At 44.2% G+C, this 100,763-nt stretch carries 89 protein-coding genes, 1 tRNA gene and 1 pseudogene; 34 read left to right on the forward strand and 57 right to left on the reverse strand.

The genetic code is table 11. The features are described 5' to 3' along the window. The first annotated feature begins 208 nt into the window (after positions 1-208). Positions 209-1,471 carry a sodium/glutamate symporter gene (gene gltS / locus K941_RS0100345; RefSeq protein WP_029102023.1) on the forward strand — a complete coding sequence of 421 codons (1,263 nt, stop codon included), beginning with the start codon at positions 209-211 and terminating at the stop codon, positions 1,469-1,471. A 722-nt stretch (positions 1,472-2,193) separates the two neighbouring features. On the opposite strand, the gene K941_RS0100350 is transcribed toward gltS, so the two are convergent. Next, a complete protein-coding gene (locus tag K941_RS0100350) occupies positions 2,194-3,783 on the reverse strand; it encodes an inorganic phosphate transporter (RefSeq protein ID WP_051225755.1) in 1,590 nt (529 codons plus the stop codon). 106 nt (positions 3,784-3,889) lie between these two features. On the opposite strand from K941_RS0100350, the gene K941_RS17450 reads away from it, so the two are divergent. Then, positions 3,890-4,066: a hypothetical protein gene (locus tag K941_RS17450; protein ID WP_208854341.1), complete on the forward strand. Its 177-nt coding sequence runs from the start codon at positions 3,890-3,892 to the stop codon at positions 4,064-4,066. Positions 4,067-4,288: 222 nt separating this feature from the next. On the opposite strand, the gene K941_RS16990 is transcribed toward K941_RS17450, so the two are convergent. The 3 genes from K941_RS16990 to K941_RS0100370 all read right to left on the reverse strand — a co-directional run bounded on the left by K941_RS16990 (position 4,289) and on the right by K941_RS0100370 (position 8,399). Further along, positions 4,289-4,438: a hypothetical protein gene (locus K941_RS16990; RefSeq protein WP_156892280.1), complete on the reverse strand. Its 150-nt coding sequence runs from the start codon at positions 4,436-4,438 to the stop codon at positions 4,289-4,291. 199 nt (positions 4,439-4,637) lie between these two features. Next, complete coding sequence (mrcB, locus tag K941_RS14215; protein ID WP_051225766.1) at positions 4,638-7,025, reverse strand: penicillin-binding protein 1B; 2,388 nt, start codon at positions 7,023-7,025, stop codon at positions 4,638-4,640. A 477-nt stretch (positions 7,026-7,502) separates the two neighbouring features. Continuing rightward, positions 7,503-8,399, reverse strand: a complete 897-nt coding sequence (locus K941_RS0100370; RefSeq protein WP_029102025.1) for a LysR family transcriptional regulator — start codon at positions 8,397-8,399, stop codon at positions 7,503-7,505. A gap of 202 nt (positions 8,400-8,601) precedes the next feature. Between K941_RS0100370 and K941_RS0100375 the strand changes: the two genes are divergently transcribed. The 3 genes from K941_RS0100375 (at position 8,602) to htpX (ending at position 11,262) form a co-directional block, all read left to right on the forward strand. After that, the gene (locus tag K941_RS0100375) at positions 8,602-9,204 is read left to right on the forward strand and encodes a nitroreductase family protein (protein WP_029102026.1); all 603 of its coding nucleotides are present in this window, start codon (positions 8,602-8,604) and stop codon (positions 9,202-9,204) included. Positions 9,205-9,338: 134 nt separating this feature from the next. Beyond that, a complete protein-coding gene (locus tag K941_RS14220) occupies positions 9,339-10,190 on the forward strand; it encodes a lytic transglycosylase domain-containing protein (protein ID WP_084137622.1) in 852 nt (283 codons plus the stop codon). Between the two features lie 163 nt (positions 10,191-10,353). Further along, entirely contained in the window at positions 10,354-11,262 is a 909-nt protein-coding gene (gene htpX, locus K941_RS0100390) for a protease HtpX (RefSeq protein ID WP_029102027.1), read from the forward strand. Positions 11,263-11,308: 46 nt separating this feature from the next. Here htpX and K941_RS0100395 read toward each other — a convergent pair whose 3' ends face one another. From K941_RS0100395 to K941_RS0100480, 17 genes are all read right to left on the reverse strand, one after another. Then, a complete protein-coding gene (locus K941_RS0100395) occupies positions 11,309-11,836 on the reverse strand; it encodes a hypothetical protein (RefSeq protein WP_036387077.1) in 528 nt (175 codons plus the stop codon). 17 nt (positions 11,837-11,853) lie between these two features. After that, positions 11,854-12,477: a PIN domain-containing protein gene (locus K941_RS0100400; RefSeq protein WP_156892281.1), complete on the reverse strand. Its 624-nt coding sequence runs from the start codon at positions 12,475-12,477 to the stop codon at positions 11,854-11,856. A gap of 77 nt (positions 12,478-12,554) precedes the next feature. Further along, a complete protein-coding gene (locus K941_RS0100410) occupies positions 12,555-13,259 on the reverse strand; it encodes an LrgB family protein (RefSeq protein WP_029102030.1) in 705 nt (234 codons plus the stop codon). After that, positions 13,256-13,639, reverse strand: coding sequence for a CidA/LrgA family protein (locus K941_RS14225; RefSeq protein WP_036387131.1), 384 nt, complete (start codon positions 13,637-13,639; stop codon positions 13,256-13,258). The genes K941_RS0100410 and K941_RS14225 overlap by 4 nt, the downstream gene beginning before the upstream one ends. 275 nt (positions 13,640-13,914) lie before the next feature. Further along, entirely contained in the window at positions 13,915-14,955 is a 1,041-nt protein-coding gene (gene sppA, locus K941_RS0100420) for a signal peptide peptidase SppA (protein WP_029102031.1), read from the reverse strand. A 352-nt stretch (positions 14,956-15,307) separates the two neighbouring features. Beyond that, a complete protein-coding gene (locus K941_RS14230) occupies positions 15,308-17,893 on the reverse strand; it encodes a ComEC/Rec2 family competence protein (protein WP_051225756.1) in 2,586 nt (861 codons plus the stop codon). A gap of 18 nt (positions 17,894-17,911) precedes the next feature. Further along, on the reverse strand, positions 17,912-18,691 hold the full coding sequence (ispD, locus tag K941_RS0100430; protein WP_029102032.1) for a 2-C-methyl-D-erythritol 4-phosphate cytidylyltransferase: 780 nt from the start codon (positions 18,689-18,691) through the stop codon (positions 17,912-17,914). After that, complete coding sequence (locus K941_RS16680) at positions 18,691-19,098, reverse strand: septum formation initiator family protein (protein ID WP_407662297.1); 408 nt, start codon at positions 19,096-19,098, stop codon at positions 18,691-18,693. The genes ispD and K941_RS16680 overlap by 1 nt, the downstream gene beginning before the upstream one ends. Positions 19,099-19,186: 88 nt before the next feature. Then, entirely contained in the window at positions 19,187-20,500 is a 1,314-nt protein-coding gene (gene eno, locus K941_RS0100440) for a phosphopyruvate hydratase (RefSeq protein WP_029102033.1), read from the reverse strand. A 559-nt stretch (positions 20,501-21,059) separates the two neighbouring features. Beyond that, positions 21,060-21,926 (reverse strand): 3-deoxy-8-phosphooctulonate synthase, encoded by an 867-nt coding sequence (gene kdsA / locus K941_RS0100445; RefSeq protein WP_051225757.1) that lies wholly within the window; start codon positions 21,924-21,926, stop codon positions 21,060-21,062. Continuing rightward, the gene (locus tag K941_RS0100450; RefSeq protein WP_029102035.1) at positions 21,923-22,342 is read right to left on the reverse strand and encodes a PIN domain-containing protein; all 420 of its coding nucleotides are present in this window, start codon (positions 22,340-22,342) and stop codon (positions 21,923-21,925) included. The genes kdsA and K941_RS0100450 overlap by 4 nt, the downstream gene beginning before the upstream one ends. Continuing rightward, positions 22,329-22,565, reverse strand: coding sequence for a hypothetical protein (locus tag K941_RS0100455; protein WP_029102036.1), 237 nt, complete (start codon positions 22,563-22,565; stop codon positions 22,329-22,331). Before K941_RS0100455 ends, K941_RS0100450 begins: the two co-directional genes overlap by 14 nt. A gap of 69 nt (positions 22,566-22,634) precedes the next feature. Beyond that, complete coding sequence (locus K941_RS0100460) at positions 22,635-24,269, reverse strand: CTP synthase (protein ID WP_029102037.1); 1,635 nt, start codon at positions 24,267-24,269, stop codon at positions 22,635-22,637. Positions 24,270-24,429: 160 nt separating this feature from the next. Continuing rightward, positions 24,430-24,726 carry a PepSY domain-containing protein gene (locus K941_RS0100465; protein WP_029102038.1) on the reverse strand — a complete coding sequence of 99 codons (297 nt, stop codon included), beginning with the start codon at positions 24,724-24,726 and terminating at the stop codon, positions 24,430-24,432. Between the two features lie 260 nt (positions 24,727-24,986). Further along, a complete protein-coding gene (gene rimO / locus K941_RS0100470) occupies positions 24,987-26,393 on the reverse strand; it encodes a 30S ribosomal protein S12 methylthiotransferase RimO (RefSeq protein WP_051225767.1) in 1,407 nt (468 codons plus the stop codon). Positions 26,394-26,852: 459 nt separating this feature from the next. After that, a tRNA-Leu gene (locus K941_RS0100475) sits at positions 26,853-26,937 on the reverse strand. A gap of 95 nt (positions 26,938-27,032) precedes the next feature. After that, a complete protein-coding gene (locus K941_RS0100480; RefSeq protein WP_029102040.1) occupies positions 27,033-27,647 on the reverse strand; it encodes a nicotinamidase in 615 nt (204 codons plus the stop codon). Positions 27,648-27,834: 187 nt separating this feature from the next. Between K941_RS0100480 and K941_RS0100485 the strand changes: the two genes are divergently transcribed. After that, positions 27,835-29,319 (forward strand): alanine/glycine:cation symporter family protein, encoded by a 1,485-nt coding sequence (locus K941_RS0100485; RefSeq protein WP_029102041.1) that lies wholly within the window; start codon positions 27,835-27,837, stop codon positions 29,317-29,319. Between the two features lie 70 nt (positions 29,320-29,389). Here the strand turns inward: K941_RS0100485 and K941_RS0100490 are convergent, their stop codons facing one another. From K941_RS0100490 to K941_RS0100550, 13 genes are all read right to left on the reverse strand, one after another. Next, positions 29,390-30,190 carry a ferredoxin--NADP reductase gene (locus K941_RS0100490; protein WP_029102042.1) on the reverse strand — a complete coding sequence of 267 codons (801 nt, stop codon included), beginning with the start codon at positions 30,188-30,190 and terminating at the stop codon, positions 29,390-29,392. Between the two features lie 82 nt (positions 30,191-30,272). Then, positions 30,273-31,364 carry a hypothetical protein gene (locus tag K941_RS0100495; RefSeq protein ID WP_029102043.1) on the reverse strand — a complete coding sequence of 364 codons (1,092 nt, stop codon included), beginning with the start codon at positions 31,362-31,364 and terminating at the stop codon, positions 30,273-30,275. A 49-nt stretch (positions 31,365-31,413) separates the two neighbouring features. Then, a complete protein-coding gene (locus K941_RS0100500; RefSeq protein ID WP_029102044.1) occupies positions 31,414-32,925 on the reverse strand; it encodes an NADH-quinone oxidoreductase subunit N in 1,512 nt (503 codons plus the stop codon). Next, a complete protein-coding gene (nuoM, locus tag K941_RS14240) occupies positions 32,925-34,601 on the reverse strand; it encodes an NADH-quinone oxidoreductase subunit M (protein ID WP_051225759.1) in 1,677 nt (558 codons plus the stop codon). The genes K941_RS0100500 and nuoM overlap by 1 nt, the downstream gene beginning before the upstream one ends. Position 34,602: 1 nt before the next feature. Continuing rightward, positions 34,603-36,456 carry an NADH-quinone oxidoreductase subunit L gene (nuoL, locus tag K941_RS0100510; protein ID WP_029102045.1) on the reverse strand — a complete coding sequence of 618 codons (1,854 nt, stop codon included), beginning with the start codon at positions 36,454-36,456 and terminating at the stop codon, positions 34,603-34,605. A gap of 6 nt (positions 36,457-36,462) precedes the next feature. Continuing rightward, a complete protein-coding gene (gene nuoK, locus K941_RS0100515; protein WP_029102046.1) occupies positions 36,463-36,768 on the reverse strand; it encodes an NADH-quinone oxidoreductase subunit NuoK in 306 nt (101 codons plus the stop codon). A 55-nt stretch (positions 36,769-36,823) separates the two neighbouring features. Continuing rightward, positions 36,824-37,468, reverse strand: a complete 645-nt coding sequence (nuoJ, locus tag K941_RS0100520; RefSeq protein ID WP_029102047.1) for an NADH-quinone oxidoreductase subunit J — start codon at positions 37,466-37,468, stop codon at positions 36,824-36,826. Next, positions 37,465-38,013: an NADH-quinone oxidoreductase subunit NuoI gene (gene nuoI / locus K941_RS0100525; RefSeq protein ID WP_029102048.1), complete on the reverse strand. Its 549-nt coding sequence runs from the start codon at positions 38,011-38,013 to the stop codon at positions 37,465-37,467. Before nuoI ends, nuoJ begins: the two co-directional genes overlap by 4 nt. Continuing rightward, positions 38,014-39,042 (reverse strand): NADH-quinone oxidoreductase subunit NuoH, encoded by a 1,029-nt coding sequence (nuoH, locus tag K941_RS0100530; RefSeq protein WP_029102049.1) that lies wholly within the window; start codon positions 39,040-39,042, stop codon positions 38,014-38,016. It abuts the gene before it with no gap. Then, on the reverse strand, positions 39,043-42,159 hold the full coding sequence (gene nuoG / locus K941_RS0100535) for an NADH-quinone oxidoreductase subunit NuoG (protein ID WP_029102050.1): 3,117 nt from the start codon (positions 42,157-42,159) through the stop codon (positions 39,043-39,045). It abuts the gene before it with no gap. Between the two features lies 1 nt (position 42,160). Further along, complete coding sequence (gene nuoF, locus K941_RS0100540) at positions 42,161-43,579, reverse strand: NADH-quinone oxidoreductase subunit NuoF (protein WP_029102051.1); 1,419 nt, start codon at positions 43,577-43,579, stop codon at positions 42,161-42,163. Then, on the reverse strand, positions 43,576-44,085 hold the full coding sequence (gene nuoE, locus K941_RS0100545; protein WP_029102052.1) for an NADH-quinone oxidoreductase subunit NuoE: 510 nt from the start codon (positions 44,083-44,085) through the stop codon (positions 43,576-43,578). Before nuoE ends, nuoF begins: the two co-directional genes overlap by 4 nt. A 325-nt stretch (positions 44,086-44,410) precedes the next feature. Next, positions 44,411-45,589 (reverse strand): PilT/PilU family type 4a pilus ATPase, encoded by a 1,179-nt coding sequence (locus K941_RS0100550; protein ID WP_029102053.1) that lies wholly within the window; start codon positions 45,587-45,589, stop codon positions 44,411-44,413. 786 nt (positions 45,590-46,375) lie between these two features. Here K941_RS0100550 and K941_RS0100555 point away from each other — a divergent pair. Beyond that, complete coding sequence (locus tag K941_RS0100555; protein ID WP_029102054.1) at positions 46,376-47,419, forward strand: ThiF family adenylyltransferase; 1,044 nt, start codon at positions 46,376-46,378, stop codon at positions 47,417-47,419. Next, positions 47,407-48,618, forward strand: a complete 1,212-nt coding sequence (locus tag K941_RS14245; protein WP_228130340.1) for an MFS transporter — start codon at positions 47,407-47,409, stop codon at positions 48,616-48,618. The genes K941_RS0100555 and K941_RS14245 overlap by 13 nt, the downstream gene beginning before the upstream one ends. A 35-nt stretch (positions 48,619-48,653) precedes the next feature. Here the strand turns inward: K941_RS14245 and nuoC are convergent, their stop codons facing one another. Then, positions 48,654-50,402, reverse strand: a complete 1,749-nt coding sequence (gene nuoC, locus K941_RS0100565) for an NADH-quinone oxidoreductase subunit C/D (RefSeq protein WP_029102055.1) — start codon at positions 50,400-50,402, stop codon at positions 48,654-48,656. Positions 50,403-50,658: 256 nt separating this feature from the next. Between nuoC and K941_RS17670 the strand changes: the two are divergent. Then, a pseudogene (locus K941_RS17670) lies at positions 50,659-51,546 on the forward strand (diiron oxygenase). Next, positions 51,546-52,310: a TSUP family transporter gene (locus tag K941_RS0100575; protein ID WP_029102056.1), complete on the forward strand. Its 765-nt coding sequence runs from the start codon at positions 51,546-51,548 to the stop codon at positions 52,308-52,310. The pseudogene K941_RS17670 and the gene K941_RS0100575 overlap by 1 nt, the downstream one beginning before the upstream one ends. A gap of 101 nt (positions 52,311-52,411) precedes the next feature. On the opposite strand, the gene K941_RS0100580 is transcribed toward K941_RS0100575, so the two are convergent. The 5 genes from K941_RS0100580 to purL form a co-directional block, all read right to left on the reverse strand. Then, positions 52,412-52,789 (reverse strand): gamma-glutamylcyclotransferase family protein, encoded by a 378-nt coding sequence (locus tag K941_RS0100580; protein WP_029102057.1) that lies wholly within the window; start codon positions 52,787-52,789, stop codon positions 52,412-52,414. Between the two features lie 21 nt (positions 52,790-52,810). Then, complete coding sequence (locus K941_RS0100585; RefSeq protein ID WP_029102058.1) at positions 52,811-53,479, reverse strand: NADH-quinone oxidoreductase subunit B; 669 nt, start codon at positions 53,477-53,479, stop codon at positions 52,811-52,813. Between the two features lie 125 nt (positions 53,480-53,604). Next, positions 53,605-54,318 (reverse strand): hypothetical protein, encoded by a 714-nt coding sequence (locus K941_RS0100590; protein ID WP_029102059.1) that lies wholly within the window; start codon positions 54,316-54,318, stop codon positions 53,605-53,607. Between the two features lie 25 nt (positions 54,319-54,343). Then, entirely contained in the window at positions 54,344-54,949 is a 606-nt protein-coding gene (ndhC, locus tag K941_RS0100595) for an NADH-quinone oxidoreductase subunit A (RefSeq protein ID WP_029102060.1), read from the reverse strand. Positions 54,950-55,140: 191 nt separating this feature from the next. Then, positions 55,141-59,064 (reverse strand): phosphoribosylformylglycinamidine synthase, encoded by a 3,924-nt coding sequence (purL, locus tag K941_RS0100605; protein WP_172462009.1) that lies wholly within the window; start codon positions 59,062-59,064, stop codon positions 55,141-55,143. Positions 59,065-59,334: 270 nt separating this feature from the next. Between purL and K941_RS14255 the strand changes: the two genes are divergently transcribed. From K941_RS14255 to K941_RS0100620, 3 genes are all read left to right on the forward strand, one after another. Beyond that, positions 59,335-60,003, forward strand: coding sequence for a FixH family protein (locus K941_RS14255; protein ID WP_051225762.1), 669 nt, complete (start codon positions 59,335-59,337; stop codon positions 60,001-60,003). Positions 60,004-60,021: 18 nt separating this feature from the next. Beyond that, positions 60,022-60,807: a TraX family protein gene (locus K941_RS0100615; RefSeq protein ID WP_029102062.1), complete on the forward strand. Its 786-nt coding sequence runs from the start codon at positions 60,022-60,024 to the stop codon at positions 60,805-60,807. 419 nt (positions 60,808-61,226) lie between these two features. Next, the gene (locus K941_RS0100620) at positions 61,227-61,796 is read left to right on the forward strand and encodes a hypothetical protein (protein ID WP_029102063.1); all 570 of its coding nucleotides are present in this window, start codon (positions 61,227-61,229) and stop codon (positions 61,794-61,796) included. A gap of 72 nt (positions 61,797-61,868) precedes the next feature. Here K941_RS0100620 and K941_RS0100625 read toward each other — a convergent pair whose 3' ends face one another. Beyond that, positions 61,869-63,059 (reverse strand): CNNM domain-containing protein, encoded by a 1,191-nt coding sequence (locus K941_RS0100625; protein WP_084137625.1) that lies wholly within the window; start codon positions 63,057-63,059, stop codon positions 61,869-61,871. Positions 63,060-63,297: 238 nt separating this feature from the next. Between K941_RS0100625 and yajC the strand changes: the two genes are divergently transcribed. The 3 genes from yajC (at position 63,298) to secF (ending at position 66,806) form a co-directional block, all read left to right on the forward strand. Beyond that, complete coding sequence (gene yajC / locus K941_RS0100630) at positions 63,298-63,615, forward strand: preprotein translocase subunit YajC (RefSeq protein ID WP_029102065.1); 318 nt, start codon at positions 63,298-63,300, stop codon at positions 63,613-63,615. Between the two features lie 179 nt (positions 63,616-63,794). After that, positions 63,795-65,669 carry a protein translocase subunit SecD gene (gene secD / locus K941_RS0100635; protein WP_029102066.1) on the forward strand — a complete coding sequence of 625 codons (1,875 nt, stop codon included), beginning with the start codon at positions 63,795-63,797 and terminating at the stop codon, positions 65,667-65,669. 9 nt (positions 65,670-65,678) lie between these two features. Further along, positions 65,679-66,806, forward strand: a complete 1,128-nt coding sequence (gene secF, locus K941_RS0100640; protein WP_029102067.1) for a protein translocase subunit SecF — start codon at positions 65,679-65,681, stop codon at positions 66,804-66,806. 79 nt (positions 66,807-66,885) lie between these two features. Here the strand turns inward: secF and cysG are convergent, their stop codons facing one another. The 4 genes from cysG to K941_RS0100660 form a co-directional block, all read right to left on the reverse strand. Continuing rightward, positions 66,886-68,253, reverse strand: coding sequence for a siroheme synthase CysG (cysG, locus tag K941_RS0100645; RefSeq protein ID WP_029102068.1), 1,368 nt, complete (start codon positions 68,251-68,253; stop codon positions 66,886-66,888). Between the two features lie 270 nt (positions 68,254-68,523). Continuing rightward, positions 68,524-69,195 carry a phosphoadenosine phosphosulfate reductase domain-containing protein gene (locus tag K941_RS0100650; protein ID WP_029102069.1) on the reverse strand — a complete coding sequence of 224 codons (672 nt, stop codon included), beginning with the start codon at positions 69,193-69,195 and terminating at the stop codon, positions 68,524-68,526. Positions 69,196-69,416: 221 nt separating this feature from the next. Next, positions 69,417-69,944: a DUF934 domain-containing protein gene (locus K941_RS0100655; RefSeq protein WP_167539575.1), complete on the reverse strand. Its 528-nt coding sequence runs from the start codon at positions 69,942-69,944 to the stop codon at positions 69,417-69,419. A 13-nt stretch (positions 69,945-69,957) separates the two neighbouring features. Continuing rightward, entirely contained in the window at positions 69,958-71,637 is a 1,680-nt protein-coding gene (locus K941_RS0100660) for a nitrite/sulfite reductase (protein WP_029102071.1), read from the reverse strand. A 155-nt stretch (positions 71,638-71,792) separates the two neighbouring features. Between K941_RS0100660 and K941_RS0100665 the strand changes: the two genes are divergently transcribed. Genes K941_RS0100665 through K941_RS0100675 form a run of 3 tightly spaced genes read left to right on the forward strand, consistent with a single transcriptional unit; the run spans position 71,793 to position 72,954 of the window. Further along, entirely contained in the window at positions 71,793-72,080 is a 288-nt protein-coding gene (locus K941_RS0100665) for a hypothetical protein (protein WP_029102072.1), read from the forward strand. Then, a complete protein-coding gene (locus K941_RS0100670; RefSeq protein WP_029102073.1) occupies positions 72,077-72,445 on the forward strand; it encodes a hypothetical protein in 369 nt (122 codons plus the stop codon). Before K941_RS0100665 ends, K941_RS0100670 begins: the two co-directional genes overlap by 4 nt. A gap of 5 nt (positions 72,446-72,450) precedes the next feature. Further along, a complete protein-coding gene (locus tag K941_RS0100675) occupies positions 72,451-72,954 on the forward strand; it encodes a hypothetical protein (RefSeq protein ID WP_029102074.1) in 504 nt (167 codons plus the stop codon). 71 nt (positions 72,955-73,025) lie between these two features. Here the strand turns inward: K941_RS0100675 and brnQ are convergent, their stop codons facing one another. Both brnQ and K941_RS14260 read right to left on the reverse strand, forming a co-directional pair. After that, positions 73,026-74,318, reverse strand: coding sequence for a branched-chain amino acid transport system II carrier protein (gene brnQ / locus K941_RS0100680; RefSeq protein ID WP_029102075.1), 1,293 nt, complete (start codon positions 74,316-74,318; stop codon positions 73,026-73,028). Positions 74,319-74,405: 87 nt separating this feature from the next. Further along, positions 74,406-76,079, reverse strand: coding sequence for a mechanosensitive ion channel family protein (locus tag K941_RS14260; protein ID WP_115341062.1), 1,674 nt, complete (start codon positions 76,077-76,079; stop codon positions 74,406-74,408). 544 nt (positions 76,080-76,623) lie between these two features. Here K941_RS14260 and ahcY point away from each other — a divergent pair. Continuing rightward, positions 76,624-78,003 carry an adenosylhomocysteinase gene (gene ahcY / locus K941_RS0100690; RefSeq protein ID WP_029102076.1) on the forward strand — a complete coding sequence of 460 codons (1,380 nt, stop codon included), beginning with the start codon at positions 76,624-76,626 and terminating at the stop codon, positions 78,001-78,003. Between the two features lie 93 nt (positions 78,004-78,096). Beyond that, positions 78,097-79,782: a bifunctional peptide-methionine (S)-S-oxide reductase MsrA/peptide-methionine (R)-S-oxide reductase MsrB gene (msrAB, locus tag K941_RS0100695; RefSeq protein WP_051225764.1), complete on the forward strand. Its 1,686-nt coding sequence runs from the start codon at positions 78,097-78,099 to the stop codon at positions 79,780-79,782. Between the two features lie 383 nt (positions 79,783-80,165). Here msrAB and K941_RS0100700 read toward each other — a convergent pair whose 3' ends face one another. Together K941_RS0100700 and ftsY are read right to left on the reverse strand one after the other, a co-directional pair. Further along, positions 80,166-80,693, reverse strand: a complete 528-nt coding sequence (locus K941_RS0100700; RefSeq protein ID WP_029102078.1) for a methylated-DNA--[protein]-cysteine S-methyltransferase — start codon at positions 80,691-80,693, stop codon at positions 80,166-80,168. 319 nt (positions 80,694-81,012) lie between these two features. Then, the gene (gene ftsY / locus K941_RS0100710; RefSeq protein ID WP_029102079.1) at positions 81,013-81,951 is read right to left on the reverse strand and encodes a signal recognition particle-docking protein FtsY; all 939 of its coding nucleotides are present in this window, start codon (positions 81,949-81,951) and stop codon (positions 81,013-81,015) included. A 168-nt stretch (positions 81,952-82,119) separates the two neighbouring features. On the opposite strand from ftsY, the gene K941_RS14265 reads away from it, so the two are divergent. The 8 genes from K941_RS14265 (at position 82,120) to K941_RS0100750 (ending at position 87,146) form a co-directional block, all read left to right on the forward strand. Then, complete coding sequence (locus K941_RS14265; RefSeq protein ID WP_036387080.1) at positions 82,120-83,151, forward strand: ABC transporter substrate-binding protein; 1,032 nt, start codon at positions 82,120-82,122, stop codon at positions 83,149-83,151. Next, positions 83,123-83,746, forward strand: coding sequence for an RsiV family protein (locus tag K941_RS0100720; RefSeq protein WP_029102080.1), 624 nt, complete (start codon positions 83,123-83,125; stop codon positions 83,744-83,746). Before K941_RS14265 ends, K941_RS0100720 begins: the two co-directional genes overlap by 29 nt. A gap of 51 nt (positions 83,747-83,797) precedes the next feature. After that, positions 83,798-84,757, forward strand: a complete 960-nt coding sequence (locus K941_RS0100725; RefSeq protein WP_029102081.1) for a tetratricopeptide repeat protein — start codon at positions 83,798-83,800, stop codon at positions 84,755-84,757. 64 nt (positions 84,758-84,821) lie between these two features. Next, complete coding sequence (locus tag K941_RS0100730; RefSeq protein WP_029102082.1) at positions 84,822-85,253, forward strand: hypothetical protein; 432 nt, start codon at positions 84,822-84,824, stop codon at positions 85,251-85,253. Positions 85,254-85,327: 74 nt separating this feature from the next. Beyond that, positions 85,328-85,864 (forward strand): DUF4189 domain-containing protein, encoded by a 537-nt coding sequence (locus K941_RS0100735; RefSeq protein ID WP_029102083.1) that lies wholly within the window; start codon positions 85,328-85,330, stop codon positions 85,862-85,864. Positions 85,865-85,934: 70 nt separating this feature from the next. Continuing rightward, positions 85,935-86,414 (forward strand): hypothetical protein, encoded by a 480-nt coding sequence (locus K941_RS0100740; RefSeq protein WP_029102084.1) that lies wholly within the window; start codon positions 85,935-85,937, stop codon positions 86,412-86,414. A gap of 21 nt (positions 86,415-86,435) precedes the next feature. Next, complete coding sequence (locus K941_RS0100745; RefSeq protein WP_029102085.1) at positions 86,436-86,849, forward strand: hypothetical protein; 414 nt, start codon at positions 86,436-86,438, stop codon at positions 86,847-86,849. 21 nt (positions 86,850-86,870) lie between these two features. Beyond that, positions 86,871-87,146 carry a hypothetical protein gene (locus tag K941_RS0100750; RefSeq protein ID WP_029102086.1) on the forward strand — a complete coding sequence of 92 codons (276 nt, stop codon included), beginning with the start codon at positions 86,871-86,873 and terminating at the stop codon, positions 87,144-87,146. A 194-nt stretch (positions 87,147-87,340) separates the two neighbouring features. Here K941_RS0100750 and K941_RS0100760 read toward each other — a convergent pair whose 3' ends face one another. The 3 genes from K941_RS0100760 to K941_RS0100770 all read right to left on the reverse strand — a co-directional run bounded on the left by K941_RS0100760 (position 87,341) and on the right by K941_RS0100770 (position 90,336). Beyond that, positions 87,341-89,617: a primosomal protein N' gene (locus tag K941_RS0100760; RefSeq protein ID WP_029102087.1), complete on the reverse strand. Its 2,277-nt coding sequence runs from the start codon at positions 89,615-89,617 to the stop codon at positions 87,341-87,343. Positions 89,618-89,680: 63 nt separating this feature from the next. Continuing rightward, positions 89,681-90,061, reverse strand: coding sequence for a Rid family detoxifying hydrolase (locus tag K941_RS0100765; protein ID WP_029102088.1), 381 nt, complete (start codon positions 90,059-90,061; stop codon positions 89,681-89,683). An 89-nt stretch (positions 90,062-90,150) separates the two neighbouring features. Beyond that, positions 90,151-90,336, reverse strand: a complete 186-nt coding sequence (locus tag K941_RS0100770; RefSeq protein ID WP_029102089.1) for a hypothetical protein — start codon at positions 90,334-90,336, stop codon at positions 90,151-90,153. A 221-nt stretch (positions 90,337-90,557) separates the two neighbouring features. On the opposite strand from K941_RS0100770, the gene K941_RS0100780 reads away from it, so the two are divergent. Further along, positions 90,558-91,244, forward strand: a complete 687-nt coding sequence (locus K941_RS0100780; RefSeq protein WP_084137631.1) for a M48 family metallopeptidase — start codon at positions 90,558-90,560, stop codon at positions 91,242-91,244. Positions 91,245-91,320: 76 nt separating this feature from the next. Here K941_RS0100780 and K941_RS0100785 read toward each other — a convergent pair whose 3' ends face one another. The 3 genes from K941_RS0100785 to gmk all read right to left on the reverse strand — a co-directional run bounded on the left by K941_RS0100785 (position 91,321) and on the right by gmk (position 94,949). Beyond that, positions 91,321-93,519 carry a RelA/SpoT family protein gene (locus K941_RS0100785; RefSeq protein ID WP_036387084.1) on the reverse strand — a complete coding sequence of 733 codons (2,199 nt, stop codon included), beginning with the start codon at positions 93,517-93,519 and terminating at the stop codon, positions 91,321-91,323. A gap of 450 nt (positions 93,520-93,969) precedes the next feature. Then, a complete protein-coding gene (gene rpoZ, locus K941_RS14270; protein WP_051225765.1) occupies positions 93,970-94,230 on the reverse strand; it encodes a DNA-directed RNA polymerase subunit omega in 261 nt (86 codons plus the stop codon). 86 nt (positions 94,231-94,316) lie between these two features. Next, complete coding sequence (gene gmk / locus K941_RS0100800; RefSeq protein ID WP_036387085.1) at positions 94,317-94,949, reverse strand: guanylate kinase; 633 nt, start codon at positions 94,947-94,949, stop codon at positions 94,317-94,319. A gap of 114 nt (positions 94,950-95,063) precedes the next feature. On the opposite strand from gmk, the gene ispH reads away from it, so the two are divergent. Both ispH and K941_RS16995 read left to right on the forward strand, forming a co-directional pair. After that, positions 95,064-95,996 (forward strand): 4-hydroxy-3-methylbut-2-enyl diphosphate reductase, encoded by a 933-nt coding sequence (ispH, locus tag K941_RS0100805; RefSeq protein ID WP_029102094.1) that lies wholly within the window; start codon positions 95,064-95,066, stop codon positions 95,994-95,996. A 149-nt stretch (positions 95,997-96,145) separates the two neighbouring features. Continuing rightward, complete coding sequence (locus tag K941_RS16995) at positions 96,146-96,316, forward strand: hypothetical protein (RefSeq protein ID WP_156892282.1); 171 nt, start codon at positions 96,146-96,148, stop codon at positions 96,314-96,316. 13 nt (positions 96,317-96,329) lie between these two features. On the opposite strand, the gene K941_RS0100815 is transcribed toward K941_RS16995, so the two are convergent. Both K941_RS0100815 and argG read right to left on the reverse strand, forming a co-directional pair. Continuing rightward, positions 96,330-97,706 carry a WS/DGAT/MGAT family O-acyltransferase gene (locus K941_RS0100815; RefSeq protein WP_029102095.1) on the reverse strand — a complete coding sequence of 459 codons (1,377 nt, stop codon included), beginning with the start codon at positions 97,704-97,706 and terminating at the stop codon, positions 96,330-96,332. Between the two features lie 449 nt (positions 97,707-98,155). Further along, on the reverse strand, positions 98,156-99,490 hold the full coding sequence (gene argG, locus K941_RS0100820; RefSeq protein WP_029102096.1) for an argininosuccinate synthase: 1,335 nt from the start codon (positions 99,488-99,490) through the stop codon (positions 98,156-98,158). A 212-nt stretch (positions 99,491-99,702) separates the two neighbouring features. Between argG and K941_RS0100825 the strand changes: the two genes are divergently transcribed. Continuing rightward, entirely contained in the window at positions 99,703-100,194 is a 492-nt protein-coding gene (locus K941_RS0100825; RefSeq protein ID WP_029102097.1) for a L,D-transpeptidase, read from the forward strand. A 310-nt stretch (positions 100,195-100,504) separates the two neighbouring features. Next, a partial coding sequence (locus K941_RS0100830; protein ID WP_029102098.1) for an IS5 family transposase occupies positions 100,505-100,763 on the forward strand: 259 nt, incomplete at its 3' end.

A 100,763-nucleotide genomic window follows, 5' to 3' on the forward strand; every position in this document is an offset into this window, starting at 1 on the left:
AAATAAAAAGCTTATTATAACAAATTTTCTCTACAAATGCGAAAAAACAAACACAACCTAAAAACACATGATTTGCTTTATTGTAACTTTTTGTTTATAATACACCATTTTCAACTGATTTTTGTAAATCATTGAAAATTATATCTTTAAAAAAATTAACAATCAATTAAGCTCTTTTAGGGCATATTATTTTAAATAAGGAGTTTACATGGAACTCACCGAAATCACGCTAAACGGCTACTATACGCTGATTTTGGCGACCATTGTCCTACTGGTGGGGCAATTTTTGGTTAAAAAGATTAAATTTTTAGAAGATTTTAACATCCCTGAGCCTGTGGCAGGTGGGTTACTTGCAGCTGCCATCATTTATTTTTTAAATTTCCAATATGGCTACGTTTTTAACATCCAAAAGGAACTCCAAACCGCCTGTATGCTCATGTTTTTCTCATCCATCGGCTTGTCGGCAGATTTTCGCCGTCTAAAAGCAGGTGGGTTACCACTGATTATCTTGACAGTGCTGGTTGGCTTTTTCCTACTTGTACAAAATGGGGTGGGTGTGGCACTGGCATCCATGCTCGGACTTGACCCTATCATGGGTCTGGTGGCAGGTTCTATCAGCTTGATTGGTGGTCATGGCACGGCAGGTGCGTGGGGGGCAACCCTTGAAAACGACTATGGCGTAACAGGGGCGATTACCATGGGTATTGCGGCAGCGACTTATGGCTTGGTGGCAGGCGGTCTTATCGGCGGCCCTGTGGCAAAACGTCTTATCAAAAATATGGGCATACAAACTGTTAATACCGCACCAAACAACGCCAATCTTGAAAAAACAGACGGTAATAATGATGCCAACAACACCGTGTTTGAAAAGTCTGACAGTGTCCGCCTGATTACTGCTGTGTCTGCAGTGGAGACTTTGGCTTTGTTTGCTGTGTGTTTGGTGGCTGCCGACTATATGAGCGGTGTCGCCAAAGACATCGAGTGGTTAGCTCAGCTTAAAGTTCCGACCTTTGTATGGGCATTGGCTACAGGCGTGATTTTGCGTAACGTTTTGACCAATCTTTTTAATTTTGATATGTTTGACCGTGCCATTGATGTGTTTGGTAATGCCTCTTTAAGCCTATTTTTGGCAATGGCACTCATGTCATTAAAGCTGTGGGAACTTGCCGACTTAGCAGGTCCTTTGGTTATCATCCTAGTTGTACAGACCATTGTGATGATTTTGTTTGCCTATTTTGTGACGTTTAGAGTCATGGGCAAAAACTACGATTCGGCAGTACTGGCGGCAGGTCATTGTGGTTTTGGTATGGGTGCAACCCCCACCGCCGTGGCAAACATGCAAGCCATTACCGACCGTTATGGCGTGTCCCACAAAGCATTTTTGATTATCCCGATGGTAGGGGCGTTTTTTGTAGACTTGATGAACCTAGTGGTGCTACAAGGCTTCTTGATGTTGCCATTTATGAAATAATCGGCATAAATAAAAAGGCGTATTCTCGGTACGCCTTTTTTGTTGGTAAATCTCTCATCAAATCCGCCAATCCACCACCTCCCATCCCTACTCTGTTGCATGAGCGGTTAACACCTCATCAGGGCAAACATACACCGCCTTATCAGCAAAACTCAAAAGCGGTAAATCTTTTTTGAATCTGAATAAGCGATGATTTTGTCAAAATAAACACCGTTGTTATTGGCGTATTTTATCTAGGGCATGCCTGTCATTGATAACATTTTTATAAAATAAGATGGAAATTTAACGTTTTAAATCAATTTTTGCATGAAAAATGGCTGTCCGACCACTTAATCAGACAAATTTTAAGATTTTAACTTAATTTTTTAAAATTAAGCGGTCGGATTGTGGCTCGAAGTCAAAAACTTGTCTGATAGTCTGATAGAATGACCATCAAACTTCACTTTTCCTTGAAAAACGTGCGATTTTTCGTGATTTTCATTGCAAATACCAAAGGTAAGCACGCCCTAATAATTTTGAAGTTTTAGACCGTATTTGCAATCATCTAAGACAATAGTTATGGCTTTTGAATTTTACCCACAAAAAAGAGCGATAAACACGCCCTTCTTTATGTTTTTGACCTCTTGAGAAATTACAATTTTATTGAGCTTGTCAAAATTCCAAATCCAATAAAATCAAGGTTTGCAAGCCAAAATTTTTGAATTTCTCAAGAATTCTAATCATCAACCAAATATCGCCGACAATGCCAAAAACGCCATGGCACTAATCATCCCTGCTGCAGGAAGTGTGATGACCCACGCAAGCCCGATGGGTTTCATGAGTTTCCAGTTGGTGCTTTTGTTCACAAGTCCAATACCCAGCACCGCCCCAACAAGGATATGCGTACTAGACACAGGAATACCAAGGCTTGACGCTCCCATGACGACCGCCGCCGCCGCAAGCTCGGCAGAAAAGCCCGATGCTGGGTGCATTTCGGTCAAATTCGTACCGACGGTCTGAATAACTTCTTTACCAATAAACCAAAGCCCCACGATAAGCGACACACCAAAGGTAACAAGTACAGGGGCAGGCACGGTCGCTTTGGTAGCAATGGCGTTTTCACGGATAACATCCATAATCGCCACAAAAGGCCCGACAGCGTTAGCGATGTCGTTCGAGCCATGGCTAAACGCAAACGCACAAGCGGTAAACACCTGCATCCAGCTAAACATGATAAAGGTCGCCTTACCTAAGTCCTCTTTGTGCTTGCCACGAATGGTCTTGGTATAGATAAAGGCGGTGAGCCACACCATCGCCCCAATCATGCCCATCACAAGAGCAGAATGCAAGGTGGATAAGTTTAGCCCTGTGTTTTTTAGACCCTTAAACACCACCATCGCTGTCATCACGACCGCACCCAAAGCAGCGATAAGTGGTACCCATGTTTTTAGGGCTTTTAGGGTATCAAGATTGTCTCTTTTGTTTTCTAGAGCGTACAATTCTTTGTAATAGCCCGTTTCAAGCTCATCGGGATTGTCCGTCTCTTTATAGATTTCTTGGTCTCGCAACAGGGCGGTTGTATAAGGCAATTTCTCAGAATCGCTTAATTTTTCAAAATGCTCTTTTTGGCGAGCTTTTAGGGCTTTTTTCTCTGATTTTAAGGCTTTGACCTCAAGCTCCATTTTGTCATTATATGCCAAAATGTTCTTTTTGACCAGTCCATAAATCACATAAGACAACGCCCCACCAAGTACAGGCGACAGCACCCACGAGATGGCAATCTCACCAATCTTTGACCATTTGACAGTAGATAAGGCAAGCTCTGACCCGCCCAAATTCACACCAAGTACAATGCCTGACCCCACGATACCACCAATGATGGCGTGTGTGGTAGAAACTGGCAAACCTCTTTTGGTGGCGAACAGTAGCCAAAATGCTGCTGCGATGAGTGCCGAGAGCATAAGATAAATAAACTGATTGGGCGACACCCCCAAATCCGAGATATCCACAATACCACTACGGATTGTATCGGTAACGGCAGCTCCAGCAAGCACCGCCCCCGACACCTCAAAAATTGCCGCCACCGCCAAGGCTTGGGTAACGGTAAGCGTCCCTGCTCCGACTGACGTACCAAAGGAGTTAGCAACATCGTTACCACCGATGTTAAACGCCATAAAAATCCCAAAAAATGATGCCACCAAGAACAGCACGACTTGCTGATGATTGGTATAATCAAGTCCCCACATCACAAAATAGACGCTAATACCTAACATCAATAAGGCAAAAAAGACATTCGCCGCCATGGGCGTAGACTGCTTCGCTGAATTTACCATAAAATCCGCCAAGGGTTGGTTAAATTAAAAGAATATCACAATAAAAAAGCCCCACCCATTTAACCCCTTAAATGGGTAACGCCACTACTACTTAATCTGAATCGTCATGGATAGGGCGTGCCTGCCTTTTGTATTTGCAATTAAAATCACAAAAAATCGCCCGTTTTTCAAGGAAAAAGTGAAGTTTGATGGTCGTTCTATCAAACAGGCTTTTGCCTTCGAGCCACAAGATTTAGCCATTTTTCATGCAAAAACAGGTAGTTTATTTCCACAATATTTCTAAATTTTAAATTGTGTTATAAAGGGCAGGCACGCCCTAACATGCGTTGTATCCAAAAATCGTTGCATTATAAAAGTCAAATATGACAGTTATATGACAATTTTAACACATTTCATAAGTTTTGGGAAAATGTATCAAAACGTTATGATTGTTTGCTTTTTAACAGCATTAGCGTGCCTGACAACAAAACATCTCGCCTACTCCCATCAGAAGTTCTAGCACGCCCTATTCAATGCGTTTGACATAGCTAATATCATTCATCAAAGACGATGCTTGTTCTTCATTTAAGCACATCATCTTGCAAGCGGTTAAACGCTTGTCCATGCAGTTTGTCAAGGTTGTCGGCAGACGAGCAAGCTCATCGATATGAGCCATCCACTCATGCAAGATGGTGTAGGGAGTTTTTGCGTTTCATGATGGACACTTCATGATTGGCGTGTGGCATGAACAAAAACCACGACAATCCTATTTTACAGTTTTGCCATGGCTTTGTTACGGTTTTATCACTATTTTGTCATAAATCAATGATGGCAGTATTGATTTGATTTTGCAAATGGTTTTTAATGGCTATACATCAAAAGCTCTCTTCTACTTCGCCATAGACCACCTCTTCTTCCACGACATCATCAGCCACCTCGCCATAGACCACCTTGCCATCGTCAATGACTTCATCAGCTGTCCCGCTTGGTTCATCATGATGATACTCTTCACTCAGACAAGACGTGCTTTGTTTGGGGGCATGTTCTGCCAATACTGGCACATACATGGCATGCTCGCAGGCTTCATCGGAGAGCAGTCCTGTCTCGCCATCGAGCCACAGCCACGCCACTTTATCACTCTCATCAAGACGCACAGGGGCTAAGTTAAGCCGTCTCATATAATCCGCCCAAATCGGCAATGCCCCCGACCCTCCTGTCAGTCCAATGGGCTTATTATCATCACGTCCAACCCACACCACCGAGACATAGTTGCCACTAAACCCTGCAAACCACGCATCACGAGCATCATTGGTCGTGCCTGTTTTGCCAGCGAGTTTATAAGTACTGCCAATGTTGCCCATGCCTTTGGCGGTGCCATCTTTGACCACTTGTTGCAGACCGAAGTTTGTCACCGTCATGACCTCAGGCGGTATGCGTGCACTTGATTTGATGTTATCGTCTGTTCGCTGAATCACTTTGCCTGTCTCGCTGATGACCTGACGAATGCTATGAATGGGAGTATGATAGCCACCACTGGCAAAGACTTGATACACCCCGAGCATGTCCATGGGCGACAAATCAATCGCCCCGAGCATGATGGATGGGTAAGGGGAAATGTGACTTTCCACACCAAGCTGACGCAGTTGTTTTGAAAATAAGTTAATGCCAAAATCCATGCCGACATTGACCGCTGACTGGTTATAAGAATTGGCAAGGGCGGTGAGCATAGGGACATCACCATAGCTTCTGCCAGCATAGTTTTTGGGCGTCCATGATTTACCACCAGCAGGATAGGCGATGGGTTCATCTTTGACAGGGGTTGCCCAGTGGTATTTACCCGACTGGATGGCGGTCATGTAGATGACAGGCTTCAACAGTGAGCCAACTTGTCGCTTTGAATCGATGGCACGGTTAAAGCCCGTAAAATCGCTGGCACTACCCACGATGGCAACGAGCTCGCCCGTGGCAGGGTCAGCACTGACCAATGCTCCTTGTAGCTTCTTGTTTTTATTACCTTTTTTATTTAAATGTTCACTAATGGCTTTGTCTGCTGACATTTGGGCAATCGGGTCTAGCGTTGAGATGATTTTTAACCCCGCTCCACGCAAATCGCTGTCTTTATAATATCGTCTTAGCTCACGGCTGACCGCATCAAAAAAATCAGGGAATTTGGGCTTGGCGATGGCAGGGGTTTTGACCACGCCCAGTGGTCGCTCGGTTGCTTCGTTATACTCATCTTGGCTGATTTTACCCATGATTAGCATGTTGTGTAGCACGGCATTACGGCGTTCGGTCGCCCGCTCGGGGTGCTTTCTAGGGTTATAATAGCTTGACCCTTTGGCAACCCCAACCAGCAAGGCATATTGGTCAAGGCTCAACTCTGATATAGGCTTGTCAAAATAAAAATGCGATGCAATGCCAAAGCCATTGACCGAACGATTGCCATTTTGCCCCAGATTAATCTCATTTAAATACGCCAGCAAAATCGCATCTTTGCTATAATGACGTTCTAACAGCAAAGCCATCAAGGCTTCATTTGCCTTGCGTTTTAGGGTGCGTTCGGAGTTTAGGTAGAAGTTTTTGATGAGCTGTTGGGTAATGGTCGAGCCGCCTTGACGTTCGCCCCCTGTGATGTTGGAGAGCAACGCTCGGCTTGTGCCACGCAGTGAGATGCCATAATGCTCATAAAAACCACGGTCTTCGGTCGCAATGAGTGCATCCACCAACTGCCTCGGCATGGTATCTTTGGTCAGCAAAATGCGGTCTTCGTTATTCTCAGGATAGATACCGCCAATGTTAATCGGCTCTAAACGCACTACCCCATCTGCATTAGGATTGGTACTTTGGATTTTGGCGACTTTGCCAGCGTTAAAGGTGATTTTTAGCACCTGTGCTGGGTCTATCTCGCCATCGCCATAATCAAAACCCCGTGTATGCACCGTGTAGGTATTGCCCGATTTCTCATAACGCCCCGTCTGATTGACATTGCCTTGGCTATATCCTAGCATGTCAAGCCACGCCTTAAAATTGGCATCAGAGACCGCCACACCCCGCTCCAAATCTAGGGGGCGAGAATAGACCGTGGCAGGAATGTCCCAACGGCGATTTTCAAATTTACTGACAATCTCGCTGTTTAATTTATAGGCATACATCGCCAAAAACACGAGTCCTGCGATGATGATAACCAACAGCAAAAACCCAACAAGCATCAGCCCCTGTTCTGATTTTGGTGAGCGGTTGGGGGTTTTTTTATGAGTTAGCATGATAATCATTGTTAAAATGTGAAAAGTGTCATATCATAACGTTAAAATCAGGCGTTTGGCAAGTGAAAAAACCATGGAAAACCGCCCAAATGTTACAGATGGCTGACAGGATATGATTAGAGCGTATCAAGCATTGATAACATTTTTATAAAAAGAAAACAAAATTTTACCCCATTCTCAACCTTGTATGAGTGATTGATTTATCAAGGGCAAATTGCAATCCACCCCTACAACCCGAAAACAATCATTGAAAAATCAATAAGTTAATATTTTAAGTTGAGATTGAAGTAAATTTTAAAAATTTGGCTCTGGTTCAAAAAGTATGCTACAAAGAAAACCGTTCGTGGCGAGCTTGGGAAACCTAACGGTTTTCCTACCCGCAGGCAGGCTCAGGGCGAACGGAAAACCTAGTTTGGCATACTTTTTAGACCACTACCAAAAATTTTAATCTATTTTTGCATGAAAAATGGCTAAATTCTAACCATCCAGTTTTTCCACCATAAAATCAATAAACGCCCGTACTCTGGCACTCAAAAACGCCCTATCCACATACACCGCATAGAGCATGACCGACAACAGCTCATAATCAGCAAGCAGTCGCACCAGTCGCCCATCTGCCAAATCATGCTCAACAAGCCAGCTTGGGGCATAGCCAATACCTGCCCCTGCCCGTACCAGCTCACTAATCATGGGTGTGTCATTACTGTACATGGACGGCTTGGGGTTTAGTACAAAGTTTGCTTGTGTGGCGTGATGATAAATGGACACGCTGTCCATTTTGACATACGTTGGCAATATCACCCGATGACAGGCAGGGTCGTTTAGTTCATCGGGCGTGGTCGGCGTACCATGGCGTGACAGATAATCAGGGCTTGCCACCAGATAAAAATCCATGCGTGTCAAAGGGCGAGCTATCAAAGACAGCTTGGGGTCATGAGTGATTCGCAGTGCCAAATCAAAACCATCCGCCACCAAATCCACGAACTGGTTGGACAGCGAGACATTCAAAATCACCTCAGGATAACGTGCCTGAAATTCACTCAAATAGCCTGCCATCTTGGGATTGGCAAACCATCTGGGCATGGTGATTTTTAACATGCCACGCACGCCATCGGTTGCCCCTTGGGCAGTCTCTTTGGCACTGTCTAACAGTTCCAAGGCATACAGCGACTCACGATAATACTGCTCGCCTGCATCGGTCAGATGAATATTGCGACTGTTTCTGTGTAACAGCTTGGTGCCAAGCGTGCGTTCTAAGTGAGCAACGTGCTTGCTGGTCATCGCCACCGACATATCTAAGCTGTCGGCAGATTTGGTAAAACTACCTGTTAAAACCACTTGATGAAAAACTTTGATACTGGTAAGTGTGTCCATGTTGGGGTTCTTTGTGTAAAAAGCATCAAAAACAATATTTTTAAAAGTGTATTAAATGGCAAAACACGCTTAACAAAACCATTTTGCCATTATAAACCTTTTCTTAATAAGAAACAAACCTTTAACAAAATGGCTATTGTTCTCTTATTATTTTAATTTATAATAAATCTCATTCTACTCATTCTTAACATAAGGAATACCCATGTCTGTTCAAACCCTACAAGCCACCGCCGAACTTCGCCGTTCTATCTATGCCCTAGACAAGAATAGCCCCCTAACCAGCGTACAAATCGACCAAATCGTCGAACACGCCCTACTACATACACCCTCATCCTTTAACTCACAGTCCACTCGCCTTGTGGTGCTACACGGGGCTGAACACGAAAAACTGTGGGACGCCACCACCGAAATTTTGCGTGCTATCGTACCTGCCGAGAATTTTGCCCCCACCCAAGACAAATTAAACGCCTTTAAAGCAGGGGCAGGCACGGTGCTGTTTTTTGAAGATACCGACGTGGTCAAAGGCTTGCAAGAGCAGTTCCCTGCTTATGCCGACAACTTCCCCATCTGGGCAGGTCACGCCAATGCCATGGTACAGTATGCCATCTGGACAACCCTAGCTTCCGCCAATGTCGGTGCCAACTTACAGCACTACAACCCACTCATTAATGACTTCGTGGCAAGCGAATGGGACGTGCCTAGCAACTGGCAACTGGTCGCCCAAATGGTCTTTGGCGGTATTGTTGCCCCTGCTGGCGAGAAAACGTTTGCCCCTGTGGCAGAACGCCTAAAAGTCTTTGGTTAATCATCAGCCATAAAACAGACAAGTTGGCATAAAAACAGAGATAAAACCAAGATAAAAATCTTGGTTTTGTTTTTTTTAAAAATAAATTTTTGTGTTATAATTAAGGCATTTACCATTTTAACAACCAAAAGACCATGACCAACACTCTTTTAAGTCGCCTACTGCCCGTCGCCCTATTCTCTGCTGTTGTCACACATGCCACAGCCAACACCATCTATGTCTACGAAGATGGCGATAACGGACAAAAATTTTTGACCAATGTCCAACAAAACACCAGTGGCACCAAAAAATTCACCCAAATCAGTGTTACCTATTACCCTGACACCAAATTACATTCCAATGGCAACATCCCTAGCACCTACAACCCAACGACCGCCGCCACACCCAGTCGCAGTGCCAACCGTAACGCCTACGACCACTTAATCCGTGCCGCCGCTGCTCGTCATGGCGTAGACCCTGCCCTTGTCAAAGCCATCATTCACACCGAATCTGCCTTTAACCCGAACGCTCGCTCACCTGTGGGGGCAATGGGACTTATGCAACTCATGCCCGGTACTGCCCGAGACATGGGCGTAAGTAACGCTTGGGACCCCGTCCAAAATATCGAAGGCGGGGTAAAATATCTTGCATGGCTACAACGCCAATTTCGCAACCGTGACTACGTCGTCGCCGCCTACAATGCAGGATTGGGCAATGTCCGCAAACATGGTGGCATTCCCCCATTTCGGGAAACCCAAAATTACGTCCGCTCGGTAAACAGTCGTTATGCCAGTCTCTATCGCCATGATACGGGTATTATCGGGGGTGGCACGCACTTGGCAATGAACCAAAACTTTACCACGCCCGCCCCGACCACCTTGCAAGTACCCAGCTCGTCAGGTGTTCAAAATGTCAGCATTACTTACACCACCCCAAATAATAACTACGCCACTCCCCAAAACCCCAGTGTTGGTAGTGGCTCAGGACGTATTTACATCCATAAATAATGCGCTTGTAACTGGTTGATTTTAAAAAAATATCTAATTTTTGTAAAAATAATCAATCAGTTACACAAATACCATTTAAATTTTTAACGTCATGCCCCATAATAGCAGTAATGCCAATGGGGGCATTTTTATTTTGCAACTTTTATTTTAAGGAAAATTTACCGTGTTACGCATTGGTTTATTTTTACTCACCAACGTCGCCGTCATGGTCGTGGCAGGTATCGCCTTTTTTATCCTAAGTAGAGTCTTTGGATTGGGCGGTGTGCATGGACCGGGCGGACTTCAATATGGTTCGCTTGCCGTCTTATGCCTGTGCTATGGCATGATTGGCTCAATGATTTCTTTATTTTTGTCAAAATGGATGGCAAAAAAATCCACAGGTACGGTCATCATTGAACGTCCCAGTAATGCCACCGAGCAGTGGCTTGTGGATACCGTCGCCAAACAAGCCAAAGCTGTCGGTATTGGCATGCCCGAAGTGGGTATTTTTGACAATGCCCAACCCAACGCCTTTGCCACAGGTTGGAACAAAAACTCTGCCCTAGTCGCTGTTTCATCAGGACTACTACACACCATGACCGCCGATGAAGTCGAAGCGGTACTGGCTCACGAAATCGGACACGTTGCCAATGGCGACATGGTAACACTTGCCTTAATTCAAGGTGTGGTGAACGCCTTTGTCATGTTCTTTGCCCGTATCATCGGCTCATTTGTGGACCAAGTGGTCTTTAAAAACGAAAGCGACTCCCCTGGTATCGGCTACTTTGTAACCAGTATGGTTATGGACATCTTGCTTGGCTTTTTGGCAAGTGCCATCGTCATGTGGTTCTCTCGCTTGCGTGAATACCGTGCCGACGAGATGGGGGCAAAACTTGCCAGCCGTGACAAGATGATTAGTGCCCTAAACGCCCTACGTCCTGCCGAAGCTCGCCCCGATCAAATGCCAGAGAGCATGAAAGCCTTTGCCATTTCTAGTGGTCAATCCCAAGGATTTAGCATTGCCAATCTGTTCCGCACGCACCCGACATTGGATGAGCGTATCTCAGCACTGCAAAAACTACCTGCCAATTAATATTGTCACAAACATCACCTAGACCGTCAAAGTATTGGCGGTCTTTTTAAAGCTTAAAGCCACTATAAACAACGCCATCATCTTTCATAATAATCCAGCCCTGACAAATGGCTAACTGCATTAAAATTTTATCATTCTCGTTAGGAAAAACTGATTTAGCAATATCTAAATATTCTGTCTCATCAACCTGTTCACCTATTTTTTGACCCAATGTAACGAACTCCGCCAATTTATCTTTTAGTCTCATGACGCCGTCTTTAACCAAAAGCGTATTTCCCATTCTGATGAAATTGTCATTCACTCTATTAATATTAATTCTCGCCCAATTCTCAATCACTTCATCATCAAAAATAATCTGATGATTTTTTTCGATAACACAATAAGATTGCATTGTATTGATGATATTTTGCACGCTAAAAACATGTTCAATCATCAACTCTTCTTTTAGCCATTCTGAAAATTCATTTATGGTTGCTGGCTTTTTCTTTAACAAAAACAATAAATCACAGATGGTTTTCAATCTTTTCAAAGACATATCACCCAAAATATATTCCACTTTGGGTGGCAGAGCCAACTCTTTTTTGCGTAATTTTAACGCATTTTATCTGTCTGATAATCACCAGTATCAAGAGCCGACCAATTTTTGATGTGACCTTGATTGTAGCCTATCTTGGTATGATTCACATGGACAATTTTATATTCTTGTAGCAACTCAAATATTCTGTCTACACTCTTATCTGTCAATTTTAATTTTTGATAAATGTCTTTTTTTAATGTTTTTATTTTAGCAGGGCGATTGTTATTCTCCTTAGTCCAAATATCACATAAATGCTTAATGTCATGTAGATAGATATTCTTTTTAAATTCAGTCAATTTTGGCATAAGTCCATTGTCAATATTTTTATGCATAATATATTGCTCTTTGGTGACTTGCTTAACCTTAAATGACTTTTTTTGAAGCAGTCTAGCAATATGTTCAAAATCTCTGTCACTAGACAAAATATAGAATTTTGTTTTATTGGGCTTAAACTGACCACTTAACGCCCCTGCATAAAATGCCAAACCAAAATCAGCACCATTGCTCTTTTTATTCTCTGTCATTGTAATTAAAAACAGCTTATAATTTAGCAACTTACTCAATAACTCAATATCTTGCAATGCAAAAATAGCAGGGGTTTTTGCAAAACTCACATAAACCCTATCATATTTTGGCAAAAAGCAAAAATCTCATCCGCTTTTACAGTCACATATTCAATATCCAATAACAAAATTTTTTTCATAAGACCCAATCATTAAAGCAACCACGGCACAATCACAGGGGCTAAAAATGCCGTTAAAATACCATTTAAAATTAGCCCCACTGTCGCATACGCCACAAACCTTGACCCCATCTGCATGACACGCACCGTACCAAGGGCGTGCGACGCTGTCCCCATGGATAGCCCCCACGCCATAGGATGAGTGGATTTGACAAATAACAGCACGCCCATACCCATCATCTGCCCCAACACACCTGCGATGAGTACGGTACTGGCGGTAATACCCATCACCCCATCCAATTTATCAGTGACCTCGATGGCAATCGGCATGGTGACAGATTTGGGGGCGATGGCGATGGCACTTTGCTCACTACCCCCCATCAGACGCACAAGCCAAATCCCTGAGATAATACCCGTGAGCGAGCCTAGCAGTTGTGAGATGATAATAGGAAACCACTGCGAGCGGATTTTTTGCCACTGAACATAAAGCGGAATGGCAAGTGCCACAACCGCAGGCTGTAACCAAAAGGTCAGCTGACGACTCGCCTGCTCAAAGCTCGCCCACTCTATATTTAGCACTTGTAGTAGGGTAATAACCACGATGGTCGTGATGAGTGTAGGATTAATGAGCTGATTTTTGAAACGGGCTTTGATGTGCATACAGCCGTGAAAGACAGCGATGAGCATAAATAGCAGAAAAAATGGGCTGTTTAACAGCTCTGACAGCTCGGTATTCATGAGTTGCCTCTTTGATTTGTTCGTCCTTGATGTCTGGCTTTTTGGGCGTGCCGTAGCCACTCATAGGATTTGCCCGTCACAATCAGTACCAGCAGTGTACTGATGGCAGTCGCCCCAATCAGCACCCCCAAATCCGACCGAATGATGTCCAGATACTGCATGATGGAGATACAGGCAGGCACGACCATTAGCACCAAGTAGTCCAGTAAGGTCTTGGCAAGGCTCTGCACCGTCTCTAACTTAACCACGCCTGCCTGCAACGCCCCAAATAGAATAATCAGCCCAATCACACTCGGGGGCAAGGACAATCCCGTCAAGGCGATAAAAATCTCGCCCAAAAACACACACCCAAAAATAATCAAAAATGCTTTTAAAATCATGATGGTTTTATCCGACCCAAAGACACCCAAAGACACCCAAAGATGACGTATTGTACAAAACTTTATGGCATTTTGCACCGCTTAATTGTGCTTGTTATTTTATTTTGTTAAATTTGATGACAAGGCTGATTTAATGAAAATAGGTATTGTTAACAACTTATTTTTTTAACCGCCTTGTCGTAGACGTTTGAGTACAATTAGCAAGACTAAATCTAAATCAAGACAATAAAAAAGGGCAATCATGCCCTTTTTAGTTTTTTATTTTGTCTTTATCATCATTGCAATTTGCTTTGGCTATTTTCTGCAATGCTCATTTGCACGCCCTGCCCCAGACCTTTACCGATTTGCACGCCAAGGCGGTCAAAGACCTTACGCATGGGGTCTACATAGGTGTAATTCACCGAATGCTCAACGCCCAGCTCTTTTTCTAGCTTACTAATACCACCTGCTTTGTCGGCAAGTCCCAGTTCAAGCGATTCTTTGCCCGTCCAAAACAGACCGCTAAACACGTTGTTTTGTTCGGCATTTTTGAGCTTATCGCCACGCCCTTCTTTGACTGCATCGATGAAGTTTTGGTGCGTGGTGTCAAGCAGTTGTTGGACGTGTACCCGCTCATCTTCGGTCATGGGGCGAGACATGGATAGGATGTCTTTGTACTGTCCCGATGTCATGGTGCGGTCTTGGACACCGATTTTTTTCATCAGCTCTTCGGTGTTGTAGCTTGACATGATGACCCCGATAGAGCCGACCAGACTTGATGGATTCACCCAAATCTCATCGGCAGAGCTGGCGATATAATACGCACCACTCGCCCCGATGTCGCCGATGACGGCATAGAGTTTTTTGTCAGGGTTGTCTTTACGTAGCTCCATGGCGGTCTGCCAAATCTCATCCGACTGCACGGGCGAACCCCCAGGAGAGTTGATGGCAAGGGCGACGGCTTTGGCATTGGGATTTTCAAAGGCTTCGGTCAGTGCCGAGCTGATGTCATAAGCATTAGCATCGCTGTCACTGGCAATCACGCCATTGACTTCCACCACCGCCAAATGGGGCGAGTTCGCTTCTAGTGGTATGGTGCTACTGGCGGTACTACACCCACGCCCCATGACGGCGATGATAAAAACGATATAGCCGAACGTGAGCAATTTAAAAAATATCCCCCAACGGCGAGCTTTTCTTTGCTCATCAAGACTTGCCATGAGTGTTTTTTCTAGCAGTCGCCACTCTTGACCGCTGTATTGATTGGGCGGTGTTTGTGGTGCTGGGTTTGAGCGTTCGTTTGAGTTGTCTTTATTGGGGTTTGGTGGCCATGCCATGATGTATTTTCCTGACTTAACTTGGACGTGTTGAACCTTTATAACACTATTTACAATATAGAAATATTTTAGAAAAAACTAATCGTTTTTGCATGAAAAATGGCTAAATCTTGTGGCTCGAAGTCAAAAACTTATCTGATAGAATGACTATCAACCTGCGTTTTTTCCTTGAAAAACGTGCGATTTTTCTCATTTTTCATTGCAAATACAAAAGGCAGGCACGCCCTTTTAAAAATCCAAGTTAAAACCGTACGGTCGGTTTTGGATAATTTTAAATTTTAGAAGGGTTATTTTAACACAAATATTGCCAAATGCTCGCCTTAAATTTTATCAATTTGTTATTAGAGCGTATCTACTGACCACCAAGCTCTATCATCATCAGCTCAGCTCGCTCACGGTTGTCCGCTATATCTTTGTCAGTAAAAATAATCTGCGATGGCAAAGTTTGTGCCAACACCGTCCCACTTACAGCATGGCGACTGTGTCCAAGCCACACATCGGCATGCACCTGTTCATCATGGCACATACTCTCATGCATGTGCCACGCATACTCATGGGTCGCTCCATTAATGATGAGTCGTGAGCCTGCCTGCTTGCTTTTTTGGTCATCACGACCATCATCATCGCCATAATCATGATGGATACCACCCATGATGGCAGGCATCAGCTCGCTCTCAACGATGATAGTACAGCCCCACACCCGCTCATCATCTATCATCTGCCAGCCTGTCATTGCCGATATGCTAAGCCCCTGCCCCGACCATGACCGCCCTACCCCACACACCTGCATGGGCAAGCCCTGCACGGTGTTTGTAGGTTGCCCCGCCTGCCAATAGCGATGGATAAACACGTCCTGTGCCAGCGTTGCCACCACATCACTCATGCGATGGCTTGGGGTCTGCACGATGACCCCTGTCAGATGGTGAATACCGTGCTGACGCAGTTTGTCGTGCAGAACACTCGCCACTTTATCATATCCTACCGCCTTATCATCTTGCAAATCTGACAACACAAGCCACACCGCATCATCGCCATTATCCGCCCCTTGCTGACGGATGAGTACTTGGCTGACCTTATCATCACCATCTAACACCATCACACTAAATGACGTTTGTCTATCTACAAATAACACCATCATCGCCACCGCCATGAGTGGCACCAATGCAAACTTCCGCTCTATCACAGGGGCGACCCACACCGCCACCCCAAGGGCAAACAGTGCCATGCCTATCACGCTCGTGGTCTGATACAACCATACATCACTTAGGCTCTGTAACCACGTCAGGAGCTGATGAAGCCATGCCAATATCAGCGATGAGACACCCCAAAGCACATCAGCAAGGCTCGGCAACACCACAAAAATCACCCCTGCCACCAAATTTATCGGCACAATGACCACCCCAAACAGTCCCACCGCAAACAGATTGACAAATAGCCCCCATAGCGAGACTTTGCCAAAAAACAACAGCGACACAGGAAGCATGGCAACAAAGAGATAACTTTGTAACTTTAACAAACCGACCAGATGGTCTTTTATGGACATGACTGGCACATCAAACTCCCGCTCGCCATAACTCATGAGCAGTGCCACCGCCACAAAGGACAGCCAAAACCCCGCTTGCCACACCATGACAGGGTCAAGCCATATCATGCTCAGCCCCACCCACATCAGCACCGCCAACGACGACAAAGGCAATGCCAAATAGCCTGCCACCGCCACCGCCAACAGCATGTACACCGTCCGCACCGCAGGCACATCAAAGCCTGTAAACAACGCATAAATCATGCTCGCCCCCACCATGACAAACAGTCGCAAGCGATGGCGGGGCAGTCGCTGATAATATGGCAAAAACCTATCGGTCAAATAACACACCCCAAAGCTCAACATCGTCGCCAACAGCACCACATGCATGCCCGAGATGGCAAGCAGATGACTGATACCGCCAAACTGGTATAAATCTTTGGTCGCACGACTGATTAATGCCCTATCGCCCGTCAGCAGGGCAAGTGTGACCGCTCGGGCTTGCTGTTTATCATCACTAAGAGCATGCCAATCTTTATAAAAATGCGTGCGTAACGCATGGCGAAATCGCTCTAAATGCCCCACCAAGCCGACCTGTGGCAGGGGTGTCGGCTCATCACGCACCGCCAATACTCGGGCATTGGCATGGATGTGGCGTGTACGAAGCCACCGCTGACTGTCAAAGCCTGACGCACTGGGGTCGGCAGTAATGGGTGTAATACGTAGCGTCATGTAAGCGGTCGTGGCAGGATGTAGTTTGGCAAGCTGATGGCGGTTCGAGCCGTCCTTATTATCCTTGACATCTGCCACTTGGAGTAGCACCGTCATCTGACTGGGCAAGGGCGGATGGGATTCGGGTGTGTCTGCGGTAACAGCAAATGGGTTACGGGTCTCTGTCCTTGTGTGCTCGCCCTCATCTTTGCTATCTTTATTATTCTTACCAACATCATTAAAGCCATCCAACAAGCGGTCACCGCCAAATGTCAAATCAGACAGCAATGCTTTTTGGCGATAATAGCTCCCTATGTCATACACGCTGTCACTAATCTCATGCACCGTCACTTTGGCGGTGATGGTATAGCCATGCTCAGGGATGGCATGAGCAGTATTTGTAAACGCCTGTTCGGTACTGATGGTGCGAAGCATGAATAATAGCACCACAAAGCCGACCAGTAGCACCTGCATGGCAGCCTGCCCCACTCGGGCAAAAGCGGATTTGGGATGAAATTGATTAAATTTAAAACATAAAAAAGCACACCCCAACAAGAGCATGCTCATCATCATAAAACCCATCCCATGAGTCGTATCCATGCCAAACAGCTGACTGCTCACGGCTGTCATGTCATGGCTGGGCAAGATATCCAGCGTGGCGAGCACCATCAACGCCACACCAATAAACACAAGCCAAATCAACATCGTACCCACATCTTAGGCTTAACCCATGCCATGTTGTAACATCAGCTCAATCATCGCCAAATCATCAGAATAAGTCAGCTTCATGTTCATGCGTGAACCCTGCACCAAAGCCACCGACTGACCGAACTGCTCAAACCCACTGGCTTCGTCGGTAATCATCAGCCCATCAGCGATGACCTTATCAAGCATGGCTTGTAAGGCGTACAACCTAAATACTTGGGGAGTCTGGGCTTGCCAAAGCTGACGACGGTCTATGGTGCGATGTATCTGACCATTGATATATTGGCAACCTGTCAAGGCAGAGCTGTTGGTATCATGAGCAAGTTTTAAGGTATCCACCACAGGCGTGGCAAGTATCGCTCCTACTGGGTTATACTTACCATCCGTCTGTTCAAGCCGTTCAAGCTCACGCACCGCACCAATCAGACGGGTCAAATCATCAGCAGGCAAGCACGGTCTGGCACCATCATGGATAAGCACCCACACATCACCAACCGCTCGCCGAGCAATGTCATCCACGCCTGCCTTGACCGACAAAAAACGCTCCGCCCCACCTTCGGTCAGATAAACAGGGCGGTTAAACTCAAAATCCAAAGACGACACAAGCGTATCATCTTTGGCAACCACGAGTGTCAAATCAGTGACGGCAGGGACATTTAAACACGCCACGCCATGCTCTAACACCGTTCGCCCTGCCACCGTCAAATACTGCTTTGGCACATCCGCCCCAAAACGACTGCCACGCCCTGCCGAGACGATGAGTGCGTGAATGGGTAGGTTGGGACTTGTCTGCTTCATCACTCGCCCGTATCACCGCTAACGCCCGTAAAGGCATTCTCGCCCATGTCATCATCAATAAGTCCATCAACAGGCTCGGTCGCACTCACCCCATCCACGCCATAGGGAATCTCTCTATCACTCACCATGGGGGCAACGGACAACTCCACAAATGTCTCGCCTGACTTAATCAAACCCAAATCAAGGCGAGCATGCTCTTCAATGGCACCCAGCCCTGATTTTAAATCACGGACATCCATTCGTAACGTGTCATTGACCGCTTGCTGGGTGGCATTGATTTTTTGTTGTTTGGCAAGTTCATTATTTAACTCATCAAACGCATGATGACCGAACTCGCCATACCAGTATTGGTACTGTAGACCTGCCAACACCACCGCCCCAAAAACAATGAGTAGCAGATAACCCAAAAAAGCAGGCGAAAAGCTAACGCCTACTTTTTGGTTGTGTGTTTGATGGTCTGATGACAAAGCATCATCAGTTTTTTGGGTTGCCATGTCAGCCACGCAGCCCAATGAATTCAGCACGCCCACGATAGCTTGCCGTTACCATCTGCTCAATGCGTAGCAGTTGGTTGTATTTGGCGACACGGTCAGAGCGACATAGCGAGCCTGTCTTGATTTGTCCTGCTGCTGTACCCACCGCTAGGTCAGCAATGGTACTATCTTCGGTCTCGCCTGAACGATGACTGATGACAGTGGCATAGCCGTTTTCTTTGGCAAGATAAATGGCGTCTAGCGTCTCGGACAATGTGCCAATTTGGTTAAATTTAATCAAAATGGCGTTGGCGATGTTTTTATCAATGCCTTCACGCAGGATTTTTGGATTGGTTACAAATAGGTCATCGCCCACCAGTTGCACCTTATCACCAAGCTGATGAGTTAAATACGCCCAGCCATCCCAGTCGCTCTCATCCAAACCGTCTTCAATGGAGATAATCGGATATTGACGCACAAGCCCTGCCAGATAATCCGAAAAGCCTTGGCTGTCGTAAGATTTGCCCTCACCTTCTAGCGCATATTGACCGTTTTTATAAAACTCGCTAGACGCACAGTCAAGAGCCAAATAAATATCCTGCCCTGCTTTGTAGCCCGCTTGTTCAATGGCTTTCATGATGACAGTAATCGCCTCTTCATTAGAACGCAAGTTCGGAGCAAAACCACCCTCATCGCCCACGGCAGTATTTAACCCTTGGGCTTTTAGCACGGATTTTAGGCTATGGAAAATCTCAGTGCCTGCACGAAGTCCTTCTGAAAAAGACGTAAAGCCCACAGGCTCAATCATAAATTCTTGAATGTCCACGGTATTATCGGCGTGAGCCCCACCGTTTAGAATGTTCATCATCGGCACAGGCATGGTTAAGCTGGTTTGCCCACGCAAGTTGGCGATGTACTGATGAAGTGGCAAATTTTTGGCAATTGCCCCTGCTTTGGCAATGGCAAGCGACACCGCAAGCGTGGCGTTTGCCCCTAGTTTGGCTTTATTCTCTGTGCCGTCTAGGTCAATCAAAATCTTATCAAGTTCACTTTGGGCGGTTACGTCCTTGTCAAGCAAAGCTGAGCGGATTTGGCTGTTCACATTTGCCACCGCTTTTTTGACACCCTTACCCAAATAGCGAGATTTGTCGCCGTCTCTGAGCTCCAACGCCTCACGAGAACCTGTGGACGCACCAGACGGAGCGGCGGCACGACCACACACGCCATTCGCCAAAATCACGTCTGCTTCAATGGTTGGGTTACCACGAGAATCCAAAATCTCACGAGCCACGATGTCTTTGATTTGGGTGGCGTTGTCGGTATTTTCAGCGTACATACATTTTCCTTTTGATTGGGTGAATGATAATGAGTGGAGATAGGGTTATTTTATCACAAAATTGGGTGAGTGGTTTGAAAATTTTATGCAAACAGATATTCTCTCATTACTCAAATTTTGCTGTACTAATGGCACTTAATTCACAGCCATTACCTCACTCCCAACTTAAAATGGTAACTTATTGATTACCGCATAATTTTTTGGGCTTGTAGGGGCGAATCACAATTTGCCCTTTGATAAGTCAATCGCTTATATAAAGTTGAGAATGGGGTGTATTAAGATTGGGTTTGCGAATACACACCAGTTAAATTAAAAATTTAAGTAGTAAATTGCACACACCTACACTTTATAATAAATTAACCCCAATCCCCACCAATGTTAAATTTTAAAAAAATTCATTGGTTATATGGTAAGGTGCGTACCACGCACCTTTTAAATGAAAAATCTGATTGGTGCGTGGTACGCACCTACTATAATTGGTATGTTTTGAAGTTAAATGACTATAATTATTTTACAACCATTAAAAAACGGAAAGAATAAACCATCCTTGCCATAAAAATCAATGCGTGTCTAATTTTTCAAACCCTTTTACCAAATTATCAATTTCTTTTAATTGACGTAAAAACGGCTCTAATTGCGACAATCGCAACGCACAAGGGCCATCGCACTTGGCTTTGTCAGGGTCGGGGTGAGCTTCTAAGAACAGCCCTGCCAGTCCCGTTGCCATACCTGCTCTTGCCAAGGTGGTAATTTGACTACGGCGACCGCCTGCACTGTCCGCTCTCGCCCCTGGCTCTTGCAGGGCGTGCGTTACGTCAAAAAATACGGGTACGTTCATCGCCTTCATCGTGTCAAAGCCGAGCATGTCCACCACAAGGTTGTTATACCCAAAAGACGTGCCACGCTCGCATAAGATAATGTTATCATTACCTGCTTCTAGGCATTTATTGATGATGTGTCGCATCTCATGCGGGGCAAGGAATTGGGCTTTTTTGATGTTAATCACCGCCCCTGTTCGAGCAATGGCACTCACAAGGTCAGTTTGACGGCTCAAAAATGCAGGGATTTGTAGCACGTCCGCCACCTTTGCCACAGGAGAGGCTTGGTAGGGTTCGTGTACGTCTGTGATGATTGGTACGCCGTATTTTTCTTTAATGTCGTTTAGCCACGTCAGCCCCGTATCTAGGCTAGGCCCCCGAAATGAATGTAGGCTTGACCGATTGGCTTTATCAAAACTTGCCTTAAATACATAGCCAATATCTAGCTTTTTGCAAATCTCAATATAGCTCTCGGCAATCTCAAATGCCAATTCTCGGCTTTCTAACACATTCATACCACCGAATAACACAAATGGCAACTCATTGGCAATCTTTATATCGCCTGATTGTGATGATAATTCAATGGTAGATTTGGCGGTTAATGTCATGGGTTTTCCTTATAAAATGGGTTGATAATGGTAAGTTTGTTTTCAATGATATGATCATGGTGCATATCTTCGGAATATAAAATGGGTGTGTTTGCGTATAGAGCAGTTGCAATAATCAAACTGTCCCAATAAGAATATTGATAACGCTTTTTGATATGCAAAGCATCAACCACCAAATCGCTATTTAAGTCAATAATGGTAAAATACTTTTTAAAAAATCGTATTGATGATAATAATTCATCATCTGTCATGAGTTTTTTACGAAAAACCACATTACAAAATTCATTTAATACTTGGGTGCTAATCACGGCATTAGGATTGCGTGATAATTTTTCTGCAATGGGCTGTTTGTCATCATCACCAATAGAATATAATAAAATATTACTATCCATAAAATAGTGATTATGGGCGGTCATATAATTCATCTCTATTAAACTCATAATCGGCTGGCAATTTGCCTTTCATTTTGGCAAAAAATTCATCAAATGCCAATTGCCTTTCATCAGCTTGTGGCTTATTTGGTGTTAAACTAACTGCCACATTGTCATGCTTTAATATCACCTGCTCGCCTTGTACTGCCTTTTGTAGAATTTGCACCATGTCATATTTGGCGATGTCTGTAACCATAATTTCAATCATCTTATCCCCTTTTATCTTCCCAATGAATAAACAGGGCGAAAACCGCCCCATTTATTTTATTGTAATGCTTTATTTTCCATTTTGCAATGCAACTGCCGAATGGATAAAGGCATTAAAGAGTGGGTGTCCGCCACGGGGCGAGCTTGTAAACTCGGGATGATATTGCACCGCCACAAAGAACGGGTGATTGTCAAGCTCCACCGTCTCCACAAGATTTTGTTTGGCAGAGTAGCCCGAGATTTTTAGCCCTTGTGCTTCAAGCGGTTCAATGTAGCGGTTATTCATCTCATAGCGATGACGATGACGCTCAAAAATGGTGCCTGCCCCATAGATTTTGGCAAGGCGAGAGTCCGCCACCAGATGAGCTTCTTGTTTGCCAAGTCGCATCGTACCACCCAAATCGCTGTCATCTGAGCGAATTTGTAACTCGCCTTTTTCGTCAAACCATTCGGTAATCAGACCGATAATCGGATTGGCGGTTTTGCGGTCAAACTCGGTAGAGTTGGCTTCAAGTCCCAGCACATTGCGGGCAAATTCAATGACCGCTAACTGCATACCCAAGCAAATGCCTAAAAATGGCACGCTATTTTCACGGGCATAGCGGATTGCTTTCATCTTGCCTTGGGTGCCACGCTCGCCAAATCCCCCCGGTACTAAGATAGCATGGCAGGCTTTTAGCTCGTCCATAAGGGCATCTTGGGTTTCTAGCTTTTCGGCATCAATATAGTGAATTTTTACACGGGTTTTGTTGTGAATGCCTGCGTGCAATAGAGCTTCATTGACTGATTTATAAGCATCGGGCAACTCCACATATTTACCAACCATTGCCACGACAATCTCGCCTGTCGCCCCAAACAGTCCGTCAATGACTTTATCCCAATCGGACAAATCGGCTTCGGGCTGATTAAAGCCAAAACGCTCGCACACCAAATCGTCCAAATTTTGCTCATAAAAAGTGCGTGGAATCTCATAAATACTGCGAGCATCCTTGCACACCGCCACCGCACGCTCGGAGACGTTGGTGAACATCGCAATCTTACGCTTGGTGTCATCGTCCACGTCATGCTCGGTACGGCACACCAAAATATCAGGCTGAATGCCAATGGACAGTAGCTCTTTGACAGAATGCTGAGTGGGCTTGGTTTTGAGTTCGCTGGCGGACGAGATATAAGGCAGTAGAGTCAAGTGCATGAGCATGGTATTTTCACGCCCAAGTTTTACCATAAGTTGTCGCACCGCTTCCATAAAGGGCAAGCTCTCAATATCGCCCACCGTGCCACCAATCTCAATCATGGCAACATCATAACCCTCGCCTGACGCTAGAATACGGCTTTGAATCTCGTCTGTGATGTGCGGAACGACTTGCACGGTTTTGCCAAGATAATCGCCACGGCGTTCTTTGGCAAGCACCGCTTGATAAATACGCCCCGATGTGAAGTTATTTGCACGAGACATTTTAGAATGTCTTAAAAAACGCTCATAATAGCCCAAATCAAGGTCAGTCTCCGCCCCGTCTTCGGTAACGAACACTTCGCCATGCTCAAACGGACTCATCGTGCCAGGGTCCACGTTGATATAAGGGTCCATTTTGGTCATGGTAACTTTAAGACCACGGGCTTCTAACACAGAAGCCAAAGAAGCGGCGGCAATGCCCTTACCGAGTGAGGAAACCACGCCACCTGTTACAAAAATAAATTTAGTCATGTCAATCATCGCTTATTGGTAAAAGAGAATTTTACTAAAAATTGCCAAAAAAATATAGGGGGCAATGGCAAAATCCCAAAAATTTTTGTGAAAAACACCCAAAACAAAAAAGACTTGATAGGTTCAAGTCTTTTTGGATGTTTATCAATCAGCTGCCTAATTAATCATCAAGGCGTTCGCTCAAAATTTCTAGGTTGGGATAGCTTAGGCGAATGTCGTACTCTTGACCATTTTTATAAGCTTCAACCTCTAGGGTCTTTTGACCACGATGTGCATCAGGGTCGATGTCCACTACCTGATAACCCTTGCTTTGCAAAAGCTGGGTGGCTTTTTTGACATTAGCTTGGTAATTGACATCTGTGCGAATCTCACGCTCAATGTGGTCGTCATTATCTGCAAAAGCCACAGCAGGGGTTAGCAGAGATAACGCCAATACAGTTGATAATATTTTTTTCATGATTGCCTCCAAATGGGATAATAAATATTATGGGTGAATATTAATGATAAAACCGATTTTTATCAGCTCATAAATTGGTGCCATTTTATCATAAAATCCTCCGCTCACAAGGGTGGGCTACACTTTACGTCCACTTTATTACTCAACTTTACAAAGATCACAGTTCGCTTAACAAAGTGACTAATGTTTTATCAAACAACCACCCAATGCAATCAAGGCCTTCACTAATGTATGACTGGCTTATCAATAACCCAATTTTATCAAACCGCCCCAAAACTGGCAAATAAATCATATTCGCTAGCTTCATCAATGGTAACGGTTAAAAACTGCCCTACTTTTGCCGTCTCATCAATATTATCCACATAGACATGACCGTCAATCTCTGGGGCATCGGCATAGCTACGGCAAATGGCGATGTTCTCTTCTGTATCAATTTCATCTACCAATACCACCAACGTTTGCCCGACTTTTTCTTGCAATTTTTCTTCGCTGATTTGTTGGGCGACCGCCATAAACCGCTCGTAACGCTCTTGCTTAACAGACTCTGGTACAGGGTTTGGCAAATCATTCGCCACCGCCCCGTCAATCTCTGAATAAGTAAAACAGCCCACACGGTCAAGGCGTGCTTGTTTTAACCAGTCAAGCAAGTACTCAAAATCTTCTTCGGTCTCCCCTGGAAAGCCCACCACAAAGGTCGAGCGAATGACAATCTGGGGGCAAATCTCCCGCCATTTGGCAAGTCGCTCCAAGGTATTTTCGCTCATGGCAGGGCGTTTCATCGCCTTTAATACACTGGGGCTTGCGTGCTGAAAGGGAATGTCAAGATATGGCAAAAGCCCACCCTTACCACCACTGGCTTTCATGCTGTCTGCCATGATTTGTACCACATTATCCACGTGCGGATAAGGGTACACATAATGCAAACGCACCCAAATGCCAAGCTTTGCTAAGGCTTGACACATATCAAAAAACTTGGTCTTTATCGGTTCGCCTTGCCAAAACGCCATTTTATATTTTAAATCCACGCCATAAGCGGACGTGTCTTGGCTGATGATAAGTAGCTCTTTGACCCCTGCTTTTTTTAGGGCAACCGCTTCATTCATCACGCTGTCAATGGTGCGAGACACCAAGTCGCCACGCAAGGACGGAATGATACAAAAAGTACAGCGATGATTACAACCTTCACTGATTTTGACATACGCATAATGGGCAGGGGTCAGTTTCACGCCTGCGTCATTAATCAGGTCTATTTTTGGGTCATAAGTCTTGGATTTGGCAGGTTTTGGCACATGGTGCGTTACCGCTTTGACCACTTCATCATAGGCATGAGCCCCTGTTACCGCCAATACGGCAGGGTGCATGGTGCGGATTTTTTCGGCATCTTTACCCAAACAGCCTGTTACGATGACCTTGCCGTTTTTGGTGATTGCCTCGCCAATGGCATCAAGGCTTTCTTGGACGGCAGATTCAATAAATCCGCAGGTGTTTACCACCACAAGATCCGCCCCGTCATAATCCTTGGCGACTTGGTAGCCCTCACGAGTAAGTTCGGTAATAATCCGCTCACTGTCCACCAGTGCCTTGGGGCAACCTAAGGATACAAACCCGACCTTGGGCGTTTTGACAATCTCACTGGATAAACCGCCACTAGGCTCAGCAATCTGCATCAGACTTGCCGACTCTTCTAGGGTGCGGTTTTGGTTGTGATTGGCTTTATGATGATAGCCAACTTCACTGGGACTAAGATTGGGATTGGGGTTTTTGGGATTAAAGGTTTGAACAGTCATGGTATTTTGGCTAAGGATAAACTTGGCTGATTAGGGGTGGGTTTAGGTAGGGATGAATTTTGGGCAGATGATTTTACCTTTATCATATACACCTAATGGACTTAATATTTACCACAGGGTTTGCAGGGGCATGTTGAACACGCCCTTGATGATGTGATATTCATTGGACATGCAAAGCCAGTCCCTACATCCACACATCATAAATTTGTGGCAATTTTAAAATTCTTTATAAAATATAATATAAAATCAATCATATAGAGACAAATTGCCATGTACCCTATTTTTAAATTTCAAAATTTACATAGCAAAAAACCCGCCTTAACAGCAGGTTTTTATATATGGTGGGGTCGGAGAGACTCGAACTCTCACGGGTCGCCCCGCTGGAACCTAAATCCAGTGCGTCTACCAATTTCGCCACGACCCCAGATTTCATCAACTTTCGTCTTGATGTGGCGTATTATATACGACTTTTAAAATTTGGCAAGTAATTTTTGCTAAAAATTTTAAAAAGTTTATAAGTCATTGATTTAAAATATCTTTTGAATTGATAAATTTCACCCCAACCGCCGTCATGTCCGCCATCGCCTTATCCAGCGAGCCATTTATATCTATCGGGGCAGTGGCGTCCGTGATGACCGTGCAATCAAACCCAAACGCTACGGCATCTATCGCCGTCCACGCCACACAAAAATCGGTGGCGATACCCACCACATACACGCTGTCTATGCCCCGCTCATGAAGATAGCCCGCCAGCCCCGTTTTGGTCACCCTGTCGGCTTCCATAAATGCCGAATAGCTGTCTATGTGGCGATGATAGCCTTTGCGAATGATAAGCTGGGCTTTATCGGCTTGCAAATCAGCATGAAAAAGAGCGTCCGATGTCCCTTGTACACAGTGAGCATTCCATAGAACCTGCGTACCATAGGGTAGCTCTATCGTGTCAAACGGGGCTTTGCCGTCATGATTTTGGTAAAATGAAATGTGGTCGGCAGGGTGATAATCTTGGGTCAAAATCACGGTATCAAAATGAGCAATCAAGCGGTTAATCGTGGGGATAATCGTATGGCTGTTTGCCACCGCCAGATTGCCACCGACAAAACCGTTTTGTACGTCCACAACCAATAGGGCTTTCACAAATACTCCTTATTCTTTAATTTGTTTGATGGTTTGGCAAGTCTAATTTTTAACATGAATGCTTTGATAAGAAAAAACTAAAATGCCATCATAAAAACTTGTAATAATGGACAAATTTTTTTATAATACCGCATTTACCAAAGCAAGGTCAAACCTTGCTTTTTTTGTGAACTAAAATGGAGTGGTTATGATTGAGTGGTTTAACAGTCTCATCAATTGGGGCGTAAGCCTGATTTGGGGCAATGGCGATTGGTTGATAGCGGGCAATCCTTGGTATGGTCTTATTGTGTTTTTGTTGGTGGGTGGGGGTATTTATTTTACCATAGCCACTCGCTTTGCTCAGTTTCGCTATTTTGGACATCTGTGGAAACTGCTTAGGGTGTCAGGGCAGGGCGGTCGCTCGGGCGGTATCAGCTCGTACGAAGCCTTGATGACATCGCTGGCGGCACGGGTCGGCACGGGCAACCTTGCTGGGGTTGCTATCGCCATTTATTTGGGCGGTGCTGGAGCGGTGTTTTGGATGTGGGTTACGGCAATTTTGGGTATGGCGACAAGCTTTATTGAGTCCGCTCTCGCCCAAGCCTACAAAGTCCCCCACACCGACAACGTCTTTCGTGGTGGCCCTGCGTATTATATCCAAGCAGGTCTTGGACAACGCTGGCTTGCCATTATCTTTTCGGTGTGTCTACTGATTGCCTTTGGGCTTGCCTTTAATGGCGTGCAAGCCAATACCATTGCCCAAGCAAGCCTACAAGCCTTCAACATTCCGCCTTGGGCAACGGGGGTGTTTTTGGTGATTTTGGTTGCTCCTGTGGTTTTTGGTGGTATGCGTTCGGTTGCCAAAGTGGCAGGTAAGATTGTGCCGATTATGGCGATTTTGTACATTTTGCTTGCACTGTTTATTATCCTTACCAACATCACGCAGTTTCCTGCCGCCATTGCCACTATCTTTAAGTCTGCCTTTGGACTTGAACAAGCCGCAGGCGGGGTGCTTGGCTATACTGTCGCGACAGCGATGATTAACGGCATCAAGCGTGGTCTGTTCTCAAACGAAGCGGGCATGGGTTCTGCTCCCAACGCTGCCGCAACCGCCCAATCCTACCCCAATCACCCTGCTGTACAAGGCTTTATGCAAATGCTTGGGGTGTTTATAGACACCATTGTCATCTGTACGGCAACGGCTGCCATTGTGATTTTGTCGGGTGTGGTAGACCCAAACTCTGAGCAGACGGGCATTCAGCTTACCCAGCTTGCCCTGTCGCAATATGTGGGGCAATTTGGTGTGGTGTTTGTGGCGGTGGCGATTTTCTTTTTTTCGTTTACGTCTATCATTGCCAATTATAGCTATGGTGAGAGCAACATTGAATTTTTGTCTGGTCAAAAAAACGCCAAGCTTGCCATGATGGGGCTACGCATTGCCCTACTTGTCATGGTCTTTGTGGGATCTATTGCTGACCTAAAAGCGGTTTGGAACTTTGCTGACTTGACGATGGGTATCATGGCGGTCATCAACCTTATCGCCATTGTGTGGCTATCGCCTGTGGCACTGCGTGTCCTAAAGGACTATGAGCGTCAAATCAAAGCAGGAGTTGCCCTAAAAGACATCAGTTTCGACCCCGACCTGTTCCCCAAACTAAAAAATGAAGCGGACAGAACAGCGTGGAAGGATTGATAATTTTCTAGACAAACCCAAAAACAGGGCATGGATACCACCTGCCCTGTTTTATTTTATCTGTTAAATATTACCAATAATTCTCCACCGCAATATTCCCCACGCCCCTACGGTTCATCGCCAAACCTTTGTTTTTTAAAGACTCTTTGGTGTCGTCCACCATATCAGGATTGCCACAGAGCATGACATGGGAAGTGGCAGGATTTAAGTTTAGACCGACAAAGTTTTCAAGTTCGCCACTGTCTATCAAGGCAGGAATGCGAGCATTTAGGCAGTTTTCTACTTTTTCACGAGTGATAATCGGCACAAAATGGAGTTTAGCTGGGTTGTCGGTCAGTTCGCTAAACTGCTGATTTAATTCATGAATTTTATCCAAGTACGCAAGTTCTGCCTGCGTTCTGGCACTGTACACCAGTACGATGTCGCTGTAATTTTGCCAAGTGGTCAAATCGCCAAGCATGGACAAAAACGGAGCAAGCCCTGTGCCTGTGGCAAGTAACCACAAATCCTTTGGGGCAGGTTCTTGATAGCGGGCAAGCGTCAAAAAGCCAAAGGGTTCGGGGTTCAGATAGAGCGTATCGCCCACGTCCAAATGCTGTAATTGGCTGGTAAACGCCCCGTCAGGCACAACCACCGAGAAAAACTCCAACTGCTCATCATAAGGGCTAGATGCGACCGAATAGGCACGAAAAATGCGTTCATCGGGGGCGTTTTGGGTGTTTTTTAATTCGCTGGGATTGACCCCGAGCCGTACAAACTGCCCTGCAAGAAAGCGGAATCCGTCAGGGCGAGTGGTGGTAAAACTAAATAGTGTGGGGGTAATGGGGGTTTTGGAGAGTACGGTTAGGGGAGTGGCTTTTTGGTCGGACATGATTAAAAACTTCTTTTTAAAATTATCGTGATGCACAATTTATCATAAATCAATCAAAAAAGGAATGATTAAATTCATTGATTTATATTTCTATATCATTGCACAAAAAAGAATACTCACCAGAATACACAGAAAATAACTTTGAACAAGATATAAAATCTGAGCATTTTATATTTCCATTTTTTTGTAAAATAATTTTCCCAATGCTGTCATAAAGTGATTTTGTAAAATCTTTATTAAACCTATTACCAATTGCAAAATACATATCAATGATTAAAGTTGTATCTTTGACAGGATTGACGGATAATGTTAAATAATAGGTTACCAAATTACCATTTGTTGCACCAAAATAATCCACATCATAAATCTGCTCCCATAATAATGTTACTGGCTGACGATTGTGCAATTCATAATGATAAAAATGCACGCCCACATTATCCAAATAAAAATGATTATGAAATCTTGCCTTTTTCCAAAAATACAAAACAAACTTAACAAAACCAATCACAAAAAATGGCGATGATAACAACAAAAATAAATAAGATTTTGTCTCAATGGACATCATTACAACAATCAAAAATAAAATCAAAATTGTAAACCCGCCCAGCCATAAAATCACCGCAGACACGCTATGGGGCATTGTCCAAATTTGTGGTGAATCCAAAACAGCTTGGTTTTGCTTGACTGGGGTAACTTTGGGGCGTTTTTGCTCAATTAAGTTGTGCAATTCTTGCAGTAATTCATTGGCAAATTTATAATCGCATTTTTCATCATTAAAATATAAACCATTGGCAGTTAATTGAATGTGTTTGGCGATGTTATTATCATTAACAAATAAATGCAATATCAATTTTTTGCCACGACATTCAAAAAAGGCGTATAAGACATTTTGCCATTGTATTTCTATATTTTGTTCATCAAACAAGCGATGACAATAAATGCCTATTTCTTTAACAGTCAGATAAGGTGTATCAAAAAAGTCTTTAAACATTTTTACATAATGTTCGCCCCACCACACAACAATAAAAAGCAGAAAAACAGACAAGGTAAATTTAAATCCATTATCGCTTACCAAATAATAATGCAACCCAAAAATAAACAACACCACAATCAAAGCAGTTATTGAATAAAACCGACAATTTGAGACAGGGTAGGCATAACTATTTTTTGTCATTATTTTTTCCATAAAATAAAAAGCACCCAACTGAGTGCTTGTTTTTAACTTATCCCAAAATCGCAAGACTTGCCATCTTAAACAGCGTATTTGGCAAAATCCCCATCACAAAAATAAACACCGTGATAAGAATCAGCACAAGCCCGCCTGCTTTGACCCGCCAATTGCTTGGTACATCAAAAGGCACGATGGTCATTGGGCGTTTAAACATTATCAGAAGCACTTTAAGATAATAATAAAGTCCGATGGCACTGCCCACAATCACCATAAAGGCAAGCCCAAAGCGTCCGCCTTGGGTGGCAGCGAACAACACCTGCATTTTGGTAATAAATCCTGCAGTAAACGGAATGCCTGCCATGGACAAAATCATCACCGTCAAAACTGCCGTCAAGACAGGTCTTCGCCAAAACAGTCCTTGATAGACTGCCATACTATCCGCTTCGTCTTCTACTTCTTGGGTTGCCGTGTTGCGGTCGGTCTCGCCATACGCCCCCGTCATCAGCACAATCACCCCAAATGCCCCAACAGACGACAAGGCATAGATGAGCATATACATACTAATCACGCTGTCAGCATCTGCCGTTGTCCCTGTGGCGATAAGCGGAATCAGCACATAGCCCATGTGTGCCACAGACGAAAACGCAAGTAGGCGTTTTAGGTTAGTTTGGGTTAGGGCAAGCAAGTTCCCTGCCACAATAGACATCACCACAAGGGCAACCAGTACCGTATCAACAGACGAGATGGCAGGAATGGCACTTGTCAGCAAAAAACGCACGACAAGGGCGACAACCGCCACCTTGCCCACGCTCGCCAAAAATGCCGTAACAGGAGCAGGAGAGCCTTGATAAACATCGCCCGCCCATGAATGAAACGGTGCCAAGGACAGCTTAAAAGCAACTGCTGCCACCATCATTACCGCCCCCACCATAAACAAAGGCGACAGCCCAAACCCTGCCATGAGACTCTGCCCAAGACGGACAAAGCCAAGCTCGCCTGTCGCCCCAAAAATAAACGCCATACCCATCAAAAGCGTTGCCGAAGCGGTTGCCGACAGGATAAGGTATTTTAGCCCTGATTCTAAGGACTTTTGTTTTAGATAAGCAAAGCTTAGCATACCATACATAGGCACAGACAAAAGCTCCAATGACACAAAGAAAGAAGCAAAATGATGAGCCGATGTCATCAGTACCGCCCCAAGCGTACTTGTCAAAAGTAGCAGATACAGCTCTTCTTTGTTGTTATTAAAACTTTGAAAATAGCGATACGCCAACGTAACGCACGCCAACGCCGACACGACAACAACAAGGCTATTGAACAAGGCAAAGCCGTCCACCAAAAACAGCCCCATGACATCGCCACGATTGACATGAGTGGGCAATTTTTCAAAAAACTGCAACAATAGCACCGCCAACGCCCCATTTAGCCCAAGGGCAGTTAAGCCAACAATCAGACTGTGCGAGCGTTTGATGGCGATGGCAAGCATCACCACAAGCACCGCCACGCCCAATATCATGGCAGGAAGCAACGGGAGCAAAGACGAAAACTCAATAGACACGTTCATTAGTTGCCCCCTTGGTTAATTTCAATGACTTGTGGCACGATTTCTGGCGAGATGGGCTTTTGATTGCCTTTTAGCCTTGTAATGGCGGTATCCACATCCGAATACCCATCAGGCATTTTGGTGCTGATATAGCTCATCGCTTGCTCGGATTTGTTTAGGACAGGTTGTGGATACAGTCCAAGCCAAACAAGCCCCACCGCCAACACACCAAGCAAAGACAACTCTCGCCCACCCAAATCACACAAAGGCTTGGCGGTGTCGTCTTTTGCCTTATATAAGGCATGCAAATGGGGCGTGGTGTTGTCGCCAAACAACGCCTTATGAATCAAAATAAGTGCATAAAGCCCCGCCCACACAAAACTCACGGTCAATAGCACGCTGATGACAGGATACGCCTTGAACGACCCCATCAAAATCAAAATCTCGCCAATGAAGTTGCCCGTACCAGGGATGCCCAAAAGGGCAGCACAAAAGAACATCAGTAGTGGCGCAAGATAGCGAAACTGCCCCCACATACCGCCCATGACCGTCATATCACGAGTGTGCAAACGTTCGTACACTTGCCCTGCCATGATAAACAGTGCTGCACTAGACAAGCCGTGAGCGAGCATTTGCACCATCAAGCCCTGCAACGACACCAGCGTGCCAGCATAGATGGCAAGCACGACAAAGCCCATGTGCGACACAGACGTATAGGCAAGCAGGCGTTTTATGTCGGTCTGGGCAAACGCCAAAAACGCCCCATAAAACACCCCAATCATGCCAAGCGTGATGGCAATGGGAGCAAACTCGGCAGACGCATTTGGAAAAAGCGGAATGACAAAGCGAAGCAAACCAAACGCCGCCGTCTTAATCAAAATCCCTGCCAAATCCACCGAACCTGCGGTTGGGGCTTGGGCGTGGGCATCAGGTAGCCAGCCGTGCAATGGGAAAACAGGCAATTTGACCGCAAAGCCCACAAAAAAGCACAGCATAATCAGGTATTCATATTTGCCAAGATACGTGCCAAGCAGGTCTTCATAATGAAAACTTAGCACGCCTTTTTGGGCAAAATTGATAAGCACAAGCATACTGATACCAATGAACATGATAAGCCCAGACGCTTGGGTATAAATAAAAAACTTCGTGGCGGCAGCCGATTTTGGCTTGATGATATTGCCATCTTTATCACGCACATCATGCCCCCATAGGGCAATCAAAAAGTAGATGGGCAGGAGCATCATTTCCCAAAAAAAGAAAAACAAAAACAAATCAATTGCCAAAAAGACACCGATGACACCGCCCAACGACCACAACAGGTTTAGATGAAAAAATCCCACACGGTGCTTAATCTCGCCCCACGAACATCCCACTGCCATAATACCTAAAAATGCCGTCAAGACAATCATAAGCAAAGACAAGCCGTCCATTGCCAAGGAAAATTTGATACCAAAGGCAGGTATCCAAGGCACTTCAAAGGTTGCCGCCCAAGGTAGACTGCCATCGGTGCTGGCATTTAGCACCCCAAAGTCGCCTTTGGCATACAACACGAGCGACAGCACAAAGGTCAATGTCATGCCAATAAGCGCCACCCATCTGGGCAGTCTTGTGTCCTTTTTTTCAAATAACCAACACAAAAATCCTGCAATCAACGGGATTGCAATTAGACTTGGCAAAAGCCATGTTTGCTCTATCATCTTATACCACCATCATCATTGCCAAGATTAGTACCACAGCAAGCCCCACGCCAAAGCTCACCGCATGAGAGCCTAATCGCCCTGTTTGGGTTTTTACCAACAGCTTGTTGCCAAGTTTGACCCCAAAAGGCAAGATGCTCCAAAGTTTGTCCACAGGGTCGCCCTTTAAGAATTTGCAAATTGCCAAAAACGGCTTGACAAACACAAGGTCATAAAGAGCGTCAAAGCCCAGCCCGTGATAGCACCAATAAGTACACGCCCCACCAAAGGCAGAATTTGTCCATTTTGTCAAAATCTTACCCTTGTCAAGCACATACAAAAAGCACGCCAACGCCAAGCCAAGTGCGGTTACGCCCACAGCGATAATCTCGGCGGTGTGCTTGCCGTCTGTTAGGGTACTACCCACGCTCGCTGGCAAGACATTTGCCAAAGGCGGGTGGATTAACGCCCCAATCCCTGTCGATAGCACCAGTAACACCACCAAAGGCAAGGCATAGCTGACACCAGACAGCTTCTCGCCATGCGTTTTTTCTTGTCCAAAGAACACAAGATAAATCAAACGAAAAGTATAAACAGCCGTCAAAAACGCCCCAAACACGCCTGCCCAAAACAGACTCATGTGTCCTGTGGCGTAAGCCTCCCACAAAATCGCTTCTTTTGAATAAAAGCCAACCGTTACAAAAGGTAAGGCAACCAACGCCCCACCACCAACGACAAACGACCAAAACACAAGGGGGATTTTTTTACGCAGACCGCCCATCTTAAAGATGTTTTGCTCATGGTGTGTTGAGATAATCACCGCCCCACTGGCTAGGAATAACAACGCTTTAAAAAATGCGTGCGTCATCAAGTGAAAAATCGCCACTTGCCACGCCCCAACGCCCAAAGCAATGAACATATAACCAAGCTGACTCATGGTAGAGTAAGCAAGCACACGCTTGATGTCGGTCTGTGCCAACGCACAAAAGCTCGCCACAAGCATGGACAACGCACCAATACCCCCCACCCAATATAGGAGCATCTGGGGGGTCAGCACAAACAACGGGTGCATACGGGCAATCAGATACACCCCTGCCGTTACCATGGTAGCCGCGTGAATCAGAGCCGATACAGGCGTAGGACCCGCCATGGCATCGGCAAGCCAAGTGTGCAGTGGAATTTGAGCCGATTTACCAAACGCCCCACCGATAAGCATTGCCACGATAAGCATAAGCATGGGGTCATTGACAGCGAACATGGTGTCGGCTTTGGTATTGATGGCGGTCATGTCAAGCGTACCAAACACCACAAACAACAAAAACAGCCCAATCGCCAAAAACACATCGCCCACACGGGTTACGGTAAATGCCTTGATTGCCGCCCGTCCATTGGCTCGGTTGTGATAATAAAAACCGATAAGCAAGTACGAGCAGATACCCACGCCTTCCCAGCCCAGATACATCAGCAAAAGGTTGTCAGCAAGTACAAGCAATAACATACTTGCCACAAATAGATTAAGATAGCTAAAAAAACGAGCAAATCCTGTCTCGCCTTTCATGTACCAACTGGCAAACAGATGAATCAAAAAGCCCACACCTGTAATCACACCAAGCATGGTAACGGACAAACCGTCAAGATACAGCCCAAACTTGGGAGCAAAGTCGCCCACAGACAGCCATGTCCAAAGTGGCACAGACACCGCCTGTTGCCCCTGTGCCAAAAAGCTAAAAATGCTGGCAAAGGCACATATCGCTGACAGTCCCATTGCCCCAACGCCAATCATTGTGGCAAGTTTTTCTGAAATTCTATCTCGCCCTGTGGCCAATATCAAAAAGCCAATCAAGGGGAAAATAAAGGTCAATGCTAACAAATTCATACCGCCCTACCCCTTTAATTCACTGGCATGATTGACATCAAGGCTTCTAAACCGATGATAAAACTGCAACAATATGGCAAGCCCTATCGCCGCTTCTGCTGCCGCCAGTGTCAAGACAAAAACAAACATAATCTGCCCATCTGCCTTGTCCCACATATTACCCCCCACCACAAAGGCAAGGGCAGCTGAGTTCATCATAATCTCTAAACTCATAAGCATAAATAGCACATTTCGTCTTGCCATGACCCCAACCAAGCCAATGACAAACAAAATCGCCGCCAATATCAGCCCATGATGAGCAGGCACGCCCATATCGGACGCCACTTTGACGACTTCATGAGCGAAGGGGGTGGTTAGGGTGTCTACATTATAATTTTGCATCGGTGGTCTCCTGTCGCCCTGTGTCTTGATTCGCCCACGCATTGGGGGCGACCACTTCATCTGGGTGTTCTTGACTGTGGCTTGTGTTTTCGTCATCTAAGGCACGTTTGCCCAAATGATAGGCAGCAACCAGTGCCCCCAAAAGCAAAAATGCCGCCACTTCCACAAGTAGCACATATCCTGTAAACAATCGTACTCCCACTTCTTTGGCAGAAATGGTGGTGCTTTGTAATTGCATGGGCTTGTCCGTGCCGTATTGACTGCTAATAAAGCCAATCAGCACCGCCCCAACAATCATCATAAGACACACAGGCATCGCCCACGCATTGGCGGTCAACCACGTCTTCTCTTCTGTCGTATCCGTGCCTAAGTTTAACATCATAATGACAAACACAAATAAGACCAAAATCGCCCCAGCATAGACAATCATTTCAAGCACGCCTGCAAATGGAGCTCCAATGATAAAGAAAATCCCCGCCACCGCCAGTAGGCTCACTATCATGGATAAAATGGCATGGACGGGATTGGCGTGCGTAACCACCCTTAGGCTTGCCCAAATCGCCACCAGCGACAAGGCATAAAAGCCCACCGCATCGCCATTTGCCAAAAACGCCTTTAACACATCAATCATGGCAACAAACTCCGTACATTGACAGGCTCTGCTTCACGCTCGTGCGACCCTTTGGGCTTATCGTCTGTTGCCATGCCTGTTACTCGATAATAGTTATATTCTGGGTATTTGCCCACGCCACTAATCAGCAAATGCTCTTTTTCATAGACAAGATTTTGGCGGTTGTATTCGCCCAATTCAAAATCAGGGGTCAGCTGAATGGCGGTAGTCGGACAGGCTTCTTCGCACATACCACAAAACACACAACGGCTAAAATTGATACGAAAGAATTCAGGATACCAGCGACCGTCTTCACGCTCCGCCTTTTGTAGGCTAATACAGCCCACAGGACACGCCACCGCACATAGGTTGCACGCCACACAGCGTTCATCGCCGTCAGGGTCTCTTGTTAGTACAATTCGCCCACGAAAACGGGGCGGTACAGGCACAGGCTGTTCGGGGTACAAAATCGTGTCTCGTGGACGCAAGGCATGAGAATTTACCATCCACATGGAGCGTACAATGGTAAAAATGCCCACCGCCGTATTTTTTAAAGTTGCAAACATTTAATTCACCATCAAAATCACAAAAGCAGTCGCCAAAAGGTTTAGCAAGGTTACAGGTAAACACACTTTCCAGCCAAAATTCATCACTTGGTCATAACGTGGACGCATGAGCGAGCCACGAGCCAACACAAATAAGGTCATAAAAAACAAGGTCTTAATCAAAAACCAAAACACAGGCGGAACAAAGGGTAGGTCTAGGTTAAAAGGAGCAAGCCAACCCCCAAAAAACAAGCAGGTCATCAAGGCACTAATCACCACGACATTGACATATTCGCCAATAAAAAACATCCCAAATTTCATGCCTGAGTATTCCACATGATACCCTTCAGCAAGCTCTTGCTCGGCTTCTGGTTGGTCAAAGGGGTGTCTGTGCGTAACCGCCACGCCTGCCACCACAAAGGTTAAAAAGCCTAAAAACTGCGGAATGACGTTCCAGACGGTTGTTTGAGCTTCAACAATCTCACGCAAATTAAACGAGCCTGCCATCGCCACCACGCCCATGAGCGATAAGCCCAAAAACACCTCATAGCTAATCGTTTGAGCTGCCGAACGCAAACCGCCAAGCAACGAGAACTTATTGGCACTTGCCCAACCGCCAAACATAACGGCATACACAGCAAGCCCCGCCATGGCAAAAAAGAACAAAATGCCAATGTTCCAATCCGCCGCCCCAAGCGTGGGCGATAGCGGAACAATGGCAAAACTTGCCAAAGCGGTAAACATGGCAATGGCAGGGGCGAGCGTAAACAGGCGTTTGTCGGCAAAGTTGGGTGTCCAGTCTTCTTTAAAAAAGATTTTTAGCATATCCGCTACCAGTTGTAGCGACCCTTGCCAACCGACCCTATTTGGACCATAGCGGTCTTGCCACAGGGCAAGCATACGCCGTTCATAGACAATCATCAGTGCCGCCGTAATGACTAGCCCCAAAAAGATAATCAAGGTCTGGGCGGTCATAAAAATAAGCGACCACCACTCAAACGACAAACCGCCAAGCCATGACGGCACATCAGGAATCACACGAATACTCATTTATGCCCCCACTTGCATTGCTAACGGTGCGTTATTAAACCCAGCTTTTGGTGTAAAGATATTTTCACGCTTGATATTAGCGAGATTTGCCACACTTTTTTGATATTCAGGCACATAGACAGGCGTGTCGGCTTCCGCCTTTTTGACGGTTGTCGGCACACCGACCATAAACGGCACAAGCCCGTCAGGATAGCCGATACAGCCGTCCGCCGCATAGTCCACCACGTCCACAGGCAGGGTAATCTCTATCCCATGCTGGGCAAGGGTTAGCTTATCGCCTGCCTTGATAATCCAACGCTTGGCGTCATCATCGCTGATTGTCCATGTGGCAGGCTTAATTTGGCTTGCCACCACAGGGCTACGGCTTGCCATGCGTGAGCTTGCAAATAGATTATACACAGGCACAACGACCGCACGACCGTCAAAAATGCTCGTGCTTATCATGCTGTCAAGCTCGGCTTTGTCAAATACCGTCTCAACTTTTGGCAAGTCATCAAACAGACGAATGCCGACATCTCCGCCTTTTAGCCGTCCGCCCACTTTGTCTTGGAGCTTGTTCCATGCTTGGGGCGAGTTCCAGCCTGCACTCCACGCAAATGGGATAAGGCTTGGGTCAGTCTTATCGCCCACATAGCCTTCCATGGAGAACGTCAAACCACTGTCCTTATCCTTAGGTTGCATGGGTTCGTGGATAGAAATGGGCGAGCGTAACACCGTCCGCCCCGAATAACGGCGTGGCTCACGGGCGACTTTTAGCCCTGTAATGCGATAGTCCGACTCAGGGGCAACGTCTTTGATTTGGGCAAGGTGTGGATAATCGGTGATAAGCTCATCAATGACATCATCAAGATGATACCACGTTGGCTCATCATTGCCATTTGTCAAACTGGTGCCAATCAAGGCATTAGCGACAGCGTGTAGCCAACGCCAACTGTCTTTTAGCTCGCTGTTTGGCTCATAGTATTTTTTGTCAAAACTGGCAAAAAACCGCCCTGCTCGCCCTTCGGCAGACACAAGCGTGCCGTCGCTTTCTGCAAATGACGCACCAGATAGCACCGTGTCGGCTTTGGTGTGCCAGTCATAAGACTGGTGATCTAGGACGATGAGTGTTTTTTCGGCCAATTTATCAAATTGGCTTGGGGCAAGGTTGGCTAAGTCATGTTCTAGCACCACCACCGCCTCAAATTCTTTTGCCAGCACTTCTTCTATCGCCTGTCCGCCAAGCAAGTTTACGCCCACGCTGTTCGCCTCTGGCATGGCAACGTACACGCCTGTTTTGTCGGCATATAGAGCATTTATTTTTAATAAACGAGATGACAGCTCTTTTTCAAACTCATTGGGGTCTCGCTCTGTGGTGTGTGTGCCGTCCGTTTTGGCATCTTTATCAGGGTCAATGAATTGACGAGCCACTTCATCACGGATTTTGGCGTTTTGCACTTCCACAAATTCACGCTCCACATGGGCGATTTTGGCACGTTTGGCGGTCAAGGTTTGGGCAATATAGCCTGTCGCTTGTACGATTGCTTTTGATGACAAGCTGGTGCCTGTGATGACAAGTGGACGGTTCGCCATAATCAAATCATAAGCGATATGATGAGCCAAGAACTCCATTGCCATGTTCTCATCTATCACAAGATTTGGCTCTTGTTCTTTGGCAAAAATGGCGTTCTCACTTTTGCCAATCTCATCTAGCGTATCGGCATAGCCCTTGATGATGTCGCCCACCATAAAGCCCAGTTTGGCGATGTCGTTTGGCGTGGCAACGGCAGACACTTTGGCGATGTCGGACAGTTTGGTATCCACCACGCTCGCCACATAAATGGGACTGTACGCCTCTTGTCCGATACGCTTGACAGGCTCGGCAAGCCAATGCTCGGTTTTTAGGACGGTTGCCATTTGGCGGACTTTGTTTTTGGACGCTTGACGCACCGACAAGGCGACACGGCTTGCCGTTTGGGTCAAATCCTCACCCAACACAAACACGCTATCTGCCGTCTCAATCTCTGCCAAAGACACATTATGCACATCTTTGTGGCGTAACAGCGCCACGCCCAAATCCACCACGTCTTTAACGAGTGCTCGCTCGCCTGTGCTGTAATAATCGCCTCCCACGAGTTTTTTTAGGGCAAAATTACTCTCCAAACTTGCCCGAGCCGAACCAATGCCGATGACGTTTTTGCCTTTTAATAACTCCGCCACGCTATCGACCGCAAGGCTTGCACTGGTTTTGACAAATTGTCCGTTCACGTTTTGCACAGGCTGGGTTGGGCGATCGCTACGATTGACATAGCCATAGCCAAAACGCCCACGGTCGCATAAGAAATAGCCGTTTACGTCATGGTTATAGCGGTTTTCAATACGTCTAAGTTCGCCATAACGCTCGCCTGCCGAGATGTTACAACCGCTTGAACAGCCGTGGCAAATGCTTGGGGCGTATTGCATGTCCCATTTACGGTTGTAGCGGTCAGAGTGGGTTTTGTCGGTAAACACCCCTGTGGGGCAAACTTCGGTCAAGTTACCACTAAATTCACTCTGTAACTGTCCGCTCTCTTCACGCCCAAAATAGACACGGTTATTTGACGCATACACCCCAAAATCCGTGCCACCTGCGTAATCCTTATAAAACCGCACACAGCGATAGCAAGCGATACAGCGGTTCATTTCATGATTGATAAACGCTCCTAAGTCTTGGTTGTGGTGCGTGCGTTTGGTAAAGCGGTAACGGCGTTTTCTATGTCCGCTCATGTAGGTCATGTCTTGCAAATGGCAATGACCGCCCTCCTCACAAGTTGGGCAATCGTGGGGGTGGTTGGTCATCAAGTATTCCACAATGCTTTTGCGAAATGCCTTTGCCTCGGCATCGTCCACCGAAATCCAAGTGTCGCTTTTTGGCGTGGGGGCAATCATACAGCTCATGACCAACTTGCCACGTCCTGCCTGATAATCCTCCTCGCTCATGTACTGCTTGACCGCACATTGACGGCACGACCCCACCGAACCCAAGGCAGGATGATAACAAAAATACGGCACGTCAATGCCAAGCGACAGACACGCCTGCAATAGGTTGTCCGAGCCGTCCACGTCATAAGTTTTACCGTCTATATGAAGGATTGCCATGTTATGCCCCCACCTTGTTGTTTTGTGGCTCTGATTTGCCCACTTTTGCCTCAAATTCATGACGGAAATAACGTAACGCACTCATGAGTGGCTCCATCGCCCCTGGGGCATGGGCACAAAAGGTCTTGCCAAGCCATAAATCTCGTGTCAGCTCGGACAATTTGTCAATGTCGTCCGCTTGCCCTTGTCCGTTCTCCATCGCATCAAGGATTTTTACGCCCCACGGCAAGCCATCACGGCAAGGGGTACACCAACCGCACGATTCTCTTTGAAAAAACTGTTGCAAGTTTCTAGACAGGCTTACCATATCTTGCGTTTCGTCCACGACCATCATAAGACACGTCCCAAGGCGTGAGCCTGCCTTCATAATCGGGTCAAAATCCATGACAAGGTCAAGGTGTTCATCGCTTGCCGTCAAAAAGTCGGTACTCGCTCCGCCAGGTAGCCACGCCTTTAAGGTTAAGCCGTCCTGCATACCGCCAGCAAGCTCAATCAGCTCACGAGCGGTATAGCCAAATGGCACTTCCCACAGCCCTGCGTCCTTGACACGACCGCTACACCCCATAATCTTAGTGCCAGGGGTAGTGGATTTGCCTTTGGCGTTTGGCAAGGATAAATACCACTCCACCCCATTTAACAAAATGGCAGGCATGTTGTTTAAGGTTTCAACGTTATTGACCACCGTTGGACGACCCCACGCCCCTGATACTTGGGGAAATGGCGGTTTGGTACGTGGGTTGGCACGGCGACCCTCCAAACAGTTGATAAGAGCCGTCTCCTCGCCACAAATGTACCGCCCTGCCCCTGTGTGGACATGCAATTCAAAGTTAAAATCCGTCCCCAAAATACCCTCGCCAAGCAAATTATTGGCGATACATTCGTTAATGGCGTTTTGTAAGCGTTCGGCGGCTAGGACATATTCGCCACGGATAAAGATATAGCCCACACTTGCCCCAATGGCATAGGCGGTAATGAGCATACCCTCAATAAGCTGAAACGGAATCCGCTCCATAAGCAGACGGTCTTTAAACGTACCCGGCTCCATCTCATCGGCATTACAAATCAAATAGCGTACGCCACCGTCTGGGGGCGTCATAAAGGTCCATTTTAGCCCTGCGTTAAAACCTGCCCCGCCACGCCCACGCACATTGGCGGTTTTTATCATCTCGCCTACCTCTCTTGGGTCTTTGGCTAGGGCGTTTTTTAGCCCGACAAAGCCGTCTAAGGCTTCATAATCTGCCAATGTCAGCACTGCATCATGATGATACAGTCGCCATGTCAAAGGGTGCGTAAGCGAAGTCGGTGCTTGACCGTCCGCCAGTCCCACGCCCCAGATTGGCGTTTTTTGGCGATTTAGTTGGCTTGGGGCAAGTCCGTTTTTACGAGCATTGATTTGCTCGGCGACATTTGGTTTATTCATGCGTATTGCTCCAACAATAGACCGACCTCAGACGGCAACACAGGTCCATAAGTATCCTCATCAATCAGCACGCTCGCCCCCTTATCGCAGTTGCCAAGACAGCAAATGGGAAGTAGGGTAAAACGACCATCTTTTGTGGTTTGCCCATAATCAATGCCAAGCTCACGCTTAAAAGCATCCGCCAATGCCTCATAGCCGTTCAGATAGCAAGCGATAGAATCGCAAATCAAAATCACATGGCGACCGACTGGCATCCGATAAATGCGGTTAAAAAATGTCGCCACGCCCTCCACGTCCGCCACAGGCATGGACAGCATATGGGCTATGGCAGCCACTTGGGCATCGTCCACCCAGCCGTTACGTTTTTGGACGAGTTTTAGGGCATCAAGCACCGCCGCCCTCGGTTGTGGGTAGTGATGAATGTGATGATGAATGCCGTCAATTTCTTGGGGTATTAAAATGGCGTGAATGTCCACTTTGGGGGTTTTGTCGGTTACTATTTTCATAAAGTTACCTGTGCTAGCGTCAGCTTGCGGTTTTGGTTTTATTTATTAAATTGATAAAACTAACTTAATTTTATCAGTTTAACAAATGGTTGATTTAAATTTTTTAGTGTATGATATACACCCTATTTTTACTTATTAATATTTTCAAAATAGGGCAAGATACACCCAACCAACTTGATATTTACCACGGGTTTGTAGGGGTTGGCTCCGCACACCCTTTGATGATATTACTATACAAGGCGTGCTCAGCACGCCCCTACGCCCACACATCATTGTATTTGAGTAATTTTAAAGTTTCTTGGGTGTATCCATACTTCTTCCTTAATCACCCCTTTTTATCATCAGCCTTTTCGACATCAGCGTGAAGTGATAACGAGCTTGCCACTTCATTTTGTCCGTCACGGCGAGTACCTTTGAGTTTGATTTGTAAGCGTAGCTCATTGGGCGAGTCGGCATTACGAATCGCTTCATCGTACGAGATAGCCCCTTCATCATATAAGTCAAACAACGCTTGGTCAAAGGTCTGCATACCCACTTCACGGCTTTTGGTCATAATCGCTTTTAACTCGTGCATTTCACCCTTTAAAATCAAATCTGCCACAAGGCGGGTGTTAAGCATGATCTCCACCGCCGCCCGCCGCCCCTTGCCGTCTTCGGTACGGATTAGGCGTTGGGAAATAATCGCTTTCATATTGCTGGACAAATCCATCAATAACTGCTGACGGCGTTCTTCTGGGAAAAAGTTGATGATACGGTCAAGCGTTTGGTTGGCGTTGTTGGCGTGGAGCGTACCTAGGCACAAATGCCCCGTCTCGGCAAAGGCAATGGCGTGCTCCATGGTCTCGGTATCTCGTATCTCGCCAATCAAAATCACATCAGGGGCTTGCCTTAGCGTGTTTTTTAGAGCGTGGTGCCATGAGTGCGTATCCACGCCCACTTCACGGTGTGTAATCATCGATTTTTTGTGCTTATGCACATATTCCACAGGGTCTTCCACCGTGATGATATGCCCTGCACTGTTTTCGTTACGATAATCAATCATCGCCGCCAAGCTCGTGGACTTACCAGAACCTGTACCACCCACGACCAGCACCAAACCCCGCTTTTCCATGATGACATCACGCAGTTGGGGCGGCAATCTTAATTTGTCAAAATTGGGAATCTCGGCAGCGATAACCCGAATCACCATACCAACCTGTTGCTGTTGGATAAAAACATTGACACGAAAACGACTCACATTTGGCACGTTAATGGCAAAGTTACATTCCATTTCACGTTCAAATTCATCACGCTGATAGTCATTCATGATACTGTATGCAAACAGTTTGGTTTTGTCAGCACTTAATACCTGCTTGCCAAGCGGTTTCATCAAGCCTTGGTGTTTGACGCTCGGCGGAAATTCTGCCGTGATAAATAAATCCGATGCCCCAATCTCAACAACTTTGGTGAGCATATTATACATCATACCTTTGGCTTCGTTTAGGGTTTCTTCGGCAAATCGCATTAGCGATTCTTCGGAAATATGGTGTGTAGTCATAGATTGTTCTCTGTTTGATAACAAAATCATCTAAAAAGTGCTATTTTTTAAATAAAAATCGCTTGACATGTTTTTTTTTGATAAAATATAATGAGAATTATTATATTTTTCAATTCAGTTCAGTTCAGTTCAGCAAATAAGGAGATCGTAATGATTGCTATGGCTCATAACTAATATATTTGTTCTTCTCATTAGAGTTCTTGCAAAATTCAAAAATTTTGGCTTACAAACATTGATTTTATTGGATTTAGAATTTTGACAAGCTTAATAAAATCGTAATTTCGCAAGAAGTCTATTGAACCGTCTAAAATATCGTGGAGAAGGTTTGATGGCTATGCCATCAGTGCCAGATATGCGGATATTTTAGTACAGTTTGTCATGTATTACAACCCAAAAATAAATAAGGAGATCGTCATGATTGCTATGGCTCATAACTAATTAAACTATATTTCTTGCAAATTATAAGGTAATGTTATTTATAAAACCACCTTAGCAAGTTGAAATTAAAATTTATGGTTAATTAAACTCAAAAGACATCATGTTACGATTTTTGATCATGGTAAATTTGTTGAACCACCAACAAAAAACTATTCCGCCCTTCAAGCAAACTTAGGGTGAACGGTTCTGATGACTTTTGAAGTTAAATTACTATAAATATATGTCGTATTATCTCTCAATAAGCACTCTCTAACAATATTTTGTTGGAGAGTGTCAATATCAATCATTCATATATTATTAAGGATACAAAGTAGAATGTTATATCAGACAGCTCATTATGCAAGTGTAGGAACATACCAAGATTTCGGCATTATTGGCGTTGGATCTAAACAAATGCTGATAAAAGATAGAGAGCTATGGGAAAACGTAGCCATCATTTTGCATGAATGGCTTTCACCCAACACAAAAGATGACATAGAAAAAATAGTAAGCTCTAAAAATTATTTTCACCATCAGAAAAACCAAGAAGCATTTGATATCATTTATGATAATCATTTAATTATGGTTTATGATGTATTTAAATTAAATGATAGGTATAGTAGAAATTTTTTATATTTTAATCACGAAGGAGCCGATCCCATTTTAGTACAAGAAAAACTCAAAAATTCATCTGTAACCATTATTGGTTGTGGCGGTATTGGCAACCACATATCATCAGTATTAGCAACTGCTGGTGTTGGTCATATTCATTTGGTTGATAGTGACATCATAGAGACAAGCAATCTGACTAGACAGGTTTTGTTTAGTGAAAAAGACATTCAACAACTAAAAACGGAAGTTTTATATAGAGAACTAACCAAAAGAAATTCAGAAATAAAAATCACCACTCAAAATATAAATATCCAATCAGAATATGATGTTTTCAAATTAGAACCATCTGATTTATATATTTTATCAGCAGACAGTCCAAATGACATCATAAATTGGGTTAATACCGCTTGCATTCAAAAACAACAAGCTTATATCAACGTGGGATATATCAATGACATATCTATATTTGGACCTTTTTATATTCCCAAACACACAGCCTGTTTCAATTGCACTCAGTACACACCCAATAACACAAAACGAGACCCTTTTTATCAAATCATTAAAGATATTGAGAACAATTTTAGACCCGCCACCTATGCCCCTGTTAATGGTGTTGCATCAATGTTAGCAGTTGGCGATATTTTACGTTATTTGGGTGGATTTGGAGAAATTTTATCCAAAAATAAAAGGATAGGCATGCACTTTAACAGCCTAAAAATAGAAGAGCAAATTTTCCATATTAATAAGGATTGTTTATGTCAAAAATAACTAACATACCAAATATATTACGAACTATCATTTTTTATGGCGTGGCTTTTGGTAGTTTTCGCATGCTTGTTGGAGGTGTTTCTGTTTTATATCTAATTGGTAAAGGTTTAAATTTAACCGACATAGGTCTATTAAAGTCATTTCAATTTGGGCTAATGATGATTATTGACCTACCTCTTTCTTATATTGCCGATAGATACAGTCGCAAATTATCTACTATATTAGGAGTATTATTTGGTTCCTTATGGTTGTTAACAACAGCTTTTTCTTCTGAAATTTGGCAATTTTATGTTGCAGAAACTTTTAATGCAATATCATTATCTCTATTTAATGGTGCTTACATATCATATTTAATTGATACGAAAAATAAACTATATAAAAATATTGATAATAAAACTATATTATCATATGAAAACAAATATAACAGTTTAGGTATGGCATTATGTGCTTTTATTGGTGCCAGCTTTTTAAAACCAACATCAAATACGATTTGGATTATTGCTGGTGTATTATTGTTAATAATTTGTGCAGGATCTTTTTTACAACTTCCTAGCGACACACAGAATGACATACATGATAGAGGTAAACAAAAAATTATAAACAATACATTAAGTATAAAAGAAAATGTCAATCATTTATTATCCATCATTACAGAAAAAATAGAGATATTTTATGGAATATTAATAACTTCTATTTTACTAATCTATTTTCAGATTATATTGCAACTATGGCAACCTATTATCAAAGATTTTAATCCAAGCGATTTAGGTTGGCTTTATGGTATGTTTTTTTCTATTGTTTCTATGGCTCAATTACTTTCTAGCTATATTGTTGATAAGAATATAAAAAATAAACACACATATATCATTGTTTGTATATTCATTTCATTGATAATTATGTTATTATCCAATATACTTTTTCAACAATCAATAGCTGGTACATTATTGATAATAATTTCTTTATTTATGATGTTTTTTAGCATTAAGTTTTTAATGATAGAAATATCCGCAAGATTTCATGATATAGTACCAAATAATCACCGATCATTTCTTGATAGTATGGGGTTTTTTATTAGTCGCACCATTCTATTGCTCATATTTCCAATCATCACTTACCTAATACAAAGTGTTGGTTTTATATCACTACCTTTTATCCTTCTTGTGTTGATAGTGATATATATCAATCAATCATCGTTTTAAAAACAATGCTTAACCCAACAAAACCATATTATTATTTACCTATCACAATCCGCCATAACAATATCAATACTTGCCAAGTAAATAATCGCATCGGATACCAGCGAGCCATTGATAACCGAAGGCATTTGTTGCAAATGGGCAAAGGTAGGCGTGCGAATGCGAGTGCGGTAGCTCATCGTGCTATTATCGGACACCACATAATAGCTGTTTAGTCCCTTGACCCCTTCCACCATACAGGCACTCTCACCTTGTGGCATGACAGGTCCCCACGACACCGAGATAAAGTGGTTAATAAGCGTTTCAATGTCTTTAAGTGTTTTGTCTTTTGGCGGTGGCACGGCAAGCGGATGTTCGGCCTTATATGCCCCTGACGGCATATTATTTAAGCACTGCTCAATAATCCGTAGAGACTGGCGAATCTCTTCAATTTTGACCAAACATCTGTCATAGGCATCACCGTTATAAAACACAGGAATTTCAAAGTCAAAATTCTCATAGCCCAAATAGGGGCGAGCTTTTCGCAAATCAAACTCAATGCCCGTGGCACGAAGCCCCGCCCCTGTTACCCCCCACGCTAGGGCTTGTTTGGCATCGTATTGGGCAACGGCTTGCGTGCGTCCTTTTAGCACGGTGTTGGTCATCGTTGCCTTATAGTATTCATCAAGGCGTTTTGGCATCCAATCCAAAAACTCACGCACCAGTCGCTCCCAACCATTTGGCAAATCGTGAGCCGTACCGCCAATTCTAAACCACGCAGGGTGCATCCGATAGCCCGTTACCGCCTCAATGACATCATACGCCTTTTGACGGTCGGCAAACATATAAAACACAGGGGTCATACCGCCAGCATCTTGGATAAATGTCCCCCAGTACAAAAGGTTATTGGTAATCCTAAACAATTCACTCATCATAATGCGAATGGTGTTAGCTCGGTCTGGCACACTGATGCCTGCCAATTTTTCCACCGCCATGATATAGGGTAACTCATTCATCACCCCACCCAGATAATCAATGCGGTCGGTATAAGGAATGAACGAATGCCAAGTTTGGCGTTCCGCCATTTTTTCCGCTCCTCGGTGATGATAGCCAATGTCGGGGATACAGTCCACAATCTCTTCGCCATCAAGCTGTAACACCAAGCGAAACGCCCCGTGTGCGGACGGGTGGTTGGGACCGATGTTCAAAAACATAAAATCTTCATCACGCCCAGAGCGTTTCATTCCCCATTCTTCTGGCACAAAGCGTAAGTTTTCTTGTTCAAACTGCTGTTTAGCAGAGTTTAGGAAATACGGCGTAAACTCAGTCGCCCGAGCGTGGTACTCTTTACGCAGTGGGTGTCCTTCCCAGTATTTAGGCAATAAAATCCGTGTCAGGTGCGGATGACCGTCAAACACCACGCCAAACATATCCCACACTTCTCGCTCATACCAGTTGGCATTGGGGTAAATTTGCGTGGCGGACGGAATGCTCTCGCCTTCGGCTAGGGCAACTTTAATGCGAATGTCGGAGTTTCGCTCCAAACTCATCAGATGATAAAACACGGTAAAATCAGACTCAGGTTGCCCATAGCGATGTTTTCGCAGGCGTTCGTCAATGGCGGACAAATCCACGAGCATCACAAAGGGCTTGGGCAATTTACGCAAATACAGCAATAAATCAAGCACTTGGGCTTTATCCACCCACACAGTCGGGATGCCGTCTGCGGTCTCTTGGACGGTCAGCCCTGTAAATTGGGCGTTTAATTCGGTTAAAATCTCAAAATCGTGAATGTGGTGAATGCTCATAATACCAACTGTTTATAATATGTTTGTTAAATTGGTCGCTTGCGTGGGGCTTGCAGTCTCCAAACACTTTAACTAAATGGCAAATTATAACGCAAAATCGCTTTTTTTACAGCATATTTATGATAGATTACGAGAAAAATTGAATGATAAACCATTGTGAGATATAAATTTATTTTATAATTGATGGCTAAATCTTGACAATAAATACTTTATTTGATATAAAATTGAGGAATTTCTTAGGTTAAGGATGTACCCGATGAAAACCGTAGCAGATGTGCAAACTATCTTGAAAAAACTATCAAAATACTGGCAACAGAATGCAACTGTACATACTTTTGATGGTGATTATGATGATATTGAATTCTTTGCCGATAAAAAAGACTTTGCTGAATGTCTATTGCCTTTTGCCAACCATGATGCTTGGCTAAATGCACCACAGCCCAAAAAAGATGCTTGCTTGTCTTATGCTTGGATTCTGTATAACATGAAAACAGTCTATATAGAATGTGATGTTGTTACGCCAGCATGCGAGAATATCTTAAAATATCCCCCCAATACAGAAAATTTGGCAGATGTGCAAAAAGTCATCGCCGAAGCATTGCTTGATGAAGCATTGCACACCAAGATGTCTATTGGTGCGTGCAACTATATTTACCAAAAACGAAATTTACCTCACTTAGGCGAGAATAATTTTTACCTTTCACAATGATAAACAAGATACTAAACAAACAACTTGATGAAAAAAAATAGAAGGTTGGTGCAATTTGCAGTGGTGTGTGCTAGTGAAACACTAATTGCTGACTATCTAGACATTCTATCCAAGGATAATACCATTCAAAATATCTGCTATGAAGTTACCAAGAGACACGCCCTTGATGAGCGTAGTCATTCTGGTGTATTTAGCCATGTCGCCTTGGAAGTGCTAAAAAATGAAAGCAAAGAAACTAGAACGCTATTCATTAATACTCTAAAATCTACCGTACCTTTATTTGCACATACTGAAATGAAAGAATGGGAAAAAATCTTTGGAATACTTAACTTTCCTAATTATCAAGAAATATTAAGAGACACGGATACATTAAAAAATATTGGTATTTATGATAACTCAGTCAATAAACTGTTACTAAGATTGGGGGCAATGTGATGGAATTACTTGGTCTTAGCATAGATATTGTTGTCTTTTTATTAATAGGTTCTTGTATTGCAGGCTTTATTGACGCGATTTGTGGGGGTGGCGGTCTTATTTCTATTCCTGTATTATTAACCGCAGGATTTAGCCCCGCACAGGCGATTGCCGCCAATAAGTTACAAGGAACAGTAGGAGCAATTGCCTCCACCCAATATTATTTAAACAAAGGTGTATTAGATAAAAAATTACTCATTGCTTTATTGCCTCCTGCTATAATTGGCGGTGCAATTGGGACTGCCACTTTATCTTTGTTACCTAGTACACTCCTTGAAAAAATTCTCCCTTTTTTGTTAATTGCAATGGCTTTATATTTTTATTTCTCCAAGAATTTGTCAGATACCACAAAGAAAGCAAAGATGGGTGTATTTCTGTTTTCTTGGACAATTATCCCTGTTATTGCTTTTTATGACGGATTTTTTGGAGCAGGTGCAGGTACTTTTTACCTACTTGCAGTAACTTCTTTACTAGGTTTTGCCGCTACCAAAGCAATGGCATATTCAAGAGTACTTAACCTAGCCAGCAACCTAATTTCCTTGCTTGTCTTTATTTATTTAGGCAAGATGGCGTGGATGGCAGGTATTTTAATGGCAATTGGCGAAACAATTGGAGTATATCTAGGTAGTCATTTAGTTGTAAAAAATGGTGCAAAACTTATGCGTCCTTTGGTGGTTATTGCCTGCGTGCTAATGGCAATTAAATTACTATGGTCATCATCTTGATTTCAAGGCAAATAAGTCCACAAGCATTACTTAGGTAATATTCTCAGAAGTCTCAGTTGATTTGGTGCGTATTACGCACCTTGCTTTTTAAATGTCGTTTATCACACTTGCCTAAAACTTTTAATTTCCTTATCCGCCAATGCATAAACATAAGCGGTTACGCTCTCACCCGTCTCTAAATATGCCGTAATGATAACACGGTCATAGCCTTCCCCTTCAAAGTCATCAAGCTTGTCCCAATGGTTTGTCATCTCATCGGACGTAAAAATAAAGCCTTGCACCTTTTGTCCGTCATCGGCAGGGATAAGAGCAGGATAACCCAATGACGCCCCAAAGCCATTTGGCAAAAGCTCGCCAAAAGCATAAGCCGATACCCATTCGCCACCTACAATCGGTGTCATGATGTGATGATTGGGGCGGTTTGGGGAAAGCGTGCCATAAACAAAAAGGGCGTTTGGGATTGGTATTTTATTTTCCATTTTTGATAAATTTATTGAACTTTAAAACGCATCATCAGGACTTCTTAAATTCTTAACCGTAATCCGCTCGCTATTTTTTCTATCCCGTTCTGGGGTCATAATCGGCTGATAAATGTTTTGGTCAAGATGAATGCCAAGCGGACGGCGTTCTTTTTGAATGCTCTCTTGCAAAAGCATAATCGCCTGAATCAAGGCTTCTGGACGGGGCGGACAGCCGGGGATATAGACATCCACAGGGATAATCTTATCCACGCCCTGCACCACCGAATAAATGTCGTACATACCGCCCGAGTTGGCACATGCCCCCATTGAGATAACCCATTTGGGTTCTAGCATTTGCTCGTACAGTCGTAGTATGACAGGTGCCATCTTAACAAAACAAGTCCCCGCCACAATCATCACATCGGCTTGGCGTGGCGACGCTCGAATGACTTCCGCCCCAAAACGAGACAAATCGTGTACGCCTGTCAAAGTCGTGGCGTATTCCACATAACAACAGCTCGTGCCAAAGTTAAACGGCCACAAAGAATGCTTGCGTCCCCAGTTGGCGGCGGCGTGGGCGAGATTTTCAAGACTGCCCAAAAAGACATTTTTTTCAACTTCCGCCTGCGTGATGTCGTCCACCACTTGACGAGTGGTGTGGGGATAGGTATTGGCGTTTTCGTTGGGGCGGGTTAGGGTGTATTTCATAGTTGTCTGCTTGTTTTTTAAAACTGGCGTTTATAGGAAATTAAATTTAATACTAGGTGTAAACTTTTTTGATAATCGCAAACACTTTTTTTTAAATTTGAGATTAAATATTTTAAAGTTAAAAACTAACTCCAATCAAATTTTTCAAAAACTTGATTGTTTTTGCGGTCAATATACAACTTGATTTCATCTTCGCCACTTTGTATATAATTATAACCACAAACCTTACCAATCAATTCATTACTGCGATTGGTTGCAGATTTATCGCTTAATTTGCCAATGGTTGATTTTCTTTCATATTCTTTGGGATTGAATTTATCCAAATCACCATAAATACCATCCAAATAAACAGAGCCTTGAATAAAATGCCCTGTTTTTAAATACATTTCTTTGGTTACCCAATAATTGATAAGACTTCTTATATAATGATAATAGCCAAAATCAATTTTCTCTCGTCTTTGACATTGTATGGCAAAGTTAGAGTTTTCGGCATCTTGCCAAGACTTTAAAAGACAATATTCATCTTTAAATTGAATATATTCTTGCACCGCTTCATCGTACCATTTTGGAATATCATCAATACTTTCAATGCTGGATAAATCCCCTTTAAAATGATAGCGTTCACCGTCCCATTCAAAACGAATATTGTCATAATCAAATAAAGTAGTATTATGATAGATTAGTTCAGGATTACCATTACCAAAAACCGATACAAAATGGACTTTACCTCTATTCTTGTTCAATGTTTCCAAATCCACTGTCAATAATGGAAAAAATACCATTTTGTGAATGTCATCAGCTTGATAAAAAACATCATCAAAGTTTGGGAAAAGTTTCATTTTATATCCTTATAATTAATAATTCTCAATCAAACTTCTGCGTGGTAACTCGTCCTGTGTCATTGATATGGTCAATATTTGCCATGTCAGTTTTGTCTTTTTCAAGCACCGCTTGCAAGTCTTTACGCCCTGCAAAAATCTTGCCAGACAACTGGGCAGGCACTTTGCCTGTGGGGTCGGTATGCAACTCATCAATCGTGGTAAAGGCGGTAATGCTCGCCAAATCAAAATCGGCAGGACGCTCATAGATACGCTTTTTCTTGGCACGTTTATCAGCAGGAGCCCAGTTCATCGCCCCAAGTTTCATCTCATAAACAAGCCCCACAAACAAAATGGCGATAAAGACAAAGGCGGTCGCAAACCCTACCCAGCCCACTTCTCGCACGCTGACCGAATAGGCGTACAAATACAAGGCTTCTAAGTCAAAAATCACAAAGAAAATCGCCACCAAGTAAAACTTGGCGGACAAATGGATACGAGCCGTCCCTGCTGAGACCACCCCTGCTTCAAAGTTTTCTTGTTTTTGAGAACCGCTTGAGTGCCCACCAAGCAAGCGTGGCACGACAAGCATAAAGACGACAAGCCCTAGACTGGCAAGTAAATAGACAATGGCTGACCATTCGGCTGGCATAAATCACCCCATGTGATTTTATGAAAGTAGATTATAATAAAGTATCCGCTAATCCTGACAGATTAACCTTAAAATTATAGCATATTTTGTAAAATTATTTAAATAAAAAATAACCACATCAGTCATTGGATAAATTTGGCATTTTCACAAAAAACACCGCCAACATGACGATGTTTTTTTGGCTTGGGTTGTTATCGTAAAAACGCACGGGCATTACGGAACAGTCGCATCCATGCCCCATCTTTATCCCACTCGTTCGGTTTCCATGAGTGATTGACCGCACGTAGTGTCCGTTCTGGATGTGGCATCATGAGCGTTACCCGCCCATCATTACTACAAATGCCTGTAATGCCTTGGGGTGAGCCGTTAGGGTTTAGGGGGTAATGCTCGGTGGGTCGCCCCTGACTGTCTACATAGCGTAGGGCAATCTGACCGCTATTTTCTAACTCAAAAATCGCCTTGCCATCAAGATTAGCAAAGCCCTCTCCATGTGCCACTGTAATCGGCAAAATGCTGTCTTGCATGCCCTTTAACAGCACTGATTTGGTACGCTCTACACGCACATTGACGGTGCGAGCCTCAAAACGTGCTGATACGTTGGTGCTAAATCGTGGGAAATGCTCCGCCCCAACCATCAAGCCTTTGAGCTGACTCATCATCTGACAGCCGTTGCACACGCCCAAAGCAAAGGTTTCGGGACGATGGAAAAATCTGGCAAACATCATGGACAACTCTTCGTGGTGTAACACACTATTTGCCCAACCCGAGCCTGCCCCTAACACGTCGCCATAACTAAATCCGCCACAGGCTACTAGCCCATCAACATCACGCAGATTGACACGTCCGCTCATCAGGTCACTCATGTGCACATCAAGTGCGTCAAAGCCTGCCAGTTTAAAGCCTGCCGCCATCTCCAAATGGCCATTCACGCCCTGTTCACGCAAGATGGCAACCTTAGGTTGGCTGGTGCGAGCATTGACATACGGGGCTTCTACAGCTTGATTTAGGTCGTAATTTGCCTGTGCAATCAGTCCGTAATGGTCGATGTCGTTGATGAGTGCAAACTCTTGGTCGGCACAAATAGGGTTATCGCGCGTGCGAGCGATGGCATGGCTGACTTTTGTCCACTCATTTTGTAAATCGCTACGCATGAATTCTAAGTTCACAGTGGCTGTCTGTATACTTAGAATGTCTTGGTCGGCACCACCTACTGGGGTTTCAAAGACTTGTCCGATTTCACTTATCAGCTCTGACACGCCCATACTGTATGCCAACTCTTTAAAATCAAAAGCGTATTCAGGTAGCACCTGCACCACCGCCCCCAACTCTTCGGCAAACAGCTGTCCTAAGACGTTATCATCATCAAGGGACAGGTTAATGGCGACACGGGCAGTGAACTGCATCTCCGCCACGGTGGCAATCAGTCCACCATCAGAAATGTCATGATAGGCACTGATAAAGCCTTGCTCATTGGCACTTTGGATAAACTCAAAAAAACGTCGCAAATCATCGGCACTGTCCACATCAGGACAGTCATCGCCAAGCTGACCTAATGTTTGGGCAAGGATAGAGCCACCTAGACGCAATTTACCTTTTGATAAGTCAATACGATACAGGCGACTGTCCGCATTGATAAGCTCAGGTGTTAGCGTCTTGTTGATGTCTTGGACAGGAGCAAAGCCTGTGATAATAAGACTCATGGGCGATGCCACCGCCTTATCCACGCCATCATCTTGCCAGCTAGCACGCATGGACAAGCTGTCTTTGCCCACAGGAATGGCAATACCTAAGGCAGGGCATAGCTCCTCACCTACGGCATGCACTGCATCATATAACGCCACATCTTCGCCATCATCACCGCACGCCGCCATCCAGTTGGCAGATAAGGTAATGTCCGATATCTTAGCGATATTGGCACTGGCTAAGTTGGTAACCGCTTCGCCCACTGCTAGGCGTGCTGACGCTTTGGGACTGATGAGTGCCACAGGCGTACGCTCGCCCATCGCCATCGCTTCGCCCGTATCGGCAAGCAGTCCTGTCATCGTCACCGCACAGTCCGCCACAGGCACTTGATAACGCCCCACATACTGCTCACGCACCACCATGCCCGTGATAGAACGGTCGCCGATACTAATTAAAAATGATTTGCTTGCCACGGTCGGATGTCTTAGCACATCTCGAACAGCACTGGCAATGTCTAGCTTATCGACATTTAGTGCTGTTCGCTGAACATTTTGGCGACGTACCGAACGCTTCATCTTGGGCGTGCCACCCAGTAGCACTTGCATGGGCATGTCCACAGGTTGCTCTGGCAGTAGCTCGTCATTGACTTTAAGCTGACGCACATCGGTTGCCACGCCCAGTATGGCAAAAGGACAGCGCTCACGCTCACAAATTTGAGTAAATAACTCCTCGTCCTTAGGGTCAATGGCTAGCACATAGCGTTCTTGGGCTTCATTTGACCAAATTGCCATCGGCGACATACCACGCTCTAACGATGGCACTTTTCTAAGCTCTAACACCGCCCCAAGCTCATGGTCATCTACCAGCTCTGGCATGGCGTTAGATAGCCCGCCTGCCCCCACATCATGAATGGAGACGATGGGATTATGCTCCGCCCCCATCGCCCAACAGGTATCAATCACCTCTTGGCAACGACGCTCCATCTCGGCATTATCACGCTGTACACTGGCAAAGTCTAGTCCTTCATCTAGGCTACCACTGTCCACTGAGCTTGCCGCCCCACCACCTAGGCCGATTTGCATGGCAGGGCCCCCAAGCACGATGAGCAAATCACCTTGCTTGATGGCATTTTTTTGCACCAAATCACGCTTGATGTTGCCATAACCGCCGGCAATCATGATCGGCTTATGATAGCCACGCATTTGACTTCCGTCCTGCATGACGCTGGTGTCGAGCTGAAAACTTCTAAAATAACCCGTTAAGTTAGGGCGACCAAATTCGTTACTAAACGCCGCACTGCCTAGTGGAGCGTGAGTCATGATTTCTAGGGCAGATGCCATACGTTCTGGCTTGCCGTATGCTTTGGTCTGAACCTCCCATTTTTCGGGCATCTCTGGCAAGTGCAAATGCGACACGCTAAATCCTGCCAAGCCTGCTTTTGGCTTACCGCCACGCCCTGTCGCCCCTTCGTCTCGTATCTCACCGCCCGAGCCTGTCGCCGCCCCTGCATAGGGAGCGATGGCGGTTGGGTGATTGTGCGTTTCTACTTTCATCAAGATATCAACAGGCTCTTCATGAAAGTCATACTCATGCACGCCATCACTATTTTTATTGACATAAAAACGCTTGGCAGTAAAGCCTTCCATGACCGCCGCATTGTCTTTATATGCTGACAAAATACCCTCAGGCGAGGTTTCATGGGTATTTTTAATCATTTTAAATAATGATTTGTCTTGTTTTTTGCCGCCAATCATCCATTCAGAGTTAAAAATCTTATGACGGCAATGCTCGCTGTTGGCTTGGGCGAACATCATGAGCTCCACATCAGTGGGGTTACGAGCTAAGATGTTAAAATGCTTGACCAAATAATCCATGTCTTCATCCGACAGGGCAAAACCAAACTCACGATTTGCCTGCACCAATGCCGAACGCCCCTGCCCCATGATGTCAATGTGTGTGAGGCTGGCAGGTTTATCATCGCCAAACAGAGCTTTGACCGCGGACAACTCATGGCTTAGACTTTGGGTCATGCGGTCGTGCAGGATATTTTGGGCGACCTGTGGCAGTTTACGTGGTAGCTCGCCATCACCTGTTAGTGTGAACAATACCACACGCTCGACACGCTCAATGTCCACCCCACAGTTTCTAAAAATATCGGTCGCTTTGGACGCCCACGGACTAATCGTACCAAAACGTGGCGACACCACCACTTGACGCTCGCCCTCGCCTGCTTTATCTTCATCAAACTCCAAGCCGTCATTTAAGAGACTCAACGCTTTTTGGCGTGCATCAGCCGTCAGATAGCTAGGAAAAACATAAATCTGCTGTGATTTGATGGCACGAATGGGTAAATTGGCTTTGGTATTTAGCTCTTTGATGAGAGCGTCTGTCTGAAACTGGGTTAAAAACGGCTTTCCAGCTATGGTCATCATGATGGTTATTCCCCACAATTTGATGGATAAGAAAAATGACAAACAATATAAAAGCAACGAGCAATTATCAGCACGATATTTTAACAGATTCTACCCTAATTATGCCAATGCTTTACTGATATTTTTTAAATTATTGGGAAACATTGAACGCTTGTGGTGCAATTTGCATTATAGAAATATGTTAGAAACAAAATGCTGTTTTTGCATGGAAATTTTGGCTTTTTTGGACAAAAAATGCTACAATAAGCCAAATTTTATCCACATGTCATCATGTCAGCGACCACCCCAACCCCCAATGCCCCCCAAACCACTGCCAACATCAATGCCAATGTTTGGCATAAAAACTACATGGTCATCGTGTTTGTCATCGGACTGCCACTCATTGTGGTAATTTCTTGCGTTTTCTTTGTCGTGCACGCCTTTAAAATCAAAGACTCGCCCGTGCGTGATGATTGGTACATGGATGGCAAAAGCCTCTATCAAGATGCCTCCAAAGATAAGCTCGCCCATGATTTGGGCTTATCAGGAATCATGCGATTAGACGGCACGCCCGATGATTATGCCGTGCGATTTGAGCTAAAATCCGCCCAAGCCATGAGCTATCCTGCCACGCTCAATGTCAAAGTCTCACACGCCACCGACAAAGCCAAAGACCGTGATTTTGTGCTGACCTACCAAAGCGACAATCTATATACCGGCAAATTCACCCTTGACCCCCTGCCTGCCAAATACTATCTTGACATCAGCAATGATGACCACAGTACTGCCGAGATAGAAGCTGGTTCATGGCGACTGACCCACAGCCAAAAACTGCCCGCCCAAAACGTGGCGTTTTTGCCTTTGACCGCCTTTGATGATGAGCGTCAAGCCCTGCCCGACCAACGAGACAAACGCCACCAACAGCACACCCCCGACACCATACCACCATTGGCACAATAACTCATCAACAAACCCAAGATGACCAATATAAGCCGTCAAACTCATCAACCATTGACCGCTTTTCATATCAAATGGCTTGCCATGCTACTCATGACCGCCGACCATGTGGCATGGCGGTTTTTGGATTATGATACGCATTCATCAGAGATGCTACACTTTGTGGGGCGGGCGGTTGCTCCACTCATGTGTTATTTGCTCGTGGTCGGGTTTTATCATACGCATGACATCAAGGGCTATGCCAAACGGTTGGGGCTGTTTGCCCTTATCTCACAACTGCCCTTTTGGTTGTTTAATATTGGCATTGCTCATACTGCCCTGCTTTGGCAAGGGGTTTATTTTGATGATTGGGCGGTACTGACCCCTTTTATAGGCGGTAACGTGCTGTTTTCACTGTTTTTATCACTCACCGCTTTGATAATTCGGCACCATAAATCTTTTCACCTTTGGGAAAAGGCAATCCTTATCACCCTGCTCTATCCCATCATCAGTCTGTGTGATTATGGTTTTGCCATGATTTATATGACGTTATTGTTTGATTATTTTTATAAAAATAAACCCAACTACCTTATCATCGCTTATCTCTTATCCTTGCCCATCATCTATGTGCTCATCTATGGCTTTAACACCACCGTGGGGCTTGGTTATATGCACTTTGGCATGATATTGACCGCCCTTATCATCTATGGTTTTAATGGACAAAAAGGCTCTGACTTTGGCGGTCGCTATCTGTTTTATTGGTTTTATCCTGTGCATTTATTAGTCATTGCTGTGGTGGAATATTTGCTTTTGGATTATGTTAAATAAATTATTGATCCAAAAAACACAACTCAAAGATTATGCTTTTAATTTATAACATTTAAAAGAATAAAAATTACTCTACTCTTTTAGGGCGTGCCTACCATTGATAACATTTTTATACAATAAGTTAAAAACCTAACATTTTAAATTAATTTTTTGCATGAAAAATGGCTAAATCTTGTGGCTTGAAGTCAAAAATTTGTCTGATAGAAGACTCACAGCCTCAAGTTTTTTCCTTGAAAAACGTGCGATTTTTCGTGATTTTCATTGCAAATACCAAAGGCAGGCACGCCCTATACAAGTCATTGATTCACCAAGGACGATTGCAATTTACCCCCACAATCAAGCCACCCAATAACCAATAAACCACCATTTTAACTTAAAATTAGGGTGATATATGCACATCATCACCCCAAGGAACTTTTATGAAAAATCTCACCCGCTGTGTATTATCTGCTGTTTTGCTTAGCTCTCTGCCTGCATTTGCACTAACCATTGCCCCGCCCGTATCAGAAGCAGAAAAAGTTAGAAATACACATCGCTTATTTATCAGCTCCAAAAAAGTCGCCTTAGAGAGATTGGAAAAATATGGCTTTATAGACATCAAAAACAGTGGTAAGTACGAGTGCTATATGGATGATGATGTTTTTGGTTGTAGAGTTATACATCCCTATTATTTTACCATGAAAGATAATGTTTTCACCAAAGTCCATTATGACTTCAATCCAAGGTTTTCTTCTATCCAATCAACATCTACCACCTTATCCAAAGATGAGAAAGATGAACTCATTAATGTCCTAAACATGGCAACTGATGACCCACAAATGTCGGAGATCATCATTGACAAGTTGGTTCAAGATTATCACGCAAAAGTCGCCAAAAAAGAAACCATAGAAAAAGGATGGTATGGTTATTCTGTTTATTTTAACTATTATGGTGTAATTATTGAATTAGCAGGCAGTGATGAAGAATTTATATATCTTTATGTTAATTAATCCAAAAAAGAAAAAGGCGTAAGGCGTAAGGCGTAAGGCGTAAGCCACGCCTAGTCTTTGATTTGCAAATTATCATCCATTTGACACATTATCCACATTTTTGTCATCAGCAACGGTCGTGCCTAGCCTGCTCATGCGTCTGTCCATGAGCTGACGGGCAAGGGCTTGCATGTCATCAACACGGTCAATCTCATCAACAATTTCAAGCCCGAGCAAGGTTTCAAGGACATCTTCTAAGCTTACAATACCCTTAACTTCGCCAAACTCCCCCACAACAAGGGCGATATGCAGTCGCTCTTTTAACATCAAATCAAGCACATCAAACAGCTTCATCTTGGCAAAAACAAAAGTAATGTCTCGTTTAAAGGCTTTGATGGGTGTGTGAATCTCTTGGTTGGCTTTGGCAATGAACAGGTCGCTTTTTAGCACAAAACCTGTGGCATTATCTAGGTCTTCATCAAAAATGGGAAAACGTGAAAATGGCAATTTGGCATGAACAGCAAATACATCGCCCACCGTCATATTCTCATCAAAGGCAATCATCACCGAGCGTGGCGTAACAATACTCTCCACATGAATCATGCTCAGAGCCAACGAATTTTTGATGATGCGTGTCTCAAGCTCGCTCATCTGTCCTGATACCTCACCTTGATTGGCAAGGGCGATGAATTCATGACGGTTAAACCCGCTCTCGTTGTTGCCCCGAGTGAGTAGGCGAGAGACTTTTTCGGCAACCCACACGATGGGAAACAGCAAAATACTAATACCTTTGACATAGTACGCCACTGGCACAGCAAAACGTCGCCAATAAGTCGCCCCCAGCGTCTTTGGGATAATCTCGCTACCCATAAGTACCGCCAATGTCATCACGCCACTAAACACCCCAAACCACGCACTACCAAACACGATGGTCGCCTGCGAACCTGCCCCAAGCGAGCCTAAGGTATTGGCGATGGTGTTGAGCGTGAGAATTGATGAGATGGATTTTTCGATGTTTTTAACTTTGACTTCGTTGAGCAAGTCGGCAGTTTTAGGGCTGTCATCTCTTAGCGTGTCGATATAGCTTGGGGTCATTGTCAGAAGAGTTGCTTCTGAAATAGAACAAATAAAGGAAACAATCAGCGACAACGCCACATAAAAGATAAGCAAAATAACATTGGTGCTACCCGCCTGTCCCACACTCTCGCCTGTGGCAGCAAGGACAGTGATGGGTGTGATGGCTAATAAAGAGATAACAATAAGGAAAAATCGCGGTCGGGGCATATAAAAAATGAGTGGCTTAAATTAAGCGCTAATATTAAGCCAAAATGATGACAACTGCAAGTATTTTAGGATAAAGTGGACAATTTTATGATGATGAACGTGGTTGGGATTGGGAGCAGGACGATATTTTTGGGGAAATTTATAAAATTTTTCAAAGACTTATGTAAAATTTTATAAATTGTGTTTGTTTTATGGTATGATATGCGTTATTTTTCGTTTTGGAAATTTAGGAACACTCATGCTACTTTCTATTTTGGCAACCACTGCCCCTGCTCAGCCCAATGCCTTTTTGCAATTATTACCGATGGTTGCCATTTTTGCCATTTTTTATTTTCTCATCATTCGCCCCCAGTCCAAGCGTGCCAAAGAACACCGTGCCATGGTCAATGCGTTAGCGGTGGATAATGAAGTGGTATTTGCTGGCGGTCTGGTCGGTCGTGTCAAAAAAGTTGATGGCGACTATGCGGTCATCGCCCTAAACAACAACACCGATGTCAAAATCCAACGTGCGTCCGTGATTAGCGTATTGCCTAAAGGCACGATTGAAAATATCTAAATTCGGTACTGTTAAAGACGCATTTTAAATAAATACATCGGGCAAAAGGATAAGCCCTATTTTAACAAGACCAAACAATGATTTAACACTTAAATTATTGTCAATTATTAAAGGGTTTAATGATAATTATTTTTTAAAATAAATTAAACCCACATCATCAACCTTTTAAAGAAGTCCTTATGCATTACCCTGCTTGGAAATACATACTCATCGCTGTGGTGCTGGTCGTTGCTGGCTTGTACGCCCTACCCAATCTCTACCCTGACGAACCTGCGGTACAAATCACAGGTGCCAGTGCTGGTACTGAACTGACATCTGACGTGTTGGTACAGTCACAGGCTCTGCTTGATAAGGCAGGTTTGGCACATCATGATGGTAGCTTTGCCAATAACAGTGCCTTGATTCGCCTAAATACCGCCGAAGACCAGCTCAAAGCCCAAGAGACCCTCCGCCAAAACCTAGGTGAAAACTACGTTGTGGCACTAAACCTTGCTCAGACCACACCCGAATGGCTAAAAAATATCGGAGCAAAGCCGATGAAGCTGGGTCTGGACTTACGTGGGGGCGTGCGGTTCGTCCTAGAAGTGGACATGGATAAAGCGTTAGAACAACGCCTAACGGTTGCCAGCCAAGACGTGCGTCGCAATCTACGCACCGCCAAAATCGCTGTCAAAAGCCTAAGAACCACCAAAGATGGCATGGTACTGACCTTTAACAGCGACAATGAACGCAACCAAGCCCAAAGTGCCCTACAAGGGATCATGATGGACTTCACGCTAAGACCCCTTGCCAGTAATGACGGGGCAGTGCTAGAACTCACTTATACCGAACAAGCCCTAAACCAAATCAACGAGTATGCTGTTGGTCAGAACTTGACCACCTTGCGTAACCGTATCAATGAGCTTGGCGTGGCAGAAGCACTGGTACAGTCGCAAGGCACCAACCGTATCGTTGTGGAACTACCTGGTGTGCAGGACACCGCCGAAGCCAAGCGTGTACTGGGTCGTACGGCAAACTTAGAGTTTCGCATGGTTAGTGAAAACGCTCATAACTTCACAGGTGGTATCGCCCCTGCTGGTACCGAAGCCTTCCCTTTTGGTACACTTGATGGTCCACCCGTCTTACTTGACCGCCAAGCCATCGTGACAGGCGACAAAGTCCAAAATGCCCAAGCTGGTGTTGATGAAAATGGTCGCCCACAGGTATCCATCACCCTAGACACAGCAGGTGGTCGTCTCATGCAAAACGCCACTCGCACCAGTGTGGGCAAACAGATGGCGGTGCTATTTATCGAAAACAAACAACGTGTCGGCTATGAGACTGACCCCACCACGGGCGAGACCAAAGAAGTGCGTCAGCCATATAGTGAGACTCGGGTCATCAACCAAGCCACCATTCAGGCAGTATTAGGCTCATCCTTTGTCATCACAGGACTAGACAGCCCTGCCGAAGCTGGCGAGCTTGCCCTACTGCTTCGCTCTGGGGCACTGGCAGCACCGATGTACTTTGTCGAAGAGCGTACCATCGGTCCATCACTGGGTCAAGATAACATTGATAAAGGTCTTAGTGCGTCCAAAATCGGCTATTTGCTTGTGTTCTTATGGATGATTGTGTTCTATCGTGCTTGCGGTGTAATTGCCAACATTGCCCTTGCCTTTAACATCATCATGCTAGCGGCGGTAATGTCCATCATCGGCTCATCGCTAACCCTGCCTGGTATCGCTGGGGTCGTGCTAACCATGGGCATGGCGGTCGATGCCAACGTATTGATTTTTGAGCGGATTCGTGAAGAACTTGCCAATGGATCCAGACCCAAATCCGCCATTGTTGCAGGCTTTGACCGTGCATTTAGCTCTATCTTTGATGGTAACATCACAACATTGCTTGTTGCCTTTATCTTGTTTGCCATCGGTACAGGTCCTGTCAAGGGCTTTGCCATCACGCTTGCGATTGGTATCATCACCTCGCTATTTACCGCCATCATCGTCACTCGTGCCCTGATGCAGTTATGGTATGGCAATCGCAAAAATCTCACCAAAATCAGTATCGGCTAGGAGTAGAAGATGACAGACAATAACGACAATCTTAACACCACCGGTGAGACTCGCCGTCGTCGTGCCCCACGCCGTGATGGTAAGGGCAGTAATGCCTCTGCTAATGCCAGTCTTGACAATCAAGCCATCATCGCCCCAACCGATGAGTTTGCCGAAAAAGAAGGCGGGGTCAAACTGCTGGGCAATAAACGCATTATCCCGTTTATGAAATTAGAAATCCCCATGGTGGTACTCTCTGCCATCTTGGTAATTGCCAGTCTGGTTGCCATCACCACCAAAGGGCTAAATCTAGGACTAGACTTCACAGGCGGTATCTCTGCTGATGTGGCATACAGTCAGCCTGTCGAGCAAGCACAGGTTGCTTCTGCCCTAGCTGACAAAGGCTTTAATGATGCGGTCGTACAATATCTCGGTACCCGTCAAGAGCTACTCATTCGCCTGCCACCCCAAGAGAATAAAGACCCCGAAGGTCTAAGCAACGCCCTTAGTGACGCTCTAAACCTGCCTGCCAACCCTGCCAAAGTGGACAACGTCAACATCATCGGCAGTCAAGTGGGCAATGAAGTTTATACACAGTCGCTCATGGCGTTAGGACTGGCACTTATCCTAATGATGGTGTACATCTCCATTCGCTTTCAGTTTAAATTGGCAGTGGGGGCAACGCTCGCTCTGTTTCATGACGTGATTGTGGTGTGTGGACTCTTTGCCATCTTTGGTTGGCCGTTTGACTTGACCGTGCTTGCCTCTGTATTGGCATTGATTGGTTATTCGGTAAACGATACCATCGTGGTCTATGACCGTATCCGTGAGAATTTTCGCCGTGTGCGTGGACTACTACCCCGTCAAGTCATTGACTTATCTTTAACCGAGACCTTACGCCGTACTTTTATGACTTCTGGTACAGTCTTTGTGGTCGTGCTTGCCTTGCTGTTTTTGGGTGGTGAAGGGTTATTTTGGTTTGCTTTGGCCCAGTTTATCGGCACCATTGCAGGAACGTATTCATCTATCTATGTTGCCAGCTCCATTCCTTTACGCATGGGACTGTCTCGTGAAGACTTTGTGGTGCGTGTCAAGCCTGAATTTGAAGAAGAAGTAGTGGTTTTTGCTGACCCCAAACTCCAAAACGCCCAAGATTGATTGCAAGTTAACAAACCGCTCAACTGATTTGGGCGGTTTTGTTTTTGGGGAAAATAATTTCAAAGTTTATTCCCGTAATCTAACCCCCATGCTCATAAACCCCCACCACATTCCCCACCACGATAATCGCAGGGGCGGGCAGATTGGCAACTGCTTGTTTTTGAACGATATTTGAAAGAACGCCTGTCAGCACTTTTTGATTTGGCAAACTGGCATTTGAGATAATCGCAATGGGCATATCCGTGCTAAGTCCGCTTTTGGCAAGGTTTGCCACGACTTTATCAAGGGCATGCAAACCCATATAAAACACCAGTGTCTCGTCCTTGTGATACACACTTTTTAGACCATCAAACTCGCTGTCCTGATAGCATGCCGTCAAAAACCGCACACTGGTCGCAAGCCCCCTATGCGTAAGCGGTATGCCCGCCCCACTCGCCCCTGCAAGGCTTGCTGTAATCCCTGCCACGACTTGATATGGCACGCCAGCAGTACGGCACGCCAGCATCTCCTCGCCCCCACGCCCAAACACAAACGGGTCGCCCCCTTTTAGGCGCAACACACGTTTGCCACACTTGGCGTACTGCACGATAAGCTCGTTAATCTCATCTTGGGTTTTGGTGTGATGACTACGTTTTTTGCCAACAAAAATCTTGTCGCTATCACGCCGACACAACTCCACAATGGCAGGCGAAACAAGGGCATCATACAGCACCACGTCCGCCTGTTGCATAAGTCGCAACGCCTTAAAGGTCAATAAATCAGGGTCGCCTGCCCCCGCTCCCACGATATACAATTCGCCTGTGGTTTTATTGTCATTTTTGATAAAATCATTTAATTCATCGGACAAATTTTTTATGGATTTGTCATTTAAAGCATTTGTAAAAATCTTTTCCCAAAAATGCCGTCTTTGATTAATTGTGCTTAATGCCGATTTTACCGTATTTCTAAATTCACCTGCTTTTTTGGCAATGTCGCCGATATTACTTGGCAAACTGCTTTCTATTTTGGCACGGATAAGGCGAGCCAGTACAGGGGCTTTGCCATTTGATGAAATGCCAATGGTAATCGGGTCTCTATCCACAATCGCAGGAAAGATAAAATCACATAATTCTGGCGTATCCACGACGTTAATAAACAGCCCAATTTCTTTGGCGTTTTCATAAACATTTTTATTTAAGTCATTATCATCGGTCGCACAAATAACCAATGCAATATCATGATGATTTTTTATATCAATTAAATCCTGTTTTTCATAGGATTTTTGAATGATGATATGATTATAATGAGTTAAAAATTCTTTAAATTCTTTATCAAAATGTTTGGCAAGCACAACCAATCTTGCCCCTGCATTGGTTAATAACGTGGCTTTTCTTTGGGCGACATCTCCGCCCCCAATGATGAGTACGCTTTTTTGATTTAGATTAAAAAATAAAGGCAAGGTGTTCATAGTGGCTTTTTGGCTAAATGATAAATAATGAGATAAATTTTATTTACGGATTGTAGGGGCGTGTTGAACATGCCCTTTTATTTTAAAACTTGATATTTACCACGGGTTTGTAGGGGTGTGCTGAGCACACCCTTTGATGATATTACTATACAAGGACAAGGCGTGCACAGCACGCCCCTACATCCAAACATCATTGCATTTGTAATTTTAAAGTTTCTTGGGTATATATGGGTTATAAATAATTTCCTACAATTATTTAAACTTAATTTTTTATAATTGTGTATGTAATCCGCATTCTCTATGTGCCAATGCTTTTGTTGGGTCAAAATAATCATCTTCGCCATATTCATCAATGGTCGGCAGTCCATTATCTGCTTGATATTGATTTAATTCATCGGCCGATTTATAAAATAGTGGGGCAACTTTTAATACACCGTCTTTGGATAGGCTTAATACGTCCAATGCTGTACGAAATTCGGTTTGGTCTTTACGAATGGCATTAAACCATACATCAGGATTTAACTCCGCCAATGCACGGCGAAAGGGTTCTAATTTGACCTGTTCGGTAAATTTTCCATGATATTCGCTATCCACATCAGGAATGCCGTTTATGGTAACGTCCGCTAATGCCACATCACGAAAGGCACGAGTTTGGGCAGGGATATAAGTAACGACATTTAGATTTAATTCTTTAATAAGTTTTTGGGCGTGTTTATAAGTTTGCACCGTATTATAGCCACTATCCACAAATAGCACGGTAATATCAGGGCGAATGCTTGATACCAGATGCAAAATAGATGCTTCATAAGGGCGAAAATTGGTGGTAATAATGGGATTTTTGGCAATGGATAACGCCCATTTGACAATCTCTTGGGGTGTTTTGCCAGTGAGTGATGAATTATAGTCGTCAAGGTTTTGTTCATTCACAAAGGTTTTTGACATGGTAGGCTCCGATTAACTAAGGTAGGTATATCATAAAACGAAATTTTTTATTTGTAATCTTATAAAAATTACTATCGTTAATCGGTTTTGGCATATTAAATTTTTGTATTTATTTTTAAAATAATTTTTAAATAAAAAACCATAGGATATCAATCATTTATCCTATGGCGAAATTTATTTGGGCAAATTGCAATTCTCCCCTACACATCTACATTTAACATTTACCGAAACATTGGTAACGCATTGACCGATTGTCGGCTTTGGGCGGTTTTTAAATCATTTAAGGTTAATATCAGCGTATCCACTTTATCATCATTCACAATAAAGCCATTTGCCCCTGATTTGACAAAATAACTGGACTGGTCAAGCCCAAACGCACCGCCCACGATTATCATGACGTGGTCATTGATTTTTCGGAGTTGGCGGATTAAGCTAAATACTCGCCCGTCTTTAAAATCTTTGACATAAATTAGGATATTTTTTAAGGTTTTTATATCCAAACTTTGTGCCAATTTATTGTCATTATCATCGGCTGTTAAAAACAAATGATAATCCAAATGGCTGTCTTGATAATCCTTTGGTAATATGGCATTTATAACATTTTCTGAATTTGTCAATGTATTGCTTATTGTCAAATCAATACTTTGTGATAATGCCATTTTTTCATCATCGGACATATTGGGGGTATATAAAACTACATCTGATAAGTTTTGGCTTGTTACGTCATTTTTGAATACAATCAATTTCATCTTTTTATCCTTTTTAGCCATAAACCGCTTCTTTAAACGGGGTAATACCTGCTCGTTGCACATAATCGGCAAATGCCTCTATATCATCCGCCGTCTCTTGGCGATTGTTTTTATAGACATTGGCAATGGTCAAAATCGTATCCGCCACATCATCAGCCGATACCGCTCGCCCCAATATCTGCCCAAGCCGTGCGTCCGCCCCTGAGCTTCCGCCCAAGCTAATCTGATACCAATGCTCGCCTTTTTTGTCCACACCCAAAATGCCAATATCGCCCACATGATGATGAGCACAGGCATTCATACAGCCTGACATATTTAGGCGAATTTGCCCCAAATCATATAAATAATCCAAGTCATGAAAGGCATTTTCTATATGATGGGCGATATTGTGCGTGGTGGCATTGGCAAGCGAACAATAATCAAAACCCGGGCAAACAATCATATCAGTAAGCGTACCAATATTGGCTCGTGCCAAATGAAGCTCTTTTAGGGCGTGATATAAGTCATATAGGTCGGTGATTTTAACATCGCCCAATACCAAATTTTGCTGATGCGTGGCACGAATCTCGCCTAAGGAATACTTATCCGCCAAATCAGCAAGTTTATTCATCTGATGGCTTGTCAAATCGCCAGCAGGAATATATTTGTCATTTATCACGCCTGCTTTTAAGGAAATTACAACCGCTTTATAACCGTTTATTTTGTGAATGACGGTATTATGCTCATACCAATTTTTAAAATCTTTATCGGAATTTAAATTTTTTTGTAAAATTTCATTTGCCGTTAATGGGTCAATATTTTCATAATCAGGCTCGCTAAAATAACTTTCTGCCTTTTTAAAATGTTCATCGGTCAATGTCAAATCACCGTCTTTGGAATATCGCCATTCTGTATCCACTTTTTTGGCAAATTCATCTTTGCCCATGCTCTCAACCAATATTTTAATACGGGCTTTGTATTTATTATCACGCCGTCCTTCTAAATTATACACCCTTAAAATAGCGTCCAAATAACTTAATAAATGACGGCGTGGCAAAAATTCGTTAATGACTTTACCAATCATCGGTGTCCGCCCAAGTCCGCCCCCAACGATAACCTCAAAACCAATCTCGCCATTTTTTTGTACCACATGAAGTCCAATGTCATGCACCTGCGTGGCGGCACGGTCGGCGGTCGTACCAATGACGGCAATTTTAAATTTGCGTGGCAAATAGGCGAACTCAGGGTGAAAGGTACTCCATTGGCGGATAATCTCGCAGTAGGGGCGTGGGTCGGCAATCTCATCGCCATGAATGCCAGCGTAGGGGTCGGTCGTGGTATTGCGAATGCAGTTGCCCGATGTCTGAATGGCGTGCATTTGGTTGTCCGCCAGTAGCTGTAAGATGTCAGGGACTTCGGGCAATTTGACCCAGTTAAATTGAATGTTGGTGCGAGTGGTAAAATGCCCATAGCCTTTATCATAAGTGTCAGCAATTCGGGCAAGCGTTCGCATCTGATAGCTTGCCAAAAGTCCGTAGGGAATGGCGATACGAAGCATGGGGGCGTGGCGTTGGATATAAAGTCCGTTTTGTAGGCGAATGGGCAAAAACTCATCTTCAGGTAGCTCGCCTGCCAAATACCGCTCGGTCTGACGGCGGTACTGGGCGACACGTTCATTGACAAGGGCTTGGTCGGCATAGGAATATTGATACATGGCTGGTTCCGTTTGGCTGTTAATGGCGATATGGTAAGAAAAAGTCGTCAAAAAGGGTAATGCAAAAATGGCATATAGATAGGGGGAATTTGCATAGGGTGCATTAGCCCCAACAAAATGTTATAATTTGGCATATTTATTTAAAAGGACAGCCCATGATTACCCTAGACCTACCCCCACAAATACAGCATAGCATTCAAGCCTACGCTAATGAACAAGGCGTAAGCGTGCATGATTATATTGTACAAGCCATTCAAAATAGATTGGCAAGCGAACCGACAATGCTGTTTGATATTGATGTGATGAAAGAGCGATTAAAGGGACTTGAAAATAAAGAAGAAGCGTTAAAAAATAGTGTGTCTGTGCCAACATGGGCGTTGGCGGATTTTGATAGTTTTGAAAAATGGTTAGCCGAAAGAGATGCGTTAAGGACTTCGGTATGAAAGTGCAATTATCTGATTGGCTAGAAGCAAATTTATCCAGTTTTGACAAATCCATTCAGCAAGCAATTTTTGCTTTTATGTTCCATGTTAATACGCACGGCATACAAGGATTAAAAGGACGTAATAAATCATCAATACCACAAAATCCGCATACCAGAAAAGAACGAGAATATGCCAAAATCGCCCAAAAATATTGTCTTTGGCATTATCATTTGGGCGTACCGTATTATATAGAGCAAGCCAATGGCGATTTGACCAGTGAATATATTTTGCATTATTGTTATTATGATGATGTCATTATTCTTGTAGATATTGGCACACACCCACCATTTTATTTGCCAAGTTTAGATAAATTAAACGTTTAACTTTTATGAAAAAATTACTTCAATACAAAATTGTCCGCTTTTTCTTATTTGTCTTAATATGGATAGCATCAAGTCAGATTATCTCGCTCTTTAACAAACCTGCATTTAGACAGCCGAGCGACTATTTTAATATTTGTGCCACAAAAACCATAAAAGACGACAAACTTTTACCACTTGTTATCCTAAAAGAGTATGAAGAAACGCCCAACGCTTACCAATTATGTAAAAGCCCAACCACTTACCGCAGTCAAAATGGTTATTCTCTTAAACTTCATCAAAATCCCGACCAAACTTATTTATTAACAACATGGACGGACAGTCTTGGCGACCCCGTAGAATATCATTATAAACTCATTGATGATAAGGTAGAGCCGATTGCATGGCGACATGGGGGCATGATGTATCTTGTGATGAGTTATTTTTGGGGGCTACTGATAACCTTGATAATTCATCGCATTGGCAAAAGGATGTGGGCGAGAAAAGCTTTGCAAGCACATGCTTGGCAATAGAAATGCCTTTAATAAGAAGCACCCTAAAATTATCTAATATTTGGGGTGTGGTTCACAACCTTGAGTGCGTTTTATTTTTTTATCACCTTATCAAAAATAAGTCCTACAATCAGCCCGATAATGGCAAAAGGTAGCCACTCCATCGAATATTCTTTTAAAGGCAAATTCACGCCCGCCACCGATAGCACCGACACAACTGTTACCAAACCAAGGCTGACTCGCTTGGCAAAGACAGGTAAGGGTCTTATGATATTTAGCCCAAGCAAAATCATCGCCGTCATGGTAATCGGATATAGCACAAGTAGCACAGGAATGGATTTGCTAATCACCGCACCAAGACCCTGATTGGCAAGCACAAAACCGATAAAGGTAAAGATGATGACGTAGGCTTTATAGGATAAATTCACACCGCCAATTTTGGGAAACGTCTCATGGAAATATTCAGATGCCGACACGGTCAGCCCCACGGTGGTGGTCAGACACGCCAAAGACGCAATCAGCCCAAGCACCACCCCGCCTGCCGAGCCAAAGCCAAGCACCGCCGATTTATTCAAAATAAACGTGCCAATGTTTTGCCCTTTGTCCGCCACTTGTGTTAGCTCATCTGCCGATAGAGACAAATGGTTGCCAATCCAGCCAAGCGACAGATAAATAAGCGCCAATGCAGACGTGGCAATGAGTCCTGCCTTGGTGGTCTCGGCAAACAGATTTGCCTCCTTACCCACTTTTTGGCTGATGGCATTCATTACAATCACCGAAAACGCCACGGACGCAATCATGTCCATGGTATTATACCCCTCCAAAAACCCCACAAAAAACGCCTCGCCCTGATAGCCGTCTGTGGCAGTGCTGGCAGGATTACCGCCCAGTTTGGCAAAAGACATGACAATCAGAGATAGCACCGTAACAAGCAAAACAGGCGTTAGCACCGAGCCGATACGGTCGACAAGCTTACTTGGATTGATAGACAGCCACAGCGATATGGCATAATAAATCACGGTAAAAATGAGCAAGCTTGCCCAATTTGGCGTATCCAAAAACGGCACAACCGCCATCTCATACGCCACCGCCCCTGTGCGTGGAATGACAAACAACGGAGCAATGGTCAAATAAATCGCCGACAGCAACGCTATCGAAAACCAAGGATGAATCTTGGCAAGGGCGGACTGATAACCACCGTCATATTTTGAGCCAATCATCAAGCCCACCAACGGCAAGCCCACGCCCGTTAAAATAAAACCCAAAATGGCAGAGATAAAAAATTGCCCGCTTTCAAAGCCCAATTTGGGCGGAAAAATCAAATTGCCCGAGCCAAAGAAAAAGGCAAAGAGCATAAAGCCGATTACAAGCGTATTCTTATTCATGATTGTTTATGACACATTTTATAAAGATTGGCATTGTAACAATATTTTTAAAAATTGAACGGTTTTTGCTCCATTGATAATAAATTTTCATGGGTTAGCCAATTCATCAAACCCATCAAACTCATCCTCCTTTTTAATCTTAATCTCTTGACTGGGCAAGGCGTGTTCTACGTCATATCGTGCCACTTTATTTAACACATCAATCAAAAGCTCGCTTTGTTTTTTCCAAAACACCGTAACATCGGACGCATTAAGATAGCACCGCATTTCAATGACAAAGGCATCTTGGCGTAGCTCGCTTAACCTTACCAGCGTCCACTCATTATTGACATAGACGTGATTTTCTAAGAATAACTGCAAGTCATTGACAAGTCTACCGATTTCATCGGGGTTTGCCGTGCGTTTTAGGTACAAAAAATGGTAAAAATAAAACATATCCCGAGCGTCATAGTTCTCAATCTGCATGGCACTAAATTCACCATTTGGCACGGTTACAATCGTCCGAGACAGCGTACGGATACGGCTTGAACGAATGCCAATGTCAATCACCGTCCCTTCCATCGCCCCAAATCGACAATAATCGCCCACACGCACAGGTCTGTCCGCCACCACCATGACCGAGCCGATGAGATTTTCAATGGTTTTTTGAGCCCCGAATGCAAGGGCAAGACCACCCACCCCCAAAGCGGCAATTCCTGTCGTCAAATCAAAGCCCAAATTGCCAAAAATGATGATAACCGCCAAAATGAGCATAAAGGCTTTGGCAACCTTCCGAAACAGATTTAAAATAGACACCTGTTCAAGCCGTCTGTGCTTTCGGCTGTTGTCTTCGGCACGCATAAACACCGCATCAATGACACGCAAGCCAAGCCAAGCGGTCGCGAGCCATGCCACCACTTCAATGCCCCGAGTTACCGCCGAGCGAAGCGTAACAGGCACCGCCATTTGTACCATCATCTCAGGGAGCATGGACGCCAAAATCACCACCGCCAAAGGCAACAAGGCTTTGGACGGTATGCCAAACGGCTTGCCACGCACCTTAGGGCATAAAAAGGCAAACACGCCCCACCCTGCCCACAGACCACCCCATAAAAGCGATAAGCCAATGGCAATCAAGATGATGAGCGACACCACGTCCGAGATTTTATGCCCCAAGAGCTGTCTGTCACCAAAAAAATCCAGCCCAAAGGCATCGGCAAGCGTGGTGCGATTTTCGGTCAAATCTTTGGGCAGGTTATCCAGCGTTTCTTTATAAATTTGCCAATAAACCACGTTGTCTTTGTTGGTTTTTCTGATAAGTAGCAGGTCTATTTTATCATCATCAACATCAATCGTACCGACTTTTTCTAGGTTGCTTGGCATTCTGTCCGCCAAATCGCCTTCGCTTTTGTCGCTGATTGACAAATCAGGTAGTAGCCGTCCGCCTTTATCAAGGGCGAGTTTTAGGTCGTGGATAACTGTATCAGGCGTTTTTTGCTTTTTTAAAAAATCAGAATCCAAATACTTTGCTGTCAGCTCCATGTCCTTATCCGACAAGGCTTTGACAAAGTTTTGCATGGTGCTTCGTGGCGTGTCTCGCCCAAAGCTGTCTTGGGGCATGGGCATCTCGCTCTTTGGGGCGGTGTCGGTCAAGGCGGTATTGGCAAAGCTCGTCACAGGCACGGCAAGGGACAACACCGCTAGGACGATGACAAGGCAGGACTTGACAAAGGATTTGATAAAAATTATCGGACGAAATACAGATGTTAGCACGGTAGGCATGATGAATATGATTTTGAAAATCGGTTATTTTATCATGTAATCCATGACATATTGAACCTTTATAACACAATTTATAGTTTAAAAATATTGCAGAAATAAAATGGCTGTTTTACACAAACATTGCAAATTTGTTTGGTCTGGGTTTTATTATTTGTTTTGTTATTTTGAAATTTATTATCAACTAGGCTATAATAAGCACACCAAGAGATGTTGCAACTTTTTTAAGTCAGGCTTGGTTTAATGGTTTTAATATTGTGAATTAAATAATATACTAGCGAACTTGATATTTGCCACAGCTTGTAGGGGCGTGCTGTGCACGCCTATAAAACTGGCATTGTCAAAGGACGTGCTCAGCACGTCCCTACATCCACACATCATAAATTGTGGTAATTTTCAAGCCCTTTGGTTATATTTGTATAAGATTGTAGGAGCAAATTGCAATTTGCCCTAAACTTCTTAACTATATTTTTAAAATATTTTAATCATTATAAAACAACGACATCTGCGTTATTTTCTCATTTTTCATCATATAGGAGTGGACGCAGTGTCTACAGTTACCGCCCAAGAATTTAAAGACTACAAAGTCGCCGATATTAGCCTTGCCGAGTTTGGTCGCAAAGAGATTAAACTTGCCGAAACCGAAATGCCTGCTCTTATGGGCATTCGCAAACGCTACGCCAGCCAAAAGCCCCTAGCAGGGGCGAAGATTGTGGGCTGTATCCACATGACCATTCAAACGGCTGTCTTGATTGAAACGCTTGTGGCACTCGGGGCGGAGGTTCGCTGGACTTCGTGTAACATTTTTAGCACCCAAGACCACGCCGCCGCCGCCATTGCCGCCGCTGGCATTCCTGTCTTTGCATGGAAAGGCGAGACCGAAGAAGAGTACGAATGGTGCCTAGAACAACAAATCCACAAAGACGGCAAACTGTGGGATGCTAACCTTATCCTAGATGACGGTGGCGACTTGACCGCACTCATTCACAACAAATACCCCCAAATGCTAGATAGTATTCACGGCATTTCCGAAGAAACCACAACAGGTGTACACCGTTTGATTGAAATGCTTGGCAAAGGCGAGCTAAAAGTCCCTGCAATCAACGTCAATGACGCTGTTACCAAATCCAAAAATGACAACAAATACGGCTGTCGCCATTCACTCAATGACGCCATCAAGCGTGCCACCGATATGCTGTTGTCTGGTCGCCGTGCGTTGGTGATTGGTTATGGCGACGTAGGCAAAGGCTCTGCCCAAAGCCTACGCCAAGAAGGCATGATTGTGCGTGTGAGCGAGATTGACCCTATTTGTGCCATGCAAGCGTGTATGGACGGCTATGAGCTTGTTTCTCCATTTGTGGGTGGTGAGCAAAATCAAGGAGTTAATACTACACTACTCCAAGATACCGACCTTGTCGTTACCACCACAGGCAACTATCACGTGTGTAACGCCGAGATGTTAAAGGCTCTAAAATCCACCGCCGTGGTGTGCAACATCGGGCATTTTGATACCGAAATTGACACCGACTTTATGCGTAAAAACTGGAAATGGGTTGAAGTCAAGCCACAAGTTCATCAAGTCTATCGCTCAAATGATGAGTCGGATTATCTTATCGTGCTATCCGAAGGTCGCCTTGTCAACCTAGGCAACGCCACAGGTCATCCGTCTCGTATCATGGACGGCTCATTTGCCAACCAAGTGCTTGCCCAAATCCATCTGTACAAAGAAAAATTTGCCGACTTGCCAAGTGCTGACAAGCAAGGCAAGGTTTATGTTAAAGTCCTACCCAAAAAACTGGACGAAGAAGTCGCCGCCGCCATGGTCGCAGGCTTTAATGGGGTTATCACCAAACTCACCCAAGAACAAGCGGACTATCTGGGGGTAGATGTGAACGGTCCTTTTAAGGCAGATGAGTATAAATACTAAACGTAACATAGGCACGGTGTCGCACGTGCATCATTGATAAAAACAGCCGGCGACACCATTTAGATAATAGATTACAACAGGAGTAAATTAAGCATGTTTTCCAAACGATTCATCAAAAATATTGGCATTTTTGGACTTAGTGCCACCACAAGCATCTTTACGCTCATCGCTTGTGGCAAAGGCATCGGTGACCATCATGGCAACCAAACCGAACTACACCAAAGCAGCGATGTATTACCCAATGAACTGTTATTGCAACTGCACAACTTACCTCAAATAACCTCAGGATTGGGCGATACAGGCAAAGATGTCATCAACCCAAATAAACCCACATTGGTAAAATTCTGGGCAAGTTGGTGCCCTCTGTGCCTAGGCACACTACAAGAAACACAAGACTGGCACAACGACCCCAAATTTTCAGACTTTAATATTGTTACTGTTGTCAGCCCAAATCACCTTGGAGAAAAACCCACTCAGGTCTTTAAAGATTGGTATCAAGTATTACAAGCAGACTATCCTACCTTACCTGTACTAATTGACACAGAAGCAAAAATCATCACTCAGCTGGGCGTACAAGTCTATCCAAGTTGGGTAATATTAGACAAACACGGTAAACTTGTGTATCTTAACAGGGGAAATCTAAGCCAAGAACAAATGAACTATTTGGCAGATAATCCTAATGCTCTAGAAGCCTTAAAAACACAAAACAGCACCATGACCCGACCCAGCCAAAACACCAACTATTACAACAGTAATGGCAATACGGCTAACGTGAGCACCATCTATTTGGCAGGGGGCTGTTTTTGGGGTGTTGAGGCTTATATGGAACGCATTGACGGCGTTTTGGATGCGGTAAGTGGCTATGCCAATGGCAGTCCAAATCTACCAAATCCAAGCTATGAGGAGGTCATCAGAGGTTCAGGTCATGCCGAGACCGTCAAGGTAACATATGATGCTGACAAAGTGGATTTAGATACATTATTACAGTACTATTTTCGCATTATTGACCCCACCAGCATCAACAAGCAAGGCAATGACCGTGGCATACAGTATCGTACGGGCATTTATTACGTCAATACACAAGATAAAGCGGTCATTGATAAAGCACTAAACGCCTTACAAGATAAGTACCAACAAAAAATTGCCGTTGAAAACCTGCCGTTATCCAATTTTAGCATGGCAGAAAACTACCATCAAGATTATCTTACCAAAAACCCTGACGGTTATTGTCATGTTGATTTAAGTCTTGCCAATAAAAAAATCACCAAAAACAGCCCCAATACTTTGGCTGAGGCAAAGACCGTTGATGAAGCATTAGACCCAACACGCTATCAAAATTTTGATAAAGACAATTTAAAACAAACCCTAACCGATGCCCAATATCGCATCACGCAACAAGCAAAAACAGAATGGGCATTTAGTCATGACTATGACCAATTATTTGATGACGGCCTGTATGTAGATGTTGTTAGTGGTGAACCTTTATTTTTATCTACCGACAAATACAATTCTCGCTGTGGTTGGCCAAGCTTTACAAAACCCATCACCCCAGAGGTCATCACCGAACACAAAGACGACAGTTATAATATGATTCGCACAGAAGTGCGTTCAAGAGTGGCGGATTCACATTTGGGACATGTATTTACTGATGGGCCGCAAGACAGAGGTGGTTTGCGTTATTGTATCAATGGCAATGCACTAAAATTCATACCAAAAGCACAGATGCAAAAAGAGGGTTATGGAGCTTTATTACCACTTATTTTACCTGCCAGACCGTAAATTTTGTATAAAGATTGTAGAGCTGGGTTATATTTTACCTATTGACATTATTGGCATTTAAAATGGATATAACCCACCCTACATTTTCCGATTCAAATATTAGGGCGTGCGTGCCTTTTGTATTCGCAATGAAAATCACGAAAAATCGCCCGTTTTCAAGGAAAAAATGCAGGCTGATAGTCATTCTATCAGGCAAGTTTTTGACTTCGAGCCACAATCCGACCACTTAACTGGGTAAATTTTAAGAGTTTTAACTTGTTTTTTTAAATTAAGTGGTCGGATAGCCATTTTTCATGCAAAAATGATTAGTCTATTTCTAAAATATTTCTATATTGTAAATAGTGTTATAAAGGACAGGCACGCCCTATAAAGTTTTTGGGTTTTTATATCAAATTCTTACTCTCCAAATCAAGCAATATTCGCTTAATTGACACTCCACCCGTATACCCACCCAGCGTACCGTCCGACGCTATCACACGATGACATGGCACAATGAGCGAGATTAAGTTTTTGCCATTGGCGTTGGCACACGCCCGATGTGCGGTAGGTTTATTTATCATACTTGCCAGCTCTTTATAACTTATCGTGTGTCCATAAGGGATTTTACAAAGCGTTTGCCAAACTTTTATTTGAAAATCGGTGCCATGCGATAAATCAAGCGGTAATTCAAATACCGTGCGTTCGCCTTTAAAATATTCATCTAATTGAGCAGTGGTTTGCAAGGCAATCGATTGGTTTTTATCAATATCTTTTAACTCCGCCTGTTTTATAAAAACCGCATGCTGATTTAATTTATTAAAGATTTGGGCGGTTTTGTCGTTATACCAATCTAACGCCAATAACCTGCCGTCTTTGACCGTCAAAGTTATCATCGGCAAATCTATGGGCGGATAATAATGCGTGGTTATCATAAGTTTCTTTTAATTTATCCTTTATAGGGCGTATTAAACTTTGGTATTTGCAATGAAAATCACGAAAAATCGCCCGTTTTTCAAGGAAAAAATGCAGGCTGATGGTCATTCTATCAGGCAAGTTTTTGACTTCGAGCCACAATCCGACCACTTCAATCAGGTAAATTTTTAAAATTTTAACTTAACTTTTAAAATTAAGTGGTCGAATAGCCATTTTTCATGCAAAAATTGATAAATTGTCAAGTTTTCATCTTATTTTATAAGATGTTATCAATGTTCAACATGTCCTAATAAAAGGTGAAATACATTCGCCTTTTTGTTATTTTTCTTCGCTGATGAGTGCATCTACAAACTCTTTGGGGTCAAAGGGCTGTAAATCATCAATCTGCTCGCCCACGCCGATAAAGCGAATGGGGACATCGGTCGTCTGGGCGACATTAAAGACCACACCGCCTTTTGCCGTGCCGTCCAGTTTGGTAATGGTAACGCCTGATAATGGGGCGACTTCGCTAAATAGATTGACCTGACTAATGGCATTTTGACCCGTACCAGCATCTAGTACAATCATGCACTCATGTGGGGCGGTCTCATCTGCTTTTTTCATGACACGAATGACTTTTTCAAGCTCGTTCATGAGATACGTTTTGTTTTGTAGTCGCCCTGCGGTATCGGCAATGAGCACGTCAATGCCCTTTGCCTTAGCCGATTGCATGGCATCAAAAATCACCGACGCACTGTCCGAACCCTGCCCCTGTGCCACCACAGGAATGCCGTTACGCTCGCCCCACACTTGAAGCTGTTCGGTCGCTGCCGCCCGAAACGTGTCGCCTGCTGCGAGCATGACCGATTTGCCTTCACTCTGTAAGCGTTTGGCAAGTTTGCCAATGGTCGTGGTCTTACCCACGCCATTAACGCCAACCATGAGAATCACAAACGGTTTTTTGGTCGAGTCAATGACCAGCGGGGCAACTTTGGGTTCTAAAATGTCTACCAACTCCTTTTTTAGGGCTTTATATAACGAGTGCGAATAAATCAAATCGCCCCGTGCCGTCTGCTCGGTTAGGCTCGTGATAATCCGATTGGTCGCATCCACGCCAATGTCCGCCACCAGAAGCTGATCTTCGACTTCTTCTAACAACTCATCATCAATCTCTTTGCCACCGACTAGGACATTCATCAGACCTTCTGATAAATTCTTACTGGATTTGGATAATCCTGCTTTCATACGGGCAAAAAATCCGCTTTTATTCTCGCTCATGTCTACTTGCTCATCTTATTAAATCTGCGATTAATAATAGCATATTTTTGGGTATAATTAAATTTAGCGATGACAAAATGACAATATTTTTACAAAAACCGCTGTTTTTTTGGGGCAAATGTGTTAAATTATCCAAATTTTTAGTATACTTATCTATTAAGGATTTTTATGAAAACGTACGCCTTACCCGCCTTAATGCTTGCCATCGCCCTACTGACTGGCTGTGGTAATGACAAACCTACTGCCACACCTGCCGAAGAGACCACCCAAGACACCACCACCCAAAAAGCCCCCAAAACGATTGCCATCAGTGCCATTGTGGAACATCCATCGCTTGAAGACATCAGAAAAGGGGTGATTTATGGCTTGGGACAACATGGCTACCAAGAAGGACAAAATCTGACGGTAAATTTCCAATCAGCACAGGGTAACATGGCGACCATGGGGCAAATCTCCAAGCAGTTCGCCGCCGACACCCCTGATGCCATCGTTGCCATCACCACCCCCACCGCCCAGAGTCTGGCGGCAGCAACCCAGAGTATTCCCCTGATTTACACCGCTGTCTCCGACCCTGTGGCGGCTAAACTTATCGATAATAACAACCAAGCCCTACAAGCGAACATCACTGGACTTTCTAGCCAGCTACCGCTTGAACCACAGCTTGATTTATTCACCCAAATCAAGCCTGATGCTAAGCGTATCGGCTTTGTATATAGCCCCGGTGAGGCAAACTCTGTAGCCATCAAAGAACAGCTGGCTGTCGAACTTCCCAAGCGTGGGATGACCCTTGTGGACGTGCCTGCCAACCGCTCGGCCGATGTCGCTGCCGCCACTCGTGCTTTGGACGGACGCGCCGATTTGATTTATACATCACTTGACAATGGCGTGGCATCGGCAATGGAGGCGATGGTTGGGGTTGCCAATGAGTTAAAAATCCCTGTCATCGCATCCGATGAGTTTAGTGTCAGACGTGGGGCGAGTGCAGGGCTTGGGGTCAATGATTTTGATTTTGGCGTAACCACCGCCAAACTGGTCGCCCAAGCCCTAGACGGCACCAAGCCTACCGACATCGCCCCTGAGGTCATGAACAAACTCACGCTCTACGTCAGCCCCAAACACGCCCAAAATCAAGGCGTAACCATCAGTGATGAACTCATAAAAGACGCCATTGATGTGGATAGCGTGCCACGTAAAGAATAAAGTTCATGCCACAAAAGGATATTGCAAACATCTTTTTGACGATTCTGGTGAATGGACGAGCGAATATTTTAGCGAGCCTGACAATCAAAATAGCCCCTTATCTTATAAATTTTCAAGCGATGCCGAATTAATCAGCGTATCTGACAAAACCGTGCAGATTGTCCGTGAAGATTATTTGTTTGACTTTGGGGCACACGGTATACCGTCTGTTGAGTTTTATGTGATGGATTTGGCAGATAAAAAACGTCTAAAACTCGATGATGTGCTTATAAATCCTGCCAAAAAATCTGAACTGGAAAATTTATTAAAGCAAGAATTCACAAAAGAGCTAAAAACCAAAATGGGGCTGACGGACGATGAAGTGCAAAGCCATTTTGACTTTTGGGAATTTGTCATCACGGATAATTTTTACTTTTCGCCAAAAGGCATGACTTTTGTCTATATTCCTTATGAAATCGCCCCTTATGCGATGGGCTTTACCGCATTAAACATAAGTAAAGCACAATTAAAAGGCTTGATTAAAGATAAATACATTCATCAAAGTTTTGACCAATTTGATGATAATCAATGGAGCAAATCAAGCCAAATGCAGTAAGTTTGATTGAAAAATCAAAAAATTTAAACCCATAATTTTTAAGGAGTATTTATGAAAAAACTTTTACTATCCGCCCTGTTTGCCACCACCCTATTTTCTGCCCCTGCTATGGCAAAAGTAGAGCCTGACATTATCCGCACCACTTATGGTGATTTTGACGCACAGGGGCAATTATTATCTGCCAATGAAACGGCTTTAAAAGCGATGGATTTTAAAGTGGTGGAAAATAACGCGAACAAAGGCGATGCCACCGCCCAATTTCATCTTGCCAAAATGTATGAGTTGGGCGTTCATACCCAAACAGATGAGAAAAAAGCGATAGAATGGTATAAAAAATCTGCCGAAAATGGCAATGCCTTTGCGATGAATAATTATGCCTATTATTTAAGCGAAAATGAAGCCTTAGAATGGTTTAAAAAAGCCAGTGATTTAAATCAACCGCACGCAAAAATGGCTTTGGCAATGTATTATATTAACAGCAAAAGCGATATTCAAAAAGGTGTGGATTTGTTATTAGAGCTTGGTGAAAATGGCTTTGCTCCTGCTTATCTTTTATTATCGCAATTGTCTGACGAATTGCCTACGGACATTTATCAAAAACTCTATCCCAATAAAAAAGACTCAGTCCATCATATCATCAAATCTGCCGAAATGGGATATAGCCACGCCCAAGTGTATTTGGCACAGTTTTCTGGTATGTTATTTTTCTTTGGGGCGGATATTGACGAAAATGGCGAAAAAGCCGATGATGACAATGCGATATTATCAAAATCAAAACAAAATATCGTCAATTCTTATGGCTGGGCAAAACGAGCCTGTAATAATGGCAATGAGTTGGGCTGTCAATCCGCAGAATATTATGATGAGTTAAGAACTCGAGATTTAAGCGAGCTTAAAAAAGAATGCGAAAGCCAAACAGACCAAAAATTAAAACAAGACTTTTGCCGAGCCTATGAATTTAATAATGACATCAAAAACGAGCTAGACAATATATACAAACGCTATGAATGATGAGTTAATCAAATTTTAATGTCGTTTTTTAATTCAGTTTTAATTTACTTAAAAGGAAACTTTTATGAAAAAATTCATGTTACCCCTAATGCTTGCCTTAATGGCAAGCCCTGCCTTTGCCGAAACGGTGTTTTTGTGCGATACTACAAACGGCAAACAAGTTAAGCTTATAGATAATGGCAATTCATTTACTTATGAGTTTAGCAAGGGCAAAAAGACCGAGCTTAACTTTTCTATTGCCAAACATAAAATTGACTACACAGAAGGGGCTTGGAAGGCAGAAAGTGGGTATTATTGGACAATGCCTTATAAAGGCAATACCTACACCGTCTTTTCTAGTATGATTAATTTGGACGAAAATAGTAAAGAATTCTCAGAGCCTAAAAAAGAAGCAGGGGTCATTGTCAATCAAGACAAACCCAATTCAAAAACCATTTTGTGCAATCCCAAACAAATTAAAGTTGATGAGCTTGAAAATTATGGTACACCAAACTAATTTTTAAGCCAAAAACTAAAACGGTGCGTTGTACACACCTTAGGATTTAATCTTAACTTTAAAAGGAAAAATTTATGAAAATTTTAAAACTCTCCGCCACCGCCCTAATCATCGCAGGGGCAAGTTTATTTAGTCAATCGGCTTTGGCGTGCCAAGACAGTGGTTCTGGGCGTTGTGGTAATCAAGGATATTCAGGTAATACCTATAATGGCGGTTATGGCTATGGTAATTCTGGTGGTTATGGTAATGTTAATTCTGGTGGTTATAGTGGTACACATCATAAATACATTGGGCTTGCTTGGACAAAAGACAACAAGCCATTTTTTGATAATAGCATCATGATTACACTGTCTGATACACCCACCGAAAATGATTGGACAATACAAGACAAGCTTACGCTTGGTCAATGCGAGCAAAGCAGTCGCCGTAGCCCTTGTAGAATGGCTCATTCTATGACAAATGGCTGTATCGCCATCGCCCAAGTAGGCGAGATGATGTATGCTGATGGCGGTGCAACTTGCAATGAAGCCAAACAAAAAGCGATGCAATTATGCCAAGCGGAAGATAAAAGCCCCAATGCCTGTAAAATTCATACAAGCAAACAATCCTAATAAAGGCCAAACACACCATTTAAAATAAATCTTTAAATGGTGTGTGCCAATTCATTTAAGAGAAATTTTAATGAAAAAACTCACTTTATCCGCCCTAGCCTTAATCGCTTTTACCAGTGTAACAGGCTGTATGTCCATCATCTCTGAAATTAAAAATGAGCGAGAAAAAGCCGTTGCTGACTGTGATAAATTCCCAAAAATTAAAGGACATCATTTGACCTATTGCCCGAACACCCATTATGCCATCGCCAAAAAAGATATGGAGCAATACACGCTCATCAAACCGACAGGCGAAATGAGTGAGTATTATGATAATATAACTTTTTCAACTCGTCATAAAGAGCAGTTTTATTTTATTGTCAAGCAAAATAAGCAAATGGGCGTGATGAATTTGGACGGAAAAATGATTTTGCCATTGGATAACTATACAGGTTTTATCAGTTATGATTATGCTAATGGCTTTGCTGTTTGTGGGGCATTTGGCAGTATTGGCGATGCAGGCTATCAAAAAAATTGCTATGATGGAAAGGGCAATAAAACCACGCCTTAATTGATTTAAAAGGAAACCGTGATGAAAAAGTTAATGTTATTCGCTTTAATTGGAACGGCTTTGTTTTCTAATATTGTTAATGCAGAAACTTATTTTGAATGCACCGATACAGACAATAACCACATTAGTCTAAAAGATAATGGTGATTTAATTCGTTATCAATTTAAAAATAACGATGGCGAAACTTATTTTGATATAACAAAAAATAGCATTACTGCCAAAACAGATTATTTTGACAATATTCAAGAACAATATGCTGAATTTTTTGGCGATAATGTACATTATTATTTTGCTCATCGCAAATTTGCTAATGGTAAAGAAGATATATATTTAGAAATTACAATGAATGATGAATTTGGCGACATCAAGGAAATTCATCAATGCAATCAAGAATTGCCAATTTTAAATTCTTTGTATTTATTAATCAATTCTTGATATTAAAAGAGAGAAATCGTTATGAAAAAGTTAATGTTATCCGCTTTAATAATTACGGTTTTATGTTCTAATATTACGGTTGCCCAAACTTTTATCAAAATTCATCATTTACCCGAACATATCAAAAGCCATGATGAATTGGTACAAATAACCACCCCCATCGCCAATTCAAATCCTAATTCTTACTATGAGTTTGAATTTGAATTGATTGATGTGCCGAAAAATTTGGAGCTTATCTCGGTAAATGGTAACTATTGGGCGAATAATTGCTTTTATTCTTTATACGGTAAGCGATAATAAATATACGGTGCGTATTTATGATGATTATTGGTAAAATTAAGATTATTTAAAAAATGGCGTGATATGTAAATGGAAACTCAATCATGGCGAATTTGTCTTTTTTGTCTTTGTCCAAAAAGACAATCCCAATTTAACCCAAAAAAAATACCATGACCTTTGATGATTTTATCAAGAAAAACCACTTTGACCATCTACCATCCCACAGGGTCAATGTCTATCGCCATCTTAACCCCCCGAGAGCTGGGCAGGGCAAGCACACCCTGCCACCACCATGCCAACACGTCATGTAACACTTTGCGTTCTTTGGCAAGGATAAGCATCTGCACATGAAAGCGGTTGTTTTTCTTGACCATCGGGGCATCAATGGGGGCAAGCACGGCAAAGGGATGAGCTTGGGGCAGATGGTTTTTTGCTCCGATGATGGCATTTTTGGCGACATCAAGCCGATGAGCATCCGCCCGCACCAGCACCGCATGACTATACGGTGGTAGTCCCAACCCATACCGTTCTGCCAATAAGTCATGGGCGAATTTATCATAGCCGTGGCGTATCAAATCAAGCAGTAATGGATTATCAGGGTTTAGGGTCTGTATCAGCACCTCCCCTGCCCGTCCTGCACGCCCTGCCCGTCCTGCCACCTGCATAATCATCTGGGCGGTGTGCTCAGGCGAACGAAAATCAGGCGACAAAAATCCGCTGTCAGCATTGACAATCACCACTAGCGTGACATTAGGAAAATGATGACCTTTTGCCAACATTTGTGTACCTACCAATATCATCGGCTCGCCCGTACTAACACGTTCATACAGTCTATCCCACGCCCCCTTGCCACGCACCGTATCACGGTCTATCTGCACGATGGGATAAGGGGTCTGGACGGTTTGGGGATTGGCAAAAATGCCATGCAACCTTTCGTACAACTGCCCTGTCCCCTGCCCCAAATGTACAAGATTTGGGCTATAACAGCTCGGGCAAACCTTGGGCGTCACCACCTGATAGCCACAATGATGGCATTTTAGATAATCATACAGATACTGCTCATTGGCATGGCGTGCTTTTTTAAAGGGGTTTTTGTGCAAGGTCAGATGACTGCTACACCGCACGCAGTCCGCTTGCCAGCCACACGCCCCACATAAGAGAATCGGGGCATAGCCACGGCGATTTAGAAACATCAACACCTGCTCGCCCCGCCCTAAGGTCTCACGCACCGCCTGCACCGTCTGATGAGCCAGTTCAGTATCACGGCTCTCGCCTGTCATGTCCGTCTGCCATTGTGTTCCCATTCTCATGTCCACAAGACGAAACGTAGGCGGTATCGCACCCCCTGCCCGTTTGGTGAGTTTGCATTCATGCAGTTTGCCATCACGGACAAGTTTGATTTGTTCAAGGCTGGGCGTTGCCGTGCCTAGCACCACAGGGATTTGTTTTAACACCCCCACATACAACGCCACATCACAGGCGTGATATCGCAAATGGTCTTGCTGTTTAAAGCTCGTATCGTGAGCTTCATCAATAATAATCAGCCCCAAATTGGCAAAGAGGTAAAACAGTGCCGAACGTGTGGCGATGATGATTTGGGCTTGCCCCTGCCGACACGCCTGCCATCCCGACAGCCGTTCTTTGTCGTTTAATGATGAATGTAACACCACGACATTCGCCCCAAAGCGTGCCGAGAACCGCTCCCGACTCTGTGGGGTCAGTCCTATCTCAGGCACCATAATCAGCACCTGCCGACCCTGTGCCAGCACCTGCTCCATCGCTTGTAGGTACACTTCGGTCTTGCCCGAGCCTGTTACGCCATTGAGCAATATACCTTGATAACACCCGTCATGTATGCTTTGGCTTATCTGCGTCAGTGCCAAGCGTTGTTCGTTATTTAGGGTCAGTGGCTTTTGCACCACTTGGGCAGGCAGGGGCGGTGTGTTTGGGGCGGTGTGACATTCTATCAGCTCTTTTTGGACAAATAGTGTCAAATTCCGCTCTGTTACCCCAAGCATACGCAAGGTGTGTTTGGTGGCGTTCGGGTTATCACGGATAACGGCAAAGTCAGCGTGCTGTTTTTTGGCAGTTTTACTCAGCACGCCTTTAACAAACCCATCATCAGCGTGAGCGACCGCCCGATATCGCCATACCTCATCACTGACATCCGCCCCCGCCTTGATGAGCGTGGGCAACATCACCGCCATCGTATCGCCCAGCGGATAATGATAATAAGACGACAGCCATCGGGCAAGTTTAAAAAAATATTCATCAAAAATCGGCCCATCATCAATCACACAAATGAGTGATTTTAATTTATCCTGTGGCACATCACTGTCATCGGGGTGGACATGATTTGCCACGATGCCGATAAGCTCTTGGCGACCGAACGGCACTTTGACACGCACGCCTATCGGTGGCAATACGTCCGCCACACGATAATCAAACAGGCGATAAAGCGGTACAGGCAAGGCGACTTGGATTAGCATGGTGTGGTCTTTAACATAAAAATAAGGGCGGTATTCGCCCTTACATTGACATTTATTAAAAATTTATTCAATATATAAAATCGCTTCAATCTCCACCAACGCCCCTTTTGGTAAGGCAGAGACTTCTAGGGCGGCACGGGCAGGATAAGGAGCGGTGAGACGAGATTCAAAGATTTGATTTAATTCATTAAAATCATTCAAATCATCTAATGATACGTTAAACTTCACCACATCCGCCAAACTACCGCCTGCCGCTTTGGCAATGGCTTCAATGTTATCAAACACTTGCTCGGCTTGGGCGGTGAACCCATCACGCAAGGTCATGCTTACAGGGTCAAGCCCGATTTGACCTGAGACATAGACGGTATTACCCACCTTGACAGCTTGTGAGTACGTTCCTACCGCTTTTGGGGCATTGTCGGTATGAATGATTTGTTTTGGCATCGTTATTCCTGAAATATTTCTATGTTTAAATGCTGTTTAAATACTATTTATCTTAAACGGTGTTCATTTGTCTATAATTTACCCGCTCATTACTTACTCATCTTGTTAGCTTGCCAACGAGCCATAATTTTATCCCACAGACTCATGGCAGGCTCGCCCGTATAGACGATGTTACCTGCGACATTATCGGATGTCTTTGGCAAAAGATTGGGTTCGGTTTTGCCCAAAAAATGCACCACATCAGATTTAGAATTTAGGTCAATTTGACAACACATGGCTTACTCCTTAAGAAATGGTAAGATTATATTAAACAAATTACCATGAATATTCAAGTATTTTTTATTGTTAAAGCACCCGTTCGCCATATTGTTTTCAAACTTTGAAAATGCTATGATGGTTTTATGTTTTACCCAATCAGGACTTTTTATGAAAAAATTAAGCATCGCCCTACTTAGGTGCCACCTTGACTTTATCGGGTTGCACCACTGTTGCTGACATGGCAGGCATGGACACCAAAACCCTAAACGCCCAAGCAGGCTCCCACTATCAACAAATGCTCAGCAAAGCCAAGACTGTTCAACGTGCCTTTAACCGTCTAAGACCACATGCCGACTCCCTAAATAACACAGGCGTGCGTTTTGACTGGCAAATGACCGTGGTTAGGGATAAAACCGAGAATGCTTGGGCGATGCCAGGGGGTAAGATGGCATTTTACACAGGACTGGCTGAGAATTATAATTTGACCGAGAGCGAGATTGCCGCCATTGTCGGACACGAGATGGCTCACGCTTTGCTAGAACACAGTAAAAAACAAATGGGGGCAAACGTCCTGTCTAGCCTAGCGGTACAGCTTGGTGCTGCCGCTGTCCAAGCCAATACAGGTTATAATGCCGACATGGTCAATCTCGGGGCAAGTGTGTTACACGAATACGGACTTGATAAACCCTACTCTCGCCATCACGAATACGAAGCGGACGCACTCGGCATGCGACTGATGGCGATGGCAGGTTACAACCCTGCTGATGCCATCAACGTTTGGAAAAAGATGAACGCCAAAAAAGGTGGTGGTAGCAAGGCAGGTAGCATTCTCTCTACCCACCCCAATAACGACAGTCGCATTCAAGCGATGGAGAAACTTCTGCCTGAGAACCGTGCCATCTATGAGCGTGCCATCAAACGTTAATCTAAATTATCATGGCATGGTCGAAAACAAACCCTGCATATTGGCAGGGTTTGTTTTTGTACAAAAGCACAGAGCATTAGGTCAGCATCTGATACAGTCGCATGATACTAGGATAGCCCAGCACTTGGCGTAGCTTCATGATACCTTCTTCTAAATGAGCTCGGGAACGCACCACCACCTGTATAAAGGTCGCCCCGACCCCACCGCCTGATTTCTCATCTGCCTTGACAGACGTCTGCTCAATACCAATGTTCAAATCTCGCAACTCATAAATCGCCTGACTCATCTGCTCTTCATTTAGCATGGCGTGGATTTTGAGCATGGCAGGAAAATGCAGCTGTCCAATCGAGTTGGCATGGTCAAGTTTGATATCCGACTTCCAGTTGAGCTGTATGACCTGATAAGGGTTCTCAGCACGGATGTTTTCTAGTGAATAGCATTTATGACGATGGACGGTCAGCCCTTGACGTGCCGACAAATGTCCGACGATGTTATCGCCATACATGGGATTACAACATCTGGCAAAGGTGATCTCCACACCCTTAATGCCTGCCAATAAATGCTTGGTTTGGGTAATCTCCGCCCCGTCTGCCACATCCACTTCTTCGCTAAACAGACGAGAGACGACCAACTGTGGCAGTAGTGTGCCTGTGGCGATTTGTAGGAAAATCTCGCTTTGACTTGCCACGCCACGCCATGCCAAAATATCCGCCCAATCCCGCTCGGATAAGTCATCTAGTGTTTTATCATAAGGCTTTAAGGCACGCATCAAGGCTTCTTTGCCATAATGCTCTTTTTGGTCATGGGGCAGATGTTTTAGGAATTTTAAAATCTCATTGCGGGCTTTGTTGGTCGCCACAAAGCCAAGCCAATCTGCCTTTGGCGTGGCATTTTTATCAATATCAATGCTCACGGTATCACCATCTGCTAGCATCAACCCAAGCTTACCATGCTCGCCATTGATGTCCGCCCCTGTGGCGATGTTGCCCACAGCAGGCCCGACCGCATAGGCAAAATCGAGTGCCGTCGCCCCACGGGGTAGCTCATAGGCACGCCCTTGGGGGCTATAACAGACGATTTTACGCTCATGCAGATAGCTCATAAGCTCATTGATGACTTTAAGCGACGTCTCCGCATCTTCGCCTTCGACCGCCGCCAAATCCTTCATGTTACGCAAACTTGCCTGTATCACCGACTGACTGATGTCATTTTTGCTATTGCCAAGTACGCCCAAGCGAGACGCTTCTTTCATGCGTGCGGTCATGAGCGTGACTTTAATGAAGTTATAATCTTTTTGATAAATCAGCGACAGCGACTGATTGCCCCCTGCTAAGGGTTTACGGATATTGTCCTGAATGTTACGGTCAGCGATTTCAAACTTTTGGATAAGATGATACGCCAACTTATCACACGCCCCGATGTCTTCTAGCACCACCTCAAAATCATATTGGCGAATCAAGCGATTGGCTTGTCCACGGTTTTTAAAGAACTGCCGATACATGCTTGTGCGGTTGTCCAGCACCTGCACATGTCCTTTTAGGTTTAGATATCCTAGCAGGTTTTGTAGATAAGTGCTAATCTCAATCTTTTGAAAATTACGCCCCAAACCATGTTGCAACAACTTGTCATTAAATTTGTTGTACATGACAGGGTTAAGGTTACGATAACACAAAAGCTCGATGTAGTCAGCGATGTCGTTTAGCCCCATAATGCGCGCGAACGGCACATAAAAATCCAACGTCTCACGAGCGGTTGATTTTTGTTTTTCTTCTCGTACCGCATCCATGGTACTCATGTTATGCAAGCGGTCAGACAGCTTGATGATGAGTACACGGGGGTCTATGAGCGTGGCATTTAAAATCTTATGAAAAGTCGCTGCCTGTGACTGCTGTTTGCTCATGTTGCCCGATTTTAGCTTAGTTACGCCATCCACCAGTCGTGCCACCGTCTCGCCAAACTCACTTGCCACCAGCTCATCGGTAACTTCGGTGTCTTCTACCGTGTCATGCAAAATCGCAGCAATGATAGAATCTTTATCAAGTGAGAACCCTGCCAAAATCTCCGCTACCGCAATGGGATGCGTGATGTACGGCTCGCCCGATTTGCGTTTGTCCTTGATGTGTGCCATGTCGCCAAAATGGCACGCCCGTAGCACGTCCGCCCGCTCTTTGGCATCTAAGTAGCTGACCGCATTCATCAGGCTGTCTTTGGCTTCATCCACCAAAGGATGACTAAAACGTGTGGGGATATTATCGGCGTGGTAGTTGGCTAACATGATTGGTTTGGCTCGGTAGTGTGTTGGTTGGTTGTTTAATTAGGGCGTGCCTACCCTTTATAACACTATTTACAATATAGAAATATTGTGAAAATAAATCAATCGTTTTTGCATGAAAAATGGCTAAATCTTGTGGCTCGAAGTCAAAAACTTGTCTGATAGAAGACTCACAGCCTCAAGTTTTTTCCTTGAAAAACGTGCGATTTTTCGTGATTTTCATTGCAAATACAAAAGGCAGGCACGCCCTAACAAAAAGCTCTTGAAGTGGGGCATGATTTTATCTAAAAAAATCCCCAATCCGAACCTTATAATTAATCAGTTTTTCGTTAAATTGTCAAGGGAAAATTATCCGTTTTTATGGAGTTATTTTTATGATAAAATCAGAAAGTTTAATGAATGACAAAACAAAAAACCACGCCAAAAGCATGGTTTTTAGGACTGTATATGATTTTAAAAACCATTAGCCGTTGGATCAAACGGTGGCGGTTCTTTTTTCACATACACTTCTTCGGGCTTATCTAAAATCGCACGGGTCACATGACCATCGGCAATCTCACGCAGAGCAAGCACGGTTGGCTTGTCGCCTTCGGGAGTCACCAACGGGTCGGCACGCCCTGTGGCAAGCTGACGTGCTCGTCTTGATGCCACCAAAATCAAATCAAAACGGTTATCCACCGTATCCAAACAATCTTCAATCGTCACTCGTGCCATAAATCACACTCTTTACATTGATAACAATCTATTATTATAACAGATTTTTACCATTTTAAAAGTGGAAAATTAAGGTTTGACACACCCTAACTTACCAATAACTGACTGATTAATTTTTCATGGCGTGCCGTTTGCTTGTCGATGGCAAGGCGATAAGCAGTGATGATGGATTTTATCTCAGATAATGCCACATCAAAATCATCATTAATCACCACATAGTCAAAGTTCACATACTCTTGCATCTCACGCACCGCCCCTGCCAGTCTGGTCTCGATGACCTTTGTGGCATCTTGGTTGCGATTCATCAGACGGCTACGCAGGGCTTCACGGCTTGGCGGTAGGATAAAAATCATCACCGCTTGAGGAATGAGTTTTTTGACTTGCAGAGCCCCTTGCCAATCAATCTCCAAAATCACGTCCATGCCTGCACTGAGCAAATCATTGACCGCCGTCTTACTAGTGCCATAATAATTACCAAACACTTCAGCATGCTCCAAAAACTCACTCTCCCCCACCAAGCGGATGAACTCATCTCTATTGGTAAAATAATAATGCTCGCCATCAATCTCACCACGTCTGGGTTCACGGGTGGTGTGCGAGACACTGACCACGAGATTTTTGGTGGTGGCAAGTAGCTCCTTGACCAGTGAAGTCTTGCCTGTGCCTGAGGCGGCGGTGATGATAAAAAGCGTGCCTTGGGTGGGGTTTGTGTTCGTCATGATGATTTCGCCAAATGATGATGATTGACAAATTATAGCACAAATTGTCATATCCTAAAACGACAAATTATGATAAAGTAAGCCGTTTGATGTTGAGTTATTTGGAAATCTTTCATGCAAATTCTACTTGCCAATCCCCGTGGCTTTTGTGCTGGCGTTGACCGTGCCATTGCCATTGTTAATGAAGCTTTATGCCGTTTTAATCCGCCCATTTATGTCCGCCATGAAGTCGTCCACAACAAATTTGTGGTTGAAGATTTGGCTCGTCGTGGGGCGGTGTTTGTCGAAGAGCTGGACGAAGTGCCTGATGGGGCGATTGTGATTTTCTCGGCTCATGGCGTATCCAAAGCAGTCGAAGACGAAGCGACACGCCGTGATTTGACCGTGTTTGATGCCACCTGCCCTTTGGTTACCAAGGTGCATATTGAAGTGGGTAAATTTGCCAAAGGCGGTATGGATGCCATTCTTATCGGACACGCAGGACACCCTGAGGTGGAGGGTACGATGGGGCGGTTTGACACGAGTTTCGGCGGTCGCATTCATCTGGTCGAAGATGTGGATGACGTGGCAAACTTAGACTTTGGGGCGGACAAAGAGCTTGCGTTTGTTACTCAAACCACCCTATCCATGGACGACACCGCCCAAGTGATAGACGCCCTAAAAGATAAATTCCCCCAAATCAACGCCCCAAGAAAAGACGACATTTGCTACGCCACCCAAAACCGTCAAGATGCGGTAAAATCTTTGGCAAAAGAATGTCAAATCGTCCTCGTGGTCGGTTCGCCTAACTCGTCCAACTCCAATCGCTTGCGTGAGCTTGCCGAACGACTGGGGGCAAAGGCGTACCTCATTGATAACGCTTCTCAGATGGATAAGGCATGGTTTGATGGCGTGGACAAAGTCGGAGTTACCGCAGGTGCGTCCGCCCCCGAAGTACTGATAAAAGAAGTGCTAGACACCTTGCAAGACTGGGGAGCAGATGCCCCCACCGAGCTGTCGGGCATTGAAGAGAATGTTACTTTTTCTCTACCCAAGAGTTTGCGATAATTATTAGGGCTTGTCACTAACCAGTCATAAACGAAACATCTGTTTATAATTTATCAAGCAAAATGGCGGAAAATGGTTGTCCCCACTTCTTAATTGGGCTACACTAAACCTGTAACCCACCATCAATTTTAATTAAGACAGGTACAGCCATGACCCGCCAAACCGCTCATCATCAAGCCACTCATTGCACTCGCCCTGCCATCATGACCGTCATTCATGGCGACAAGACACACACCATCAGTAACGACATGATTGTCCAAACCCTAGCCAAATTAACCACGCCCATCAAGCAAGCAACGCCCAGACGATGTGTAGCATAAGGGTTTTGTCATCTTATTCTTTTGGCAACAGTCTTTCAAACACCAACAATTCCTGCTCCAAAAACTCAATCAGCTGTTCAATGTGTGGCAAAGCACTTTGGCAAGCGGTAATGCCAAAATCTATCTTGTCTTGATAATTGGTTAGCGTGATGTTCAAAGCCTGCCCATCTAATAGCACCGACGCAGGGAAAATCCCCGTCAGTCTTGCCCCATTAAGGTACAATGGCGTATTATCCCCTGGTACATTTGAGATGATGAGATTAAAGGCTTGGCGGGTCGGCATCACCCCCGTGCTTAGGTTAGCAAATGCCATGCCATAAGTAAGCAGGCTATAATTAATGACCTGTGCCTGATTCATGCGAGAAAATCGCTGTTTGCCATCATCCACGCTTGCCTTGATGGTCAAAAGACGCTCGGCAGGGTCGGATTTGTGCGTGGCAAGGTTGGTGAGAATGAAAGAGAGCTGATTGCCCATGGCACTTTTATCACGGCGAAGCGATATCGGCACAAAGGCGATGAGTGGCTTGGCAGGCAGGGCATCTTGGGCAAGTAGATATTCACGCAACGCCCCTGCACAGATGGCAAGCAGGACATCATTGGTCGTCGCCCCAAAATGCTCGGCAATCTTTGCAAACCGCCCTTTTTTAAACGAGACAAACGACAGCTGACGTGAACTGCTGATTTTTTGATTTAAGATAGACTTGGGGGCATCAAAGGTACTGGTAAAATGCGGATTCTTTTCCCCAAAGTGATTTTTGACACTATTAACCAGCTCTCGCCCCACAGGATAGATGGTGGCAAGCTGTTCTTTGATGATTTTTAGGGGCGGTTTGTGAATGGGTAAGATGGCGTTGATTTGACTGCGGTATTTGGTGGATAACGACCAAAACGGGGCGGTCATCTTCTCTGTTTTGGACGCTGAGAGCGACATTTGAAGCAGTCGCATACCAGCAATGCCATCTGCCATGGCGTGATGAATCTTTAAAAACAAGGCAAAGCGAGCGTTACCACCATCGTAAGCAGGGGCAAGCCCATCGATGAGATGAAATTCCCACAACGGCTTGGCTCTGTCCAACATCAGCCCATGCTCACGTGAGATATAGTTCGTCAGCTCTCGTGTGCCACCGGGTTTGGGTAGGGCGACATGGCGGAAATGATGATTAACATCAAAATCCCCATCTGGCTCCCAAAACAGCCCCTTGCTTAGCACTTGGTTAAAAGGAAAGCTTGGCTTGGTGCGTGTCACTTCAATGTCTGATACCAACTTTGTCAAAAAATCATCACCCGCCCCGTCAGGCACCTCAAAAATACACAAACCTGAAACGTGCATCGGCTCTTTACGAGTTTCAAGCATTAAAAATACATGGTCAATGGCATTTAAAGCACGCACGTGTTATCCTTAATTGATGAAATTATTTATAAATGGGTTAGAATGACAGTTTAATGACATGAGTAAAAATATGATTAGTATAACAAATTTTTGTAAAAAATTTTATCAATCCATGACTATTTTTAAAAAATTTTTTAGAGTGTGCCTGCCTTTGGTATTTGCAATGAAAATCACGAAAAATCGCACGTTTTTCAAGGAAAAAACTTGAGGCTGTAAGTCTTCTATCAGACAAGTTTTTGACTTCGAGCCACAATCCGACCACTTAACTGGGTAAATTTTAAGAGTTTTAACTTAATTTTTTAAATTAAGTGGTCGGATAACCATTTTTCATGCAAAAATTAATTTAAAATATTAGGTTTTTAACTTATTTTATAAGAATGTTATCAATGGTAGGCACGCTCTAATAAAAAAGAGCGAAACATTCAGCCCGCTCTTTTGATTGATATGACTTATTTGCTGTCAAGCTGTGGCACGGCGTTACCACCCGACAGTCCCAAAAGCCCTGCATTACTATAAATACCCAATTTGGCACGGGTATCAGCGATGTCAAGATTACGCATGGTCAGCTGTCCGATACGGTCAGTTGCGGTAAAGCTTGCGTCTTCCACTTTTTCCATAGACAGGCGTTCAGGCTCGTAGGTAAGATTGGGCGATTTGGTGTCTAGGACAGAGTAGTCGTTGCCACGGCGAAGTTCAAGCACCACCTCGCCTGTGATGGCTTTGGCTACCCAACGCTGGGCGGTCTCACGAAGCATTAAGGCTTGACTGTCAAACCAGCGACCTTGATAGAGCAAGCGACCCAAACGCAGTCCGTTAATGCGGTACTGCTCGATGGTGTCTTCGTTGTGAATGCCCGTAACCAAGCGTTCGTAAGCGATGTGCAAGAGAGCCATGCCGGGGGCTTCATAGATACCACGAGATTTGGCTTCGATGATGCGGTTCTCAATTTGGTCGGTCATGCCCAAACCATGTCGTCCGCCGATTTCGTTGGCTTTTAGCATGAGTGCCACAGGGTCGTCAAATGTCTCGCCATTTAGTGCCACAGGATTGCCTTCAAAAAACTCCACTGTAACGGTCTCGGGGACAATCTCCACGCTCTCATCCCAATAGCGTACGCCCATAATAGGCTCAACGATTTTGTGGCTTGCGTTCAAAAACTCCAAATCTTTGGCTTCATGTGTCGCCCCAAGCATATTGGAGTCGGTAGAATACGCCTTTTCTTTGCTCATTTTGTAGTCAAAACCGTTATCAATCAAGAATTGGCTCATTTCCGCTCGTCCGCCAAGCTCATCAATAAAGGTCTCGTCCAGCCAAGGCTTATAAATTCTAAGCTTAGGATTGGTGAGTAGCCCATAACGATAAAAACGCTCAATGTCATTGCCCTTGTAGGTGCTACCATCGCCCCAAATGTCCACGCCATCGTCGCTCATGGCGGTTACAAGCATGGTGCCCGTTACCGCACGTCCTAGTGGCGTGGTATTAAAATACGGCATACCACCTGTCGTGATATGAAACGCCCCGCACTGAATGGCACAAATGCCTTCACGAGCAAGCTGGGTACGGCAGTCAATCAGGCGAGCCTTTTCTGCTCCGTATTGCATGGCTTTGGCAGGGATTGAATCATAGTCGGACTCGTCAGGCTGTCCTAGATTGGCAGTATAAGCATAAGGCATTGCCCCTTTTTGTTTAATCCACAAAATGGCGGCAGACGTATCCAAACCGCCAGAGAATGCGATACCTACCTTTTCGCCCACAGGCAAAGATTCTAAAATGGTGCTACTCATACCAACTCCAATTTTCATAAAATAAAAGAATGCAATCCAAAAATTATAACACTTTTGGCAAATCTTAGGGTAAAAATTTTAAAAATTTGGCAAATTTTCACAAAAATAGGCGAAAAATTTTTAAAAATTTGCTAAACTAGTAAAATTTAAAATAGTCATCATTTTTAAAATTGATAACTCAGTCATCATAAAGCCATGATTGCCCTAACCCTATGATAACCTTAAAAATAGACACCACCGCCCAAAGTTTGACCGTATTTGATGATGATAGGCTTATCAAAACCCTGCCTGTCTCTACCGCCAAAAATGGCACAGGACAGCTTGAAAATACAAGGTGTACGCCACTTGGTAAGCATATTATTAACAATAAAATTGGGGGCGAACACCCCAAAAATGCCGTCTTTGTCGGGCGAGTGTTTACAGGCGAGCTTTATGATGACAAGTTGGGGCAAGCCAATCCTGACAGGGACTGGATTTTGAGTCGGATTTTGTGGTTAAAAGGTGTGGAAAACGGCTATAATCTTGGCAAAACCGCAGACGGTGCGGTGTGCGATACCCACGCCCGATATATCTACATTCACGGCACGCCCAATACCGAGCCTGTGGGCGTGCCGATGTCGCATGGCTGTATTCGTATGAGAAATAATGACGTAGTGTGGCTATATAATGTGGTAGATGCAGGGACACAAGTTTTAATCATTTAGCCTATTTATCAAAAATATTTTCATTTTTTAAAAAGGCAATTTATGAAATACACTCTACAAAATGAAAAAGTGCTACGGTTTTTCGTTTGTGGTGAGCCTGTCGAACCATGACGGAAAATAGCTCAGGGCGAACAGTTTCCGTGGTAAAATTTAATTTTGTTAGCTGTATTTATTATTATTTCCTATTATCGTATTAACCGCTTGTGTCAATATTCCTCACAAATCTGATAATGAAAAACCACAAATCACACAAACCGCCCAGTCGGATATTAGACCTCCTGCAAAACCCATTCTATGCTAAAATACCTCAATGAACTACGAAGCCTCCACACACCTATCCGACACCAAATTCAAACGCTTAGTTGGCATTGAACGCAGGGTTTTTAATGAAATGCTTGCTTGTTTAGAGCAAGCACAAGCTGCTGTACATCAAAGAGGCGGTAGAAAACTTAAAATCAGCATGCCCAATTTGTTAATGGCAACCTTACAGTATTTTAAAGAATATCGCACCTATGAGCAGATAGCCGCTGACTTTGGCATCCATGAAAGCACACTTATCCGTAAAAGCC

Origin of the sequence: Moraxella caprae DSM 19149, assembly GCF_000426885.1 — a bacterium.
Taxonomy (GTDB): domain Bacteria; phylum Pseudomonadota; class Gammaproteobacteria; order Pseudomonadales; family Moraxellaceae; genus Moraxella; species Moraxella caprae.

What these genes read in the sequence shown, in the direction of transcription:
- gltS (WP_029102023.1), top strand. Translation starts at nt 209, where the DNA reads ATGGAACTCACCGAAATCACGCTAAACGGCTACTATACGCTGATTTTG.
- K941_RS0100350 (WP_051225755.1), bottom strand. Translation starts at nt 3,783, where the DNA reads ATGGTAAATTCAGCGAAGCAGTCTACGCCCATGGCGGCGAATGTCTTT.
- K941_RS17450 (WP_208854341.1), top strand. Translation starts at nt 3,890, where the DNA reads ATGGATAGGGCGTGCCTGCCTTTTGTATTTGCAATTAAAATCACAAAA.
- K941_RS16990 (WP_156892280.1), bottom strand. Translation starts at nt 4,438, where the DNA reads ATGGCTCATATCGATGAGCTTGCTCGTCTGCCGACAACCTTGACAAAC.
- mrcB (WP_051225766.1), bottom strand. Translation starts at nt 7,025, where the DNA reads ATGCTAACTCATAAAAAAACCCCCAACCGCTCACCAAAATCAGAACAG.
- K941_RS0100370 (WP_029102025.1), bottom strand. Translation starts at nt 8,399, where the DNA reads ATGGACACACTTACCAGTATCAAAGTTTTTCATCAAGTGGTTTTAACA.
- K941_RS0100375 (WP_029102026.1), top strand. Translation starts at nt 8,602, where the DNA reads ATGTCTGTTCAAACCCTACAAGCCACCGCCGAACTTCGCCGTTCTATC.
- K941_RS14220 (WP_084137622.1), top strand. Translation starts at nt 9,339, where the DNA reads ATGACCAACACTCTTTTAAGTCGCCTACTGCCCGTCGCCCTATTCTCT.
- K941_RS0100410 (WP_029102030.1), bottom strand. Translation starts at nt 13,259, where the DNA reads ATGAATACCGAGCTGTCAGAGCTGTTAAACAGCCCATTTTTTCTGCTA.
- K941_RS14225 (WP_036387131.1), bottom strand. Translation starts at nt 13,639, where the DNA reads ATGATTTTAAAAGCATTTTTGATTATTTTTGGGTGTGTGTTTTTGGGC.
- sppA (WP_029102031.1), bottom strand. Translation starts at nt 14,955, where the DNA reads ATGGCATGGCCACCAAACCCCAATAAAGACAACTCAAACGAACGCTCA.
- K941_RS14230 (WP_051225756.1), bottom strand. Translation starts at nt 17,893, where the DNA reads ATGTTGATTTGGCTTGTGTTTATTGGTGTGGCGTTGATGGTGCTCGCC.
- ispD (WP_029102032.1), bottom strand. Translation starts at nt 18,691, where the DNA reads ATGAAGCAGACAAGTCCCAACCTACCCATTCACGCACTCATCGTCTCG.
- eno (WP_029102033.1), bottom strand. Translation starts at nt 20,500, where the DNA reads ATGTACGCTGAAAATACCGACAACGCCACCCAAATCAAAGACATCGTG.
- kdsA (WP_051225757.1), bottom strand. Translation starts at nt 21,926, where the DNA reads ATGACATTAACCGCCAAATCTACCATTGAATTATCATCACAATCAGGC.
- K941_RS0100450 (WP_029102035.1), bottom strand. Translation starts at nt 22,342, where the DNA reads ATGACCGCCCATAATCACTATTTTATGGATAGTAATATTTTATTATAT.
- K941_RS0100455 (WP_029102036.1), bottom strand. Translation starts at nt 22,565, where the DNA reads ATGATTGAAATTATGGTTACAGACATCGCCAAATATGACATGGTGCAA.
- K941_RS0100460 (WP_029102037.1), bottom strand. Translation starts at nt 24,269, where the DNA reads ATGACTAAATTTATTTTTGTAACAGGTGGCGTGGTTTCCTCACTCGGT.
- K941_RS0100465 (WP_029102038.1), bottom strand. Translation starts at nt 24,726, where the DNA reads ATGAAAAAAATATTATCAACTGTATTGGCGTTATCTCTGCTAACCCCT.
- rimO (WP_051225767.1), bottom strand. Translation starts at nt 26,393, where the DNA reads ATGCAGATTGCTGAGCCTAGTGGCGGTTTATCCAGTGAGATTGTCAAA.
- K941_RS0100485 (WP_029102041.1), top strand. Translation starts at nt 27,835, where the DNA reads ATGATTGAGTGGTTTAACAGTCTCATCAATTGGGGCGTAAGCCTGATT.
- K941_RS0100490 (WP_029102042.1), bottom strand. Translation starts at nt 30,190, where the DNA reads ATGTCCGACCAAAAAGCCACTCCCCTAACCGTACTCTCCAAAACCCCC.
- K941_RS0100495 (WP_029102043.1), bottom strand. Translation starts at nt 31,364, where the DNA reads ATGACAAAAAATAGTTATGCCTACCCTGTCTCAAATTGTCGGTTTTAT.
- K941_RS0100500 (WP_029102044.1), bottom strand. Translation starts at nt 32,925, where the DNA reads ATGAACGTGTCTATTGAGTTTTCGTCTTTGCTCCCGTTGCTTCCTGCC.
- nuoM (WP_051225759.1), bottom strand. Translation starts at nt 34,601, where the DNA reads ATGATAGAGCAAACATGGCTTTTGCCAAGTCTAATTGCAATCCCGTTG.
- nuoL (WP_029102045.1), bottom strand. Translation starts at nt 36,456, where the DNA reads ATGAATTTGTTAGCATTGACCTTTATTTTCCCCTTGATTGGCTTTTTG.
- nuoK (WP_029102046.1), bottom strand. Translation starts at nt 36,768, where the DNA reads ATGGGCGTGCCTGCTCATCATGGGCTGATATTGGCGGCGATTTTGTTT.
- nuoJ (WP_029102047.1), bottom strand. Translation starts at nt 37,468, where the DNA reads ATGATTGATGTGTTAAAGGCGTTTTTGGCAAATGGCGATGCGGTGGGC.
- nuoI (WP_029102048.1), bottom strand. Translation starts at nt 38,013, where the DNA reads ATGTTTGCAACTTTAAAAAATACGGCGGTGGGCATTTTTACCATTGTA.
- nuoH (WP_029102049.1), bottom strand. Translation starts at nt 39,042, where the DNA reads ATGAGTATTCGTGTGATTCCTGATGTGCCGTCATGGCTTGGCGGTTTG.
- nuoG (WP_029102050.1), bottom strand. Translation starts at nt 42,159, where the DNA reads ATGGCAATCCTTCATATAGACGGTAAAACTTATGACGTGGACGGCTCG.
- nuoF (WP_029102051.1), bottom strand. Translation starts at nt 43,579, where the DNA reads ATGAATAAACCAAATGTCGCCGAGCAAATCAATGCTCGTAAAAACGGA.
- nuoE (WP_029102052.1), bottom strand. Translation starts at nt 44,085, where the DNA reads ATGAAAATAGTAACCGACAAAACCCCCAAAGTGGACATTCACGCCATT.
- K941_RS0100550 (WP_029102053.1), bottom strand. Translation starts at nt 45,589, where the DNA reads ATGCGATTTGCCGAAGAAACCCTAAACGAAGCCAAAGGTATGATGTAT.
- K941_RS0100555 (WP_029102054.1), top strand. Translation starts at nt 46,376, where the DNA reads ATGTTATATCAGACAGCTCATTATGCAAGTGTAGGAACATACCAAGAT.
- K941_RS14245 (WP_228130340.1), top strand. Translation starts at nt 47,407, where the DNA reads ATGTCAAAAATAACTAACATACCAAATATATTACGAACTATCATTTTT.
- nuoC (WP_029102055.1), bottom strand. Translation starts at nt 50,402, where the DNA reads ATGAGCATTCACCACATTCACGATTTTGAGATTTTAACCGAATTAAAC.
- K941_RS0100575 (WP_029102056.1), top strand. Translation starts at nt 51,546, where the DNA reads ATGGAATTACTTGGTCTTAGCATAGATATTGTTGTCTTTTTATTAATA.
- K941_RS0100580 (WP_029102057.1), bottom strand. Translation starts at nt 52,789, where the DNA reads ATGGAAAATAAAATACCAATCCCAAACGCCCTTTTTGTTTATGGCACG.
- K941_RS0100585 (WP_029102058.1), bottom strand. Translation starts at nt 53,479, where the DNA reads ATGAAATACACCCTAACCCGCCCCAACGAAAACGCCAATACCTATCCC.
- K941_RS0100590 (WP_029102059.1), bottom strand. Translation starts at nt 54,318, where the DNA reads ATGAAACTTTTCCCAAACTTTGATGATGTTTTTTATCAAGCTGATGAC.
- ndhC (WP_029102060.1), bottom strand. Translation starts at nt 54,949, where the DNA reads ATGCCAGCCGAATGGTCAGCCATTGTCTATTTACTTGCCAGTCTAGGG.
- purL (WP_172462009.1), bottom strand. Translation starts at nt 59,064, where the DNA reads ATGATGACCATAGCTGGAAAGCCGTTTTTAACCCAGTTTCAGACAGAC.
- K941_RS14255 (WP_051225762.1), top strand. Translation starts at nt 59,335, where the DNA reads ATGTCAGCGACCACCCCAACCCCCAATGCCCCCCAAACCACTGCCAAC.
- K941_RS0100615 (WP_029102062.1), top strand. Translation starts at nt 60,022, where the DNA reads ATGACCAATATAAGCCGTCAAACTCATCAACCATTGACCGCTTTTCAT.
- K941_RS0100620 (WP_029102063.1), top strand. Translation starts at nt 61,227, where the DNA reads ATGAAAAATCTCACCCGCTGTGTATTATCTGCTGTTTTGCTTAGCTCT.
- K941_RS0100625 (WP_084137625.1), bottom strand. Translation starts at nt 63,059, where the DNA reads ATGCCCCGACCGCGATTTTTCCTTATTGTTATCTCTTTATTAGCCATC.
- yajC (WP_029102065.1), top strand. Translation starts at nt 63,298, where the DNA reads ATGCTACTTTCTATTTTGGCAACCACTGCCCCTGCTCAGCCCAATGCC.
- secD (WP_029102066.1), top strand. Translation starts at nt 63,795, where the DNA reads ATGCATTACCCTGCTTGGAAATACATACTCATCGCTGTGGTGCTGGTC.
- secF (WP_029102067.1), top strand. Translation starts at nt 65,679, where the DNA reads ATGACAGACAATAACGACAATCTTAACACCACCGGTGAGACTCGCCGT.
- cysG (WP_029102068.1), bottom strand. Translation starts at nt 68,253, where the DNA reads ATGAACACCTTGCCTTTATTTTTTAATCTAAATCAAAAAAGCGTACTC.
- K941_RS0100650 (WP_029102069.1), bottom strand. Translation starts at nt 69,195, where the DNA reads ATGTCAAAAACCTTTGTGAATGAACAAAACCTTGACGACTATAATTCA.
- K941_RS0100655 (WP_167539575.1), bottom strand. Translation starts at nt 69,944, where the DNA reads ATGAAATTGATTGTATTCAAAAATGACGTAACAAGCCAAAACTTATCA.
- K941_RS0100660 (WP_029102071.1), bottom strand. Translation starts at nt 71,637, where the DNA reads ATGTATCAATATTCCTATGCCGACCAAGCCCTTGTCAATGAACGTGTC.
- K941_RS0100665 (WP_029102072.1), top strand. Translation starts at nt 71,793, where the DNA reads ATGATTACCCTAGACCTACCCCCACAAATACAGCATAGCATTCAAGCC.
- K941_RS0100670 (WP_029102073.1), top strand. Translation starts at nt 72,077, where the DNA reads ATGAAAGTGCAATTATCTGATTGGCTAGAAGCAAATTTATCCAGTTTT.
- K941_RS0100675 (WP_029102074.1), top strand. Translation starts at nt 72,451, where the DNA reads ATGAAAAAATTACTTCAATACAAAATTGTCCGCTTTTTCTTATTTGTC.
- brnQ (WP_029102075.1), bottom strand. Translation starts at nt 74,318, where the DNA reads ATGAATAAGAATACGCTTGTAATCGGCTTTATGCTCTTTGCCTTTTTC.
- K941_RS14260 (WP_115341062.1), bottom strand. Translation starts at nt 76,079, where the DNA reads ATGCCTACCGTGCTAACATCTGTATTTCGTCCGATAATTTTTATCAAA.
- msrAB (WP_051225764.1), top strand. Translation starts at nt 78,097, where the DNA reads ATGTTTTCCAAACGATTCATCAAAAATATTGGCATTTTTGGACTTAGT.
- K941_RS0100700 (WP_029102078.1), bottom strand. Translation starts at nt 80,693, where the DNA reads ATGATAACCACGCATTATTATCCGCCCATAGATTTGCCGATGATAACT.
- ftsY (WP_029102079.1), bottom strand. Translation starts at nt 81,951, where the DNA reads ATGAGCGAGAATAAAAGCGGATTTTTTGCCCGTATGAAAGCAGGATTA.
- K941_RS14265 (WP_036387080.1), top strand. Translation starts at nt 82,120, where the DNA reads ATGAAAACGTACGCCTTACCCGCCTTAATGCTTGCCATCGCCCTACTG.
- K941_RS0100720 (WP_029102080.1), top strand. Translation starts at nt 83,123, where the DNA reads ATGTGGATAGCGTGCCACGTAAAGAATAAAGTTCATGCCACAAAAGGA.
- K941_RS0100725 (WP_029102081.1), top strand. Translation starts at nt 83,798, where the DNA reads ATGAAAAAACTTTTACTATCCGCCCTGTTTGCCACCACCCTATTTTCT.
- K941_RS0100730 (WP_029102082.1), top strand. Translation starts at nt 84,822, where the DNA reads ATGAAAAAATTCATGTTACCCCTAATGCTTGCCTTAATGGCAAGCCCT.
- K941_RS0100735 (WP_029102083.1), top strand. Translation starts at nt 85,328, where the DNA reads ATGAAAATTTTAAAACTCTCCGCCACCGCCCTAATCATCGCAGGGGCA.
- K941_RS0100740 (WP_029102084.1), top strand. Translation starts at nt 85,935, where the DNA reads ATGAAAAAACTCACTTTATCCGCCCTAGCCTTAATCGCTTTTACCAGT.
- K941_RS0100745 (WP_029102085.1), top strand. Translation starts at nt 86,436, where the DNA reads ATGAAAAAGTTAATGTTATTCGCTTTAATTGGAACGGCTTTGTTTTCT.
- K941_RS0100750 (WP_029102086.1), top strand. Translation starts at nt 86,871, where the DNA reads ATGAAAAAGTTAATGTTATCCGCTTTAATAATTACGGTTTTATGTTCT.
- K941_RS0100760 (WP_029102087.1), bottom strand. Translation starts at nt 89,617, where the DNA reads ATGCTAATCCAAGTCGCCTTGCCTGTACCGCTTTATCGCCTGTTTGAT.
- K941_RS0100765 (WP_029102088.1), bottom strand. Translation starts at nt 90,061, where the DNA reads ATGCCAAAACAAATCATTCATACCGACAATGCCCCAAAAGCGGTAGGA.
- K941_RS0100770 (WP_029102089.1), bottom strand. Translation starts at nt 90,336, where the DNA reads ATGTGTTGTCAAATTGACCTAAATTCTAAATCTGATGTGGTGCATTTT.
- K941_RS0100780 (WP_084137631.1), top strand. Translation starts at nt 90,558, where the DNA reads ATGGCAGGCATGGACACCAAAACCCTAAACGCCCAAGCAGGCTCCCAC.
- K941_RS0100785 (WP_036387084.1), bottom strand. Translation starts at nt 93,519, where the DNA reads ATGTTAGCCAACTACCACGCCGATAATATCCCCACACGTTTTAGTCAT.
- rpoZ (WP_051225765.1), bottom strand. Translation starts at nt 94,230, where the DNA reads ATGGCACGAGTGACGATTGAAGATTGTTTGGATACGGTGGATAACCGT.
- gmk (WP_036387085.1), bottom strand. Translation starts at nt 94,949, where the DNA reads ATGACGAACACAAACCCCACCCAAGGCACGCTTTTTATCATCACCGCC.
- ispH (WP_029102094.1), top strand. Translation starts at nt 95,064, where the DNA reads ATGCAAATTCTACTTGCCAATCCCCGTGGCTTTTGTGCTGGCGTTGAC.
- K941_RS16995 (WP_156892282.1), top strand. Translation starts at nt 96,146, where the DNA reads ATGACCCGCCAAACCGCTCATCATCAAGCCACTCATTGCACTCGCCCT.
- argG (WP_029102096.1), bottom strand. Translation starts at nt 99,490, where the DNA reads ATGAGTAGCACCATTTTAGAATCTTTGCCTGTGGGCGAAAAGGTAGGT.
- K941_RS0100825 (WP_029102097.1), top strand. Translation starts at nt 99,703, where the DNA reads ATGATAACCTTAAAAATAGACACCACCGCCCAAAGTTTGACCGTATTT.